The organism is Chryseobacterium hilariae (genome assembly GCF_051400735.1).
In the GTDB taxonomy this organism is placed as follows: Bacteria; Bacteroidota; Bacteroidia; order Flavobacteriales; family Weeksellaceae; genus Chryseobacterium.
In genome coordinates this window covers 115,344-230,686 of sequence record NZ_JBLFFJ010000006.1, presented here as the reverse complement: position 1 = coordinate 230,686, position 115,343 = coordinate 115,344, and the positions used below count along the sequence as shown (strand labels likewise).

100 protein-coding genes, 8 tRNA genes, 1 other RNA gene and 1 riboswitch (2 of these 110 cut by a window edge) are annotated in these 115,343 nt (G+C 37.6%); of the genes, 39 read left to right on the top strand and 70 right to left on the bottom strand.

Annotation, left to right across the window (positions count from 1 at the left end; genetic code table 11):
• The 6 genes from arr to ribB form a co-directional block, all read left to right on the top strand.
• A protein-coding gene (gene arr, locus ACMGDK_RS17680; RefSeq protein ID WP_436809147.1) for an NAD(+)--rifampin ADP-ribosyltransferase crosses the window boundary here: on the top strand, nucleotides 1-178 show its final stretch. 239 nt of this gene lie to the left of the window's left edge; the window shows 178 of its 417 coding nt (coding positions 240-417); its start codon lies beyond the left edge, outside the window; it ends in the stop codon at nucleotides 176-178.
• A gap of 14 nt (nucleotides 179-192) precedes the next feature.
• Nucleotides 193-684 carry a tetratricopeptide repeat protein gene (locus ACMGDK_RS17675; RefSeq protein WP_436809146.1) on the top strand — a complete coding sequence of 164 codons (492 nt, stop codon included), beginning with the start codon at nucleotides 193-195 and terminating at the stop codon, nucleotides 682-684.
• Nucleotides 685-867: 183 nt separating this feature from the next.
• Nucleotides 868-1,422 (top strand): dihydrofolate reductase family protein, encoded by a 555-nt coding sequence (locus tag ACMGDK_RS17670; protein WP_436809145.1) that lies wholly within the window; start codon nucleotides 868-870, stop codon nucleotides 1,420-1,422.
• Between the two features lie 21 nt (nucleotides 1,423-1,443).
• Nucleotides 1,444-2,232, top strand: a complete 789-nt coding sequence (locus tag ACMGDK_RS17665; protein WP_436809144.1) for an alpha/beta fold hydrolase — start codon at nucleotides 1,444-1,446, stop codon at nucleotides 2,230-2,232.
• 29 nt (nucleotides 2,233-2,261) lie between these two features.
• A complete protein-coding gene (locus ACMGDK_RS17660) occupies nucleotides 2,262-2,615 on the top strand; it encodes a DUF2200 domain-containing protein (protein WP_436809143.1) in 354 nt (117 codons plus the stop codon).
• A gap of 363 nt (nucleotides 2,616-2,978) precedes the next feature.
• Nucleotides 2,979-3,104: riboswitch (FMN riboswitch) on the top strand.
• 90 nt (nucleotides 3,105-3,194) lie between these two features.
• Nucleotides 3,195-3,839 (top strand): 3,4-dihydroxy-2-butanone-4-phosphate synthase, encoded by a 645-nt coding sequence (ribB, locus tag ACMGDK_RS17655; protein WP_436809142.1) that lies wholly within the window; start codon nucleotides 3,195-3,197, stop codon nucleotides 3,837-3,839.
• 75 nt (nucleotides 3,840-3,914) lie between these two features.
• On the opposite strand, the gene ACMGDK_RS17650 is transcribed toward ribB, so the two are convergent.
• On the bottom strand, nucleotides 3,915-6,002 hold the full coding sequence (locus tag ACMGDK_RS17650; RefSeq protein ID WP_436809141.1) for a TonB-dependent receptor plug domain-containing protein: 2,088 nt from the start codon (nucleotides 6,000-6,002) through the stop codon (nucleotides 3,915-3,917).
• Nucleotides 6,003-6,232: 230 nt separating this feature from the next.
• On the opposite strand from ACMGDK_RS17650, the gene ACMGDK_RS17645 reads away from it, so the two are divergent.
• Nucleotides 6,233-6,985 (top strand): DUF3575 domain-containing protein, encoded by a 753-nt coding sequence (locus ACMGDK_RS17645; protein WP_436809140.1) that lies wholly within the window; start codon nucleotides 6,233-6,235, stop codon nucleotides 6,983-6,985.
• A 107-nt stretch (nucleotides 6,986-7,092) separates the two neighbouring features.
• A complete protein-coding gene (locus ACMGDK_RS17640; protein ID WP_436809139.1) occupies nucleotides 7,093-8,385 on the top strand; it encodes an MFS transporter in 1,293 nt (430 codons plus the stop codon).
• A gap of 56 nt (nucleotides 8,386-8,441) precedes the next feature.
• Here ACMGDK_RS17640 and ACMGDK_RS17635 read toward each other — a convergent pair whose 3' ends face one another.
• Nucleotides 8,442-8,654 carry a hypothetical protein gene (locus ACMGDK_RS17635; RefSeq protein ID WP_034702111.1) on the bottom strand — a complete coding sequence of 71 codons (213 nt, stop codon included), beginning with the start codon at nucleotides 8,652-8,654 and terminating at the stop codon, nucleotides 8,442-8,444.
• Between the two features lie 396 nt (nucleotides 8,655-9,050).
• Here ACMGDK_RS17635 and ACMGDK_RS17630 point away from each other — a divergent pair, with 396 nt between their 5' ends.
• Both ACMGDK_RS17630 and ACMGDK_RS17625 read left to right on the top strand, forming a co-directional pair.
• On the top strand, nucleotides 9,051-9,659 hold the full coding sequence (locus ACMGDK_RS17630) for a class I SAM-dependent methyltransferase (protein WP_436809138.1): 609 nt from the start codon (nucleotides 9,051-9,053) through the stop codon (nucleotides 9,657-9,659).
• A gap of 217 nt (nucleotides 9,660-9,876) precedes the next feature.
• Complete coding sequence (locus ACMGDK_RS17625; RefSeq protein ID WP_436809137.1) at nucleotides 9,877-11,652, top strand: M43 family zinc metalloprotease; 1,776 nt, start codon at nucleotides 9,877-9,879, stop codon at nucleotides 11,650-11,652.
• Nucleotides 11,653-11,715: 63 nt separating this feature from the next.
• Here ACMGDK_RS17625 and ACMGDK_RS17620 read toward each other — a convergent pair whose 3' ends face one another.
• The 3 genes from ACMGDK_RS17620 to truA form a co-directional block, all read right to left on the bottom strand.
• On the bottom strand, nucleotides 11,716-13,476 hold the full coding sequence (locus ACMGDK_RS17620) for an ABC transporter ATP-binding protein (RefSeq protein ID WP_436809136.1): 1,761 nt from the start codon (nucleotides 13,474-13,476) through the stop codon (nucleotides 11,716-11,718).
• A gap of 177 nt (nucleotides 13,477-13,653) precedes the next feature.
• Complete coding sequence (locus tag ACMGDK_RS17615) at nucleotides 13,654-13,995, bottom strand: hypothetical protein (protein WP_436809135.1); 342 nt, start codon at nucleotides 13,993-13,995, stop codon at nucleotides 13,654-13,656.
• Between the two features lie 156 nt (nucleotides 13,996-14,151).
• Complete coding sequence (truA, locus tag ACMGDK_RS17610) at nucleotides 14,152-14,907, bottom strand: tRNA pseudouridine(38-40) synthase TruA (protein WP_436809134.1); 756 nt, start codon at nucleotides 14,905-14,907, stop codon at nucleotides 14,152-14,154.
• A gap of 88 nt (nucleotides 14,908-14,995) precedes the next feature.
• Between truA and lpxK the strand changes: the two genes are divergently transcribed.
• The 6 genes from lpxK to ACMGDK_RS17580 all read left to right on the top strand — a co-directional run bounded on the left by lpxK (nucleotide 14,996) and on the right by ACMGDK_RS17580 (nucleotide 20,549).
• Nucleotides 14,996-16,021, top strand: coding sequence for a tetraacyldisaccharide 4'-kinase (lpxK, locus tag ACMGDK_RS17605; RefSeq protein WP_436809133.1), 1,026 nt, complete (start codon nucleotides 14,996-14,998; stop codon nucleotides 16,019-16,021).
• Complete coding sequence (locus ACMGDK_RS17600) at nucleotides 16,005-16,820, top strand: purine-nucleoside phosphorylase (RefSeq protein WP_436809132.1); 816 nt, start codon at nucleotides 16,005-16,007, stop codon at nucleotides 16,818-16,820. The genes lpxK and ACMGDK_RS17600 overlap by 17 nt, the downstream gene beginning before the upstream one ends.
• Nucleotides 16,821-16,923: 103 nt before the next feature.
• Nucleotides 16,924-17,439 (top strand): TlpA family protein disulfide reductase, encoded by a 516-nt coding sequence (locus ACMGDK_RS17595; protein WP_436809131.1) that lies wholly within the window; start codon nucleotides 16,924-16,926, stop codon nucleotides 17,437-17,439.
• Nucleotides 17,439-17,894, top strand: coding sequence for a GNAT family N-acetyltransferase (locus ACMGDK_RS17590; RefSeq protein ID WP_436809130.1), 456 nt, complete (start codon nucleotides 17,439-17,441; stop codon nucleotides 17,892-17,894). The genes ACMGDK_RS17595 and ACMGDK_RS17590 overlap by 1 nt, the downstream gene beginning before the upstream one ends.
• A 42-nt stretch (nucleotides 17,895-17,936) precedes the next feature.
• Complete coding sequence (gene dinB, locus ACMGDK_RS17585) at nucleotides 17,937-19,031, top strand: DNA polymerase IV (RefSeq protein WP_436809218.1); 1,095 nt, start codon at nucleotides 17,937-17,939, stop codon at nucleotides 19,029-19,031.
• Between the two features lie 45 nt (nucleotides 19,032-19,076).
• Nucleotides 19,077-20,549 (top strand): alpha-amylase, encoded by a 1,473-nt coding sequence (locus ACMGDK_RS17580; RefSeq protein WP_436809129.1) that lies wholly within the window; start codon nucleotides 19,077-19,079, stop codon nucleotides 20,547-20,549.
• A gap of 72 nt (nucleotides 20,550-20,621) precedes the next feature.
• Here ACMGDK_RS17580 and ACMGDK_RS17575 read toward each other — a convergent pair whose 3' ends face one another.
• From ACMGDK_RS17575 to ACMGDK_RS17565, 3 genes are all read right to left on the bottom strand, one after another.
• On the bottom strand, nucleotides 20,622-20,789 hold the full coding sequence (locus ACMGDK_RS17575; protein WP_436809128.1) for a hypothetical protein: 168 nt from the start codon (nucleotides 20,787-20,789) through the stop codon (nucleotides 20,622-20,624).
• Between the two features lie 151 nt (nucleotides 20,790-20,940).
• Complete coding sequence (locus tag ACMGDK_RS17570) at nucleotides 20,941-22,281, bottom strand: carboxylesterase family protein (RefSeq protein WP_436809127.1); 1,341 nt, start codon at nucleotides 22,279-22,281, stop codon at nucleotides 20,941-20,943.
• Between the two features lie 208 nt (nucleotides 22,282-22,489).
• Nucleotides 22,490-23,392, bottom strand: a complete 903-nt coding sequence (locus ACMGDK_RS17565) for a helix-turn-helix domain-containing protein (RefSeq protein ID WP_436809126.1) — start codon at nucleotides 23,390-23,392, stop codon at nucleotides 22,490-22,492.
• A gap of 123 nt (nucleotides 23,393-23,515) precedes the next feature.
• On the opposite strand from ACMGDK_RS17565, the gene ACMGDK_RS17560 reads away from it, so the two are divergent.
• Both ACMGDK_RS17560 and ACMGDK_RS17555 read left to right on the top strand, forming a co-directional pair.
• Nucleotides 23,516-23,683 (top strand): hypothetical protein, encoded by a 168-nt coding sequence (locus ACMGDK_RS17560; protein ID WP_436809125.1) that lies wholly within the window; start codon nucleotides 23,516-23,518, stop codon nucleotides 23,681-23,683.
• Nucleotides 23,684-23,735: 52 nt separating this feature from the next.
• Entirely contained in the window at nucleotides 23,736-24,791 is a 1,056-nt protein-coding gene (locus tag ACMGDK_RS17555; protein ID WP_436809124.1) for an NAD(P)-dependent alcohol dehydrogenase, read from the top strand.
• 56 nt (nucleotides 24,792-24,847) lie between these two features.
• On the opposite strand, the gene ACMGDK_RS17550 is transcribed toward ACMGDK_RS17555, so the two are convergent.
• Nucleotides 24,848-25,207, bottom strand: a complete 360-nt coding sequence (locus tag ACMGDK_RS17550; protein WP_436809123.1) for a winged helix-turn-helix transcriptional regulator — start codon at nucleotides 25,205-25,207, stop codon at nucleotides 24,848-24,850.
• Between the two features lie 79 nt (nucleotides 25,208-25,286).
• On the opposite strand from ACMGDK_RS17550, the gene ACMGDK_RS17545 reads away from it, so the two are divergent.
• Entirely contained in the window at nucleotides 25,287-26,165 is an 879-nt protein-coding gene (locus ACMGDK_RS17545) for an NAD(P)H-binding protein (RefSeq protein ID WP_436809122.1), read from the top strand.
• A 104-nt stretch (nucleotides 26,166-26,269) separates the two neighbouring features.
• Here ACMGDK_RS17545 and ACMGDK_RS17540 read toward each other — a convergent pair whose 3' ends face one another.
• From ACMGDK_RS17540 to rpsU, 37 genes are all read right to left on the bottom strand, one after another.
• Nucleotides 26,270-27,553: an alkaline phosphatase family protein gene (locus ACMGDK_RS17540; RefSeq protein WP_436809121.1), complete on the bottom strand. Its 1,284-nt coding sequence runs from the start codon at nucleotides 27,551-27,553 to the stop codon at nucleotides 26,270-26,272.
• 85 nt (nucleotides 27,554-27,638) lie between these two features.
• Nucleotides 27,639-28,481, bottom strand: coding sequence for a GNAT family N-acetyltransferase (locus tag ACMGDK_RS17535; protein WP_436809120.1), 843 nt, complete (start codon nucleotides 28,479-28,481; stop codon nucleotides 27,639-27,641).
• 139 nt (nucleotides 28,482-28,620) lie between these two features.
• On the bottom strand, nucleotides 28,621-29,406 hold the full coding sequence (locus tag ACMGDK_RS17530) for a T9SS type A sorting domain-containing protein (RefSeq protein WP_436809119.1): 786 nt from the start codon (nucleotides 29,404-29,406) through the stop codon (nucleotides 28,621-28,623).
• Between the two features lie 3 nt (nucleotides 29,407-29,409).
• On the bottom strand, nucleotides 29,410-29,937 hold the full coding sequence (locus ACMGDK_RS17525; protein ID WP_436809118.1) for an ankyrin repeat domain-containing protein: 528 nt from the start codon (nucleotides 29,935-29,937) through the stop codon (nucleotides 29,410-29,412).
• Nucleotides 29,934-30,479 (bottom strand): YceI family protein, encoded by a 546-nt coding sequence (locus tag ACMGDK_RS17520; RefSeq protein ID WP_436809117.1) that lies wholly within the window; start codon nucleotides 30,477-30,479, stop codon nucleotides 29,934-29,936. The genes ACMGDK_RS17525 and ACMGDK_RS17520 overlap by 4 nt, the downstream gene beginning before the upstream one ends.
• Nucleotides 30,480-30,490: 11 nt before the next feature.
• The gene (locus tag ACMGDK_RS17515; protein WP_436809116.1) at nucleotides 30,491-30,832 is read right to left on the bottom strand and encodes a c-type cytochrome; all 342 of its coding nucleotides are present in this window, start codon (nucleotides 30,830-30,832) and stop codon (nucleotides 30,491-30,493) included.
• A gap of 1 nt (nucleotide 30,833) precedes the next feature.
• Nucleotides 30,834-31,676 (bottom strand): DUF5777 family beta-barrel protein, encoded by an 843-nt coding sequence (locus ACMGDK_RS17510; RefSeq protein ID WP_436809115.1) that lies wholly within the window; start codon nucleotides 31,674-31,676, stop codon nucleotides 30,834-30,836.
• A 126-nt stretch (nucleotides 31,677-31,802) separates the two neighbouring features.
• Nucleotides 31,803-32,453 carry a Crp/Fnr family transcriptional regulator gene (locus ACMGDK_RS17505; RefSeq protein ID WP_436809114.1) on the bottom strand — a complete coding sequence of 217 codons (651 nt, stop codon included), beginning with the start codon at nucleotides 32,451-32,453 and terminating at the stop codon, nucleotides 31,803-31,805.
• 200 nt (nucleotides 32,454-32,653) lie between these two features.
• A complete protein-coding gene (locus tag ACMGDK_RS17500) occupies nucleotides 32,654-32,959 on the bottom strand; it encodes a DUF3467 domain-containing protein (protein WP_034702050.1) in 306 nt (101 codons plus the stop codon).
• A gap of 87 nt (nucleotides 32,960-33,046) precedes the next feature.
• Complete coding sequence (gene rpoC / locus ACMGDK_RS17495) at nucleotides 33,047-37,312, bottom strand: DNA-directed RNA polymerase subunit beta' (protein ID WP_436809113.1); 4,266 nt, start codon at nucleotides 37,310-37,312, stop codon at nucleotides 33,047-33,049.
• Between the two features lie 12 nt (nucleotides 37,313-37,324).
• Nucleotides 37,325-38,254 carry a hypothetical protein gene (locus ACMGDK_RS17490; protein WP_436809112.1) on the bottom strand — a complete coding sequence of 310 codons (930 nt, stop codon included), beginning with the start codon at nucleotides 38,252-38,254 and terminating at the stop codon, nucleotides 37,325-37,327.
• Between the two features lie 282 nt (nucleotides 38,255-38,536).
• Nucleotides 38,537-42,358, bottom strand: coding sequence for a DNA-directed RNA polymerase subunit beta (rpoB, locus tag ACMGDK_RS17485; protein WP_436809111.1), 3,822 nt, complete (start codon nucleotides 42,356-42,358; stop codon nucleotides 38,537-38,539).
• Between the two features lie 445 nt (nucleotides 42,359-42,803).
• Entirely contained in the window at nucleotides 42,804-45,404 is a 2,601-nt protein-coding gene (locus ACMGDK_RS17480) for a T9SS type A sorting domain-containing protein (protein ID WP_436809110.1), read from the bottom strand.
• Nucleotides 45,405-45,455: 51 nt separating this feature from the next.
• Nucleotides 45,456-46,634, bottom strand: a complete 1,179-nt coding sequence (locus tag ACMGDK_RS17475) for a phage tail-like protein (protein ID WP_436809109.1) — start codon at nucleotides 46,632-46,634, stop codon at nucleotides 45,456-45,458.
• An 814-nt stretch (nucleotides 46,635-47,448) separates the two neighbouring features.
• A complete protein-coding gene (rplL, locus tag ACMGDK_RS17470) occupies nucleotides 47,449-47,817 on the bottom strand; it encodes a 50S ribosomal protein L7/L12 (RefSeq protein ID WP_034723387.1) in 369 nt (122 codons plus the stop codon).
• A 47-nt stretch (nucleotides 47,818-47,864) separates the two neighbouring features.
• Nucleotides 47,865-48,458 carry a 50S ribosomal protein L10 gene (gene rplJ / locus ACMGDK_RS17465; protein ID WP_306845174.1) on the bottom strand — a complete coding sequence of 198 codons (594 nt, stop codon included), beginning with the start codon at nucleotides 48,456-48,458 and terminating at the stop codon, nucleotides 47,865-47,867.
• Between the two features lie 17 nt (nucleotides 48,459-48,475).
• The gene (rplA, locus tag ACMGDK_RS17460; protein ID WP_111955369.1) at nucleotides 48,476-49,168 is read right to left on the bottom strand and encodes a 50S ribosomal protein L1; all 693 of its coding nucleotides are present in this window, start codon (nucleotides 49,166-49,168) and stop codon (nucleotides 48,476-48,478) included.
• A gap of 11 nt (nucleotides 49,169-49,179) precedes the next feature.
• Nucleotides 49,180-49,626 carry a 50S ribosomal protein L11 gene (rplK, locus tag ACMGDK_RS17455; RefSeq protein ID WP_062650142.1) on the bottom strand — a complete coding sequence of 149 codons (447 nt, stop codon included), beginning with the start codon at nucleotides 49,624-49,626 and terminating at the stop codon, nucleotides 49,180-49,182.
• A 465-nt stretch (nucleotides 49,627-50,091) separates the two neighbouring features.
• Complete coding sequence (nusG, locus tag ACMGDK_RS17450; protein WP_062650150.1) at nucleotides 50,092-50,634, bottom strand: transcription termination/antitermination protein NusG; 543 nt, start codon at nucleotides 50,632-50,634, stop codon at nucleotides 50,092-50,094.
• A 17-nt stretch (nucleotides 50,635-50,651) separates the two neighbouring features.
• Nucleotides 50,652-50,858 carry a preprotein translocase subunit SecE gene (gene secE / locus ACMGDK_RS17445; RefSeq protein ID WP_034702507.1) on the bottom strand — a complete coding sequence of 69 codons (207 nt, stop codon included), beginning with the start codon at nucleotides 50,856-50,858 and terminating at the stop codon, nucleotides 50,652-50,654.
• 12 nt (nucleotides 50,859-50,870) lie between these two features.
• Nucleotides 50,871-50,941, bottom strand: a tRNA-Trp gene (locus tag ACMGDK_RS17440).
• A gap of 54 nt (nucleotides 50,942-50,995) precedes the next feature.
• A complete protein-coding gene (gene tuf, locus ACMGDK_RS17435) occupies nucleotides 50,996-52,207 on the bottom strand; it encodes an elongation factor Tu (protein WP_034749673.1) in 1,212 nt (403 codons plus the stop codon).
• Between the two features lie 519 nt (nucleotides 52,208-52,726).
• Complete coding sequence (locus ACMGDK_RS17430) at nucleotides 52,727-55,825, bottom strand: efflux RND transporter permease subunit (RefSeq protein WP_436809108.1); 3,099 nt, start codon at nucleotides 55,823-55,825, stop codon at nucleotides 52,727-52,729.
• Nucleotides 55,826-55,979: 154 nt separating this feature from the next.
• On the bottom strand, nucleotides 55,980-57,065 hold the full coding sequence (locus tag ACMGDK_RS17425; RefSeq protein ID WP_436809107.1) for an efflux RND transporter periplasmic adaptor subunit: 1,086 nt from the start codon (nucleotides 57,063-57,065) through the stop codon (nucleotides 55,980-55,982).
• Nucleotides 57,066-57,067: 2 nt separating this feature from the next.
• Nucleotides 57,068-58,309, bottom strand: coding sequence for a TolC family protein (locus ACMGDK_RS17420; protein ID WP_436809106.1), 1,242 nt, complete (start codon nucleotides 58,307-58,309; stop codon nucleotides 57,068-57,070).
• Nucleotides 58,310-58,580: 271 nt separating this feature from the next.
• Nucleotides 58,581-59,951, bottom strand: a complete 1,371-nt coding sequence (locus ACMGDK_RS17415) for an ATP-binding protein (protein WP_436809105.1) — start codon at nucleotides 59,949-59,951, stop codon at nucleotides 58,581-58,583.
• A complete protein-coding gene (locus ACMGDK_RS17410; RefSeq protein ID WP_099768828.1) occupies nucleotides 59,952-60,632 on the bottom strand; it encodes a response regulator transcription factor in 681 nt (226 codons plus the stop codon). It abuts the gene before it with no gap.
• Nucleotides 60,633-60,857: 225 nt separating this feature from the next.
• Nucleotides 60,858-60,929, bottom strand: a tRNA-Thr gene (locus tag ACMGDK_RS17405).
• Nucleotides 60,930-60,971: 42 nt separating this feature from the next.
• Nucleotides 60,972-61,044 (bottom strand) — tRNA-Gly (locus ACMGDK_RS17400).
• A gap of 85 nt (nucleotides 61,045-61,129) precedes the next feature.
• Nucleotides 61,130-61,210, bottom strand: a tRNA-Tyr gene (locus ACMGDK_RS17395).
• 19 nt (nucleotides 61,211-61,229) lie between these two features.
• Nucleotides 61,230-61,303 (bottom strand) — tRNA-Thr (locus tag ACMGDK_RS17390).
• Between the two features lie 96 nt (nucleotides 61,304-61,399).
• A tRNA-Gly gene (locus ACMGDK_RS17385) sits at nucleotides 61,400-61,472 on the bottom strand.
• Nucleotides 61,473-61,557: 85 nt separating this feature from the next.
• Nucleotides 61,558-61,638, bottom strand: a tRNA-Tyr gene (locus ACMGDK_RS17380).
• A 19-nt stretch (nucleotides 61,639-61,657) separates the two neighbouring features.
• Nucleotides 61,658-61,731 (bottom strand) — tRNA-Thr (locus ACMGDK_RS17375).
• Nucleotides 61,732-61,840: 109 nt separating this feature from the next.
• Nucleotides 61,841-62,131: an HPF/RaiA family ribosome-associated protein gene (locus ACMGDK_RS17370; protein ID WP_111955378.1), complete on the bottom strand. Its 291-nt coding sequence runs from the start codon at nucleotides 62,129-62,131 to the stop codon at nucleotides 61,841-61,843.
• Nucleotides 62,128-63,015 (bottom strand): tyrosine-type recombinase/integrase, encoded by an 888-nt coding sequence (locus ACMGDK_RS17365; protein ID WP_436809104.1) that lies wholly within the window; start codon nucleotides 63,013-63,015, stop codon nucleotides 62,128-62,130. Before ACMGDK_RS17365 ends, ACMGDK_RS17370 begins: the two co-directional genes overlap by 4 nt.
• Nucleotides 63,016-63,099: 84 nt before the next feature.
• The gene (gene rpsU / locus ACMGDK_RS17360) at nucleotides 63,100-63,297 is read right to left on the bottom strand and encodes a 30S ribosomal protein S21 (protein ID WP_262991494.1); all 198 of its coding nucleotides are present in this window, start codon (nucleotides 63,295-63,297) and stop codon (nucleotides 63,100-63,102) included.
• Between the two features lie 274 nt (nucleotides 63,298-63,571).
• Here rpsU and ssrA point away from each other — a divergent pair.
• Nucleotides 63,572-63,970, top strand: a transfer-messenger RNA (tmRNA) gene (gene ssrA, locus ACMGDK_RS17355).
• Between the two features lie 195 nt (nucleotides 63,971-64,165).
• Here the strand turns inward: ssrA and ACMGDK_RS17350 are convergent.
• Complete coding sequence (locus tag ACMGDK_RS17350) at nucleotides 64,166-64,357, bottom strand: cold-shock protein (protein WP_048502705.1); 192 nt, start codon at nucleotides 64,355-64,357, stop codon at nucleotides 64,166-64,168.
• Nucleotides 64,358-65,229: 872 nt separating this feature from the next.
• On the opposite strand from ACMGDK_RS17350, the gene ACMGDK_RS17345 reads away from it, so the two are divergent.
• Genes ACMGDK_RS17345 through pyk form a run of 5 tightly spaced genes read left to right on the top strand, consistent with a single transcriptional unit; the run spans nucleotide 65,230 to nucleotide 69,408 of the window.
• Complete coding sequence (locus tag ACMGDK_RS17345) at nucleotides 65,230-65,469, top strand: acyl carrier protein (RefSeq protein WP_002976354.1); 240 nt, start codon at nucleotides 65,230-65,232, stop codon at nucleotides 65,467-65,469.
• A gap of 34 nt (nucleotides 65,470-65,503) precedes the next feature.
• Entirely contained in the window at nucleotides 65,504-66,748 is a 1,245-nt protein-coding gene (gene fabF / locus ACMGDK_RS17340) for a beta-ketoacyl-ACP synthase II (RefSeq protein ID WP_436809103.1), read from the top strand.
• A 9-nt stretch (nucleotides 66,749-66,757) separates the two neighbouring features.
• On the top strand, nucleotides 66,758-67,519 hold the full coding sequence (gene rnc, locus ACMGDK_RS17335; RefSeq protein ID WP_436809102.1) for a ribonuclease III: 762 nt from the start codon (nucleotides 66,758-66,760) through the stop codon (nucleotides 67,517-67,519).
• A complete protein-coding gene (locus ACMGDK_RS17330; protein ID WP_436809101.1) occupies nucleotides 67,497-67,970 on the top strand; it encodes an IPExxxVDY family protein in 474 nt (157 codons plus the stop codon). Before rnc ends, ACMGDK_RS17330 begins: the two co-directional genes overlap by 23 nt.
• Entirely contained in the window at nucleotides 67,963-69,408 is a 1,446-nt protein-coding gene (gene pyk / locus ACMGDK_RS17325) for a pyruvate kinase (protein WP_436809100.1), read from the top strand. The genes ACMGDK_RS17330 and pyk overlap by 8 nt, the downstream gene beginning before the upstream one ends.
• Nucleotides 69,409-69,541: 133 nt before the next feature.
• Here pyk and ACMGDK_RS17320 read toward each other — a convergent pair whose 3' ends face one another.
• The 5 genes from ACMGDK_RS17320 to hutI all read right to left on the bottom strand — a co-directional run bounded on the left by ACMGDK_RS17320 (nucleotide 69,542) and on the right by hutI (nucleotide 76,793).
• The gene (locus ACMGDK_RS17320; RefSeq protein WP_436809099.1) at nucleotides 69,542-70,834 is read right to left on the bottom strand and encodes an aldehyde dehydrogenase family protein; all 1,293 of its coding nucleotides are present in this window, start codon (nucleotides 70,832-70,834) and stop codon (nucleotides 69,542-69,544) included.
• A 314-nt stretch (nucleotides 70,835-71,148) separates the two neighbouring features.
• Entirely contained in the window at nucleotides 71,149-72,072 is a 924-nt protein-coding gene (gene hutG, locus ACMGDK_RS17315) for a formimidoylglutamase (protein ID WP_436809098.1), read from the bottom strand.
• Between the two features lie 137 nt (nucleotides 72,073-72,209).
• A complete protein-coding gene (locus tag ACMGDK_RS17310) occupies nucleotides 72,210-74,222 on the bottom strand; it encodes a BCCT family transporter (protein ID WP_436809097.1) in 2,013 nt (670 codons plus the stop codon).
• 244 nt (nucleotides 74,223-74,466) lie between these two features.
• A complete protein-coding gene (locus ACMGDK_RS17305; RefSeq protein WP_436809096.1) occupies nucleotides 74,467-75,564 on the bottom strand; it encodes a DUF695 domain-containing protein in 1,098 nt (365 codons plus the stop codon).
• Nucleotides 75,565-75,566: 2 nt separating this feature from the next.
• Nucleotides 75,567-76,793 carry an imidazolonepropionase gene (gene hutI / locus ACMGDK_RS17300; RefSeq protein WP_436809095.1) on the bottom strand — a complete coding sequence of 409 codons (1,227 nt, stop codon included), beginning with the start codon at nucleotides 76,791-76,793 and terminating at the stop codon, nucleotides 75,567-75,569.
• Between the two features lie 227 nt (nucleotides 76,794-77,020).
• On the opposite strand from hutI, the gene ruvB reads away from it, so the two are divergent.
• The 4 genes from ruvB to coaE are packed head-to-tail and all read left to right on the top strand — an operon-like array spanning nucleotide 77,021 to nucleotide 80,182.
• Nucleotides 77,021-78,043 (top strand): Holliday junction branch migration DNA helicase RuvB, encoded by a 1,023-nt coding sequence (gene ruvB, locus ACMGDK_RS17295; protein ID WP_111955432.1) that lies wholly within the window; start codon nucleotides 77,021-77,023, stop codon nucleotides 78,041-78,043.
• A 6-nt stretch (nucleotides 78,044-78,049) separates the two neighbouring features.
• Nucleotides 78,050-78,661 carry an FMN-binding negative transcriptional regulator gene (locus ACMGDK_RS17290; protein WP_436809094.1) on the top strand — a complete coding sequence of 204 codons (612 nt, stop codon included), beginning with the start codon at nucleotides 78,050-78,052 and terminating at the stop codon, nucleotides 78,659-78,661.
• Between the two features lie 15 nt (nucleotides 78,662-78,676).
• Nucleotides 78,677-79,543, top strand: a complete 867-nt coding sequence (locus ACMGDK_RS17285; RefSeq protein ID WP_223560327.1) for an MBL fold metallo-hydrolase — start codon at nucleotides 78,677-78,679, stop codon at nucleotides 79,541-79,543.
• Between the two features lie 9 nt (nucleotides 79,544-79,552).
• Nucleotides 79,553-80,182, top strand: a complete 630-nt coding sequence (coaE, locus tag ACMGDK_RS17280; protein ID WP_436809093.1) for a dephospho-CoA kinase — start codon at nucleotides 79,553-79,555, stop codon at nucleotides 80,180-80,182.
• A gap of 120 nt (nucleotides 80,183-80,302) precedes the next feature.
• Here coaE and ACMGDK_RS17275 read toward each other — a convergent pair whose 3' ends face one another.
• The 12 genes from ACMGDK_RS17275 to lpxB all read right to left on the bottom strand — a co-directional run bounded on the left by ACMGDK_RS17275 (nucleotide 80,303) and on the right by lpxB (nucleotide 100,505).
• On the bottom strand, nucleotides 80,303-84,730 hold the full coding sequence (locus tag ACMGDK_RS17275; RefSeq protein WP_436809092.1) for a GEVED domain-containing protein: 4,428 nt from the start codon (nucleotides 84,728-84,730) through the stop codon (nucleotides 80,303-80,305).
• Nucleotides 84,731-84,896: 166 nt separating this feature from the next.
• Nucleotides 84,897-87,827 (bottom strand): reprolysin-like metallopeptidase, encoded by a 2,931-nt coding sequence (locus ACMGDK_RS17270; RefSeq protein WP_436809091.1) that lies wholly within the window; start codon nucleotides 87,825-87,827, stop codon nucleotides 84,897-84,899.
• Between the two features lie 174 nt (nucleotides 87,828-88,001).
• Nucleotides 88,002-88,670, bottom strand: a complete 669-nt coding sequence (locus tag ACMGDK_RS17265) for a DUF6048 family protein (protein ID WP_436809090.1) — start codon at nucleotides 88,668-88,670, stop codon at nucleotides 88,002-88,004.
• Entirely contained in the window at nucleotides 88,636-89,112 is a 477-nt protein-coding gene (locus tag ACMGDK_RS17260; RefSeq protein ID WP_436809089.1) for a DUF6452 family protein, read from the bottom strand. The genes ACMGDK_RS17265 and ACMGDK_RS17260 overlap by 35 nt, the downstream gene beginning before the upstream one ends.
• 92 nt (nucleotides 89,113-89,204) lie before the next feature.
• A complete protein-coding gene (rlmD, locus tag ACMGDK_RS17255) occupies nucleotides 89,205-90,611 on the bottom strand; it encodes a 23S rRNA (uracil(1939)-C(5))-methyltransferase RlmD (protein WP_436809088.1) in 1,407 nt (468 codons plus the stop codon).
• Between the two features lie 168 nt (nucleotides 90,612-90,779).
• Nucleotides 90,780-92,300: a TlpA family protein disulfide reductase gene (locus tag ACMGDK_RS17250; protein ID WP_436809087.1), complete on the bottom strand. Its 1,521-nt coding sequence runs from the start codon at nucleotides 92,298-92,300 to the stop codon at nucleotides 90,780-90,782.
• A 305-nt stretch (nucleotides 92,301-92,605) separates the two neighbouring features.
• Nucleotides 92,606-93,373: a succinate dehydrogenase/fumarate reductase iron-sulfur subunit gene (locus ACMGDK_RS17245; protein ID WP_034701967.1), complete on the bottom strand. Its 768-nt coding sequence runs from the start codon at nucleotides 93,371-93,373 to the stop codon at nucleotides 92,606-92,608.
• 24 nt (nucleotides 93,374-93,397) lie between these two features.
• Nucleotides 93,398-95,410: a fumarate reductase/succinate dehydrogenase flavoprotein subunit gene (locus ACMGDK_RS17240; protein WP_436809086.1), complete on the bottom strand. Its 2,013-nt coding sequence runs from the start codon at nucleotides 95,408-95,410 to the stop codon at nucleotides 93,398-93,400.
• A gap of 16 nt (nucleotides 95,411-95,426) precedes the next feature.
• Nucleotides 95,427-96,089, bottom strand: a complete 663-nt coding sequence (locus ACMGDK_RS17235) for a succinate dehydrogenase cytochrome b subunit (protein WP_116012267.1) — start codon at nucleotides 96,087-96,089, stop codon at nucleotides 95,427-95,429.
• A gap of 140 nt (nucleotides 96,090-96,229) precedes the next feature.
• Nucleotides 96,230-98,002 carry a ComEC/Rec2 family competence protein gene (locus ACMGDK_RS17230; RefSeq protein ID WP_436809085.1) on the bottom strand — a complete coding sequence of 591 codons (1,773 nt, stop codon included), beginning with the start codon at nucleotides 98,000-98,002 and terminating at the stop codon, nucleotides 96,230-96,232.
• A gap of 266 nt (nucleotides 98,003-98,268) precedes the next feature.
• Nucleotides 98,269-99,360, bottom strand: coding sequence for a glycoside hydrolase family 99 protein (locus ACMGDK_RS17225; RefSeq protein ID WP_436809084.1), 1,092 nt, complete (start codon nucleotides 99,358-99,360; stop codon nucleotides 98,269-98,271).
• A 41-nt stretch (nucleotides 99,361-99,401) separates the two neighbouring features.
• Entirely contained in the window at nucleotides 99,402-100,505 is a 1,104-nt protein-coding gene (gene lpxB / locus ACMGDK_RS17220) for a lipid-A-disaccharide synthase (RefSeq protein ID WP_436809083.1), read from the bottom strand.
• A 78-nt stretch (nucleotides 100,506-100,583) separates the two neighbouring features.
• Between lpxB and ACMGDK_RS17215 the strand changes: the two genes are divergently transcribed.
• The 3 genes from ACMGDK_RS17215 to ACMGDK_RS17205 all read left to right on the top strand — a co-directional run bounded on the left by ACMGDK_RS17215 (nucleotide 100,584) and on the right by ACMGDK_RS17205 (nucleotide 103,091).
• Nucleotides 100,584-101,093 (top strand): DUF2480 family protein, encoded by a 510-nt coding sequence (locus tag ACMGDK_RS17215; protein WP_436809082.1) that lies wholly within the window; start codon nucleotides 100,584-100,586, stop codon nucleotides 101,091-101,093.
• A 3-nt stretch (nucleotides 101,094-101,096) separates the two neighbouring features.
• Nucleotides 101,097-102,356: a protein O-mannosyl-transferase family gene (locus ACMGDK_RS17210; protein ID WP_436809081.1), complete on the top strand. Its 1,260-nt coding sequence runs from the start codon at nucleotides 101,097-101,099 to the stop codon at nucleotides 102,354-102,356.
• Nucleotides 102,357-102,437: 81 nt separating this feature from the next.
• A complete protein-coding gene (locus ACMGDK_RS17205) occupies nucleotides 102,438-103,091 on the top strand; it encodes a DUF937 domain-containing protein (protein ID WP_436809080.1) in 654 nt (217 codons plus the stop codon).
• 53 nt (nucleotides 103,092-103,144) lie between these two features.
• Here the strand turns inward: ACMGDK_RS17205 and ACMGDK_RS17200 are convergent, their stop codons facing one another.
• Both ACMGDK_RS17200 and ACMGDK_RS17195 read right to left on the bottom strand, forming a co-directional pair.
• Nucleotides 103,145-103,264 carry a 30S ribosomal protein THX gene (locus ACMGDK_RS17200; protein WP_436809079.1) on the bottom strand — a complete coding sequence of 40 codons (120 nt, stop codon included), beginning with the start codon at nucleotides 103,262-103,264 and terminating at the stop codon, nucleotides 103,145-103,147.
• 141 nt (nucleotides 103,265-103,405) lie between these two features.
• On the bottom strand, nucleotides 103,406-104,800 hold the full coding sequence (locus ACMGDK_RS17195) for an MATE family efflux transporter (RefSeq protein ID WP_436809078.1): 1,395 nt from the start codon (nucleotides 104,798-104,800) through the stop codon (nucleotides 103,406-103,408).
• Nucleotides 104,801-104,911: 111 nt separating this feature from the next.
• Here ACMGDK_RS17195 and ACMGDK_RS17190 point away from each other — a divergent pair, with 111 nt between their 5' ends.
• The 3 genes from ACMGDK_RS17190 to ACMGDK_RS17180 all read left to right on the top strand — a co-directional run bounded on the left by ACMGDK_RS17190 (nucleotide 104,912) and on the right by ACMGDK_RS17180 (nucleotide 107,963).
• A complete protein-coding gene (locus ACMGDK_RS17190; protein WP_436809077.1) occupies nucleotides 104,912-105,271 on the top strand; it encodes an ankyrin repeat domain-containing protein in 360 nt (119 codons plus the stop codon).
• A gap of 162 nt (nucleotides 105,272-105,433) precedes the next feature.
• Nucleotides 105,434-107,188, top strand: coding sequence for an aspartate--tRNA ligase (gene aspS, locus ACMGDK_RS17185; RefSeq protein WP_436809076.1), 1,755 nt, complete (start codon nucleotides 105,434-105,436; stop codon nucleotides 107,186-107,188).
• A 43-nt stretch (nucleotides 107,189-107,231) separates the two neighbouring features.
• A complete protein-coding gene (locus tag ACMGDK_RS17180; protein ID WP_436809075.1) occupies nucleotides 107,232-107,963 on the top strand; it encodes a carbon-nitrogen hydrolase family protein in 732 nt (243 codons plus the stop codon).
• Between the two features lie 34 nt (nucleotides 107,964-107,997).
• Here ACMGDK_RS17180 and ACMGDK_RS17175 read toward each other — a convergent pair whose 3' ends face one another.
• Both ACMGDK_RS17175 and ACMGDK_RS17170 read right to left on the bottom strand, forming a co-directional pair.
• On the bottom strand, nucleotides 107,998-109,290 hold the full coding sequence (locus ACMGDK_RS17175; protein WP_436809074.1) for an adenylosuccinate synthase: 1,293 nt from the start codon (nucleotides 109,288-109,290) through the stop codon (nucleotides 107,998-108,000).
• 69 nt (nucleotides 109,291-109,359) lie between these two features.
• On the bottom strand, nucleotides 109,360-109,929 hold the full coding sequence (locus ACMGDK_RS17170) for a Crp/Fnr family transcriptional regulator (RefSeq protein ID WP_436809073.1): 570 nt from the start codon (nucleotides 109,927-109,929) through the stop codon (nucleotides 109,360-109,362).
• A gap of 144 nt (nucleotides 109,930-110,073) precedes the next feature.
• On the opposite strand from ACMGDK_RS17170, the gene ku reads away from it, so the two are divergent.
• The 4 genes from ku to ACMGDK_RS17150 all read left to right on the top strand — a co-directional run bounded on the left by ku (nucleotide 110,074) and on the right by ACMGDK_RS17150 (nucleotide 113,988).
• A complete protein-coding gene (gene ku, locus ACMGDK_RS17165) occupies nucleotides 110,074-110,859 on the top strand; it encodes a non-homologous end joining protein Ku (RefSeq protein ID WP_436809072.1) in 786 nt (261 codons plus the stop codon).
• Nucleotides 110,859-111,461, top strand: coding sequence for a DNA polymerase ligase N-terminal domain-containing protein (locus ACMGDK_RS17160; RefSeq protein ID WP_436809071.1), 603 nt, complete (start codon nucleotides 110,859-110,861; stop codon nucleotides 111,459-111,461). The genes ku and ACMGDK_RS17160 overlap by 1 nt, the downstream gene beginning before the upstream one ends.
• 77 nt (nucleotides 111,462-111,538) lie before the next feature.
• A complete protein-coding gene (gene ligD, locus ACMGDK_RS17155) occupies nucleotides 111,539-113,410 on the top strand; it encodes a DNA ligase D (RefSeq protein ID WP_436809070.1) in 1,872 nt (623 codons plus the stop codon).
• A 38-nt stretch (nucleotides 113,411-113,448) separates the two neighbouring features.
• Entirely contained in the window at nucleotides 113,449-113,988 is a 540-nt protein-coding gene (locus tag ACMGDK_RS17150) for a hypothetical protein (protein ID WP_436809069.1), read from the top strand.
• Here ACMGDK_RS17150 and ACMGDK_RS17145 read toward each other — a convergent pair.
• Both ACMGDK_RS17145 and yajC read right to left on the bottom strand, forming a co-directional pair.
• A complete protein-coding gene (locus ACMGDK_RS17145) occupies nucleotides 113,985-114,719 on the bottom strand; it encodes an SDR family NAD(P)-dependent oxidoreductase (RefSeq protein ID WP_436809068.1) in 735 nt (244 codons plus the stop codon). The genes ACMGDK_RS17150 and ACMGDK_RS17145 overlap by 4 nt on opposite strands.
• 333 nt (nucleotides 114,720-115,052) lie before the next feature.
• On the bottom strand, nucleotides 115,053-115,343 hold the 3' portion of the coding sequence (gene yajC / locus ACMGDK_RS17140) for a preprotein translocase subunit YajC (protein ID WP_116012250.1). Its footprint extends 72 nt past the window's final position; 291 of the gene's 363 nt are visible here — the last part of the coding sequence; its start codon lies off the right edge, out of view; it ends in the stop codon at nucleotides 115,053-115,055.

Here is a 115,343-nt window from a genome sequence, read left to right as displayed (position 1 = left end):
CAATTTAACCGACAAAAAATTTCCTGGGAATCCGACAAAATCTTACCGTTCTCAATATCCTTTTAAAGTTATTGGAGAAGTTGAAGAATGGCAGGGACATTCACCGGAACAGCTCAAGGCCATGAAAGATCACCTTGAAAAACTGAAACAGCAAGGCATTGAAGCCATTGAAGACTGATAAAATATCTAAACATGAAAGGTTTTAAACTCTGGGAGGAAGAATTAAAAAGAATATGGGATCAGTTAGGAAAAATTTCCAATGATGATTTTATTGAAAAAATAAAACTGCATACGGATAAGATTTCTGATGATCAACCTGCCATTGCAGATTTTGAAAGAGCATGCGCTTACGATTCTACCGGTCTTGAAAAAAATGCGGAACCGCTTTATAGATCTGCTTTAGAGTTCGGCCTTACAGGATTACGGCGAAGAAGGGCAAGAATTCAGCTGGCAAGCACTTTACGGAATAATGGGAAATATCATGAAAGCATAGAAATGTTAAGACAAGAAAAGGAAAATTATTCCGATGAGCTGGATGATGCCGTCAATGCATTTTTGGCGTTGTCACTTTCCTCGGTCAATAATGATAAGGAAGCGTTGTCTTTAGTCCTGGAATCTCTATCCGCACATTTGCCGAGGTATAATAAATCAGTGTATAATTATTCCAAGAAACTCATCAAATAAACAATAGACCGTAAATAAGTGAAGATCCGGTTGCAGAGTTACTGCTAAGAACTGAAAGATCTAAAAAAGAATTTTCAGAAATTATTACACCCATTAATATTCTTTATCATTTATAAAACAACACGTTCGGTCTTCAGAGCGTTTTTCTGTATTTTTACAGGGATTCAACGATAAATTTATGCTATGAGAAAAATAATCCTGGACCTGGCTGTCACTTTAGATGGATTCATTGAAGGTCCCAACGGCGAAACAGATTGGTGCATCATGGATGACGATATGAATTTTGACGGGTTTCTGAATAGTATCGATACTATCTTTTATGGCCGGGTAAGTTATGACTCGTGGGGAACCTATCAGCCGGAAGAAACTGCTGATACTGAAGAAAAAGAGTTTTGGAGATCCATACATTCTAAAAACAAGTATGTTTTTTCAGGACAGGACAGAAAATATCCTGGAGCCATTTTTATAAGTTCTGATATTGCTAAAAAAACAACTGAAATTAAGAAACAGGAGGGAAAAGATATCTGGCTGTATGGCGGAGCGAGTCTTATTAAAACCTTTATTAACTTAGATCTTATTGATGTATACAGAATTTCTGTTCACCCTATTGCTTTGGGAAGCGGAAAACCTTTGTTTGAAAACCTGAAAGAAAGGCTGGCGCTGAAGCTGATCACGACAAACGTTTTCAGGTCAGGAGTGGTACAGCTTATCTACGAACCAAAACAATCAATAAATTAAACTCAGAAAAATAAATTAATCATGGAAAAATATGCACAGTCTTCGGACGGACAGAATATTCATTATAAAGAAAGCGGACAGGGAAGCCCTTCCATCCTATTCGTACACGGATGGCTCGGCAACGCAGAATGGTGGAACAGCCAGCAGGAGCATTTCAAGGACAGATATCATATTGTACAGATGGATCTGGCCGGACACGGAAAATCTGGCACTTCCAGAAAGGAATGGACAAGCGCATTGTATGCAGATGATATCAAAGCAGTAGCAGACCAGATAAACTCTTCAGAGGTTATCCTGGTAGGACATTCCATGTCGGGAGCCTATGTTCTTGAAGCTTCTTTAAAAATTCCTCAGGTAAAAGCACTTATCCTGATCGACACCGTAAAAGATCTTGACGAAGCGATCTCAGAAGAAAAGGCTGAAGAGTTTTTATTCGTGCATTACCGCAATGATTTTAAAAATGCCGTTGAAAATATTCTTCCTCAATATCTTTTTGCGGAAAAAACGCCATCCGATGTAAAACGCAGTCTTCAGGATGAGTTTCTTCAAAATACATCAGAAAAAGCTATTGATCTGCTCAGACCTTTGTATCAAAAAGATTTCAGAGAAGCGGCGTCACAGGTTCAGGTTCCGGTAAGGGCTATCAATTCCGATAACTTCCCTACCAACATAGAGAATAACCGGAAGTATTTAAAAGATTATAATTACACTGAAATAGCCGGGATAGGCCACTATCCTATGCTGGAAAACCCGGAAGAATTTAACCGTATTCTTGATGACATTCTTAAAGAAATCAATGGAAAACATTAATACTACTAGTTGAACATTAATTAAAAGCCATGCAGAACACCAGAATTTATACCACTGCTTTTGTAAGTGTTTATCCTCATTATATTCAAAAAGCAGAAAAGAAAGGACGTACAAAATCCGAAGTTCATGAAATTATATTCTGGTTAACAGGATATGATGAAAAAAGTTTACAGGAAATTTTAGACAACAGGACAGATTTTAAAACATTCTTTGAACAGGCTCCGCAGATCAATCCCAATGTTTCACTGATCAAGGGAGTCATCTGCGGATACCGCGTGGAAGATATTGAAGATGAGCTGATGAGAAATATCCGTTATCTGGATAAACTGATTGATGAGCTGGCAAGGGGAAAGAAGATGGAGAAAATATTAAGGGAATCATGATTTGTGGGATGTATCAGAAATAATTTAAACCAAAGAAGAGCTAACAAACCAATTCAAAAAACATTATCCGGTTCTGAGAGAATGAAATCTCCTTTGAAAGTCATAAAAAAGCGAATTTATTGTCGAACTTTGTCTCTGGATAGCTTATTATATAACTGTCCTGCAATTATGCTTTCGCCTTAATAACTTTATTCTTCCGGTTTACAGCCTCCTGACAGCATTAAAAATGTCTTTATCCGAATCAATAAATACGATTAAATCCCTTTCCTGATTCAAAAAACTTTCCGAAATTTGTAACCTGTGCGTTAAATATAATTAATGAAATAAAATTTTAAATCAGAACATACAGTAAAACTTAGTATAAGTTTTCTTCGGGGCAGGGTGAAATTCCCTACCGGCGGTTACAGTCCGCGACTCCTTTCTTTTGAAGGGACTGATTTGGTGAAATTCCAAAACCGACAGTTAAAGTCTGGATGGGAGAAGAAAATAAAACGGTCAGTAAGATTCCTTACGGGCTTATTGTGCCGTATTTCATTTCCATGTACCGAAGACTATTTTAACTTTTAAAAGTAAAATAACATGGAAAAATTATTAGAACAATTTGGAGCAACCTCCACAGAACGTGTAGAAAATGCACTTCTAAAACTACAACAGGGAAAAGGAATTCTTTTAGTAGATGATGAAAACCGTGAAAACGAAGGCGATATCATCTTTCCCGCATCCACCATTACAGAAAAAGACATGGCACTTCTGATCCGCGAATGCAGCGGAATCGTCTGTCTGTGCATTTCAGAAGAAAAAAGCAAGCATCTTAACCTCCGTCCGATGGTGGAAAACAACAACTCTAAAAATCAGACGGCATTCACCATTTCTATCGAGGCTAAAGAAGGTGTTGAATCCGGAGTTTCAGCAAAAGACCGTGTAACAACGATCAGGACTGCTGTGGCAGAAAATGCAGAAGCCGGCCATATTGCAAGTCCGGGGCATGTTTTTCCTCTGATCGCTAAAAAAGGCGGTGTTTTCAAAAGACGGGGACATACCGAAGGCAGTGTAGATCTGGTAAAAATGGCTAATCTTGGTGATGATGCCGTGCTCTGCGAACTGACCAATGAAGACGGTTCTATGGCTAGGCTTCCGGAAATCGTGAATTTTGCCTCTCAAAAAGGAATGAGCGTAGTAACTATTGAAGATATTTACGCCTACCGCAAAATAATGAGCAACTAAAAAAAATATATTTTAACGCACAGAACCGCCGCCCGATTTCATCGGGCGGCGGTTTATTAAACATTCATTAAAAAATTAGAAAGTAGCTGCAGGGGCAGTTTCGTTATTCAGTTTTCTCTGGATCTCTGTTTTCTTTCCTTTTGAAAAATCAAAGCTTACCCCAAGAACAACCATGGACTTATTATTCATAATCTTTGTGTGTACATTATAATCCACTAAACTTTCCGGAAGGCTTTTTGTTTTATATTCCGAAGGCATCCCGATCCAGTACATTCCCGCAGTAAAACTCCAGCTTTTAAGCCTGTAGCTGGCAAAAAAATGATTCTGGTTCTCGTTCGTATTAAGGAAAGCCCCGCTCAGTGTATACACCGGAATATTGACCATATACTTCACACTGAAAGATTTATATTCCGAGGATACTGAAAAGTTATTAGCGAGATAGTCATTTTTGATGAGTGCCCCTTTACTCGTTCTTAAAGACTCTGAAGTTGGTGTCAATACTGCTTTCAAAACAAGCAGGCTGCTTCCGAACGGTTTATAAGAGCCGGACAGCTGGACTCCGTAGCGTTGGGCATTTTTCCCGTTTTCGTAGGTCAGTGCATATCCTCCGAAAGTATCATCCAGAATATAATATTGGTTGATGACACGATCCGTATACCGGTAGAAAAGACCCGCATTAAAATCAAATTTTTTATTATTAAAAGAATAAATTAAATTATTAGAAAAATTCTGCTGCGATTTAAGAAACGGATTTCCCTTCTGTACAATATTCGGGGCGATCTGTACCACATTGCTGCTGAGTGCGCTGCTCCACGGACTTGTAGGACTGTAACTGCTCGTTAGCCTGAGACTTTGATTGGTCTTCAGCTGATAGCCCAAGATAATTTTTGGTGTGAACGACCATTCATCAAAGGTATTTGCAGCACTTTTATTATGAATATTGGTAAGTCCCGCACCGATTCTGTAGCTAAATTTATCTGCTTTTCCTGAAAACTCAGAATAAAAGTACTGTTCCAAATAATTAACGCTGTACTGTGAATATCCTGCAAGATTATTCAGGTCGTTGGAAATAGCAGTGCTTGAAATACGGTAGCCGGAAGAAAGCTTTCCAGCCGTAAAATCATGAGTGTGGGCAAGTTCACCGACAAAATTAGTCTGCTCAGCTTCCAGAATCATATCATTGTTATAAACCGAACTTCCGGTAGGAATGATCCATTCCCGAGCAGATTCAGTAGTATTGGTCTTGTAATGAGAACCTACCACATTCAGGCTTAATTCATCTTTAAGTCCTATCTTTTTGGAATAATACACATCCAGTTTAGGAATAGTATAGCTGGAACTGCTATTTTTAAACATTTCGTGTTCTTCACTGAAGCTGTCTTTTATAAAAACGCTTTCTCCTGTACCTTTTGAAAACCTGCTGAAAATATCCACATTCAGTTTGGCCTGAAAAGTATAATCATCAGCAACCATACGAGTGTAACGCAAAGCTATATTCTGAGAAGTATATCCAAAATGATCCTGCCTCCTCTCGTCCGAACGGTAATGCTCTCCGCTGAGGCTGTAATCATAGATACTCTGAACTTTTCTGTTGTCATAATCCCTCAGGTTAAGCGAGTATTCCAATCCGAAATTATTCTTCCCTTTCGTAAAATTAGCATAGGAAGATGCATTAACGAATCCCGTAGTCAATCCCGACATTACATCTGCTCCAAAAACATATCCGGTTTCATTTGATCTTGTAATAATATTGATCACGGTTTCTGCCCTGGAAGCCCATCTTGCCGGTGGAATGTCGTAATATTCCACTTTTACCACCTCACTTGGCGCCACACTCCTGATCTGCAAATCTGTAGCTTCTATTCCATTGATAAGAAACAGGGAAGTTCCGCCTTTTGTACTTGTAAGGGTATTGGAAACGGGATCCAGCTGCAGTTCCGGCAGTGTCTGAAGCAGATCTTTCGCATACCTTGCTTTCTCCAGAGCTTCTTTATCAAAGGTATAAACGGACTTGTCTGCAAACTGCTTTTTACGTTGAGACTTTAAGATCACTTCCTGGATTTCCTTTGTACCCGCCTGTCCTACTGTATCATTTTTCGTGTTCTCCTGCGAAAACACTAAAACCCCACAAAGAAAAAACACAGGATATATCGTTTTTTTCATATTCATAAATAAAATTGTATTGATGAAAATAAGACAGGCAATTCCCAGTATTCATTACATACATCTCAATATTTTAAGAAAAGAAAATAAAACAATTAGTTTGTAACGATTTATTGTTTATCACACAGCAAAAACAATATGCATATTGTTAAAAATAAAATCATATTGAAATATTATTAACTTTTTGCCTGCTTTTTGATGCTATATTTTACACCACAAAATATAAAGTCATGAAAAAGCTCCTCATCTTAATTCCCTGTTTTTTGTTTTCAGAAGCAGATGCACAGGAACTTCAGGCTATTCCCGCAGAGAAAATGAACATTATTAAGACCAATGTTACAGCTTATGCCTTCAGAAATATTAACCTGTCTTATGAAAGAGCCATCAACCAATGGTTCTCTCTTAACATAGGTTTCGGAACAATGACGCAGGGAAAAGTACCTTTTATCAATGCATTTTTGAAAGATGAAGATGAAAAAAGATTTCAAAATCTGAGAGTAAAGGCAACAAATTTCACGATTGAACCCAGGTTTTATATTGGGAGAGGCTATGGCAGGGGATTTTACTTTGCACCCTATTACCGGTATTCAGATGTTTCGTCCAATAGCTTTGATTTCTATTATGACTATGATGCTGTCGACGGAAATACCTACCAGATTCCTCTTAAAGGCCAGGGAAGCACCAGCGGAAACAGCGGCGGCCTGATGGTTGGGGCACAGTTTTTTCTTACCAGAAGCCAGAACCTCGTACTTGATTTTTGGATCGCAGGTGCCCATTATGGAAGTGGAAAAGGTGACTTCAGCATGACCAGCAATTATGTACTGACTCCGGAAATGCAGGCACAGCTTAAGCAGGAAATTGAAAATCTTGATATTCCTTTTGTAGAGTATACCGTAGAGACGAATGCCAATGGAGCAAAAATAAAAGTGGACGGCCCATGGGCAGGCTTCAGAAGCAGACTGTCGATTGGGTACAGATTTTAAAAATGATATTTAACGTTATTAAGCCGTTCTTAAAAGAGCGGTTTATTTTTTTGTAAAATTTGTATCTTGCCTTTCTTTATACTTCTTTATTATCTACAAATAAATCTATGAATTCATCACCCATAACCACAGGCCAGAGAATCAAAGCCATTGTAGGCGGATCTATCGGAAATTTGGTTGAATGGTATGACTGGTATGCTTATGCTGCTTTTGCCATTTACTTTTCCAACTCATTTTTTCCGGATTCGGATCTTAATGCCCAGCTGATGAATACAGCGGGAATTTTTGCCGTAGGATTTTTGATGAGACCAATCGGAGGCTGGATATTCGGAAGTATTGCTGATAAGATCGGGAGAAAAAAAGCGATGACTTTTTCCGTCCTTCTCATGTCTTTCGGGTCACTTCTTATTGCCCTTACCCCAACCTATAAAACGATCGGAATTCTGGCACCTGCACTGTTGCTGCTTGCAAGATTACTGCAGGGATTAAGCGTTGGCGGAGAATATGGTGTTTCTGCAACCTACCTCAGCGAAATGGCATCGGAAAACCGGAGAGGCTTTTATTCAAGTTTTCAGTATGTAACGCTTATAGGCGGACAATTGATTGCATTAGGAATTCAGTTGATTCTGCAGAAACTTCTTTTAACAGAAACTCAACTTGAGGAATGGGGATGGAGAATTCCTTTTGTTATCGGAGCATTACTTTCTGTGATCGCTTTATATTTAAGAGCCAATCTTCATGAGACTGAAGCATTTGAAAATAAAAAAGAGGTCAGTGAAAAGAAAAAAGGAACAGTTACCGAACTTCTCAAACATCCCAAAGCTTTGCTTACTGTAATAGGACTTACTTTAGGCGGAACCCTGGCTTTTTATACGTATACCACTTATATGCAGAAGTTTTTGGTGAATACTGTACATCTTACCAAAGAGCAGTCTACCCTGATTTCTTTTATTTCATTATTTATATTTGCCTGCCTGCAGCCTGTTTTCGGAGCATTGTCGGACAGGATCGGAAGAAGACTTCTTCTTTTAGGTTTTGGAATTCTGGGTACGCTGTTTACAGTTCCTCTTCTTACAGCTTTAAGCACCACCACTTCGATGTGGACTGCATTCTTCCTGATCATGGCCGCCCTGATCATTGTCAGCGGCTACACTTCAATTAACGCCGTTGTAAAGGCTGAACTTTTCCCTTCTGAGATCAGAGCGCTGGGAGTAGGACTTCCTTATGCTCTTACGGTAGCTATTTTTGGAGGAACGGCGGAATACATTGCTCTTTGGTTCAAAAAGGCTGGAACGGAAGAATATTTTTACTGGTATATCACCGGATGCATATTATTTTCACTGATTGTATACGCCGGAATGAAGGACACCAAAGAGACCTCAACACTGGATAAGGATTAGTGACCATTCATAAAAAACCGGGCGCCGCAGATTCTCTGCGGCGCCCGGTTTATATTTTAGTGGTAAGCCTTTTTAAATTTCTCCACCATACTGTCCAGATTATGCCGCTGAACATATACACTCTTCACTTCCTGGTACCTCGGTGACTTATAAAAAACCTCATGGAAATCCATACTTCCGTTTCCTACCTTCACTACTTTTTGTACATCGATATTTAGCTTTTTTAGCTCGTCTTTAAAGACTTTAAATTCATCTTGTATGTTGCTCATTTATATTTTTGGATTTTAGTTTAAAAAATCAATTTTACACTTGACACCCTTTAATTGTCTGGGGCAGACTCTAAATTTGTAATAAAAATAGTGAATTTTTCAATATAACCACCAGTCAACCGTCACTTTTTTACCTAATTTAACGATTTTGTATGGATTTTACATTTTTTCATGATTGTAAAATAATTTCAGCTTTTTAAAATTTTCCAGAAAGCACTATGAAAAGCCTATCAATTCAGGAAAAATTACCGATTTGTCATTTGACTGATATATACATGTACGGTTTTACTCCAAATTCAAAATCGCAAGTAAATGTGACAAAAACATAATGGATTAATTTATAAATTCGAATAAAGAAAGAAGCCACTAAAGGATAACAATCAAAAACATATTAAAATGAATGATATCAACAAGGAACACTGGGAAAACGTATATGCGACTAAAAACCCAGATCAGGTAAGCTGGACCCAGAAAAAACCACAGACATCCCTTGATTTTATTCATTCCTTCGGTTTGGGAAAAGATGCCAGGATCATTGATGTAGGAGGCGGAGACAGTAATCTTGTTGATTATCTTCTTGAGGAAGGCTATAAAAATATCACTGTTCTTGATATTTCTGCCAAGGCTCTGGAAAAAGCCAGAAAAAGGTTAGGAGAAAAAGCTGATAAAATAACCTGGATCGCTTCAGACATTACAGCATTTGAACCCCGGGAAACGTATGATATCTGGCACGACAGGGCTGCTTTCCATTTTTTAACAACTCCTGAACAGGTTTTATATATCAAAACAGCAGGCAAAAGTGTAACCGGGTTTATGATTTTGGGGACTTTTTCTAAAAATGGACCTGCCAAATGCAGTGGTCTGGATATTCAGCAATACGATGAGGAATCTTTGCCCGCAAAATTTGAAGCAGATTTTGAAAAAATAAAATGTATTACAGAAAATCATACAACTCCTTTTGATACAGTGCAGAATTTTGTTTTCTGCAGTTTAAAAAAAATTTAGGATGTTGATTCACTCAGTAAAATGATTTCTCTTTAAAATTTTATTATAAACAGATGTACTTGTAAGCCTGATCTATTTTTCCATTTATATCAATTATTCTACTTTACTGATTTTATCAATAAAAATTAACACTATTTAGATCAATATAATATAAAAATATAGTTTTTTGTTATTTATTTTATTATTTTTAATACACCATAATCTAATAATATAATTTATGAAAAAACTACTATTCATCATTGTTTCAGGCTTGGCCTGTTCAAATTTTTATTCACAGAAGTTAGAATTCCAGGAGTGTGGAACTGACGAATTAATGCGGAAACATTATGAAAGACATCCGGAACAGAAAGCTCAGGACGATGCTTTTAATTTGGAATTATCCAGGCTGATCAAAAGCGGAAAATTATCCAGCACATTAAACAAGAACCAGGTCTACGAAATTCCTATTGTTGTTCATGTGGTAGGTGACGGAAGTGCTGTTGGGACAGCCAATAACAAATCTGATGCTGATATCATAGCATGGGTGAATTATACGAACGGGGTATTTTCCGGAAGCACCTCCAGCGGAATGTCAGGAACCAGTGCTGTATTGCCTGTAAAATTTGTTTTTGCCAAAATCAATCCTAGCTGTAATCCTACTAATGGGATCAACAGGATCAATGCTTCTCATCTTCCAAAGTATGTGAGCGGAGGGGTGAATAATGATAATACCACAAATGCCGTAACGGCTTCTCAGATTACCGCTCTTGGGATGTGGGATACCAGTAAGTATTACAATATCTATGTTGTTAAGAAACTGTCATCCAATGCAGGAACTTTGAACGGATTTGCCTATTATCCCGGAGGCAGCAATGATTATTCTTTTATGTCCACAAGTGCTTCGGCAGTGAATGCACAGACGTTGGCCCATGAATTTGGACACGCGCTTGGCCTTCGCCACACACATGAAGGTTACAGTGAATCTACCGGAGCCTGCCCTACCAATACAGACTGTACTCTTCAGGGAGACCTGGTATGTGATACCGAACCCATGAAAAGCCTTTATCATTCGTCTGTTCCTTATACCTGCCAGACAGGACAGATTAATCCCTGTACCAGCCAGGTATATGCAGGTGGTGAAAGAAATGTTATGGCTTACACATTCTGTTTCAGGAATTTATTTACCCAGGGACAGTCTGATAGGGCTACTGCACAGCTTCTGCAGTACAGACAATCACTGATCAATTCTCCGGTAGCTTCTTCAACTACGCCTAACAACAGTTCTGTTTTAACCACAGCATGCACTCCAACCTCTATGACGAATCCCGGAAACTATAATATTGGAATTACTTCTGTGAAATTTGCAAACATTAATAATTACTCCGCCAATTACAAACAGGCTTCCAATAATTTCTATGAAAACTTTACGGGAAATTACTGCTCTGGAATTTCAAAAACTACAATTCCTTCCAATACTGCAACAGTAATTACAGTTGCACCGGGAACCAGCAATCCGCATATTATCAAGGCTTATATAGATTACAATAATGACGGGCAGTTTAATGAGACTACAGAACTTGTTCTTAACCAAAGCTCAGTCAGCAGTGGTTCTGTTGCCACCGCATCAGTAGCTCCTCCTGCAAGTGCTGTAACGAATACGCCATTAAGAATGAGAATAATCGGTGAGTTTAACGGAACAGCTGTTACGGCCTGCTACACTCCGAAATACGGGCAGGTAGAAGATTATTCTGTGATTATTACACCTCAGAATCTATTGGCTGCTGAAAGTGTAAACAAATCAAGCATTACCAAGGATGAGAGTTTTGTACAGGTAAAAGGTGATCTTAAAATTTCCACCGTTCATATCTATGATGCTTCAGGAAGACTTTTGATCAGCAGAGCAGACATAAAATCCTCTGAATTCAGATTTCCTGTCAATGAAAAAAATACCATCATCACGGTAACCGCAGTTTTGGAAAATGGAAAAGTGATCAATAAGAAATTAAAATTTTAAACAGCACATTTTAAATAAAAAAGAGAGCTACAGGCTCTCTTTTTGTATTTTATGGAATAAGACTTATGATTTTTGCTTTTCTTCTTCCAGTTCCACTTCATGTCTCAATTGGGCTTTGTAAAGTGTTGAGTAATATCCGTTACGGTCAAAAAGTTCCAGATGTTTTCCTTCTTCTACAATTTTACCATGCTCCATGACAATAATTTTATCTGCTTTTTCAATGGTAGAAAGCCTGTGGGCAATAATGATAGAAGTTCGGTTTTTAGTAATTTTTTCTGTTGCTCTCTGGATCAGCTTTTCGCTTTCATGGTCTATGGAAGAAGTGGCTTCATCCAGAATGAGGATTTTAGGATCTGATAAATAAGCTCTCAGGAAGGATAAGAGCTGTCTCTGACCTAAGGAAATAGAAGAACCTCTTTCGCTTACCACAAAATCATATCCGCCCGGAAGCTGCTCAATAAACTGATCTACTTCAATTTCTTTTGCTCCGGCCTTTATTTTCTCTAAAGTAATACTTTCGTCTCCAAACGCAAGATTTTCGAAAATGCTCCCGTGAAAAAGAAATACATCCTGAAGAACGACTCCGATGTGACTTCTCAGGTTATAAAGCTCATAGTCTTTTACATCCACATCATCAATTATAATCTTACCGGAATTAATATCATAAAGCCTTGTGATAAGACTGATAATAGTCGATTTTCCCGCACCGGTTGCCCCTACGATAGCCACCGTTTCTCCCGGATTCACTTTAAAATCAATTCCTTTAAGCACTTCCTGCTTATCATCGTAAGCAAAATGTACCTTCTCAAACTCAATTTTACCATCAAAATGATCTTTCTTTACGGTTCCCGTATTCGGCATGGCGTAATCTTCATCCATGATGCCCAGTACTCTTTCTGCTCCTACAATACCTCTCTGGATATTATTGAAACGGTCCGCAATCTGTCTCAACGGGCGGATCAGCATTGAAATATACTGGATAAATGCAATAACAACTCCTGCACTGATTGTGATATAACCACCATAAAACAGGATAAATCCGATAAATAAAGAAGATATAAGTTCTACAACCGGAAAAAATAATGAGAAGATGAATACTGTTCTCAGTAAGGCACTTTTCAGGGTGATATTAATATCATCAAATTTTTTAAATTCTGCATCCTGTCTGTTGAAGACCTGAATAATTGACATTCCAGCCAGTCTTTCCTGAACAAAAGAGTTCTGATTGGCCGTCCACGTCCTTTCATCCCCGAATGCTTTTTTCAGCCTTTTCTGGAAAAACCTCGTAATCATGACCATTAAAGGCAGGATCGCCAAAGTGATATAGCTCAGATGCACATTGGTATTGAACATCATGATCAGGACAAATGCAATTCTGAGAATATCCCCGAAGACCATAAGAAAACCGTCTGTATACACTGTAGCAATAGTTTCCACATCGCCTACAGCCCGGGTTACAAGCTGCCCGATAGGTGTTTTATCAAAAAATGATGTTCTGAAATAGATCAGCTTTGCATACAGCCTCTCACGAATGTCGCGGATAACGTTTTGAGAAATAAAATTTGAAAAGTAAACTAAGAAAAAGTTTAAAATAGTCTCTGCAAAAACCAAAGCTACCAGGATATAGATATGCTTCATCATCAAGGCATTATCCTTCAGTTTGGTAATGTCGTTATCGACCACTTCCATAGTAAGGTAAGGCCTGTAGGTAGAAACTACGGACAGTAAGACAGAAATAATTAAAGTAAGGATGAACCAGGACCGGAATTTCATTCCTATAAAGAACAGCCTCTTAACAATTCCCCAGGTATCTTGTTTTTTCATTGTACGAGTTGAAGAAAGAATTTAAAATTCTATGCAAAAATAAGACTTTAAAATTTGACAGCCTTTAGAAGTTGATCAAATCGTCATAGAAAATTTCAGATAAAGGTTATTTACAATATGAATATATTAAGCCGGATCTTATCTGTTTAAAACTTCTGAAATACTTTAATAAACTCATTATAAATTCTTATCCCCAATCTTTTCAATTTCCAGAGAAGGTTTATTCACATGCTCTTTCACAAATTTCCTTTCGAGAAGCTGATAAACCCCATATACGGCTGCAATTGAAATGATCCAGCTAATTATATTGATCAGGGAGAAACCTGTATAGTTCATGTTATCTACAGCGTCAGGGTCTGTAAGTCCTTTATAAACCCCATACGAAAAACCAAAGAGCAGCTGGGTTCCAAAATACACTCCAATGGCTAAAAGGCCATAATGCCATTTTGTTTTCCCGAACTTTTCAGCAAGCTGTGCGTAATACCTGTAAGCTCCGATAAGAATAAAAATTGATAACATAATTTGTGTTTTATATATTTAACATTCAGACTATCCTATTTTATGAAAATACTGCAATAATTTTCACAGAATAATCACTGATTGCTAAAATAACTTTTTTTTCAATACTGTAAAACAAAAGGACAGCCGTAAAATCACTGAATTTTTGTCATGGGATTAAAATTCGTATCCTACATCTACAAGGAATAATCCATGGCCCGGAGCTGAAGTTCCGGCAGCATTACGGTTTTTATCTTCAATAATTTTACGCAGGTCTTCGGGTTTTATTTTTCCGCTTCCAATTTCTACCATAGTTCCTACAATGGCACGGACCATATTTCTCAGAAAGCGGTTGGCAGAAACCGTAAACATAAGTTCAGTTCCTTCTTGTTCCCATTCTGCCTTATAGATTTTGCAGATATTGGTTTTATTATCGGTTTTTAATTTAGCAAAGCTTGTAAAATCCTCATATTCAAATAAAATTTTACAGGCTTCATTCATTTTATGGATATCAAGCTGCCTTTTCCAGTGCTGCCATGCCGATTCCTGGGTAAAAGGATTTTTCGCCAGGGAAATATAATATTCGTAGGTTCTGTACGTAGCATCAAAACGGGCATGAAAATCATCTTTAACTTTGAAGATCCGCTTTACAGAAATATCAGGAGGTAAGAAACTGTTTAATTTATAAGGAAGATTCATTTCATCCACAGGATGTTCCGTATCAAAATGGGCAAATATTTTTTTAGCATGAACGCCTGTATCCGTCCTTCCGGCACCTGTCGTTTTGACTTCTTCTCTTAATATCGTGGAAAGTGCTTTTTCCAGTTCTTCCTGTACAGAAACGGCATCCGGTTGTATCTGATAACCGAAATAATTTTTTCCGTTGTAAGAAAATTCAATAAAGTATCTCAATGTAGTATAATAACTCAACAAAAATACTTTAATTTAATGAAATATTTGTTGAAAAGTCTTTGAGAATATTACTTAAAATCCTTATGAAAATTCCTATTTTTGCAGACGTATGAAAAGATGGTACCTTTATCCTTTTTCCCTCGGTTATCATTTGGTAACGGGTATCCGAAACACAATGTATGATCTGGGCGTTTTTAAGGCGACAAAATTCAAAACTCCGATAATCAATGTCGGTAATCTTTCTGTGGGCGGAAGCGGAAAATCGCCTATGGTGATGTATCTTGCCCAATACCTGTCCAAACACTACAGAACAGGGGTTCTTTCACGCGGTTATGGCAGACTGACGAAAGGCTATGAAGTGACGAATTATGAAAGCAACTATAAAATTGTGGGTGATGAAGCCATGCAGCTTTTTGAGCGCTTCAAAAACCGATTCGTCATTGCCGTTTCGGAAGAAAGAGTTCCCGGAGCCAAAAAGGTAATTGAAGATATGGATCTTGACGTTCTTGTTCTGGACGATGCCATGCAGCACAGGGCCATCAAAGCGGGATTTAATATTCTGATGACCGATTTTAATGATCCTTACTTTAAAGATCATCTGCTTCCTGCCGGAGACCTGAGAGAATCCAGAAACGGAGCTAAAAGAGCCAACATCATCATGGTCAGCAAATGTCCTGATGAGCTTACCGAAGAAACCAAACGCTATTATATTTCCAGGATAAGACCCTCTTATAACCAAAAAGTATTCTTTTCATCCATTGGTTATGACGAAAATGTGTACGGAAAAGATAAAATGCTTCCGGACAATAACCTGAACTATTATGACATCCTCCTGATTACAGGAATTGCTAACCCCAAACCGCTTCTGGAGCATCTGGCTAAATTTTCGCAGCGGGTTAAGCATTTAAAATTCAGGGACCATCATAATTTTACGGATGACGACATTAAAAATATCACCGCAGAATATAAAAAATTAGGCGAATACAAGCTGATCCTGACCACGGAGAAAGATTATGTACGTCTGAAAACTTTTGACTATCTTAGAGACATTGTTTACTACTGGCCTATTAATGTTATCATTGATAAAAAGGAAGAATTCAACCAAATCATCTTAGATTATGTTAGAAAAAATTAAGCAGACCGCCGATTTTATCAAAAGTACAATCAAAGAAATTCCCGATTTTGCTATTGTTTTGGGATCCGGACTGGGAAAACTGCAGGATGAAGTGGAAGCCCTCCATATTTTAGAATATCCTGAGATTCCTAATTTTCCTCAGACGACAGTTGTTGGGCACGGAGGAAAATTAATTTACGGAATCCTGAACGGCAAAAAAGTTCTTATGATGAGCGGCCGCTTTCATTATTACGAAGGCCATTCTATGGAGACTGTGACCTTTCCGATAAGAGTTTTCCATCTGTTAGGTATCAAAAACCTCATCCTTTCCAATGCCTGTGGCGGCGTAAATCCGGCTTACAACGTTGCCGATATCGTTATTTTAAAAGACCATATCAATATGATGCCTGAACATCCGCTTCGTGGTAAAAATATTGAATCGTTCGGACCGCGTTTCGTGGATATGAGCGAACCTTATAACAAAAAAATGATAGAAGCCGCCGAAAAAGCTGCCGCCGAAAACAATATTAAAATCCACCAGGGAGTGTATGTAGCACTACAGGGACCAACTTTTGAAACGCCTGCAGAATATGGCATGATCAAAGCCATCGGTGGTGATATGGTAGGAATGAGTACTGTTCCGGAAGTAATAGTTGCCAGACATATGGGAATGGATGTTTTCTGCATTTCCGTAATTACAGACCTTGGCGGACCGGATATTGCCTTTGCCGTTTCTCATGAAGAAGTTTTGAATGCCGCCAATAAAGCCATGCCGAATGTGATCGCTGTGGTGAAAGGTGTAATCAAAAACTATCAATAAATCTTTATAGACATTCTCTATTTCATAAATTTTTCCTAATTCATAAGAAATCAATCTCAAATTGCGTTTCATTGTTTAGATTTGTATAAATGAAATTGAAAGAATGAAAAAGTTAGCATTAATTCTTATGATCAGCATTTTTGGACTGAGCTATGCACAGCAGCAACCGAAAGTACTTAAAACCTCTTTCTCCCAAGAAGCTTTAGTACAGAAGCTGGAAGATGAGGAAGGAAAAAATATTACCATTCAGGAGATTCTTGATCAGCATAAGGGGAAAGTTTTAGTGATTGATTTCTGGGCCGGATGGTGCAGAGACTGTTTAAAAGCACTTCCAAAGGCTGAAGAGCTTGAAAAAAACAATCCGAATGTAGATTTTGTATTCCTTTCCCTGGAAAGATCAAAAGAAGGTTTTGACAAAAGCCTGAACAGGTTCAATATGAAGGATAAAGATAATTACTGGTTTTCTTCGGGATGGAAAAATGATTTTAACAATTATATTGACCTGAACTGGATTCCAAGATATATGGTTGTAGACCAGAAATCTTCCATCGCAAAATATTATGCTATTTCCCCTGAAGATCCGGAAATACAGGAAACCATTAACCATCTTTTACAATAATGATCACAAGAGAAGCTACAGAGCAGGATCTGAAGGTCCTTTTAGAATTTGAGCAGGGTATTGTTTCTGCTGAAAGACCATTTAACAGTACTCTTATTGATGGAGAAATTCATTATTATGACCTGCTTCACCTGATAAAATCTGATGAAGCCCTCGTACTTGTTACTGAAGAGGAAAACGAAATCATAGCCTCAGGTTATGCACTGATCAAAAAACCAGGAAAAAACTATTATAATTTCGATCGATATGCCTACCTGGGATTTATGTACGTAAAACCTGAACACAGAGGAAAGGGAGTTAATAAGTTGATCCTCGACGAACTGATCAGCTGGGCAAAATCCAAAGACATTTCTGAAATAAGACTTGATGTGTATGCCCAAAACGAATCCGCTGTAAAAGCGTACGAAAAAGCAGGGTTTGAATCACTACTCGTTACAATGAGAATGAAAACATGATAAGAACTTAATTCAAAATAAATGAATCCATATCTTTGCGGTATGGATTCTTCTTTTTCCACCCGTAAGATTATTCATGTCGATATGGATGCATTCTATGCTTCTGTGGAACAGCATGATAATCCTTCGCTTAAAGGAAAGCCTATTGCTGTAGGAGGAGAACACCGGGGAGTTGTTGCAGCAGCGAGCTATGAAGCCAGAAAATATGGGGTACGTTCTGCAATGCCCAGCAAAACAGCCAAAGAAAAATGCCCTCATATTATTTTTGTGACGCCCCGCTTTGCACGGTACAAAGAAATATCCAAACAGATCCGCGAAATTTTCCATGAATATACTGATCTTGTAGAACCTCTGTCATTAGACGAAGCCTACCTTGATGTCACTGAAAATAAAAAAGATATAGAATCTGCCAATCAGATTGCCAGAGAGATCCGCCAGAAAATATTTGAGCAAACGGGACTGACAGCTTCTGCAGGAATTTCCGTTAACAAATTTCTCGCAAAAGTAGCTTCCGACATTAATAAACCGAACGGCCAGAAAACCATTCATCCGGATAGAATTGAAGGTTTCCTTGAAGAGCTTCCGGTCGAAAAATTTTACGGTGTTGGAAAGGTCACGGCTAACAAAATGTTTAGCTTAGGAATTTATAAAGGAAAAGATCTAAAGAAGAAAACGTTTGAAGAACTGGTCAGGCTTTTTGGAAAGTCCGGCGGTTACTATTACAATGTAGTACGCGGCATTCATAATTCTGAGGTGAAGCCACACAGAATCCAGAAAAGTGTTGCCGTGGAGAGAACTTTTTTTGAGGATCTTTTTGACGACCAATCGATTAATGAAAAACTGGAACATCTGAGCCAGGAGCTTCACCAGAGGCTGCAAAAGAATAATATCCTGGGAAGAGCCTTAACTTTAAAGATCAAGTATAAAGATTTCTCGCTTTTTACAAGAAGCTTTACAAAAGAAGAGTATTTCACTTCTCCTGAACAGTATTTCAGCACCGGGAAAAAACTTTGGGAACTAAGGCCGTTTGATAAGCCTGTAAGATTGCTGGGGTTATCACTCTCCCACCTCAACACCGAGGAAAAAAAACAGGTTTCTATTCAACTAAAAATTCCGTTCGAAGAGTTTGAAAATTAACAGGTAAAAAATTTTCACTATCTTGTAGTGACCAAATTACAGCCTATGAACCCGACAATGATTCAATTTTTCCACTGGTACTCAGAAGGGAATGGAAAATTATGGAAAGAAGCAGAAAAGCAGGCCGCATATCTGGCACAATTAGGAATTACTTCAGTATGGTTTCCTCCTGCCTATAAAGGAACAAACGGAGGCTATTCTGTAGGATATGATGCTTACGACCTGTATGATCTCGGAGAGTTTGATCAGAAAGGAAGCATTCCCACCAAATATGGCACCAGGAATGATTATATCAAGGCCATTAAAGCTTTAAAAAAGCAAAATATAGAGGTAATCGTAGATATTGTCCTGGGGCATAAGGCCGGCGGGGACGAACTGGAAAAATTTAAAGCCGTAAAGGTAGACGAAAACAACAGGGAAAAGATTATTTCCGAGGTTATTGAGATAGAATCTTATACTAAATTCACGTTTCCCGGAAGAAAGAAAAAATATTCTGATTTTGAATGGAACTTCACCTGTTTCAGCGGTGTGGATTATGCCGAAGGTATGGATTCGCACATCTTTAAAATACAGTCTGAGTACGGAAACGACTGGGAAGAGATGATTGACGATGAGAAAGGAAATTACGATTACCTGATGTACAACGACATCGAGCACCGGAATCCTTTTGTACGTGAAGAGCTCAACAGCTGGGCTGAATGGTATTTCAACCTAACCGATTTTGATGGAGTAAGGCTGGATGCCTTAAAACATATTTCATTTGATTTTTATAAGGAATGGCTGACCATGCTCCGCTCTAATTCCGGAAAAAATATTTTTGCGGTCGGAGAATACTGGGCCCCGGGGCAGCTTAATCTTCTGCAGAAGTATATTGAGGTAACGGAAGGATGCATGAGCCTTTTTGACAGCTCACTGCAAAATAATTTCCATACTGCATCTAATGAAGGCAGCTCTTATGATCTCCGAAGGATTTTTGACCAAACTCTTACCGATGCAGATCCCATGCACTCTGTAAGTCTTGTGGATAATCATGACACACAGCCTCTTCAGGATCTTGAAGCTCCGGTACAATCATGGTTCAAGCCGATAGCTTATGCATTGATCCTGCTTCGCGAGAATGGATATCCTTGCGTTTTTTATCCCGATCTTTATGGCGTCCAGTATGTTGACAAAGGCAGAGACGGTAACAGCCATGAAATTTTCCTACCGAAAGTGGATGGTATAGAAGAGCTTCTGATAGCAAGAAAGGAACATGCATACGGAACACAGAGGGATTATTTTGAAGATACCAACTGTCTGGGCTGGACGCGTGAAGGTGACAATGAACATTCCGGATGTGCCGTAGTTCTCAGCAATAAAGATGCCTACAGCAAACCTATGGAAATGGGGAAACGGTATGCAGGCAAAAGTTTCAAAGATTTACTTAAAAGATCTGAGGAAACGGTAATTATTGATGAAAATGGATGGGGAGATTTCCCGGTTCCTGCAGGAAATGTAAGTGTATGGGTCTCTGAGTAGTCCTGAAGATATATAAAGGCATACATCATCAACAGTTATGTATGCCTTAAATTAGTTTTACTGACGGAATAATTAGCAGTGGATGTATCTGCAATTCTGTATATTAATGGCCCATTCACAGCAGTAGCCATCCTCGTTGGAGGTACAGCATACACCGTTACGGATGATCCCTTCTCCTTTTAGATTCTTAAGTTCCCTTCTGTCAAGTTTTCGTACGTTGGTAAAAAGTTTTGTTTTCATGATTAATTGATTTTTTGGTTTGGTTAGTCTAATATACATAAAATACTCTAATTATCCTCAAATATATCACCAAACAGATACTTAAAGCTATATATTTCGTAAACTAAATACTTACATTGTACCTTTTTACAAAAGCTTTGTTTGAATTTATTTAAAACTTAATTTTTTGAATTTTCAGGATTTCCGGCCGTTCCGAATCATCAGAAATATTTCCTGTCCTTGCAAATTCTGCCCAGAGCACTCTGAGTTTCTTTCCATTCTCATTAATGTATTTCCAAGGAATATCTTTTACCATTTCAGAGGATTTCCAAGCTTGTTCATTTCCGAAAATCAAAGGAAGATCAATACAGTGCGGAGCCCCGATAGAGCTGTCTTCTGATCTGGCATGAATTCTAAATAAGTAAACGTTCCCTCCCGCTTTTGCATAATTTTCAGCAAATATTTTTGCCGGACTCCCATAGATGAGTTCAGTCGTCTTTTGAACGGCTTTATCTAGAACCTTCAATCCAAAACCTTTCCCGAAATATTTATTTAAAGCATCTGAGGTTTTAAGATAAAATGCTGTTTCATCATTATTCAGACCAATGAGTACATCATACCTTTCAGCGTTTGCCTTCCATTTCTCTATAGATTCCTCTTCTTTGCATAAGGGAGGAAATCCATACTGAATGCCGAAAGGCATGGCCGCCTTCAAGCCATATTTAATGACGGATGGCACATGTTTCCTGTATTCGTCCATCATTTTAAAAACATCTGTTTCATCTTTCAGACTTTCAGTTTTTTTGAGAAATTCGGCCGACATTCTCTGTCTTTTATGACGCAGCCCCAGCGGAGCGCTCTGGATAATCACTCTTTGAAACAGACCCTCAACACCTTCGGAAATCATAAGATGGGCAATAGCATCACCGCCCGAAGACTGACCTAAAAGAGTAATATTTTCAGGATCACCCCCAAATTCTGAAATGTAAGCTTTGATCCATTTTAATCCTTCTATGATATCGAACAGTCCCAAATTAGGTGGTCTTTCATCACCTCCCAAAAATCCGAAGAGCCCGAGCCTGTAGGAAACAGCAACAACAATGATCTGCTGTTCCCGCACCCAGCCACAGGGATCAGAAGTAGGAAGATCACCACATCCTATTTCATGGGAACCACCATGGATCCAGATTACAACAGGAAGCTTTTCATTCTCTGTAAAGCTATCAGGGCGGAAGATTGAAAGATATTGTGTGGATTCATCAGGGTCAAAGCTCTCAAGTTGGGTAGGTCCAATCATTTTTTCTACTAGTGGGCTAATGGCTTGCGGACAAACAGGAGTTTTATCAGGGAAAATAATTTCTTCAGCCGACGGCTGCTCTGCAACAGGTTTTTGAAATCTTTCAGAACGGGCATACCGGATGCTTTTGGCTCTAATAACGCCGTTGTTTTTTAATGCAATAACTTTCCCGAAAGAGGTCTGAAAAATGTGGGTTGTGGTCTGCTCAACGGTCATTTTAAAAACTTTGAAAAATTTTATCTATTAAAATTAATCCAGTTTTTTGAAATAAGGAAATTTTCTATGCTAAAAATACTAAGACTTTATATAGTTAACTTATAAAGTAAGTTTAAACACGAATGTCACTAATTTTTAACACTAATTTTCACAAATAAAGAATTGTGATATTTGTGAAAAACATTAGTGTTACTTGCGTTTAAAATGATCAGTTTAACGTTTTATATTCGCTCGGAGAAACACCGACTTTAGCTTTGAATAATCTTGTAAAATGCTGCGGATATTTAAACCCAAGATCATAAGAAATCTCACTGATTGATTTTGACGGATTCAGGATCTGTTCTTTGGCAATATCAATCAGCTTATTATGAATAAATTCCTGAGCGGAAACTCCCAATTCTTTTTTAATCAGATCACCGAAATAATTAGCAGACAGATTCAGCTTTTCTGCAAAGTAATTGACCATCGGGAAACCAATATTTTTTGGATTATCCGATTTTAAATAATCATCCACCAGATTTTCAAATTTGCCGATAACACCCTGGTTGACATGATCTCTTGTAATAAACTGGCGGTCGTAGAACCGCATGCAGTAATTTAAAAACAGTTCAATATTGTTGACGATTAACGATTTGCTATGCTTATCGATAGACTGTTCGAGCTCAAGTTTTATATTTTTAAAGCATTCCAGAACAATTTCCCTTTCTTTTTCTGAAAGATGCAAAGCTTCGTGTACGTCATAGGAAAAGAAGCTATAGTCTTTGATATTTTTGCCGAGATTGGTTCCTTTGATGAGATCCGGATGAAATAATAATGCATAACCGCCCGGTTGTATGGGTTTTCCGTCGTTAGTAACCCCGCTTACCTGCCCCGGAGCTATAAAAACCAGTGTACCTTCCTGATAATCGTAGCTGTGCTTCCCGTAATGCATGTCGCCACAGATCACATCTTTCAAAAAAACGGTATAAAAAGTATAAGTTCTTTTGTACTGGCATATGGGATCGGATTTTGTAAAATCTACCACGCTTACCAGCGGATGCAGTGTTTCATGATTCACCATTTTATTGTAATCTGAAATACTGTTAACTTTTTCAACTTCCTGATCTTCCATCGACTATCTTTTTTAAGCTTATTCAAAATTACTACTTTCCTGCGGGCCTTTTTAGGATGTCTGTAAAATTGGTAGGTATTCCGGTAATCTGTATAAGTTGTGTTTATTTAAAAGTATCGACTTTTGTACCGTTATGGAAACATTCAATACAAGCATTTTCCCCAAAGGAAAAAAAGCGCCGGAAGCTTATTTTCGGGCGGAAGAGCCTGGGTCCAGATTCTAAAACCGAACGAAGATGATCTGAACTGCCAGATACTCAAAACAGTATTGTGGGATGGATGGAACCTGTAAGTGATAAGGAATACAACAATTATAACTAAACTTAATTAAATTAAATAAACCAATGAGCACAATCACAGTAAAAGCCTATGGGGCTGAGTCTACTACGGCAGACCTGAAAGAGATGAATATTGAAAGAAGAGAAACGACACCTAAGGATATAGAAATTGAAATTCTGTATTGCGGGGTTTGTCACTCTGACCTGCATACGGCAAGAAACGACTGGGGCGGATCTTTGTATCCTGTAGTTCCCGGACATGAAATTGTCGGAAGAATAACCAATGTGGGAAGTGAAGTGTCTAAATTTAAAGTGGGAGACCTTGCAGCAGTAGGATGTATGGTAGATTCATGTGGAACCTGCGACAGCTGTAAGAAGGATCTGGAGCAGTACTGCCTGAATGGATTTACAGGAACCTATAATGGAAAGGACAAACATTTGGGAGGCCATACTTTCGGAGGATATTCTGAAAAAGTAGTTGTGGATGAAAGCTTTGTTTTAAGAGTCCCTGAAAACTTAGATCTGGCAGCTGTAGCACCTTTGCTTTGTGCAGGTATTACAACCTGGTCCCCGTTGAAACACTGGAATGTTGGACCTGAATCTAAAGTGGCAGTTGTTGGACTAGGAGGATTGGGTCATATGGCGATTAAGCTGGCAAAAGGATTAGGCGCAGAAGTGACTTTATTCTCAAGAACTCCGGGAAAAACGGATGATGCCAAGCAGCTGGGTGCGGATCATGTGGTCATTTCCACAGATGATGAGCATATGAATTCTGTAAAAGGAAAATTCGATGTGATTATTGATACAGTTCCTTATGTACATGATGTGAATCCTTATGTTGCTACTTTAAATATCAGCGGAACGCTTGTTTTAGTAGGGTATTTAGGTGGTTTGGAACCTATCTTGAATACAGTACCTATGATCATGGGAAGAAGATCTGTAGCAGCTTCTTTAATCGGAGGGATTGCTGAAACCCAGGAAATGCTAGATTTCTGCGGTGAGCACAATATTGTTTCTGAAATTGAGATCATCAGAATGCAGGAGATCAATGAAGCGTATGAAAGAATGCTGAAAAGTGATGTGAGGTACCGTTTCGTTATTGATATGAAATCTTTATCATAATTTTCACATTTTAAAACAAAAAGACTCTTCAAGCGAAGAGTCTTTTTTATTGATATTTAGTAAGCCTTTTTCATATCCTGAAAAGCCCAGTCTGCCATTGCATCAATGACAGGGGCCAGCTTGAGGCCTGCTTTGCTAAGCTCATACGTAACATGTGGAGGAACTACGGGTTTCGCCGTTCTAATAATTAGTCCGTCAGCTTCTAATTGTTTAAGATGCTGGATCAGCATTTTTTCTGTCACCTCAGGAATGGCTCTTTTTAATTCGCTGTATCTCTTCTCTCCTGTTGAAAGATTGAACAGAATAATAGGCTTCCAAAAACCACCTATTTTTTCCATCACATACATTACCGGACACTGTTCCAATATATTTTTTCTGTTCTGCTGAATGGTAGAACTTTCTTTAATTGCTGTCATGATACATACTTTAGGGTAAGTACTTGTATAAAAGTAAGTACAAATATAACTTTGTATAAAGAAATAAACAACATTTAATATGAAAATTATTGTAACAGGTTCTTTAGGGAACACCGCGAAACCGTTAGCGCAGCAATTAATTGCAGAAGGGCACGACATTACTGTAATCAGCAGCAGTGAAAAAAAGAAAAGTGAAATTGAATCTCTAGGAGCGAAGGCCGCCATCGGTTCTATTACTGATGTGAATTTTCTGGCTAAAGCATTTGAAGGTGCTGATGCCGTATTTGCAATGACTCCCCCAATCATAGGCGAGACCCATATTGTTGAAAATACAGTGAGTGCGGGAAAAAATTATGCTGAAGCCATTGCAAAAACCGGGGTAAAAAGAGTTGTCATGCTGAGCAGTGTGGGAGCTGATTCTCCGGTTGAAAACGGCCCGATTAAAGGACTTCATCATATTGAAAAACTGTATAATGAGCTGGAAAACACTTCTGTCACTTTGCTAAGGGCAGGTTATTTCTACATTAATTTTTTCAATGATATTCCATTGATTAAAAATGCGGGTATTATCGGTGGAAATTATCCTGAAAATATAAATATTCCATTGGTACATCCCACTGATATTGCTAAAGCTGCAGCTGAAGAACTGGTAAAAAATACAACAGGTAAAAATATCCGTTATGTGGTAAGCGATTCGCGTCCGCCTGCAGATTTTGCAAAGGTTTTAGGAGCCGCTGTTGGGAATCCGGAATTACCCTGGGTTGAATTCACAGATGAACAGGCTTTAGAGGGAATGGTGCAGGCTGGTTTACCACAGGAAATGGCTGAACTTTATGTTGAAATGGGAAAAGGCATGAGAACCGGTGTTGTACAGAAGGATTTTATTGAGCAGGGATCTCCGGTTAATGGCTCAATAAAACTTGAGGACTTTTCCCGTGAGTTTGCTGATAAATTTTAAGCTTGATTTTTTTTAATCTATAAACAGTTTCGGCGCACCTGCGGTGCGCCGAAACTATTTATTTAAGATCTTGAATGATTGTATATAATATCAGTAGACCCAGTTTATTTTTTCTCTTGCAGAATTTTTTTTAGAACTTTCAGTTTCCCATCAATAGGCTGATCTGTTTTCAATCCTAAGATTTCAGTAACTAAGGGGTAAATGTTAACATTGGTAAATTCATTGATTACCAGATTACTTTTGAATTCAGGTCCCCATGCATAAAATGTGGCTTTCATTTCAGGGACAATTTTCGGATTATAACCATGTTTTCCCACGGATGTTTTCTTTCCTTTTTCTAAGAATATTTTTGGAGCTTTTGGAATCAGAAGAATCTGACCTATCCTGTCATATCTGTCATCTTTGGTCGAAAAGTGAAGATATTTGGGCAGTTTTTTATCAAGGTATACCTCATATTCATCAGTTTTGTTCGCTTTCAGTTCTTTATATACGGCTTTAACCTCAGCGGGATTTTTAACGTATACTCTAAGCAGGGTCTGGGAATTGTAAAAATCGAATCTGTTTTTATCAAGAAGTATAGCCGGAATTTCCAATGGAGTTCCACCATCCACTTTTATCATTCCATGATCGGAAACAAAAATAAAGTTGACATTTTTCAGTCCCAAGTTATTGACTTTCTGAACAAGCTCCCCAATTGCGTTATCGATCAGATGAACTGCATTTTCTGTCTCCTGGCTGTCCGGCCCGTAATGATGACCGCTTCCATCAACCTCCGGGAAATACAGGGATATGAAATGTGGTCTTTTTTCTTCAGGAAGCTTCAGCCAGTTCACAACCTTGTCTACTTTTTCGGAAGGCTTAAACTTTTCATGATACGGATAGTAATAGGAAGGCCGTATTCCTCCTGCGTTGCTTGCAGACCCAACCCACATGAGAGAAGCTGAGACCATTCCCTGCTTTTCAGCCAATGACCACAGTGGAGTTCCTCCATACCAACTGCCGTCTTCAGCATTCTTTTTATTGCTCATTGCATAGGGCTCTTTTCTTTTGTAATCATAGAAAAAATTATCAATCAACCCGTGATGGGAAGGATAAAGCCCTGTGACCAAGCTCCAGTGATTGGGAAACGTGATGCTTGGATAGCTTGGGATCATCGCATCGGCCTGAACCCCATTAGCGGACAGCTTCAGAAGATTTTCGGCATTGTATTTTTTAGCGTAATCATACCGAAAGCCATCGGTAGAAATCATGATCACATAAGGTTTTGTCCGGGCTTCCGCACTGTTGGTACGGCCGGAAACAACTACCTGAGCAGTATCTATAGTTGTCTGCTGGGCAGAGATGACCAAAGAAAAAAACAGCAGCAAAATTTGTATTCCTCGCTTCATTATCAAAAATTTTCGGCAAAGTTACGGTCTCTACTGCTTCCGGGAAAGTTTATAAGATTAAAAGTATATTAAAACAGATTAAATTTTAAATATCTATCTTCATTTCAAACTGTGACACCCAATTTTTAAGTCCGGCTGCATGTAGAAAGGCAGAAGTATTTTCCGGAGTATCATCTACATTGTTTACAGAAATAGCCTGCTCCCCATTCATTTGCCCGATTGCGCTCAAAAGTTTTGTAGCAATTCCCTGTCTTCTGGAGCTTTGATCAACAGCAACCTGATAGACTTTTTTAACCGCAGGGTTGTAAATGATATATCCTTTAAGCTGCTCATCTTTATATGCTCCCAAAACTGTACAGCTTTGACGGATATTCTCAAGTACTGTGATTGAACTCTGCCATGAAGGCTTTATATCCCAAAAAGACTGAAATTTTTCCCATTGAAAGCTTTCAATCTCTTTTATTGAAATATTGATATCCTTTTCTTCAAGATTAATAATTCCGTTAAAACACAACAGTTTCCGTACCGTTTTGAAGCCTAAATTTTCATAGGCTCTGATAGCAGAATTATTACCTTCGATTACTTCAAGGGTTAGCACATCTGTTTTTCCTTCCCTGAATACCGGAAGAATATACTCATACATTTTTCTTACCAGTCCCTGACCTCTGTACTCCGGAATGATACCAGTCCCTCCATTATATGCTATGCGTTTTCCGCCCTCCTCTTTTTCGGCATGAAGGATAAATCCTGCCAGCTTTCCGGATTCAAATGCACCTACAGAAAGGTTTAAATCTATTTTATCTGCTGTAATTTTCAATTCAAGCTGTTCCAGTGACAAATGAAAGGGAACAATATAATCTGAAAAAGACTTGTTAAAAACAGATAAAAGCTCATCTGTAGTAATATTATTTAAATTTCTGATCTCCATAACTTTTTATGTTCAAACCCATCAAAGGTATAAAAAAACGTCCAGTACAATGGAAACACAGTATTCGAATTTTAAGGTTCATAAAGAAAAATGCCTCCGAATATCAGAGGCATTGGATAAGTTATATTTTTATATGTGATTATTCTTTGATCAGTTTTTCATAAGACAGGTTTCCATCTTTCAGAGTGATCTCAAGATAATAAATTCCTGGCTTCAGATCTCTGATATCTAGAGTTTCTCCATCCGGTTTTACAGATCTTACTTTTCTTCCTGCTGACTCATAGATATCAACAGACTTTATTTTATCTACATTTTTAAAGGTTAGTGTTTCTTTTGCTGGGTTTGGATAAAAAACAACTTTTTTATTTATCATTTCAGTATCATTCACTCCTAATACAGAAGTAAAAGATGCAGTAGCATATCCTACATTGGCTGTTCCACCATGAGGGCCAACTGTATTAGTTGCAGAAGCAGGTCTTGGTCCTGCAAAACTTATAGAATTGGTAGTTGCATAGGGCATTTGATAGTCATTAGGATCTGAATTGGTCAAAGCCCTTGTTAAAATTAGTGTTCTTACAGTTCCAGCAACAACATCACTTACTATTGTCCAGTCTTGTGAACCGTCTAATGGAGGCTGCACGAATCCTGTAAAATTTCTATCCGTAAGTTTTGGAGTTGTAACCGCAGAATAAACCACAGCATCTCCCGACGACATGCTAAACCCTGCATTAACACCAATTCCTAAGCCAAACCATCTGTCAGACGGGCCTTTTAATACCAAGGTTACTGTAGATGTTGTATTGTCAAGAGTAAAATTTGCAGTCATCCCATTATTAGGGGATAAAGGTACGTCACCTGTAGTTTTTTGCTGTGAAATGCCCAAAAAACTGATTAATAGGCAAGAAAAGAGTACAATGTTTTTCATATTTTAATTTTTTAGCTGGTTAATAAGTTCGGGATTTTTTGATAAAACGGCATATTCAAAAGCTGTAGTTCCTTGTTTATCTTTTACCGTTTTATTTGCTTTATATTTTACAAGAAGCTTCACCATTTCTAGATTTCCCAATTTTGAAGCAAAAATAAGCGGTGTCGTTCCCTGTGAATCTATTGTATTTACATTAGATTTATGATCTAATAATTCCTGAGCTAATTTTAAATCACCTTTAAATACAACTGCCATGAGCGCAGTTCCCATTGATGAATTATAATCAATATCTTTTACATTATCCATCAAAAATTCAGCCACTTCGTTATTGCCTCTGTAGCACGCGAGAATAAGAGGTGAAAAGCCACTTTCATTGGTTTTGTTGATAATATCCGGATCCTGTTTCATAAGATCTTTCACTTCAGCTACCGTTCCGCTCCTGGCAATATCAAATATTGATTTTACTTTTTCCTGGGCAGATATTGTAGAAAAACTCAGGAAAATACTTATAATGAAGATGATATTTTTCATTGTTTTGCCATTACATAATTGTATTCTACATTCACAGTTTCAGCAATCTTTTTGGTTACTACTTTTGGGATGGTCACTTTGTGATCGGCAGGTTTTGCCACAAAGCCTCCCTGCATATAGATCTTCCCGTCTTTGCTGTAAATGGTAGCTGTGGAAGAAACCGCTTTATCTACGCCGTGAAAATTCAGGGTTCCCTGAACGGTATATTTCTGTGGTGAAGCTGTAAGTTTTGTTTTATCAAAGTTCACAATCTTCCCTTTGAAAGTTGCCTTAGGATATTTTGCTGTTTCTGCATAGCTTTCATTGAAGTGTTCTTCCATTAGTTTGGTTTTAAAATGAAAGTTTTTCACGACCGAAACGGAAGCCATTTCTCCGGTGTCTGCATTCAGAATAACAACATTATTATCATCTTTAGCATACACGTCTTCAAACAGTGGCACAGATGCCTCAAAGGTTACATGACCTGTTTTGGAACTGTATTTCTGGGCTGAAACAAAACCTGTGAAAAACAGTATACTCCCTATTAATGCTAATTTTTTCATATCAAATATTTTTAATTTTCAGCAAGCCCGTCGGCTTTCCATTTTATGAAGGTATTAATCTGTGTCTGAGATAAGGATCCGCCTTGTGGCATTTTTCCCGGATCTCCGTTGGGTCTCTGTATTCTGTCTAGAATACCGTCTATATTGTTTTTTACATCTGTATACGTAGTTAAAGGCTTAAAGCTTCCTGCGGCATGGCATCCGATGCAGTTATTGTCAACAATTGATTTTACGTCCGAATTATATTTTACAATTACTGTAATTGGGGTGTTATCTGAAATTTCCTCATAAGTCCTGCTGTCACAAGCAATAAACAGGGCAGCTGCTGGTAATAGGTATAATATCTTTTTCATCTTAAAAAACTCTGTAAAGGTTAAATCCAAAGAAAATCTGTCCTTTTCCCCACTTTCCTACCGCATTGGAGAGATATCCTATATCTGAATTGATCTGGGAATTCGAAAATAAAAGCTGGAAAACATGTCCCCCGGTTTCTATATCCATTCCAAGTGAGAGAGGATTTTTATAGAAGCTGTGATCATCGAAATTCACAAAATATTCTGCATTAATGGAAATTCTTTTTGAAATTTTATAACGGCCACCTAATCCGGCCAGAAACTGATTTTTATCTTCAATAGCCGGATCATAAAGATTTTTATGAATATATGAAGGAGTCAGCTGCAAAGAAAACTTATCATTGAATCTTCTTGAGATCAAAGCCTGTGTAAGATAGGAAAGCCTGTCACTGAACCTGAGATGGGGATAATTGTCTTTATCCAGGTCTGTATTTAAGGCCATTACGTTATATCCTACGATGTCTGTCGGAAAATTTTCAGTCTGTTTTACGAGCTTATACTTTACAGCGCCTTCGAATGTTTTCATGTTTGTCTCTCTTGAAAGACTGACCGAAATACCGTCTGTAACACCGTAAATAACCCCTAATTTGGTAGAAGCATCGTCCAGGCCGAAAAAGTTTTTAAATCCTGTACTGATGTCTCCGAAACGGTGAGCCACAATAATGTACCACTCATTTTTGGCTGAGAGCTTGGTGGATTGTCCTGTAACGATCTGCAGGGCTTTAAAAGCTGGCTGTGAAGCTGATGTAGTTGTTTTAAGAGTGTCAATATCCTTTAGCAGGTCTTCCTGTGCTGAGACAAGACCTGAGACCAATACCGACAAAAATAAGAGAGTTTTTGTCATATACAATTTGAATTAAATTATGATATGACAAACTTATTGAGTTATCGATTCAAAAGTATGTGATAAAAGTCACCATAAGAATTGTTTTTATCAATGATAAAAATAAAATAATTAAAACTTCATATATTAGACAGGTCTAACATTTTCATTTGCAAGGAGTTTGATGCCTTCTTTAGTCTGAAGAATTTCGCCCTCGTTTTCAATTTTTTTCAAAACCCGGCTCACAACTTCCCGAGAAGTGCCCAGATTGCTGGCTATTTCACGATGTGTAATCTTTAAAGGGTTATTCCCTGTAGCTGAAATCTGCTGACGGATATAATTCAAAACTCTTTTGTCGAGTCTGTGAAATACGGCATCATTTACCATATTCATAACATCTGAGAAACGCCTGTCATATTCATGATAAAACACCTTGTTGATTTCTGGAAAACGGATTAGCCAACCATGTATAACAGAAACAGGAATCAGGATCACTTCAGATTCTTCTTCTGCAACAGCGTATACTCTGCTGGTATAATCTGTAAAAATGGACGAAAAGGTCATCAGGCAGCTGTCATTGGGTTTTATATAGTAATAGATCAGTTCTCTGCCATCATTGAGAGTAAAGACTTTTATAGAACCCTTAATGAGAAAAGGAACGTATTTATTTTTTTGCCCTTCCCTGATAATTTCTGTTTTTGACTTTATTTCAGTAATAATCGCATTCGCATGCAGCTCATTTAAAAAATCATCACCCAAAAACCCAAATTTGCTAAGGATAAATTGGTTATTTACCATATCTTCTATATTGTTTTCAAAGCAAATATATAAAACTTAATCATTTTATTGATGAACAAATATTAACAAAAACAATAATTCAGTTGGGATAATAGGCTCAAAAACCCGGTCTTGTTTTGTTCGACTTTCAACCAAAGATATAAGGAATAAAAAATGCCTCAAATAAATTTGAGGCATTCTTATGTATTGTAAGAAAAATCTTAAGCTTGTACGTTGTTACCTCCTAATACGAAAGGCTCAACTTCTTTGATTTCTCCAAATTGCTGCTCGTAGTTAGTGATGTTTTGTTGAAGAGCAGAAAGTACTCTTTTAGCGTGAAGCGGAGCAAGAATGATTCTTGATCTTACTTTAGCCTGTTGTACACCTGGCATTAATTGGATGAAATCTACAACGAATTCAGATGGAGAGTGGTTTACCAATGCTAAGTTAGCATATACTCCAGCAGCTACCATTTCGTTCAATTCGATGTTGATGTTTCCATCTTGAGGATTTTGATTGTTGTCCATTTTTATAAATTATTTTTTTTGAAATTGAAATTTGAGATTGTGAAAATATAAAAATAAATTCAAACCTCAAATTTCAATTCATTAATTTTAGTTAAGGTCTTCAAATTCTTTTTTAGAACCTACAATTACATTCTGGTATTCTTTAAGACCTGTACCTGCAGGGATTCTGTGTCCTACAATTACATTTTCTTTAAGACCACTTAAGAAGTCTACTTTACCAGCAACAGCTGCTTCGTTCAGAACTTTAGTAGTTTCCTGGAATGATGCTGCAGACATGAATGACTTGGTCTGAAGAGCTGCTCTTGTAATACCTTGCAATACAGGTGTTGCTGTAGCAGGAAGTGCTTCTCTTACTTCAACCAAGGCTTGGTCTTCACGCTTCAACTTGGAGTTCTCATCTCTTAATTCTCTTGCAGTAATCATCTGACCTGGCTTGAATTCTTTAGAATCACCAGCTTCAACTACTACTTTAAGACCAAATACTCTGTTGTTTTCTTCCAAGAAATCAAACTTATGCTCTAATGCACCTTCAAGGAACTGAGTATCACCTCCGTCTACGATAGATACTTTCGTCATCATCTGTCTTACGATGATTTCGAAGTGCTTATCGTCGATTTTTACTCCCTGAAGACGGTAAACTTCCTGAATTTCATTTACTAAATATTCCTGAACCGCAGTTGGGCCTTTGATTCTTAAGATGTCATCCGGAGTGATTGAACCGTCAGAAAGTGGCGAACCAGCTCTTACGAAGTCATTCTCCTGAACAAGGATCTGGTTGGAAAGTTTTACAAGGTAAATCTTTCTTTCCCCAGTTTTAGCCTCAACAATAAGTTCACGGTTACCTCTCTTAATTTTTCCGTAAGAAACTACCCCATCGATTTCAGTAACAACCGCCGGGTTTGAAGGGTTTCTTGCTTCGAATAATTCGGTAACTCTCGGAAGACCTCCGGTGATATCCCCTGCTTTTGCAGATTTTCTTGGGATCTTGATTAAGACTTTACCAGCCTTAATTTTTTCACCATCGTTTACCATTAAGTGGGCTCCTACCGGTAAGTTGTAGCCTTTCTGCTCAACTCCTTTAGAATCTACCACTTTCAGAGTAGGTACGGCTTTCTTATTTCTGGATTCAGAGATTACTTTCTCTTCGAATCCTGTCTGTTCGTCAATTTCAAGCTGGAATGAAATACCCTGGATGATATCCTCGTATTCTACTTTACCAGCAGTTTCAGCAATAATTACCGCGTTATATGGGTCCCATTTTGCAATAAGATCACCTTTCTTCACTTTATCACCAGATTTAACGACTAACTGGGAACCGTAAGGTACGTTAGTAATCATTAATGGTGTTCTCTGCTCATTATCGGTAACCAATCTGAATTCTGTTGTACGGGAAACTACTACTTCCGCAGTATTACCGTTTTCATCTTCAGAAGTAATTGTTCTTACTTCGTCCAATTCTACGATACCGTCTCTTCTTGCAACAATAGATGGGTTTTCTGAAACGTTAGTGGATACACCCCCTTGGTGGAAGGTTCTCAACGTAAGCTGAGTACCAGGTTCCCCAATTGACTGAGCTGCAATTACACCTACCGCTTCACCCATGTGGATCATCTTACCTGTTGCTAAGTTTCTACCGTAACATTTCGCACAGATACCTTTCTTAGTTTCACAAGTAAGCGGAGAACGAACTTCTACAAATTCTAATCCTGCTGCTTCAATTCTCTTCGCTAATGCTTCATTAATTACCTGATCTGCTTCAGTGATTAACTCATCTGTTTCAGGATCATAGATGTTATGAAGAGAAACTCTACCTAAGATTCTTTCGGAGATCTTTTCAACGATCTCGTCATTTTTCTTAAGAGCGGTAACTTCAGTACCTCTTAAAGTACCACAGTCGTCTTCTGTAACGATAACGTCCTGAGCAACGTCTACCAATCTTCTTGTTAGGTAACCGGCATCGGCTGTTTTAAGAGCGGTATCCGCAAGACCTTTACGAGCACCGTGAGTAGAGATAAAGTACTCAAGGATGGAAAGACCTTCTTTAAAGTTTGCAAGGATCGGGTTTTCAATAATTTCCGCACCGGTAGAACCAGCTTTCTGCGGTTTTGCCATCAAACCTCTCATTCCTGATAACTGACGGATCTGTTCTTTGGAACCCCTCGCACCAGAATCAAGCATCATATATACAGAGTTGAATCCACCTTGATCGGTTTTCATTCTACCCATGATCATTTCAGTTAATCCGGCGTTGGTGTTGGTCCAAACGTCGATTACCTGGTTATAACGTTCTGTATCTGTAATCAGACCCATGTTATAGTTGGCTCTAATTTCGTCTACTGCTTCAATGGACTGAGCAATCATTTTTTTCTTCTCAACAGGAACTACAATATCCCCAAGTGAGAAGGAAAGACCTCCTTTAAATGCATTTGAATATCCTAAGTCTTTCATTGCATCCAGGAACTTCACTGTTGTAGGGAAGTCGGTATCAGCAAGGATCTTACCGATAACGTTTCTTAATGATTTCTTAGTCAGAAGCTCATTGATATATCCTGACTGTTTAGGAACAATCTGGTTGAATAAGATTCTACCTACGGAAGTTTCGATCAATCTTGTTACTAATTCTCCGTTTTCTTTAACAGGCAGTCTACATCTTACCTTAGCATTTAAAGAAACTCTTCCTTCAGCATAAGCGATTTCCGCTTCTTCCGGAGAATAGAATGCAAGACCTTCACCTTTTACTTTCATATCTTCTGTAGAGCTCAATTCTTTGGTCATGAAATAAAGACCAAGAACCATGTCCTGAGAAGGTACGGTAATAGGAGAACCGTTTGCAGGGTTTAAGATGTTCTGAGAACCTAGCATCAATAACTGAGCTTCAAGGATCGCTTCAGGACCTAACGGCAAGTGTACCGCCATCTGGTCACCATCGAAATCGGCGTTGAATGCTGTTGTTACCAACGGGTGAAGCTGGATTGCCTTACCTTCGATCATCTTAGGCTGGAATGCCTGGATACCCAGTCTGTGAAGAGTAGGTGCTCTGTTCAGTAGAACAGGGTGACCTTTCATCACGTTTTCAAGGATATCATATACCACAGGCTCTTTTCTGTCGATGATTCTCTTTGCAGATTTCACAGTTTTTACAATTCCTCTCTCAATCAGTTTTCTGATGATGAACGGTTTGTAAAGTTCTGCTGCCATATCTTTAGGAATACCACATTCGTGAAGCTGTAAGTTTGGACCTACAACAATTACGGAACGCGCAGAGTAATCTACCCTTTTCCCTAGTAAGTTCTGACGGAAACGACCCTGCTTACCTTTCAATGAATCAGAAAGTGATTTCAATGGTCTGTTTGATTCAGATTTTACAGCAGAAGATTTTCTTGTATTATCGAATAATGAATCTACTGATTCCTGAAGCATACGCTTCTCGTTTCTCAAGATTACTTCCGGAGCTTTGATCTCCAATAGTCTTTTCAAACGGTTGTTTCTGATAATTACTCTTCTGTAAAGGTCATTTAAGTCAGAAGTTGCGAAACGTCCTCCATCCAATGGAACTAATGGTCTTAATTCTGGTGGTATTACAGGAAGCACACGCATGATCATCCACTCCGGTCTGTTGATCATTCTTGTATTGGCACCTCTTAATGCTTCTACCACGTTCAATCTTTTCAGAGCTTCAGTTCTTCTTTGCTTGGAACCTTCATTGTGAGCTTTGTGTCTTAAGTCGAAAGACAATGCATCAAGATCGATTCTTTTTAACAGATCTTCAACAGCTTCAGCACCCATTCTGGCGATGAATTTGTTTGGATCGGAATCATCAAGATACTGGTTTTCCACAGGAAGAGTCTCCATGATGTCAAGGTACTCTTCTTCTGTAAGGAACTCCATATTATCGAAGTCGGAACCGTCTAATTTTTTAGCAATACCCTGCTGAATCACTACATATCTTTCGTAGTAGATGATCATGTCTAATTTCTTAGAAGGAATTCCCAAAAGGTAACCGATCTTGTTCGGTAATGAACGGAAATACCAGATGTGCGCGATAGGCACTACAAGGTTGATGTGTCCGATTCTTTCTCTTCTTACTTTTTTCTCAGTAACTTCTACTCCACAACGGTCACAAACAATTCCTTTGTAACGAATTCTCTTGTATTTACCACAAGCACACTCGTAATCCTTTACCGGACCAAAGATTTTTTCACAGAACAAACCGTCTCTTTCAGGTTTATGTGTTCTGTAGTTAATAGTTTCCGGTTTTAGAACTTCCCCTCTTGATTCCTGAAGAATCGATTCCGGTGAAGCTAAACCGATGGTTATTTTATTAAATCTACTTGATTTATTTTTATTTGACATTTTAATTTTGATTTAAAGATTTTTAGTTTTCATACCGATAGTTCTCAAACCTACTCTGTTACTATTAACTCTATATAAAAAGTATAATATTGTGAACGGCACCACCGGAACAAAATAATTTGCTCCTTCCCATATTATAAAATGGAAATCTATTCTGAATAGGTCTGCTAAACCAATAGGTATAAAGAAAACACCAAAAGCAATCGTCATATTTCTCAACCAATCTATCAGATTATTCTGCTGTAATTTATTTATTACAAAATATAACGTACATATCATGATTAAAGCACAGGCAAGCATTAAAGGAGTTCCCATTATTGTCTGAGCACGGTGCATCAGATGCGCCGGCTGATAATGATTATTAATAGAATAGAAATAACTATTCAAACCAATAAAAGTTATTAAGCTAGTTGTAAGTATTATCCAACTATTCTTTTTATTATCTTTTTTTAACATAAAGAAATAAATGAAAGGAATAAAGAAAAATATTACTCTGGAAGTAGATACTAATCCTATTAAAATTCCCATTAAAATAACTTTAAAGAACCCTTGTTCTTTCCTAAAATTCTCATACATAAGAATCATACATGCTAAAAATCCTAAAGAAAAAGCAGTTATATCATGTCCGTTAAAAAACAGCTCCCAATATATCAATGCTAACATAAGTATAAATAGAAAGCTATTGGCTACAGAGGTTGTATAATATTTCGATATGAGAAATAATATTATGCCTAAATAGAACGGATTTAATAGAAAATAACAATCAGATAATACAAATCCTGAATTCATTAATAACCAGCCTGGACCAGGACTTATAGATTCTTTTGTGATCAGTTCTGCATCATATAGTTTTCCTGATCCTTTTAACGTTTCAACGGCTACTATTACTGCATCATCTGCTGTTGAACCATATTTCCCTGATTTTTTTCTCGCATCTACCATAGGATAAATAAAATAATTAGCTATGGTAAAAAGAATCAAAAAATATTTCCAAAATGCAAATTCAAAAATTTTAATATTCTTTTTATAATTAAAAAAAAGAAATATTATAATGTTTGAAGCAATTAAATAAGCAATTAAAACGTAGATATTGGAAAACTTTAGTATTAACCTGAAAGAAGGAAGTAACAGAATAATATTCATAAAAAGATATACAAATATTCTACTATTAAAAAAATCCTTTAGGTTGTTCATACTACTGAAAGTCATTCTAAATTCCATCTTCTACTCTTCTAATCTTACGTCTAATCCAAGACCTTGTAGTTCATGAAGTAATACGTTGAATGATTCCGGAATACCTGGTTCAGGCATCGATTCACCTTTTGCAATTGCTTCATAAGTTTTTGCTCTACCAATCACGTCATCCGACTTCACAGTCAGAATCTCTCTCAGGATATTTGATGCTCCGAATGCTTCAAGAGCCCAAACCTCCATCTCTCCAAATCTCTGACCCCCGAACTGAGCTTTACCTCCTAACGGCTGCTGAGTAATTAATGAGTAAGGACCGATAGAACGTGCGTGCATCTTATCATCAACCATGTGTCCCAGTTTCAGCATATAAATAATACCTACTGTAGCCGGCTGAGTAAATCTTTCCCCAGTACCACCATCATAAAGGTGAGTGTTACCGAATTTCGGAAGACCAGCTTTTTCTGTATATTCAGTAATCTGATCAAGACTTGCCCCATCGAAAATTGGTGTAGCGAACTTCAGACCCAGTTTCTGACCAGCCCATCCAAGAACTGTTTCATAAATCTGTCCGATGTTCATACGGGAAGGTACCCCAAGTGGATTCAATACGATATCTACCGGTGTTCCGTCTTCCAGGAATGGCATATCTTCTTCACGAACGATTCTTGAAACGATACCTTTGTTACCGTGACGTCCTGCCATTTTATCCCCTACATTCAACTTACGTTTTTTAGCGATATATACTTTAGCCAATTTCATGATCCCTGCAGGAAGCTCATCTCCGATAGAAATAGCGAATTTCTCACGGTTTTTAACTCCTTGAATATCATTGAACTTGATTTTATAGTTGTGAATTAACTGTTTTACCAATTCATTCTTATCGTTATCTACAGTCCAGTCTGCACCGCTTACGTTTACATAATCTTCTACTGAAGTCAATAATTTATGAGTAAACTTCACACCTTTACCGATGATTTCTTCATCAAGATCGTTGGTAACTCCCTGAGAAGTTTTACCGCCTACCAGTGTGTTTAATTTTTCAATTAAAGTGTTTCTCAACTCATCAAACTTAGCCTTGTAAGTGTTTTCAATTTCTTCAAGCTTAAGTTTTTCTTCAGTTCTTTTCTTTTTATCTTTAATGTTTCTGGAGAACAATTTTTTGTTGATCACAACACCTCTTAATGAAGAATCTGCTTTCAATGAAGCATCTTTCACATCACCGGCTTTGTCACCAAAGATTGCTCTAAGAAGTTTCTCTTCCGGAGTTGGGTCAGATTCACCTTTTGGAGTAATCTTACCGATCATAATGTCACCAGGCTTCACTTCAGCTCCGATTCTGATCATACCGTTCTCGTCAAGATCTTTAGTCGCTTCTTCAGAAACGTTAGGAATATCTGCTGTCAGTTCTTCCATACCAAGTTTGGTATCACGAACTTCAAGTGAATATTCATCAACGTGGATTGAAGTAAACCAGTCTTCACGTACCACTTTTTCATTGATTACGATGGCATCCTCAAAGTTGTATCCTTTCCAAGGCATGAAGGCTACCACTAAGTTTCTACCAAGAGCTAATTCTCCGTTTTCAGTAGCATAACCGTCGCAAAGTACCTGTCCTTTATGCACTGTTTCACCTACTCTTACGTTTGGTCTCAGTGTAATTGTTGTACTCTGGTTGGTTTTTCTGAACTTAGTAAGGTGGTATGTTTTAGTAGCAGACTCGAATTGTACTAAATCTTCGTCAGCGCTTCTTTCATATTTGATGGTGATTTTATCAGCATCTACATATTCTACAAGACCTGTACCTTCAGCATTGATCAAGATTCTTGAATCTTTTGCAACCTGCTGTTCCAGACCTGTACCAACGATTGGAGCTTGTGGCTTCAATAGAGGAACGGCCTGACGCATCATGTTGGATCCCATCAATGCACGGTTCGCATCATCATGTTCCAGGAACGGAATTAATGAAGCTGAAATACCGGAAATCTGGTTTGGTGCAACGTCGATAAGATTAACCTGAGAAGGCTCAACTACCGGGTAGTCACCATCCAATCTTGCGATGATTCTGTCTGTTAAGAATTCTCCACCATCATTTAACTCTACGTTAGCCTGAGCAATTACTTTATCTTCTTCGTCTTCTGCATTCAGATAAATAGGATCAGCATTAAGATCTACTTTACTGTTTTCTACCTTTCTGTATGGCGTTTCAATGAAACCTAAGGTATTGATTTTAGCATAAATACCTAAAGAAGAAATCAAACCAATGTTTGGTCCTTCCGGAGTTTCAATCGGACAAATTCTTCCGTAGTGGGTATGGTGAACGTCACGAACCTCGAAACCTGCTCTTTCTCTTGATAAACCACCAGGCCCTAGTGCAGAAAGTCTACGCTTGTGCGTGATCTCTGAAAGCGGGTTGGTTTGGTCCATGAACTGAGAAAGCTGGTTGGTACCGAAGAACGAGTTAATTACCGATGTTAATGTTTTAGCATTTACAAGATCAAGCGGAGTAAAGATTTCGTTATCTCTAACGTTCATTCTTTCTTTGATCGTTCTTGCAATTCTTGAAAGACCTACACCGAACTGTCCTGCCAATTGCTCACCAACAGTCTTGATTCTTCTGTTTGATAAGTGGTCAATATCATCAACCTCAGCTTTAGAGTTAACAAGCTCGATTAAATGTCTTACGATAGCAATGATGTCTTCTTTTGTAAGAACTTCAGTGGTAGTCGGGATGTTTAGACCTAGCTTTTTGTTTAGTCTGTAACGTCCTACTTCACCTAATGAGTATCTCTGCTCAGAGAAGAATAGTTTTTCAATGATTCCTCTTGCTGTTTCCTCATCTGGCGGATCTGCATTTCTTAACTGACGGTAGATGTACTCTACAGCTTCTTTTTCAGAGTTTGTAGGGTCTTTCTGTAATGTATTCTGGATGATAGAGAATTCATTGCTGTTTTCTTTGTGAATCAGGATAGATTTCACACCAGCATCAAGAATAAGATCTAAATGTTCTTTTTCAAGAATAGTTTCTCTGTCCAGGATGATTTCGTTTCTTTCGATAGAAACTACTTCACCTGTATCTTCGTCTACGAAATCTTCGAACCAAGTGTTCAATACTCTCGCAGCCAATGTTCTTCCTTCTACTTTTTTAAGGGCAGCTTTAGAAACTTTCACTTCTTCAGCAAGGTCGAAAATCTGAAGGATATCCTTATCAGATTCGTAACCGATGGCTCTTAACAGGGTAGTTAATGGTAACTTTTTCTTACGGTCGATATACGCGTACATTACGCTGTTGATATCGGTCGTAAATTCCATCCAAGATCCTTTGAAAGGGATAATTCTTGAATAATACAGTTTAGTTCCGTTAGCGTGGTAAGTTTGCCCGAAGAATACACCAGGTGAACGGTGAAGCTGGGTAACGATAACTCTTTCAGCACCATTGATGATGAAAGATCCACTAGGCGTCATATAAGGAACCGGGCCTAAATACACATCCTGAACCACAGTTTGGAAATCTTCGTGCTCAGGGTCTGTACAATACAATTTAAGTCTTGCTTTAAGAGGGACTGAGTACGTCAATCCTCTTTCCACACACTCGTTAATTGAATAACGTGGAGAATCTACCAGATAATCAAGGAATTCCAATACGAACTGATTTCTAGAATCGGTGATCGGGAAGTTTTCCTGGAAGGTTCTGTATAAACCTTCGTCTGTTCTGTCTTCTGGAAGGGTATCAAGCTGGAAAAAATCTCTGAAAGACTCTAACTGGATGTCCAGAAAGTCAGGAGTGATAATTTTTCCTTTAGCTGATGAGAAGTTAATTCTCTGATTCCCCCTTGTAGTTGCTGTTGTTTTACTCATAAAACTTTTAAGAAAGGGTTAAAAAATATTTTGATTCATTAAAAAATATCAGGAAAGAAAAAAGAAAAGGGAGAAAAGATAAAAGACTTCAAATGTTTGGCGCTATTAGAAATTGTCTTTATTCTTTGTTCTATATTCTTAAAATCTAATCCTAACTGCAACGCTGGTATATCTTTTCACAGCGTAATGCAAAATATTTTCACTTACTTTTGAGGCAGAATGGCCGCAGTATCTATATACGAGAAATCCCTTTCATTATTTTCCATGAAAGAGCTGATTTTCAATATTTTATAGATTTACAAACAATTATTCGCGCCAAAAGAGGGACAAAGGTACAAAATTCCATCCATATAGACAAATAAAACCTCTTCATTTTGAGGGCATTAAGCCTTCAAATAAAAAAGGCCGTCCCGAAGAACAGCCTTTCATTATATAAATTTGAAAATTATTTCACAATGATCTTATAAGATTTCATTGTTGACTTCGTTTCTATTTTTACAATATAAACACCTGCCGGCAGTGAAGCTGTATTAATTTCAGCATTACCAGAGAATTTATCTGACCTGATCAGCTGCCCTTGAGCAGAGAACACTGTATAAGTTCCGGCTTCTCCAGATTTAACGTTTAAGTTTTCACCTGACTTAACCGGGTTAGGGTATACATTAATATCATTTGCAGTTGAAGTAACATTGGAACCAGTGATTCCTTTTGCACTAGATGTCAATCCGTTTTTAGCTGATGTAGCATAAGGAGATAGCGGCGAAGCAGGAGCTCCTCTCTTCACAAGATCTGTATCTACAACAGCCTGGATACCGTCCTTATCAAGGTCATTGATTCTTGAAATAAAACCTACCCCAAAATCATCCAGATTATCTTTACCGATTGCCCACAGATCGTAATCAACTCCGTTTGAATTTAAGTCAACAAAATCCGGCTTATCATCACCATCTGTATTTTTAAGAGGGTATTTCATGACACCTGAATCCGGAGATGTTTCCAAAATATCAGCAATACCATTATTTCCTACAGCAACATTGCTGTCAATAATACCATTAAGGTCCGTATCTATCTGACTGATTACTGAAGTTGGGATACCTGATTCAAATAAATCTAAAATACCATCATTATCAGAATCTAAGTCCAGGTAGCTGGAAATTCCGTCTCCTAATACCTGAACAGGTCCAAATACCCCTTCTGTATCATCATCTTCAAATTTACCGTTCCCATCAAGATCTTCCAGTGCATCTGTAATTCCATCATTGTCAGAGTCAAGATCACATGCATCTACAATTCCGTCGCCATCTGTATCAATAGCAGGAGATTTGTCATTTACCGCTGTACATCCTTCTGCACAATCCGGAATACCATTACCGTTATTATCGATACTATCATTTCCATTAGGACACTGATCGAAACAGTTTGGCACACCGTCATTATCATCATCTCTGCTTGCAAAAGCGTTATAGATATAATAATTCTGGGGAATACGCACCCCTGTACCACTGTAGAAAGTAACTTTAATGCGGTTGAAAGGCTTGGTTGCCTTACCTCCTACATAAAATTTATTAGAATCTGTAGTGAAGAAATTTCCACTGATCAAGCTTCCTGTACTTGTGAAAATGTCTGTCTGAGTATTATTGTTATAAAGTGTTACTGTAATATTTTCAAGAACACTTACCCCGATCAGGTTCGCAGCTTTTTCTAATGTAAATCCGGCATATGTATTAGCAGGAAGTAAGCTGTTAGTATTTACTGTAGCATATGCTGAGAAAATGCTTAAGAATGAAGCAGCAGGAATGGTTGCTGTAGCATAATTAGATGTATTGGTATCTACAATAGCCGTAGGATTTGTCATTTTTGCTAAAATAAGACCAAAAAGTCCAGGGCCGGAAGTCCAGTTGGCTCCAGTTACAAGGTTTCCCGGAATTGCAGAACCACTGGTCTGAATTTTATCATTACAGTCGCAAGATGCAGGCTCCTCGAATGCATAATATACTTTTAGAGATCCTAAATTAACACCTAAAGTCTGTGTCACTTTTAAACGCACTTCGTTAAAAGGTTTGGAAGCCGTAAGCGTTACTTTCTGTTTTCCTGAACCAAAACCTAAAACTTTAATATTGATAAGCCCTCCTCCGTCAGATAATGTTCTGGAATCCTGCAGCTGACCATATAAATAAGTTTCTACGGTAATATTTTTCAGGAATTCTGCGCTTAAAAGCTTTCCTTCATCATCCGGAGAGATCACAAAACCTGTTCTGTTTCCTGCAGGATAAACCTGATTTTTGTCTAATACTCCTACTGAATAAGATCCAAGAAGTCCAGCCGGCAATACAATTGATCCGTAAGAGTTCTTGTCTCCGTCTCCTATTCTTTCTTTATTCTGAACAAAAGAAAGTGGAGCAAGAAAACTGCTGCTTCCTGACACGTTTCCATCTACACCGCTTCCTGCAATAATATCATCACAGATACCATTGGTATCAACAGGAACCTTAGCAGGATCAAATGCAAAGGCATAATACACATTCATAGCGCTGAATATAGACAGTACATTGGTTTGGTATAATCTCACTTCGTCAAACTCTCTGGTTGTCTTAAAGTGAAGGAAAATTCTGTTTTTAGCACCTCCAAACGCAGGCACTGATAACAATGTAGCACTTGTCGTAGATTCCTGCAGTACACCATTTTTGTATGTACTGATTCTTAACGAGCTTAACAGGTCTACTGTAATAAAGCTGGTTCCCAGATCTACATTAAAACCTGTAATATAGCCTGCCGGATAAGTAGTATTTGTATTTTTAACAGATATACCATTGCCACTTACCAATGATGCAAAGTTCCCCATGCTTACACTGTTATCCAGGTTCGCATCTACTACCGGATTCATACTTCCATTATAGCATGCCAGGCAAATACCTGAATTATTTACAGGCTTGGCTTCCACCCCCATCCCTCGGATAGGCTCATAACCTTTTTGAGCAGTTACTGCTGCAGACATCATAAATATCATCAGCATTACCGCAAATTTCTCGAATAATTTTTTTGCCATTTTTTTTGTTTTTTGTTGTTTTATTTTTTATTAAAGTTTTGTGTTTTACAATTATAGACTTTGCCACCCGTACGAAGTATTATTCACCTGTCTACAACCAACAAAATTGCCGGATGTTACACCCAGTACAGTTGCCACTTCATATATTATTGATCCCGCATTAGATGCATCACATGTTGGTCTTGTAGCGGAAGATTTTATTTGAACAGCCTTGCTCACTTCTAAATCTGCGTAGTTTGTTGAACTTGGGGTTACATTTATTCCCACATCAGTCAGCGCTGTACCTACAGCTCCCTGCCCCGAAAACACATGCGCATTATTAGCATAAGTTGACTGGTTAGCCTGTGAAGCTCCGCCAATTCCAATCGCAATAGCCCCTGAAGTTCCACTTACATTATTATTGCTTCCAAAAGCAAAATTATTCAAGGTAACAACATTGTTGGCTCCAAAAGCAAATCCACCGTTAGTAGCATTATTTGTATGCCCCACTGCCACTGCAATTGAATTACCCGTTGTATTAAAAGCTCCAAAAGCGAAATTACTGGAAGATAATGCAGTATTGGATGTCCCAAACACCTTTCCTCCTCCAGTTGCTGTATTTAATGACCCTATTGCTATCGCCGGAAAATTGGCTCCTGTAGCAGTAGCTGTATTTCCTTTTCCCAATGCTATATTATTTGAAGTATTATTAACAATATTCCCACTTCCCCAGGATAGGTTTGAAGCATTTTCACCACCACCTGCAAGCCCTCCAGCAGCGTCGAGAACTGCATGCACTTTATTGGCACTTATCATTACGAGATCAGCTGCCCCTTTAGGCCCCAGATAATTGGCAGAAGCCGGAGCAACTCCCAAAATTTCTGTGGTAGTAGAAATTTCTCCCACCGCATTTCCTTTAATCTGCCATTCCGTACCGGTTTGTTTCTGCCATACCGCTCCATCAAAATAATAATATCCCGGAGTTGTTACATTAATCGTTGAGCCGGCAGGAGTAGCATTAATAGACGTAACATACACCAAAGCCCCTGTCTGAGCCGCAGCGTATGTCTTAGCAGCGAGTTGACTTAGTGAAAGTCTTGGTGCAATAATTCCATCAGGCTTATTAGTATTGGTAGGAAATCCAACCACATCAAATGTAGCTTGGGGAAGACTGGTATTAACCCCAACCTGTGCGCTTACAAGACATCCTGTAAAGGATAAAACCGCGAGTGTTAATAATTTGTTTTTCATTAAATTGATATTTGTTGTTTTTTTATGTTTTATGTTTTTAGAATACAGAAACCGGCATCCAATAGTAAATAGCATGTCTAAACCCAACTTGTGCGCTTATTTTATAAGATAATCCTATAAAGCTGAGACCACAAGCAGTGGTATTTTTTCGTTAAAATAATTGGAAGATATCTACCTTTGGTATGATTAGGATAATTTATCCGGATAACTTAATTATAAAATCAAAACCGTCCCAAATCTTGAGATCGTTAACAGAGTGTATATGCTTATACTGTTGTACAATTTCTGCATCTCTACATAGCAAGCCCTGTTGCCTATCAGCATACAGCTTACTTATTTTTACGGAAACATAACTGATAGCAGGAGCCTTATCTTTTTCTGAACATTCTGTAAACTTACCAGTTTTACAAAAAGAGCATAATGATACAGTAGAATTCTGTACTGCTAAAGATGTGGTGCTGAGATTTCCTATCTGCCATGCAAATAACATATTGATACAATATGCTACAGTATAGCAATAGAAGATAAAGTAACTTCTTTTCAAATTATATATGTGTTTTTTTCGACACGAATATAGTAAATTTTCAATTAAAACAAATTTTTAATATTAAATTTTGATGTAAAATAAACTATTTATAGTATAATAAATATTTATTCCTGCTAATAATTATTAAATATATAATTATAATCAAATATTAAAATACATAAATCAATAATAATTAAATATTTAAATGAATTATATTGATTTTTAAACTATTATAAAACAAAAAGCCCGGACATTGCTGTCCGGGCTTCTTATTTATAGTAAATTGAATTATTTCAATTCTACTTCAGCACCAGCTTCTTCTAATTGCTTCTTAAGAGCTTCAGCTTCGTCTTTAGAGATTCCTTGCTTGATAGCAGCAGGAGCTCCGTCTACGATATCTTTAGCTTCTTTAAGACCAGCACCAGTTAAATCTTTTACCAATTTAACGATAGCCAATTTAGAAGCACCTGCAGACTTAAGAATTACGTCGAATTCTGTTTTTTCTTCAGCAGCTTCACCTGCACCACCTGCAGCAACTACTACAGCAGCAGCAGCTGGCTCAATTCCGTACTCATCCTTAAGGATAGTAGCTAATTCGTTTACGTCTTTTACTGTTAGGTTTACTAGCGTTTCAGCTAAATTTTTTAAATCTGACATTGTTGTAATGTTTTTTGTTGATTATTTATTTAATTTTTTGAGAGTAATTATTCAGCAGCTGGCGTTTCGTCAGTGCTTTCTGCAGCAGGAGCTTCCGGAGCTTCAGCAGCAGGAGTTTCTTCTACGGCAGGAGCAGCTTCTTCAGCTGTAGCTTCTACTGTTTCAGATTTGTTTTGAAGAGCAGAAACAACTCTTTGAATTGGAGACTGAAGTAATCCGATGATTTCACCGATCATTTCTTCTCTAGACTTAATGCTTACTAAAGCATCAAGATTATTGTCACCAACATAGAAAGTTTCCTGTACAAAAGCAGACTTTAATGCCGGCTTCTCTTCTTTTTTTCTGAAGTCTTTGATTAATTTTGCAGGAGCACTAGCTGTTTCAGCAATCATCAAAGCAGAGTTACCTTTGAATGTTTGGAACATTTCAGAGAAATCTACTCCGTCAATTTGCTCCATTGCTTTTTGTAAAAGTGTATTTTTTACAACTTTCACTTTGATATTCTGCTTGAAAGCCTGTCTTCTGAAATCAGAAGATTTAGCAGCGTTCAAACCGTCTAAATCTGCTACATAAACTACTTTCGCATCCTGAAGCAAATCTTTGATCTCTTGTATTGCTACAACTTTTTGGTCTTTTGTCATTGTCTTAAGGATTATTATTAGTTAACAGATTTACTATCAATTGCAATACCTGGGCTCATTGTAGAAGACAAATAAATGCTCTTCACATAAGTACCTTTAGCAGCAGTTGGTTTCATTTTGATCAATGTAGAAATTAATTCCTGAGCATTTTCTTTGATTTTAACAGCATCGAAAGATACTTTACCAATACCAGCATGGATGATACCATACTTATCTACTTTGAAATCAATTTTACCTGCTTTTACTTCAGTTACTGCTTTACCAATTTCCATAGTTACAGTTCCTGATTTAGGGTTAGGCATAAGACCTCTCGGACCTAATACTCTACCTAATGGACCTAATTTACCCATAACAGCTGGCATAGTAACGATAACGTCAACATCTGTCCAACCTTCTTTTATTTTTTGTAAATATTCGTCAAGACCTACATAATCAGCTCCAGCTTCTTTCGCTTCAGCTTCTTTATCTGGTGTAACCAATGCTAATACTTTAACATCTTTACCAGTACCGTGAGGAAGAGATACAACACCTCTTACCATTTGGTTTGCTTTTCTTGGATCTACACCCAATCTTACAGCGATATCTACAGAAGCATCAAACTTTGTAGTGTTTACTTCTTTCACAAGAGCAGAACCTTCTTCAAGGTTATAGATTCTTCCTTTTTCTACTTTGCTTAAAGCTTCCTTTTGCTTTTTAGTCAATTTTGCCATTTCTATTAGTTTTAAGCGTTAAAAGTTGGTTTAGTTCCTGTTACTCTTAATCCCATAGATCTAGCAGTACCTGCAACCATAGAAACTGCAGAATCCACTGTAAAGCAGTTAAGGTCAGTCATTTTATCCTCAGCGATTTTCTTTACCTGATCCCAAGATACAGAACCTACTTTGTTTCTGTTTGGTTCTCCGGAACCTCCTTTGATCTTAGCCGCATCCATTAACTGAATTGCTGCAGGTGGAGTTTTAATAACGAATTCAAAAGATTTGTCTTCGTATACTGTAATTACTACAGGTAAAACTTGCCCTGGCTTATCTTGGGTTCTCCCGTTAAATTGCTTACAAAACTCCATGATGTTCACACCTGCAGAACCCAATGCTGGACCTACTGGTGGAGAAGGGTTAGCCGCGCCACCTTTCACCTGAAGCTTTACCATTTTAAAGACTTTCTTAGCCATTTTTAATTTTTTTAGTTTGAATAATTAATGAGTTTGGAAGCATTTATTATTCAGCAGATTACCGACTCACATACAGTAAATCTACTTTTCGGACTGCAAAATTATGAAATATTTTTGAATTAGCAAATGGAAAGTGCTGATTTTTAGAAAGAATATGAAAATATTTTTTTATTTACATCTATAAAAGACAAAGTTCCATGAAACTGAATTTTTTAAGTCTTGGATATATTTTTAGTCTTTTATTGTCTTATTAAAATCTAAAATGAGTTTATTACAATATGGAAACCAAGCAATACAACTCACTTCCAATATTAGCACATTCAATTAAATGTTTTTAAGACCCTTATGTTTCACCAATCTTTTTCATAGTTGTCCTTTTAACAAAAATGAAAGAAGAACAAAGAAATGATAAGTACAAAAAAAGACTGCCGAACAGCAGTCTTTATATATTTTAAAAAGTATGGGTTATACTTTTTCTACTTGCATATAGCTAAGCTCCATTGGAGTTTTTCTACCGAAGATCAGTACAGAAACTTCAATTTTCTTCTTATCTTCAAGAATCTTTTCAACAGTTCCGTTGAATCCATTGAAAGGTCCGTCAATTACTTTAACGTTTTCACCTACAATATATGGGATTTCAACATCGCTTGCAAATTCTGAAAGCTCATCCATTCTTCCCAGCATTCTGTTAACCTCTGATTTTCTCATAGGAACAGGATCACCTCCTTTTGTTAAGCTTAGGAAAGATATCACTCCCGGAATATTTTTAATCACGTGAGGAATTTCTCCCATCAGGTCAGCTTCTATCATTAAGTATCCAGGATAGTAAGGCTTCTCTTTAGGAACTTTTTTTCCGTTTCTGATCTGAATAACCTTTTCCATAGGAATAACCACTTGAGTAACGTACTGCTCAAACCCTAGACGTTTGATTTCTGTCTCAATATAGTTTTTCACTTTATTTTCCTGTCCGCTGATTGCTTTCAGCACATACCATTTCAATTCGCTCATTATGGGAAAATACTTTTTTAGTTGAACACGTTAATTAGCATTCCAATTATGTTGCTGATTGCTTTCGAAAACAATTCATCAACTCCAAAGGTAAATAATGCCAAAATCACTGTAGCAATAGTTACCACAATAGTAGAAGACTGAAGATCAGCCCACTTTGGCCATTCAACTTTATGTCTGAATTCGTTATAAGAACCTTTTAAAAAATCGACAAATGAACTCATAATTAATATTTGCACGGGCACAAGGATTCGAACCCTGATCAACGGTTTTGGAGACCGGTATCCTACCATTGGACGATGCCCGTAGATAAAAAGCTTCCGAGAGTTTCCTTCCGGAAGCTTTATTTATTTTAAGATGATTAGTCTAAGATTTCAGTTACCTGACCTGAACCAACTGTTCTACCTCCTTCTCTGATCGCAAATCTAAGACCTACGTTAAGAGCGATTGGCTGTAACAATTCTACAGTGATCTCTAAGTTATCACCAGGCATTACCATTTCTACACCTTCTGGTAAGAAGATCTCACCTGTAACGTCAGTAGTTCTTACGTAGAACTGAGGACGGTATTTGTTGTGGAATGGAGTGTGACGTCCACCTTCTTCTTTAGAAAGGATATAAACTGATGCTTTGAATTTTTTGTGTGGCTTAACAGAATCTTTCTTAGCGATTACCATACCTCTCTTGATGTCAGTTTTTTCAATACCTCTCAACAATAGACCTACGTTATCACCAGCTTCACCTCTGTCTAGGATTTTTCTGAACATCTCAACTCCTGTAATAGTAGAAGTTAATTTTTCTTCACCCATACCGATGATATCAACAGGATCACCTGTATTGATAATACCAGCTTCGATTCTACCAGTTGCAACAGTACCTCTACCTGTAATAGAGAATACGTCTTCGATTGGCATCAAGAATGGCTTATCAGTATCTCTTGGCGGCTGCTCGATCCAGTTATCAACAGCATCCATTAATTCTTCAACGCTCTTGAACCACTTATCTTCAGTATCAGGAGTAGCTGCTGTAGCTGCTGTAAGAGCACCTAATGCAGAACCTTGAATTACTGGAGAGTTATCTCCGTCAAAATCGTAAGTAGATAATAAGTCTCTAAGCTCCATTTCAACAAGCTCTAATAACTCAGCATCATCCACCATGTCAACTTTGTTCATGAAAACAACGATTCTAGGTACATTTACCTGACGGCAAAGTAGGATATGTTCTCTAGTCTGAGGCATTGGACCGTCAGTTGCAGCACATACTACGATAGCACCGTCCATTTGAGCAGCACCAGTTACCATGTTCTTTACGTAATCCGCGTGACCTGGACAGTCAACGTGAGCATAGTGTCTTTTTTCAGTTTCGTATTCGATGTGAGCAGTATTGATAGTAATACCTCTTTCTTTTTCTTCTGGAGCAGAGTCAATTGCAGAGAAGTCTTTTTTCTCAGCAAGACCTTTGCTAGCTAGTACAGCAGAAATTGCAGCTGTAAGAGTAGTTTTACCATGGTCAACGTGACCAATAGTACCAATGTTCAAGTGTGGTTTGTTACGATTAAACGTTTCCTTTGCCATGATTTAAAATTATTTATTTTATTATTTTTCAATTTTTCGGTGTGCAAATATAATGATTTTTTAAATACCAAAACCTTTTTATTTAAAAAAGTTTCAATATTCAAATCAAAGAAGCACAAACCTATATTTCAATGTATGAGACTGCAAATTTACACAAATTTCCGGATTGAAAAAAATCATTATAAACGTTTTTATTTGAAAGCATAAAGTATCTGGCTAATTCTGAATAATATAGGAAGTAAAAAAAATATTTGAAGATAAAATTACATGATAAAACCACCATAAATATTTTCTCGTAAATACTATGAAAATCCTATTATCCTTCTTTATGGGAATTAACTACTCTGATATTTTTTCCGAATAAGCCACTTTAAAGATAATTATAATACCCCGAAAATATGGTCTGAAAACTTTCAACGGGATTAGAACTTAAGAAAGTACCTTATTATTTCGATACAAGAGGCGCGGAAAACATAGTTTTCCGCGCCTCAATTAATATAGATAGATAGAAGAAAAATATTAAATCTGCCGGGGCTTTTTCGTCCTGTTAAAAATCCAGAAAATAATCGGGAAGATTAGCAGTGTTAATACGGTGGCCGTGATCAGCCCTCCAATAATTACAATCGCCAACGGCTTTTGAGATTCCGAACCAATCCCTGTAGATAATGCTGCTGGCATTAATCCTATCGAAGCCATCAATGCGGTCATGATAACGGGGCGTGTTCTTGATTTCACTCCACTGAGTATAGCATTATCCAAGTTCAATCCGTTCTTGACATTCTGATGGAACTCTGTGATAAGGATAACTCCATTCTGAATACAGATTCCAAGCAAGGCGATCATTCCCACTCCTGCCGAGATTCCAAAATTCATTCGGGTAAGATGAAGAGCTATGATTCCTCCTATCAAAGCAAAAGGTACATTTGCCAATACCAGCAAGGAATCTTTCATGTTTCCAAAAAGGATGAACAACAAGAAGAAAATCCCCAGAATACTTATCGGAACCACTTGAGCCAGTCTGTGTGAAGCTCTCTGCTGGTTTTCAAACTGACCTGTCCAGCCGACAGAATACCCATCCGGAAGATCAATCTTGGCCACTTTTTTCTGTGCATCCGCAATCGTACTTCCTAAATCACGGTCACGAATCGAAAATTTTACCCCGATGTATCTTTTAATATCATCTCTGTAGATAAATGCTGCTCCGTTATCTTTTACAATAGTACTGATCTCTTTCAGCGGGATCTTTGCCCCGTCCTGTGTAGGAACCATTAGGGAAGCAATATCATTTTCATCTTTTCTGTATTCCTGGGAATAACGCAGACGAATCGGGAATTTTCTTTCGCCGTCAAACATTTCTGAAGCAGTTTTTCCTCCAAAAGCCATTTCCAGTACAGACTGTGCGTCATCCGGCATTACTCCGTAAGCTGCCATTTTATCACGGTCCAGAACTACACTTACTTCCGGCTGGCCGATATTTTTAATGATCCCGGGATCTTTTACTCCCTCAACATCTTTGATCTGTTTTAAAACCTCATCTGCCAATTTATCCAGGGTTTCCAGATTATCACCATAAATTTTGATTCCGTTTTCCGCTTTGAAACCGGCTACAGCTTCTGCCACATTATCTGAGATGGGTTGGGAATAATTAAAAGTAATTCCCTGGTAGCTTCTGAGCTTTTTATCTATTTCCTCGATAAGCTCTTCATAGCTAATCTTGCGTTTCCATTCATCTTTAGGTTGAAGATTGACGGCAAACTGCACAAATCCGAATCCGTTCGGGTCTGTTCCGTCATTGCTCCGTCCGGTTTGAGCCAAAACATCAGTCACTTCAGGAAAGTCCATAATATCTTTCTTTAAAAGGTCTGCGGTTTTCAGGGATTCTTTTAATGATGAACTCATCGGCATTTCTGCAGTAATCCAAAGTGAACCTTCATTCAGTTGGGGCAGGAATTCTGTTCCTAAAAATTTTCCTGAGAATAACGTCACTACCATGAAAGATATAGCAACAATTAAACTCATCCTTTTATGTTTAAAAGTATAGTTGAATCCTTTGAGTACAATTCTATCCCAGAAATTGACAAACGGATTATTTTTTTCTTTTACATTCTTATTTAATAGGATATGGGAAAGAACGGGAACCAATGTCAGGGTAAATATCAATGCCCCAATCAAAGCAAATCCTAAGGTAAATGCCAATGGTGAGAACATCTTCCCTTCTACTTTCTGAAAAGAGAAAATGGGGATTAATGATGTAATGATGATTAATTTTGAAAAGAAGATGGCTTTTCCCAAACCAGTTCCGGTCTGCTTGATCCAGCCTCCTTTTGATAGTTTATTAAATTTTTCTGTTCCGTATTTAAGTGCTTTATGATCGAGCATGACAAAAAGCCCTTCCACCATGACGACGGCTCCGTCAATAATGATCCCGAAATCTACTGCACCCAGCGAAAGCAGGTTGGCACTCATTCCGGCAAGCTTTAAGCATAAAAATGCGAATAACAGGGACAGTGGAATAATAATGGAAACGATGAGCGTGGTTCTCCAGTCCGCCATAAAGATCAGGACAATCACCGTAACCAGAATGATTCCCTCGATCAGGTTATGCATGACCGTGTGTGTTGTGAAATCCATCAGGTTGTCACGGTCGTAAAATGTTACCATTTTAACATCTTTCGGAAGGACCTTTTCATTTAGCTCTTTGATTTTGGCTTTTACCCCAACCAGTACTTCTCTTGGGTTCTCCCCTTTTCTCATTACGACAATTCCTTCAACGGTGTCTTCATGATTATTCAATCCGGCTTGTCCTACTCTCGGCATTGAGCTTTCGTGAACTTCAGCAACATTTTTAACCAAAACAGGATTTCCGCTATCATTCTGGATGGTAATATTCCCGATATCATTAATGGATTTAACCAAACCGATACCTCTTACCACATAAGCCTGACCATTTTTTTCAATGACATCACCTCCGACATTTAAATTGCTTTTGGTAACGGCATCATACACCTGTAGCGGCGTCAGATTGTATTTGTCCAACGCTCTTGGATCGATACTTAACTCGAACACTTTATCCTGACCTCCGAAAACATTGATGTCTGCAACTCCCGGAACGCCCCTCAGTGCACGATCGATCACCCAGTTCTGCAGGGTCAGCAGCTCTCTTGAATCTTTTGTTTTACTTTCCAGGGTATATCTGAAAATTTCCCCGGTAGGCCCGTAGGGTGGCTGAACTTCCGGATCTACCTCATCAGGAAGGCTTACGGTTCTTAATTGGTTATTGACCTGATTTCTGGCGAAAGTATCATCCACCCCGTCGTCGAAAAGAATTTTAACAATCGAGAGACCGAACATGGTGGTACTTCTTACACTTGTTTTCTTCTGCACCGGGCTCATGGCCAATTCGATGGGGGTAGTCACGAAACGTTCCACTTCTTCTGCGCTCCGTCCATTCCATTGGGTTATAATGACAATCTGGGTATTGGTAACATCCGGGAAAGCTTCAATGGGCATATTTTTGAAACTGATAAAACCCGCAATGGCCAAAACAGCAACCCAGATAAAGGTAAAGGCTTTATTTTTTAACGAAAAGGCAATTATATTTTTAATGAATTTATTCATGATGAATTTTTTGTGACCTGAAAAGCCGTTGAAAGGGCATATTTAATTCTTATTTTAGACGCAAAGGGTGCAAGATTTTTTGACAAACTATATGTTTTTAAGTTTGCAAAGGCGTTTCACTTAAATAAGTTCGTTGAGTTTTAATAATTCTTATTTAATTATTCAAAGAGCGGTAAATTAAAAGCTGATTATTAGTGATTACTTCTTCTCCTTCAGACAAACCTTCGGAAACATAAGTAATATCCCCAACTTGCTTTAAAACTTTTATTTCTTTAACCTTAACATCTGTTCTTGACTTATAAATCACCACAAAACTTCTGTTATCATCAAAAATGACAGCTTTGGAAGGAACCGTTAATGCAGTATTATTTTCTGAGCTTGAGACTTTTATAGTGGCTTTACTTTCAGGAATTAATAATCCGTTTGCGTTATCTAAAACAACTCTTGCCTGCATCGCATTGGTTTGCGGATCAATAATTTTAAATATTTTATCAATTTTTCCATCAAAAACTTTGTCCGGATAAGATAATGTGGAAACCTGGGCCTTCATTCCCAAACTGATTTTTTCGATGTCTGATTCATTGACATTCATGATTGCCCAAACGTTTGTTATATTGGCAACATCGAAGATATTATCGCTTCTGTCGCTTCTCAACTGCATATCTTTATTGATATTCTTTTGAACGATGTAACCGCTGATCGGAGCTACAACACTGTAAATATTTCCCTTCTTCACATTGTAAACCGTACTCACCGCACCTGCCCTCTGCATTTGGTCCTGTGCCTTCTGCAATTGGCTTTTGGCTTCCAACACATCTCTTTCGGTGTTCAGTTTTCCTTCGTACATTTCCCGGGCAACGCGAAGATTGTTTTGAGCAACAACCAAATCCGTTTTCGCATCGCTTACATCTTTCTGAACTTCCGCCAGCTCCGTACTTCTGATGGTCGCCAGAACCTGCCCTTTCGTCACATGATCCCCCAACTCTACATTTACACTTAAAACATTTCCTCCAACCAGCGGATAAACATCGATATAGCTGTTTTTATCTGCCGATATTTTTCCGTAAAAATTATAATCGTCTTCTATATTTTTTTTCTCAACTTTTGCTAAAGAAATCGACTTCAGCATTGTGTTGCTGAGTTCAAAACCTTTTTTTGCCTGTGGTTTTGCTTCTTCCTCTTTTTTTGAACAAGACAGGATTGACAATGCCATTATTGTCAGGATTATATATTTTTTCATGATTAATAGAAGATTTTCGTTTGTACTAATTGATTAAGCTGTTCTGCCGACTGTATAATTTCATTCTTCATATCGAAGATCTGGAGAGCCGTTTCCCTGTAACTGTCCATGAAATCTGTAAATTCTATCAGGTTAACGTTTCCTTTTCTGAAATTTTTCAGCATTCCGTCATATACCAGTTCCATATTGCTAAGATCTGTGGTTTTGATTTCTGCAAGCTGGTCGTACTGGCTTTTCCATGTTTTAAAAGCAGCCTGAACTTTAGTTTCAAGGTTCAGTTTCTGATAATCTGCTTTTTTCTGGTTCTGCTGAATGGCATAATTGGCTTTTTCCACATTTCCCTGATTAGATTTCCATAGTGGCAACGGAATTCCGATCATCAGATTAACCTCATTTTTGAAGGTTCCTCCATTCTGGTCCCATCCTGCTCCTACATTCAGATCTGGAACATTCAGAGATTTCTGCCACTGTGCATATAATTTGCTGTTGTCAATTAATTTTAAGAAATATTGATAATCAGAATTATTTTCCAGTGCTTTCCTCTTTAGTTCATCTTCGTCACCGAAGGGCTGGGCTGCAAGGATGTCTTTTGTATCAGCTTCAGAAAGATTCGGCTCTATCTCATCGGAAATTCCTGTAAGTACTTTTAAGTTCTGTTCAAATTCAAGGATGTTTTTATTAATTCCCAGTTTATCATTATTAAGCTGGATCACGAGGCTCTGCAGCCTTACTTCGTCTTTAAGGGAAACGTTACCTTTGGCAGATTGCACGCGGTAAGCATTTAGCAGGTCATTCATATATCCCAGTTGCTTATTGGTATTGCCAAGCTTCTGTTTTTCATAATATAAATTGAAATAAGCGACACGAAGCTGAGCTCTCAGGTCCACTAAAAGCTGCGAAAACTGAAGCTGGGCTAGTTCTTTGTTTGATTTTGCAAAAGCAATTTCATTTTTCTTTTTTCCTCCCATATAAATCAGCTGGGTGATCTCAGCTCCTTTGGCATGGCCAATATCAAAAGCTTTTTTACCTTCCGGATTGTAAGCATTGATCTGACCACTTAGCTGTGGAAGTTCCCAAATCTTAGCCTGCAGAATGTCTGCATCGGCCATATTGATGTTATATTGTTCTGCGAGAAGCTGGAGATTGTTTTTCTGAAAAGCCTCTTCACAATCCAGAAGTGACATCTGCTGCTGCCCTGCCATGAATGAGGAAATGGCAATAAACAGCCCTGCAATTTTGTTCATTCTATCTTTTTTATGATGCAAAATTGCCTTTACACAATTAAAAGGGCCTTAAAGAAGCCTTAAAAAAAAATTAAATTTGGTTTATGCTTAGTATTTACATAATTAAGACTGCAAAAATTTGCAGTTCTTCGTAATATATCTAAAATATCTCCTCTTAAGATTAATAAATAAATACAAGGGTAAACAAAGATTTTCTTTGTGAGCGCGCTTTAAGATAAACAAAGCCGCTTCGCTTAAAGTTGAAATACAATGATAGGTTAATGTAGAGAAATCACAATTGCTTATTGAATATGATACTGAAGGTATTGACTTTTTCAGCCGAAGAAGAATATTTGATTTTTGCGTTGTGATACTCCAGGATTCGTTTAACAATTCGAAGTCCAAGACCTGAGCCGGAAATATTTTGAGAGTTATTGCCTCGCATAAACGCTTCAAATAGTTTTGTCTGCTCTTCTTCAGGAATGGTATCTCCATGAGAAATTACATCAACTGTAAGCTGATCATTGGTTTCCTTTATCAAAACGTCTACTTCTTCGTTATCGGAATATACAGCTGCATTTTTAAAGAGGTTGATAAAGACAATGACCAACAGAGATTGGATACCACTAATGGTAAGCAGTCCGTTTTCCGAAGTATCTTCAGAGATCAGGAAATCCAGCTTTAAGGCAGGATAGCTTTTTTCTACAGCTTCGAAGGCTTCAAAAATAACTTCATCAATCCTTACTCCTTCATAAATGCTCTGGATATTCTCTTTGTCGAATTTTGTAAGTAGTAAAAGGGAATTGGTAAGATCTGACAATTGATACACATCCCGCTGAATCTGCTTTAAGGAAGCAAGGGTATCAGGAGAATGCTTTTCAAATTTGATCAGGTTTTCCAGTTGGAAGGCCATTCTTGTAATGGGTGTCCTTATTTCATGGGATGCACTTGCCGTAAAATCTTTCTGCGACTGAAAGACATCATCCAGCCTTGCAATCATGGTATTAAAGGATTTTGCCAAAACATTAATCTCATCATCGGACTCCTGGACCGGAATCTGTGTGGTAAGTTTATGAGCCGTTACTTCGGAAATTTCCGTGTTCAGATCTTCTAACGGACGAAGGAAGCGTCCCATGAAATAATAACTGAAAAAACCGATCAGAAGGGTACTCATCACATAGGCCGTAATCAGAAGGTATTTAAGGAATTCCAGTTTCGATTTTCCGTTGGTATCAAAAGCACTGGTAAGGATGTAGTAATTTTCCCCATTAATGTTTCGCAGTGCTGCATAGATCTCCGGAACTGTTTTTTCGGTATAGATAATCTTCTTCTCATCCAGTTCTTTGAGAAGTGCATTATCCCAGATTACATTCCGGTCTTTAATCGTACTGTAAACCAGCTCTTTATCTGCATTAAAAATTAAGATCGTTTCATTGAGAAGAATGTTGTCTGAATTTTCGTTAAAAAAAATGGGTGCTTCTTCTTCGAAATTCTTAGACTTTGAAATGAAGTGTGAAGTAAACTCGAGGCGCTGCCTGAATCTTTCTTTAAATTCATCTCTTCTGAAATCATTAAAAGAAAGGTAGATTACCGCCATCACCATTGCAAAAAGCAGGGAAAAGGCGATACTGATCGTTAATGCTATCTTTCTTTTTAAAGACATTTACAATGGGCTTAGGTAATATCCGAACCCGGAACGGGTGTGGATAAGTTTAAGTTTAAAATCTTTATCGATCTTTTTTCTCAAAAAATTGATGTAGACTTCTACTGTATTGGTATTCGTATTGAAATTATGTTCCCATACATGTTCTGTGATCTGTTGCTTGGAAACGGTTCTTCCCTGTGCTTCGGCAAGATAGACCAGCAGCTGAAATTCTTTAAGGGTAAGAGCAATTTCATTGCCTGCTCTATAGACTTTCTGTTCTGTTTTATTAATAATGAGATCATCTACCCTTATGATATCCTGATCTGCAGCATCGGACGGAGCTTTTCTCCTTAACAGCGAATTAATCCTCAACAGCAGTTCTTCAAACTGGAAAGGTTTCACCAGATAATCATCTGCCAGCCTGGTAAACGCATCTTTTTTATCGGAAATATCTCCGTAAGCCGAAATAATGATAATGGGTGTATTTTTATCAAAAGAACGGATGGTCTGGCATACGTCAAGCCCGTTTATCTTGGGAACATTGATATCTAGCAAATACAAGTCATAGGTGTTGTTTTTGATCTGACGGAGAAAGGTTTCACCATCATAAATCTTATCACAGGTGAAGCTGTTTGATTCCAGAAACCTGCAAAGTTCTGCTGAAAGAATGAGGTCGTCTTCCAATAAAAGAATATTCATCAAAGTTTATTTTATACGAATTTAACAAAATTTTTATGTTCCTGTATTATCCATTGAAGGCTGATAGGCAGATTTAATTAAATTTTAAGGTAAATTTTCACAAAATAAGGAGTAATTATTATCTTTTTTGTTGCTAAAAGCTGTGAAAAAACATTGACATAAACTAGTCTTACACCAGATTTTAAGGCAAAAAAAAATCCCGAAAGAGATTCGGGAAATACAGAGAGCCAACTACGGGACTTGAACCCGTGACCTCTTCCTTACCAAGGAAGCACTCTACCGCTGAGCTAAGTCGGCATTGAAGCAAAAAAATCACACTAATTAGCGTGATTTTCTTTGAGCGGAAGACGGGGGTCGAACCCGCGACATTCAGCTTGGAAGGCTGACGCTCTACCAACTGAGCTACTTCCGCAATTTTGTTTCCAAAACTATTGGTAACGCTGTGCAAACTTAGGAAAAATCCTTTAGATACACAAGTTTTTGTCTAATATAAAATGTGGGGAGAGCAGGATTCGAACCTACGAAGCCGAAGCAACTGAGTTACAGTCAGTCCCATTTAGCCACTCTGGAATCTCCCCTCATGTTTATATTAAAAAGAGCCTCCAGAGGGATTCGAACCCACGACCCCGAGATTACAAATCACGTGCTCTGGCCAACTGAGCTATGGAGGCAATTTTAAAATGTAAACTGAATGCTTTAGAGAGAATCTACTCTACGCTTTTCAGCAGTGAAAAAAAAATCACCCTCTAGCAGAGTGATGTATTTTGAGCGGAAGACGGGGGTCGAACCCGCGACATTCAGCTTGGAAGGCTGACGCTCTACCAACTGAGCTACTTCCGCAATTTTGTTTCCAAAACTATTGGTAACGCTGTGCAAACTTAGGAAAAATCCTTTAGATACACAAGTTTTTGTCTAATATAAAATGTGGGGAGAGCAGGATTCGAACCTACGAAGCCGAAGCAACTGAGTTACAGTCAGTCCCATTTAGCCACTCTGGAATCTCCCCTCATGTTTATATTAAAAAGAGCCTCCAGAGGGATTCGAACCCACGACCCCGAGATTACAAATCACGTGCTCTGGCCAACTGAGCTATGGAGGCAATATAAAAAAAGAATTCAAAAGATCGCTGTTCCCTTTTTGCGAGTGCAAATATAGAACGGATTTTTTGAATTCTCAAACTTTTCTATAATTTTTTTAAACTTTTTTTATTACGCCATTTCTTTTTTCTTGATTAATAGCTTTTTAGCAGTATCAACACATAGGTCTAAACTTTCTTCAAAAGTTTCTGACGTCTTTTTTACCACGATATCATCGCCTGGAACAGCTAAAATAAGTTCAGCAGTTTTGTTGTTTCTATCAGAGTTATTTTCAACTTTTAAGAACACCTTACACTCATGAATTTTATCATAAAAGGTTTCTAATTTGCTTACTTTTTTGTCAATGTGTGATTCTAATGGTTCGTGTGGAGTTAAACCAATTGATTGAACTGTGATCTTCATAATTCTTCTTTTTTAGATGCCCGAGGATGGGCCTGATTAAACACTTTTTTCAATTGTTCAATATTAGCATTCGTGTAGACCTGAGTACTTGCAAGACTGGAATGCCCTAATATTTTTTTTACTTTGGAGATCCCCGCCCCATTATCCAAAACGTGTGTAGCAAAGCTATGCCGAAGGATGTGAGGACTTCTTTTTTCTTTCGTTGTTACAAGACTAAGGTACTTATTAACTACCACATAAACAAATTTTTCATTGAGTTTTTTGCCCTTTTTATTTATGAAAAAATAGGTTTTATATTCAGTGTCAGGTTTCCTTATTTCCAAATAACTTTTAAGCAGATATGAGAGGTTTTCGGAAATGGGAATAAAACGCTCTTTATTTCCTTTTCCTATTACCTTGAGCTCATTCTCTTCTATATTAACATGCTCAAACATCAGGCCACAAAGCTCAGCTTTACGCATTCCGGTCTGGTATAATACCTCAATAATACATTTTTCCAGAATATCAGGCTGATCCGTCAGGACACTGTCACTGAGCACCTGCATCTCTTCCTGTGAGATAGGAATCTGTTTTTCAGCATAAAACTTTAGGGAAGATATACTTTCGGTGGGAGAAACTTTAATTTCACCAACCTTTAAAAGAAATAAATAAAAGCTTCTGAGGGATGATAATTTTCTATTGATACTTCTTTTTGAAATATTCTTTTCGCTTAATTCGACGATAAAATTCCTGATTACCTTTTTATCAGCTTTGGAAATATCTTCGGACGCTTCTGTTTTAAGATAGAAATGGGAAAAGTCTTCAAGATCTTTTCTGTAGCTTGTAATTGTGTGAGGTGAATACCTCTTTTCGAACTGTAAATATTCTAAATACTTATCTAACATTACATCATAAGGTATAAAAACAAAAATTCACCTCTCAAATATACGTATTTAAGAAGTGAATTTAGTATGTGGTTAAGAAAAATCTTAAGCCTGCTCTTCCTTGCTAAGTCCTCTTTGTTTGTAAGCGGCCTTTAGTCTAGCTTGTCTTAAAGTTACAGAAGGCTTAATAAACTGCTGTCTAGATCTCAATTGACGAACTGTACCCGTTTTATCAAATTTTCTTTTATATTTTTTTAAAGCTCTGTCGATGGATTCCCCATCTTTTACTGGAATTATTAACATATTTTACATCTCATTTTGGATTGCAAAACTAGACATTTTTTATTAAACCGCAAAATTTAACTCCACTTTCTTAAAAAAAACACATTATAAGTTATCCACAATCAGATACAATAATGTGGATAAGTATACTATTTTTAAATTTTGAGTTTCCCTCTATTATCAGTCATATTACTAATAATAGCAATATAAACATACTGGGGATTATCTGAAAAATATGGCATATTATGAACTATATGTAAACAAAAATTCCTATCTTTGCAGCTACTTTATTCATGGGGTTGACTGGTTTCGACAGCAAGATCAATGGGTAAGTAAGCATGCAGAGAACCGTAGCGCGATCTCTTTAATCCCTTGCTACACAACTTTAACTGGCAACGAAGAGTTCGCTCTTGCAGCTTAATATCGAAGTATAGTAGATCAAGCGTTTTCCTGAAGATAGTAAGGAAGCAAGATATCTCACAAATGCTCTGTTCTGCGGCGTTTGATTCTGGGATATAGGAATGCAGGAATAAGGTTTCAGATGCTTCGGCTGAAACTCGAAAACTTTAGAAGATAAGCTGGAAGTTGGGTGTCTGCCCTCTGCCTCCAGTCGAAAATCAATGGTAGAATAAGCATGTAGAAGTCTTATGTATTGCTTGTTTGGACGAGGGTTCGAATCCCTCCAACTCCACAAAACCGTCTATATTAGGCGGTTTTTCTTTTTAGTTGAATAAATCATTGAATATTAAAACAGATGTAATATTAATGCTTGATAATAACAGCATACAATTCACAGCGAAAAATAATTTATTCAAGCAAGAAAAAGCAGATAACATAAATGCTATCTGCTGCTTTTAATTAAAAAAAGAGTTTAACCTTTTTTTTTAAATTATGCTACTCGTACGTTAACTGCGTTAACGCCCTTTTTTCCGTTTTCTAAATCGAATGTTACGACATCGTTTTCACGAATATCATTAATTAAACCTGATGTATGTACGAAAACATCCTGACCACCATTTGATGGTGTAATAAAACCAAATCCTTTAGCATCGTTAAAGAATTTTACTGTTCCTTGTTGCATTGTAATGTATTAAAAATTATTGTATTATTATTTGGCTTTTGCCATTACTGCATTGATAATTATCAAAGCAATAATAAATCGATTTGTGAACAAAAATGATGTTGTGATTTTTAAAGACCTGAAAATATTCAAGTTTAAAAAGAGACTGCACCTGTTATATTGATGACAAAAATTAGCGGCTGTAAAAGCGAAGACTGAGAAGAAAGAGTAAACTCAAAAGTTTCAGAAGAAGCGTCGGCAGGAGCCTGATTATTTTACAAATGTACATATAATTTATTGAAAACAAGCACTTTTAGTTATATTTGTTTTACCACATGGCAATTAACTATAAGAAAAGCCTGCTTGGTGGCAGGTCATACTGCTTTTTAAAAGCAAATGAAAAATGGAAAGATCTCCAAAACCCTATCCAGATAATAACTATCTGTTGTCTTTCTTCTTTTCCAAAAAGAGAATGAGTATCCTGAAGTTTTTTTTCCAACAGCCATTTCCAGGTGTGTCCCAAATATTATCAACCTGCAGCGACAGCTGTTGCAAATTACCGCCTACAAAACCGTTACTGGAATTCTAATAGATAATAATACCATTATCCCTACAGAGATCATCTATATAAGAGTTGTACCATCATTTATTCATTATCCTGATTGTATAAACCGGATCAACCATCTTTTCTAGCCTTCCTGCATGGTTCTTACCGGAACTATCGTTATTTCACTTATGAATTACATAGCAAACATAAATACCTGAAAACGAAAACACTAAAACTTCTTACTATAAAATAAGTATAGTCTACCCACAAAAAAGACTAAAAAAATGTTTTATCGTGAAGAATTTTATATATTTGCACCATCTAACAATTAAAAAAATAATTTACTATGTCAGACATTGCATCAAGAGTAAAAGCTATCATCGCTGATAAGCTTGACGTTGAAGAAACAGAAGTAACTCCTGAAGCTAGCTTCACTAACGATTTAGGAGCTGACTCATTGGATACAGTTGAGTTAATCATGGAATTTGAAAAAGAATTCAATATTCAAATCCCTGATGATCAGGCTGAAAAAATTACTACTGTAGGGCACGCTATCGCTTACATCGAAGAAGTAGTAAATAAATAATATTCTTCAACAAAAAAGAAAATTTTAAAAGTTTATGGAATTAAAAAGAGTAGTTGTAACCGGTTTTGGCGCAATAACACCGATTGGAAATAATGCAAAAGAATACTGGGAAAATCTTCTTAAAGGTGAGAGCGGTGCTGCTCCGATTACTCTTTTTGATGCCACAAACTTTAAAACTAAATTCGCTTGCGAGGTGAAAGGGTTCGATCCATTACAGCATTTCGATAAGAAAGAGGCTAAAAAAATGGACCGAAATACCCAGCTTGGGCTGGTAGCCGCAAGAGAAGCGGTAGCACACTCCAGAATTATGGAAGACAATGTAGATAAAAACAGAGTCGGTGTAATTTGGGGTTCAGGAATCGGAGGTTTAGAAACTTTCGAAACTGAGGTTTTAGGATGGGCGAATACGGAAATTCCAAGATTCAACCCATTCTTTATTCCTAAAATGATTGCGGATATCACTCCTGGACATATCTCAATAGAGTATGGCTTTCACGGGCCGAATTATACTACGGTATCTGCCTGTGCATCTTCAGCCAATGCTCTTATTGATTCCAAAATGATTATCCAGCTTGGAAAAGCAGATGTTATTGTATGCGGAGGCTCTGAAGCAGCCGTAACAGCAAGTGGTGTCGGTGGATTTAATGCGATGATGGCACTTTCTACAAGAAATGATGATCCTAAAACAGCTTCAAGACCTTTTGACAAAGACAGAGATGGCTTTGTATTAGGCGAAGGCGCAGGATGTATCATCCTTGAAGAATATGAGCACGCAGTAAAACGTGGTGCTACAATTTATGCAGAATTACAGGGTGGCGGTATGAGTGCAGATGCACATCACATGACTGCCCCGCATCCTGAAGGATTAGGAGCTTATCTGGTAATGAAAAACTGTTTGGAAGACGCAGGCTTAACTGCTGATGAAGTAGACCATATCAACATGCATGGTACCTCTACTCCATTAGGAGATATTGCAGAATCCAACGCAATTTCAAAATTACTGGGCGAGCACGCTTTTGATATTCAGATTAATTCTACAAAATCAATGACCGGCCACCTTTTGGGAGCTGCCGGAGTAATTGAAGCTATCGCTGCATTAGGAACTATTATTCATGGTATTGTTCCGCCTACCATCAACCATTTTACTGATGATGAAAATATTGACAGCAGACTGAATTTCACATTCAACACCGCTGTTAAGAAAGATGTAAAAGTAGCCATGAGCAATACTTTTGGATTTGGCGGGCATAACGCTTGCGTTCTATTTAAGAAAATCTAAATTCAATGAATGGAGTTACAGAAATACTTTTCTAAATTCCTTCTCAAGCAAAGAAAAAGAAAATTAACGGAGAGAGACTATTTCCTTAGTACCGAGCTAAAAAAAATGCTGGGCGCAGAGGTTCAGAATATTGCTCTTTACCGTGAAGCTTTTTCTTTAAAAAGTTCTTCTAAAAATCAAGACTGCAATTACGAAAGGCTTGAATTTTTAGGAGATTCTGTTTTGGGTACAATTATTTCCTGTCATCTGTTCCAGACCTATCCTCAGGCTAATGAGGGATATCTGACACAGATGAAATCTAAAATTGTTAATAGGAAGAATCTTAATAAACTAGGAGAAGACCTCAAGCTTATCGATCTTTTGCAGAAGCACGGATCCGCAGCGTTGGGAGAAAACATTTCCGGAAATTTATTTGAGGCGCTTATTGGTGCTGTTTATCTGGACTTTCATTATGATGCCTGCAAAAGGATCATTCTGGAAAGATTATTGACTCCTACTGAAATTAACAAGCTTGAGAATAAAATTGTAAGCTATAAAGGCCTCCTGCTTGAATGGAGCCAGAAGAAAAAAGTAAATATAAAATACGAGACCTGTGAAGAAGTGCAGGCCAATAAAGCAGTAGTATTCAGGTGTCATGTATGGCTGGGAGAAGAAAAGATCGCCAATGCGACGGAAACTTCCAAAAAGAAAGCAGAAGAAAAGGCAGCACAAAGAGCATTTTATATCTTAAACAAAAAAGAAAACATACTTGGAAATTCAAAAACTTTATGATCTGGATGATATAGAATTTGAAGATATTACCATAGGATTGGTAAGATTAGCAAAAGATATACCTTCCCATGAGTTTTTCTACAAAATAAATCAAATCAACGGCCTTACCTTTTCCAGAAAGAAAGATGTGATCATCCACGGGGCTTATTATGATTATTATTTCCCTAGATTTGAGGCTTATCACAAGTTTACAAAGACATGTTTTACATTTATTTCAAACCGGTCTTCGGAAAGTAAGCAAAAAAAACTGCAGACCGAGCTCTTTACAGAAGAAGAAAACATTAAATTTTTATTAAATAATCAGGTAGATGTGGAATATATTCTGCATTCTTCGGAACAAATTCCTGATTTTTCCGTAATTTTGCTCCCGGAAAATCTTGTATTTCCGATACAAGATTATATATTAGGTTCTGAAGAAGAACTTTATCAAATTATCCAGTATTATGAATAAGTATTTAAAGAAGACAAAAATTATTGCAACACTAGGGCCTGCTTCATCGTCGAAGGAGGTAATGTTAGGACTAATGAAAGCGGGTGTTGATATTTTCAGAATAAATTTTTCACATGCAGATTACGAATTAGTTCGAAATAATATTGAAATTATCAGAGAGCTTAATCAGGAATACGGTTTTTCCGTAGGTATCCTGGGAGACCTTCAGGGTCCGAAACTAAGAGTAGGTGTAGTAAAGGAAGGTTCTTACCTGAACCCTGGAGATATTCTTACTTTTACGAATGAAAAAATAGAAGGTGATTCTACCAAGGTTTACATGACGTATCAGCAGTTTCCTCAGGATGTAAAAGTTGGGGAAAGAATCCTTATTGATGACGGAAAGCTGATGTTGGAGGTGATTGAAACCAACGAAATAGATACAGTAAAAGCAAAGACTATTCAAGGGGGACCTTTGAGCTCTAAAAAAGGGGTAAACCTGCCGAATACCAATGTATCTCTTCCTGCCCTTACTGAAAAAGACGTTCAGGATGCCAATTTCATGCTTGACATGGAGGTTGACTGGATCGCACTTTCTTTCGTACGTCACGCACAGGACATCATTGACCTGAAAAAGCTGATTGACAGCCATCCAAACGGGAAATTCAAAACTCCGATTATTGCTAAGATCGAAAAGCCTGAGGGCGTTAAAAATATTGACGAAATTTTATTGGAATGTGACGGACTGATGGTTGCCCGTGGTGACCTTGGAGTGGAAGTTCCGATGGAAGAAGTTCCTGCTATCCAGAAAAACCTGGTAGAAAAAGCAAGATTCTATTCAAAACCGGTAATTATTGCCACGCAGATGATGGAAACAATGATCAACAGCCTTACGCCAACAAGAGCGGAGGTAAATGACGTTGCCAACTCTGTATTGGACGGCGCGGACGCGGTAATGCTTTCCGGAGAGACTTCTGTGGGAAGATATCCGGTTCAGGTAGTTGAAAACATGTCAAAAATTGTACAGAACATCGAGAAAACTCATTTTTATCAGCATAAAAACGAACCTATCGAAAAAGACTATAACTGTATAGACGAAAGATTCATCACCAACAGAGTATGCCTTGCAGCAGTAAGAATCGCTAAAACTACCAATGTTTCTGCTATTGTTACCCTGACACATTCAGGATATACAGCCTTCCAGCTTGCAGCACACAGACCGAACTCACATATCATCGTATACAGCGGAAACCGAAGAGTGATCACTATGCTGAACCTTCTTTGGGGAGTTCATGCCTATTACTATGACATGAAAAAATCTACTGATGAGACCATCATTCAGGTCAATATGCTGACGCATAACCACGGTTATATTGAAAGTGGAGATTTTGTAATCAACATCAATGCTACTCCATCCTATGAAGGCGGAAAGACAAATACATTGAGACTGACGACAGTTTAGGCAATAAGCAAAATTACTTTTGACTACCATACAAAAAATTCCCGGAAATAGATACTTCCGGGAATTTTTATATTATTATGTAAGCTACATGAGATACATTATTTTGTACATTTTATATTATACATCATACAAATTAATTTCCCACGATTGTTCTTGCTGTTACAAATTCTTTTAAAGCCAATAAAGACAACTCCGTTCCGTATCCTGAAGCCTTACTTCCACCGAATGGGAAACGCGGATCAGAGCTCGTCATTCTGTTGATATTTACCGTTCCTGATTCCAGGTTTTCGATAAAAAACAGCTGACGTTCTTTATTTGCTGTCCAAACAGAATTTGAAAGCCCAAAAGGAATATCATTAGCCATTTGTAAAGCTTCTTCATCACTCTTAGCAATCATTACCATTCCGAGAGGTCCGAAAAGTTCTTCTTTTAAAATAGGATTTCCTTCCTGAACACGAATTAAACCTGGCTTAAATTCATTTTCAGAAATTCTTTCCAAAGGAATAATAATTTCAGCACCATTTTCCAATGCTCTGTTAAATTGAGCTTCCAACTCATCGGCCAGATCTGGTCTTGCCATTCCCGCTAATTTAGTTTCCTTATTTAAAGGATCTCCAACTTCATAGGTTTTATATTCTTCAATGAATTTCGGCAAAAATTCATCTTCAATTTTTTCATCAATAATAAATCTTTTAGCGGCAGTACAGGTTTGTCCGCAATTTTGAAGTCTGGATTTTACTCCTGCTTTTGCCGCTTCATCTAAATCTGCATCATCGAAAATAATGAAAGCATCGCTTCCTCCTAATTCCAATAAAGATTTTTTGATATTCAAACCAGCAATTGAAGCTACTTCTCCACCAGCTTTTCCACTGCCTGTAAGACTCACTCCTTTTACAGCATCATGCTCAAGAATTTCTTTTACCGCTTTATGCCCCACTTCCAGATTCTGGAAAACACCTTCCGGAAAACCTGCCTCTAAAAGGACCTCAACAATTGCATTCCCACTTCCAAAACAGATGGAAGCGTGTTTCAGAACTACTGTATTTCCCGCTAAAATTGCAGGAACAGCAAATCTCAACACCTGCCAGAAAGGAAAATTCCAGGGCATTACTCCTAAAATAACACCTTTCGGAACATAATGGACTTCAGAATAAGAAAATTCAGATTCAACTTTTTCAGGTTTTAAAATATTTTCAGCATCTGCATAGTAATTCATCATTAAGGCACATTTTTCAACCTCAGCAATCGACTCTGAAATAGGTTTATTCATTTCAGCAGTAATGATTCTTCCGAATTTTTCTGAATTATTCTTTAAAATTTCTGCAGCTTTTGCGATCAGCTTTTGCTTTTCTTCAAACGGCACTTTTCTCCATTCTGAAAATGTCTTATCTGCTTGAATAAGCTTATTTTCAATTAACTGTTCCATAATATTATTTCTATTTTAAATTCATAAAATGAATTTATTAATGCTTTATTCTAAAAGCAGTGTGAAAGTAACAAATTTTGTTCCTTAAAGGGTAAATAAAAGAATGATTTTCTCTATCAAAATAATATAGCTCGCTGTATATTTTGAAAGTAATTTTAATTATCTGATAACTAGCAGTATCTTTTTATTTTACTCTTTCAAATGAGAAAGACAAAATTGATTCTGATTTCTTTAAACTAAGATAACAAAGGCGTTTCATTTATTTCCGAAATACCAGAATTCAAAAGGCTCGATGGGTAAATATAATTCTATCCTCAGATCATAAACCATTCATTCACAAGACATGCGGCCAGCCTGGCTGTTCTGTCCTGAATATCCAGGGAAGGATTAACTTCTGCGGCATCAAGTGCTATGAGTTTTTTACTTTTTAAAATATGTCTGTAAAAATGCATAAAAGGGGTATCTGCAAAGATACCATTATATGCGGAAGCGGAAACCCCAGGGGCGATTGATGCATTGAAAACATCCATACAGATGGTAAGATAGACAAAATCTACAGTCTCCATCAGCTCATCGATACGCTGGTAGATGGAAGGAAGATTTTCAAAAAAGAGTTCATCGGCAAGGATATATTTCATACCGTACTGATGGGCTGTATCAAAAAGCTTCAGGGTATTTGAATTTCTCTGGATCCCGATATGAAGTGAGTTGATCTGCCCTTCCTGTGCAATTTGCCAGAATCCTGTCCCAGAGCTTGCTCCTACTCCTTTTTCCGGCTGCCTGTTATCAAAATGGGCATCTATATTGATGATCCCAATTTTCTGTTCCGGAAAAGCTGTTTTTACACCAAGATAATGGGCATAGGTTACTTCATGGCCACCGCCTAAAACAAGTGACTTACCTCCTTTCAGCAATACTTTTGAAACATTTTTCGCGAGGCTGTTTTGGGTACTTTCGAGATCACCGTCTTCACAGGTAATATTTCCAAAGTCAAGAAGGGAAAAATCAGGACGGATCACCGGAAAATTGGACATGTTTTTTCGGATCACATCGGGGGCATCCTTGGCACCCTGCCGTCCTTTATTTCTTCTGACTCCTTCATCTACGGCAAAGCCATGCAGAACAAAATCATCTGCTTTAATATTATCGTAATTATGTTCTTCTTTAACTCTTTGAAATATTCTGTGGAAAAGAGGTTCTTTTCCGTCTAATCTGCCGTGCCAAGTATCCTGAAACATAGATCTAAATTAAATTTTAATTACTGCGTTTTATCCAGTAAATCTAAATAATATTGTTTAGATATTAAAACGCTGCTCTGTTGAATTTCAAGACTGCAGCATGACATCCGTCATTCCTGTAATATGCTGATCTTAAATCATTCTTTTTTCTGGTTGGCATTACTGCTGATGAACATTTCATTTCGCTCTTCTGAAACAATTTCCAGGAATCGTTCATAATGCTTGAGTACATCAGAAATCAGCTCATTTTTTGTAAAGTACTGCACATCGTATCCTTCTCTTCCATCTCCGAAATAGGATCTCGGATAGTGGGTTTTATTGTCATCGAGATCGGGAAGATTCTCTTCATTGATCATGTATTCTGAAACGGTTTTCACTTTATTTTCAACCCCATAAATAAAATTATTGACGACTCCCTGGTGAATCTCTATTTCTATTCTGGCAGGATTTTCATAATGATTTATTTTGGCTTCAATTCCGTTGGATGCAAATTCCTGCTGCAGATCTGTGAAGGCTTCTTTTGTTTTGACCTTAATAAAATGTTCTACTGAAGAATTATCTTTAAAGGAAACGATATTTTTTAAACGCTCTTTCCAAAACTCGCCGGACCATGGAACGGTTGAAGCAGAAAAGTTAGTCTCATAATATTTCTGGTCAATGATCAGTCCCTTCATCAGACTTACTATAAATAAAAGTACAATGATTGAAAAAGGTAATGCCGTAATTAACGTCATGCTTTGAAGCGCTTTTAATCCTCCGGCGTTTAATAATAAAAGGGAAAGCACAGCGAGCAAAATACCCCAGAATACAATCTGCCATTTGGGAGATCTTTTAGAATTTTTGGTAGCAATACTGTTCATTACAAATATCCCCGAATCAGCGGATGTCACAAAGAAAATAATAATGATGGCAATAACAAAAAATCCAGTCAGGGTTGATAAGGGCATATATTCTAAAAACCGGAACATCAATGCATCAGGATCGGATGCCAGCTCACTTAATTTTCCGTTAGCAATATTCAGGTCGAACCAGATGGCACTGTTCCCAAACACAGACATCCAGATAAAATTGAATAATGTAGGAAGTACTAAAACGGCAAGAATAAATTCTCTGATGGTGCGTCCTTTGGAAATCCGGGCGATAAATAACCCCACATATGGCGACCATGAAATCCACCACGCCCAATATAAAATAGTCCAATCATAGAACCATGGCAATGCATTTTTTTCGTAAACATGGGTATTGAAGGTAAGGTTGAAAAAATTATTGATATAGTTTCCCAATCCATCTGTAAAGCTTCCTATAAGATATACCGTCGGTCCTAAAATCAGTACGAAAAGTAAGAGTACAATGACGCTCATTACATTGATATTGCTTAAAATCTTTACACCCTTATCCACGCCGCTAATCGCTGAAAGTACAGAAAGAGAAATAAGGCTGATAACAATAATCACCTGATTGGTAAAACTATTTTCCGCAGTGATATGGAGTATATTTAATCCTGAACTGATCTGTACCACTCCAAATCCTAAAGTAGTGGTCAGTCCAAAGAAAGTACAGCATAATGCAAACACATCAATTGCATTTCCCCATTTGCCATTAATCTTATCTTTCAGCAATGGATAAAAACAGCTTCGTAAGGAAAGTGGCAGCCTGTACCGGTAAGCAAAGTACGATAAAGAAAGCCCTACAACTCCGTAAATAGCCCAGGCATGAACTCCCCAGTGAAAAAAGGTATATAATTGTGCCTGCTTGGCTCTGCTGACGTAATGATTATCAGCAAAAACTTCAGAAGAATAGTGCTGCATAGGTTCTGCCACACTAAAATAAATCAGCCCGATTCCCATTCCTGCTGCAAACAGCATTGAAATCCATGAAAAAAAGGAGTATTCAGGTTTACTGTCGTTAGCTCCCAGCTTTATATTCGCATATTTACTGAACAGCAGGTAAACTAAAAAGACCACAAACAGAGTAACGGCCCAGACATACACCCAGTTTAGATTAATAAATATAAATTGTTTAATCTCATTTAAAATATTTTCCGTCGGCTTAGGATAAAGAGCCGAAAGAAAACATGTTCCGATAATAAAAATGAGACTAGGAATAGTAACACCTTTGTTGAAAGTAGACTTTAGATTTTCAAATTTCATCACGTTTATTTTTTCGTATTTAATATTGACAGACACCTGGCATAGCCCTGGCAGAAGTACTCAAAGAATAATATGACTGCGTTATTTTCCTTATCAAGGAGTGTACTTAAGAACTATAGAAAATTACTGTTTTATATAATGAATCAACAGTAATGGGGTCACAATATAAGAAAACTTAAATAAAAAATAAAAATCTAAGGCTGTATTCCGCTTAATTGCCTTGCGTAAAAAATGAAATCTTCGTTTAATTTACATTGTATTGTTCAAAACTCTGCCAGTATTTATCTTTATAAATTTCCAGTGAAATTTTATATTGAGGATTGTCTTTTATGATCTGATCAAAAACTTTGGAAGGCTGCCTGAAATCCTTGCTTGCAAAGTAAATGCTTTTGGAATTGTCTGCCGTTTCCCTGCCGATATACAGATGGCCGTCTTTTGGACTGAGAAGCTCTACCGCATAGTCTTCAATGGCATTCATTGTATTGTAATCTGCTTCTTCCGGAAATCCGTTATTATTCTTTCCATCGTAAGGAATCTTCAGAACCGAGATCCACGGATAAGAGGCTTTTGCATCATATTTTAACAGAGAAGCATTAACTGTGGCCATAAGCGGCATCCCGTTTTCCAGGGTGGCTTCAAGTAGAGAAAACTGATCTTCACTTTCCAAAACCTGGCAATCTTTATACTTTTCCGTAAATTCTCTTTCTCTCCAAAGAAGAAATTCTTTTAGTTTTTCTATGGGAACAAGTTCCTGCTCCGCTTCATTTTTACCTATAATGCTGAAAGTATCAATTTGGGTGGCAAAATTCAACTCGCCCAGGAAATTATCCAGAAAAATACAGATTCCCGTAGTGGCAGATTCTCTGTTCTCTTCGTTTAAGTTTTCATAAACAAACGCCAGATCTATCTCATCCGGATAACCTTCTATTTCATTGGAATAAAAGTAGATGTTATTTTTTGTAAACTCTAAATCGCCCATTTTCAATCCAATATTTTCAATATCCGTTTCAGGTTTAAGGGCTGTAAATTTCCAATGATCAATCTTAGGAGCAGCGGCAATAAGCTCTTCTGCAAAAATTATTTTTTTAACGTCACCTTCTACCGTAATAATAAGTTCGGCCGTATTTTCATCACACATTCCTGACAGGAAATAGTAACCATTATTTATTTTCGTAAGTTCAGGAGATATTATATCAAAAAACTGTTCTTCAATATGTTCTCTGCCTTTTACAACTTCAAAAAAAGTTTTCTCTTTTGTTAAAAACCAGTTCCAGAAATCCTTATAGGTATTGGTTTCTTTTTCCGGCTGTTTTTTGCCCAGGACCTTATCAAAAATGCCCATAATTAATGATTAAGATTTCCGCTAATATAAACATTTTCAGCATTCAGGCTTCCCTGATTGTAAAGGACATTCTGGAAATTATCGGTTTTAAAGGTTACAAAATCTGCCTTTTTACCGGTTTCCAGCTTTCCTATGTCTTGAAGACCTAATGCATAGGCAGCACGGAATGTCATTCCTGCCAATACTTCAGCAGTTGTTAATTTTTCAAATGTTGCCAGAATAGAAGCCTGGGTAATTAAATTTCCCATCGGTGCAGATCCCGGATTCCAGTCACTGGCAATGGCTACAATAGCTCCGGCATCCAGTAATTTTCTGGCTGGTGTAAATTTTTCACCTAACCCTAAACTTGCTCCCGGTAATGCAGTAGCCACCGTATCTGATTGTGCTAAAAACTCAATATCTTCGTCAATAGTGGCTTCCAGGTGATCTGCAGATTTTGCGCCCACTTCCACTGCGATTCTTGAACTTCCCGGTGTAAACTGGTCTGCATGAACAGTGATATCAAAACCTAAATCCTTAGTTTTAAGCAGAAAATCTCTGCTTTCTTCAGGCTGAAATGCAGATTTCTCTATAAATATATCTACACGCTGTGCTAGTCCTTCTTCTTTTACTTTTGGCAAAATCTCTGTAAGGATATATTCTAAATATTCCTGATTGGTTCCGTTAAAATCTCTGGGTTTGAGATGAGCGGAAAGGCATGTTGGAACCAATCTGGCTTTTGTATAATCCTGTGCTTTTTTAATGATTCTAAGCATTTTCAGCTCATTGTCCACATCTAATCCATAGCCGCTTTTTATTTCAATCGTCGTAATTCCTAATGAAACCAGGAAGCTGATTCTTTCTCCCAGTGTCTTTAATAATTCTTCTTCTGAAGCGTTTCTCGTGTGCTGTACAGAACTCCAGATTCCACCGCCGCTTTCTGCTATTTCAAGATAGGTTTTCCCTGCATTTCGCATAGCAAAATCATTGGCGCGGTTTCCTCCGAAACAGATATGGGTATGGGAATCTACAAATCCGGGAAGAGCAATTTGCTCACCTTCGATAAGTTCTGTTTCCGTGTCCGGATTTTCAGTCTTTAACATCTTAAAGTTTCCAACTTTCTTAATCAAGCCATTATCTACCAGAATTCCTCCGTCTGTAATAATATCAATTTGCTCATCAGATATTTTTCCTCTTAATGGAAGGTCTGCCAACGTAACGATCTGCTTGAAAGGTCCTATTAATTTCATTTGTTTAAGATTAAAGCTACTGCTTGTTTACAATTAAATTTTCCTCTCAAAAATACTTAAAATATCTCAATTTACTAAATCAAAATCACCTTTAACCTCAGCCCTTGTAGTTACCTTTGCCTTTACCTTAGCCTTGCAATCATCCTTTTTTGAATCCCTGAATTTTCTTAATCTAATCTTTAACCTTAGTGTAAATTTCCTATCTTTGAGGTAAATGAAATGAATTAATGCCAGACTTTTTACATCCAGATAAGGAAAACTACTCACATGAAGAGCTTATGCAGGAGGAGCAGATCCGTCCGCAGAGTTTTAAAGACTTTGCCGGGCAGAGAAAAACTTTGGAAAACCTTGAAGTTTTTGTAAGTGCTGCCAAAAGACGTGGTGGTGCTCTTGATCATGTCCTTCTGCATGGTCCGCCGGGTCTGGGTAAAACAACCTTAGCCAATATTATTGCCAATGAGCTTGGTGTTAACTGTAAGATTACTTCCGGCCCTGTTTTGGATAAGCCGGGAAGCTTAGCCGGCTTGCTGACGAATCTGGAAGAAAACGATGTTCTTTTTATTGATGAAATCCACCGTCTGTCGCCTGTTGTGGAAGAATATCTGTATTCTGCCATGGAGGATTATAAGATAGATATTATGCTGGAAAGCGGCCCTAATGCGAGAAGTGTTCAGATCAGTCTGAATCCTTTTACTCTGGTAGGAGCAACCACAAGAAGCGGAATGCTTACAAAACCAATGCTGGCAAGGTTCGGGATTCAAAGCAGGCTTGAGTATTATTCGGTTGAACTTTTATCGATGATCATTCAGCGGAGCTCAAGGGTTCTGGGAAGTAAGATTTACGAAGATGCCGCGATAGAGATTGCCAGAAGAAGCCGCGGAACGCCAAGGATTGCCAATGCTTTGCTAAGAAGGGTACGTGATTTTGCTGAGATCAAAGGAAACGGAGAAATTGAGATTAATATTACAAAATATGCATTGAATTCGCTTAATGTGGACGAGTTTGGCCTGGATGAAATGGATAACAAGATCATGCGGGTCATGATTGAGAACTTTAAAGGAAAACCGGTTGGTATTTCCGCCCTTGCAACTTCAATTGCTGAAAATCCTGAGACGCTGGAAGAGGTGTATGAGCCTTTTCTGATCCAGGAAGGATTTATCATCAGAACACCAAGGGGAAGAGAAGTAACAGACAAAGCTTACCAGCATTTAAAAATATCCCGTCCAAAAAATCCGGGAGAATTATTTTAACAGTCTATGTTTATTCCAAAATTATACAGAAGTGAAGATCTTGATCTGATGAGAGAAATCATCAGAGACAACGCGTTTGCTCTCCTTATTTCTTCCGTTGAAAAAATAAGAGCCACGCATTCTATGATGATGCTTAATGAAGATGATCCTGAGAATATTTATGTGGAAACTCATATTTCAAGAGCCAATCCGCAGGCGAAAACATTAAAGGACGGGGATGAAGTTCTCTGTGACTTCCTGGGAGCCCATACTTATATTTCGAGCAGCTGGTATGATCATCTCAATGTTTCAACCTGGAATTATGAAGCTGTTCAGGTGTATGGGAAAGTACAGCTTATGAATCATGACGAACTTTATCAGCATCTTGAAAAATTAACTTCAAAATATGAAAATTTCCAGAAGTGTCCTGTCATGGTAAAAGACATGGGAAGGGAATTTGTGGAAAAGGAAATGAAAGGTGCTTTCGGGCTGAAAATAATTCCGACAGAAATATTCATCAAGCAAAAGCTTTCTCAAAACAGAAAGGATCATGATTATCAGAATATTATCTCTGAACTTGAAAATTCGGATGAGAATGGAAGAAAAATTGCTGAGAAAATGAAATTAATAAAGAAATAATAATCAAAAATATATATGAAGCTATATCCGATACAATGTGGAAAATTTAAACTGGACGGCGGTGCCATGTTTGGAGTCGTCCCAAAGAGTCTGTGGGAAAAAACCAATCCTGCAGACGAGCGAAACCTGATTGAACTGGGAACCAGATCCCTGCTTATAGAAGACGGCAAGAAGCTGATTCTTGTAGACTGCGGTCTCGGAAATAAACAAGATGATAAATTCTTCGGGCATTATTCGCTTTGGGGAGATGATAATCTTGATAAGAATTTAAAGAAATTCGGTTTTGTAAAAGAGGATATTACGGATGTATTCCTTACGCATCTTCACTTTGATCATTGCGGAGGCGCTATTGAATGGAATGATGACCGAACGGGATACAGACCGGCTTTTAAAAACGCCCAGTTCTGGACGAACGAAAACCACTGGCAATGGGCTACAGAACCGAATGCAAGAGAAAAAGCAAGCTTTCTGAAAGAGAATATCCTTCCGATGCAGGAAAGCGGACAGCTTAACTTTTTGCCTCTTCCTACAACGGGAAATTACGGCTTTGCTCCTGACCTGAAAATGGATGTGATCTTTGTAGACGGACATACGGAAAAACAGATGCTTCCGGTGATTCAATACCAGGAAAAAACGATTGTTTTTGCAGCAGATCTTATTCCTACTGCAGGGCACATTAACCAGGTTTATGTAATGGGATATGATACAAGACCTCTTCTGACATTGGAAGAGAAAGGAAAGTTCCTGAAGCAGTGTGTAGACAATGAATATCTTCTGTTCTTTGAACATGATGCCCACAATGAACTGGCAAGTCTTAAAATGACTGAAAAAGGGGTAAGATTAGACGAAATTCACAGTTTTAATGATGTTTTTGGATATTAATTTTTGATTATGGAAGATTTACATTCAGAAACACAGAAAGCAGAACCGGAACCGGCACCCAAGGTGATCGGGCTTACCGGTGGTATTGGCTCAGGAAAAACTACCGTAGCCCACTTTATTGAAGACTTCGGATTCCCGGTTTATTATTCCGATGACAGAGCGAAAGCCATTGTGAATGAGAGCGAGGATTTAAAGGTAAAAATAAAAGGATTACTGGGAGATGGAGCTTATGATGCAAACGGACTGTATGACAGAAAATTTGTTGCAGAAAAGGTTTTTAACAATAAGGAACTGCTTCATGAATTAAATGAAATTATTCATCCTGCTGTACGGATTGATTTTGAAGAATGGCTAAAAAAGCAGACTAAGTATCTGGTCTTTAAAGAAACGGCCTTATTATTCGAATTAAAGCTGAACAGACAGTGTTACAAGTCTCTTTTGGTCACTGCTGAAGATAATATCAGGGCCAAAAGGGTAATGGACAGGGATGGAAAAACCTACCGCGAAGTAGAATCTATCATGGAAAAGCAGATGCCGGAAAAGGATAAGATAAAACTCGCAGACTGCATTATCTATAACAACACCAACCTGGATGATCTTAAGGAACAGACCGAACAGATCATCTTTGCTATTGAATAAAAAAAACCTCGTTAGACAATTCTAACGAGGTTTTTTAATCTAGATTTTCTAAGCGAAAAATCTTCAGCAATAAATAAGCCCTCATTTCTGAGGGCTTATTTTGTATTTGAAATTTAAATATTATTCTTTAATAAATTTCTTTTGAACTGTTATACCATTGTCTTCGATATCTATTACATAAATACCATTGATCAATTTGCTAACGTTAATCTGGTTGTTAAGCAGAATACCGTCATTAATAATCTGTCCTGCAGAATTGTAGATCTTATATTTAGCTCTTTTGCTGATATTCTTCACATACAATACTGAGCTTACCGGGTTAGGGTAAATCAGGATATCTGTTTGGTTCACAGAGTTTGGTACTCCCGGTTTAGCAATTCTTACCGAGTAATCCTCTACTTCCCCATTGGCAAAATTGGTACAGTTCACCGGAACTCCGTCTCTCATCATTGCCACTCTCATTACTACATACTTGTAGTTGGTCATGCTTATGTAAGCATCTACAGGTACGTTGAATGTTCCTGTAACAGGACTTGTAGTGTTTGGAGGTGATGTAAATACTCTTTCATCAAGATCAAAGTATCCGTTTCTGTTGAAATCTATCCATACGGCGATACCTTCAGGATGGTTAGTTCCATTCCATTTTTTCTCAATTGTAATCTGATTTCCAGTAGATCCCTGAACCAATTCTATGAATGTATCAGGTACTCCTGTATAATTTGTATAGCTGGAAGGTCCTGAAGCATTTTCCATTTTAGGTCTTCCGTTTGGAACTACCGTAACTTTGGAAATATGTTCGTTAACAGCATTTTGAGACCCCATCTGACAGTAGATCACTGTAGGTGTTGTAAAATAGTATGGAGGTGTGTATGTACCCGGCGTACCGTTGCAAATGTTCACAACCTGCATTTCATATTTCGTCTCTTCCAATAATCCTGTTATCGTGTACGTATTCGTTGTTAAAGGAACATTTGTCCAGCTTGGAATACCTACTTTTCTGTATCTCAGGACGTAAGTGGCCCCAGGGAAACCGTCCCATATAACTTCAGCCGATGTAGGAGTAAGCTGAGTGATAGTTAATCCCGGAGGAGGAAGTTCACATGTTCTTTCCGTAGTAAATACTTTCGGATTTGAGTATGGGTTAAGAGTGTTTTCTCCAACACATTTATTTGCAACTCTCACTTCATACTTTGTATACGGATCTAAATTTGTTAACAAATGAGTGTTTGTAGGAGGAGCAATGTTAGGAACCTGAGTCCAGGTAGCAGCTCCTACTTTTCTCCATTCCAGTGTATACGTAGAACTCGCTGCAAGCGGCGCCCAAGTAATCAATGCAGAGTTTGTCGTAACATTACTTACTGTAACGTTCGGAGGCGTAGGATCACATCTTGTTACAAATGTTTTTATAGGTGTAAATGTACCGATAACATCTCCACAAACAGCAGCCACCTGAACTTCATAGATTGTAGCCGGAGTTAAACCGTTCAAAACAAGTGGAAGGTTATTTAACAATGCTGAAGCGTATACTTCCGTCCATGCTCCCGGAGGCGTTGCCTGAACTCTGTATCTTACAAAATAAGTTACATTGGTTGCCGAGCCTGTCAATGTAAGTGTGGCAGAATTATGAGTCGGCGTGATAGTAGGTTGGTTTGGAGTTGCATTGCTACAAGGTCTGATTTTTACTGCATAATCTTCAACCTCTCCATTTACTGCATTCTGGCATAATACCGGAGCACTGCTTCGCTTAAGCACGACTCTCATTGTAGTTGTAAGAGGGCCTGTGTAAGCTGCTCCCGGAACCCCAAATATTGCAGTAACAGGAGTTGTAGTACTCGGTGCTGAGTTTATAATCTGTTCCGAGGTTTCAAAAACTCCGTCTCTGTTGTAATCTATCCATGCTGACACTGCATCATTGCTTGTTGCACCTGTCCACCCTTTTGCTACAGAGATTTTATTATTTACAGAACCTGCATCAAGAGTGATTAATGTTTGAGGTGTTGAATAGTTTGTATAATTATTCTGCACAGTTGTATTACTCATCACCGGAACCCCAGGGTTAGAAGATGTAACGCTTACATTAGAAATGTGGTCGTTAGTTCCTGTACCTGTCATTGGACAGTATGATAATGGTGGTGTCGTAAATGTTGATGAAGGACTATATGCTCCTAATGCTCCAGTTCCACATTGTGTAGCAACCTGTACATTATAGGTAGTCTGTTCTGTAAGACCGGTAATCGTGTATGTACTTACACCGGCAGCTAAAGTTTGCGTCTGCCAAGCTCCTGCAGGAGCAACTCTCCATCTTATGGTGTACGTAGCATTTATTGCACCAATCCAAGATATGTTTACTGTTGTAGACGTAAGATTGGTAAGCGTAAGACTCGCAGGTGGTGCTGTAGTACATGCCGGCTGATCTATTAATTTCACAGCATAATCTTCTACCTCACCCCAAGTGAAAGTTCCACATGCAGCAGCAGTAGCAGATTCTCTTAAGGCTACACGCATACGGGTATTAAGCGTACCTCCGTAAACAGCAGTACCAGAAGGCACCACAAATGTAGCTGTTACCGGAGTGGTTGTATTACTTGCTGATGTTAAAACTTGTTCGTTCGTTTCAAATACACCATTTCTGTTAAAATCGATCCAAACACCAGTTCCAAAAGAATACTGAGTGCCTGGCCAGCTTTTAGCAATAGAAATTGAATTACCCGCAGATCCTCTTACTAATGTAATTAATCTGGCAGGATCCGTACTATAATCTGTATAGTTGCTAAAATCTGAATTACTAACCATTACGGTTGAGTTAGTAGGTGTCACAGTCACTTTACTAATAAACCCATCAATTGTAGTGCTGGTTGATGTTGATGTACAGTAGCTAATTGCAGGTGTAGTAAAGAATACTCCTGTTGAGAATGCTCCTTGTGTTCCACCGCAAATTGTAGCTATCTGAACCTCATATTGAGTTTGTTCTGTTAAGCCTGAAATAAGCTGGTTACTTGCTAATACAGCAGTGGTAGGAAGAGTGATCCATGCACCGGCAGGTGCTTGTCTGTATCTTACCACATAGCTTGCTCCTGTAGCTGCCGCCCATGTAACGTTGGCTGAAGTAGGTGTTAAGTTATTTACTCCAATGTTAGTTGGAGGAGCAGTACTACAAGCCTGCAGATCAATAAGTTTTACTGCATAATCTTCTACTTCACCCCATGTAAATGTTCCACAAGCTGAAACTGAAGAGCTTTCTGCTAAACCTACTCTCATACGAGTCGTAAGATTCCCACCATAAACAGCTGTACCGGAAGGTACCGCAAAGGTAGCAGTCAATGGAGTTGTTGTATTACTTGGAGAAGTTAACACACGCTCGTTTGCTTCGAAAATACCATTTCTGTTAAAATCGATCCAAACTCCTGTGCTAAAGCCATATTGATAATTCGGCCAATTTTTCGTAACAGTAACTGTATTATTTGCACTACCTCTTACTAAAGTAACTAATCTTGCTGGATCTGTACTGTAATCAGTATAATTACTGAATCCAGAGCTACTTACCATAGAAGGAGCTGCTGTTGCATTAACAGCAACCTGACCAATATAACCATCTATTGTTGCACTTGTAGAAGCGGCAGAACAATAGCTGATAGCTGGAGTTGTAAAAGTTGAACTCGCTGAAAATGCACCCTGTGTACCTCCACAAATGGCAGCTACCTGGACTTCATACTGAGTTTGTTCTGTTAAGCCTGAAATAAGCTGGTTACTTGCTAATACAGCAGTTGTGGGAAGAGTGATCCATGCACCAGCAGGCGCTTGTCTGTATCTTACCACATAGCTTGCTCCAGTAGATGGCGTCCATGAAACATTGGCTGAAGTCGGTGTTATACTGCTTACTGCAATACTAGCAGGAGGTGCAGTTGTACAAGGCTGTAAATTTACACTTACCAACTGTAATCTTGGGATGTTATCATATCTTGATGATGCAGTAGGAGGTGCTGTAGGGCTAGGATCTGTATTATCATTATAATAAAGAATACCTCTGTTGGTTCCTGCATTATAATTTCCCCAACCTGTTCCCGGGGATCCTGAATACCCTGGAGTATTCTCATCAACCCCTACAACAATATTATCGGTTCCGTTCCACAGGAATGGAGTTGATAACTGAAGGGTCACCCAGTTTCCACTTGTTATAGCAGGTAATGTTCCTGAAAAAACTTGTGTTAATGAAGTTGCAGGCACCCAACTGGTTGTAGTAGCAAAATTGGCTTGGGTTGTATGTCCCATATATACTACCCCATCATTATAATTGGTTTGTGGCAATACAGCTGAATCAACGTAAAATTTTATAGCTGTAATATAATTTGCCGTTCCGACAGCAGCCGAAACTTCAGCAGCAGTATAGATCTGCTGAGAATAATTATATCCATAATATGAATATATAGGAAGTTGAACCATGGAGGTAGTTCCCGTCCCAATCTGTCCCGTTTGACCATAGACTTTGGAAACAAAACCTATATTTACTAAACACAGAAAGAGTATTAAAGAAGTAAAGAGTTTCTTCATAATGTTCTCATTATTATATTAATTACACAAATCTAATAATTTTTTCACTATTAATGTATTAATTCAAATATTTTTTTATTTAAAATAACAATAATAACCTATTCTGTATATTAAAACACAAAATCCTCAGGAGGACCTGAGGATTTTATATTATTGTTAATTCCTGTTATTTCTTGATAAATTTGGATCTGAACTGATCTTTTCCTTTTTCATCAATTGTGATAACGTATCCACCTTTCACCAAAGCTGAAACATTGATCTTTCCGTCATTAATATTTCCATTTCCTACCAGCTGACCGGCAGTATTGTAAATTTTATAGGCCGCTTTATCTGAAACTTTAGTTACATTCAGAATATCGCTTACCGGGTTAGGATAAATCTGGATATCGTTATTTGGATTGCTAACATCGTTTGTACTCAAAGGAGATGTTATTACTACATTATAATCTTCAACTTCTCCATACTGTAAGTTTCCACATGCACCGATTAGCGTACCACCTGTTTGATTTCCTCCGTAAACCAGCAATACTCTCATTCTTAATGTCTGATTTTCAATAGCAGAAGCTGGAATATTAACTATAGAAGTAACTGGAGCTGAAATAGGTGTTGCAGGAACAGGGTAGTTAAGAACTCTCTCCGTAATTTCAAAAACTCCGTTTCTATTATAATCAATAAAGGCCGCCACTGCGTCCAGGTCAGGATTTGCAATTGTCACTGACAGTGGATAAGAAGTTCCTTTTATCAGATTTATCTGAAGAGCAGAATTCGTAGTGTAATTTCCGTAGTTCGTCTGTAATGAGCTGTTGTTAACATTGGCAATCGTTACATTCGAAATGTATTCAAAATCCGGATTTGTAGATATTGAAGTGGCCGGACAATATGTTAATGAAGGAGTACTGAAATTAGTTGAAGGAGAATATGCTCCTGTAGTTCCGGAACATACTGCTGCAACCTGTACTTCATATGCAACTCCGTCTACCAGATTATTTAATGTTACATTATTCACAGTAGAAGCCACCTCAATCCAGTTCGTTTCACTTAACTTTTTATATCTGATCTTATAAGAACCTGCGTTAGTAACCGGAGGCCATGAAATGTACGCAGATACTGTTGTAATGTTAGAAGCTGTTACATTGGTTGGCGCACTTCCGTCGCAAACTGAAAATGCACTTACAGCAATAGACTTCACAGCATAAAATACATTGCCAATAGCGGAAATTCTCAATTTTATGTTTTGTCCGTTCAATGAAGTCGGAAGAGTTATATTTTCTGTTCCGTCATTTGCAGTTGAAGCAGAAAGAACAGTCCAGGTAGTTCCATTGTCTATGGTATAATCAATTTTCACATTAGCAGCATTGTAAGGTGCTGCATTTGTATTCGCTATATTCCACTCAAGCATTGTAGGAGCGAGTGTATTGGCATAAGCAGTATTGATTTTAAATGGCCCGTCGTTACCCACTACTATTGTCTGTTCTGCAACCTGTGACTGCTGCTGCGCAGGATTAGCGTTATTATCTCTTACTGTTACTGCAAAATGGGTAGTTCTTGCTACTTTGGAAACAGATTCCCATAAGTTATTAGAATTATCCAATACGCCGTTAAGCACAGAAGACAGCTTAGGGAAATATCTTGTAGGACTTGCAGTAGGAACAAGTGATCTGAATGTAGCTCCTGTAGTAGTAGTACCTATGTTTGTTTTATTGATAACAACATTGGCGTTATCTATCTGTTCCCACATATAAGTAATAGGATCATTTTCAGGATCCGTAGCCGAAGCTGTTAAAGCGAATGCCGTTTCCTTAGGAATATTATAAGTAGGCAGTGGTGCTATTACTGGAGGATTATTCGTAATCGAAGTTTCCACATCACAAGTCTTACTAATCAGATTGGTCTGAATCTGCCCAATACTTGCTTTGTGAAAGAAAGCGTCAGAATGTGGCTGAACATCTGTATTAGCGCCTGTAATACCAGCATATCCCATAATAGTGCTTCCTGAACCCGGCTCCATATTTACACCTGTTCCTTCTAATGCATGTGCAAAAGTATGGTTAGCACCCAATTGATGCCCCATTTCATGTGCTACGAAATCAATATCAAAATTATCACCTACCGGACTTGTGCTCTGTGTAAATGCAGAACCTTTTCCTCTCGGCACTGTAGCAGTCGGCGAAATACATACGCAGCCAATACATCCGGCATTTCCATTATTTCCTGCTGCATTAAATACGTGCCCGATATCATAATTCTCCTCACCTACATTAGCAGTAAGAGTCTGTTGAAGCTCTAAATTCAAGCTGTTTGTGTAAGGATCGGTAGCAGCATTGGTATAGATAATTCCCGGTAGATCCAGAACATTCAGATGCAGGGCAAGATCTTTTTCAAAAACCGCATTTACTCTTGTCATTGTAGCATTAACAGCCTGAATAGCACCTGCCTGTGTCCCTCCGTGAAAGGCTGTATATTCTCCAGTAACAGACATAGCCAATCTCATCGTTCTATATTTCTTATCAGAAGCTTTTGAAAAATCAGTTGGCTGATTCGTAAAATTCTGGCCGGCTGTAAGCATGTCCTGAAGCTGATCAACCGCTTTTGGGTTTTCAGAAGTTGTACACACAAAGCTTTTACCTTCTGTATTTAATGTTTTCGGATGTACTCCGTATAATGTTTTATCTGAGTTCTGTGGGTCAATGAATTCATATTCACCACCTTTGATGATCATAGACTGAAAATCATTTGGAGCAACAGAAAATCTTAAATATTTTGAAGGATCATCAATACCCACTCCTACATAGGAGCCCAGATTATATCTATCAGCTAATGATTTAACAAGAACAGGAAAACTATACACATTAAACTTTTCTATTTTACCGTTTAATGTTGGTATAGAAATCACCACCGGTTTGTTTCCTCCACCCATTTCCTGGGCATTCTTCAATTGCTGTCTTAAGATATCTAAATCTAATTTGTAATGTTGTCGGACACCAGTTGATTTTAAATTGGTTGATCTGACTTTAGCATCAGGCTTGGTGGGAATCCACTGGGCAGAGACCATTCCTCCTATCAAACCTAAACACAAAGTAGTAATAAGTTTCTTCATATTATTTATAATATTAGATTAATTTCACAAATATAGCATTTCTATTAAAATAAAATCATCAAATAACAAATAATACTAAATAAAAATCATAAATTCATCTAGCTACAAACTTATCAAAACAACAAAAATCCCCAGATATACCTGAGGATTCTTTATTGTAAAAATAATTTTATTCTAAAATTTATAGGCAATATTCCAGGCAAAGCCCATATTGAATTTAGCTGAGCTTTTACCAAATCCGGGAACGATCATCGGTGTAATCTCATCCTGCTTGGAAGTGTATACCAAATATTTCGGCTGAAGATTGATATCTATATAAAAATTGGACTCAAACAGCTGTACTCTTCCTCCCAAGGTTCCTTCTACCCACGCAGAGGTTTGTGAAGAAGAAGGAAATGACACAGACGAAGTGCTGCCCCCAAATCCACGAACCGGAACTGCCATATATTCCTGATTGTAGAACGCGCCTCCTATTTTGCCTCCTGCATAAAAACCGTTGAATTCATTTTCAGGATCTTTTGCGAGCATATAAAAAGCGCCCAGCTTCACAAAAGGACCGTTTGCCTTTGCATCATAACCGTTCTTTTGATATACATTTTTCTCAAAACCGGCTTCTGCAATAGCATGAACATTTCCTTTCACTTTTGATGAAATAAAGCCCTGGTAAAGCATTCTATCCGAGAAAAAAGAAACACCCGTATTAAGAATATCAAACCCTACCATAAAATTCGGTTTGTATTTTTCCTGAACTTTTTTGGCTTCCGGGGTTTCTTTTTTTTCCTGGGCGAACCCGGCTATTCCTATTAGGCTAAAAAAGAAGGAAAAGATTAGTCTTGTCTTCATTCTCAATTTGGTTTTGTCCTGCTTCGAGCTGCTGTACAGGATTTGATTGTATTAATTCTGAGTTTAAATTCTCGTATCTTTTTTTAATCCCGCATCCTGGAGAAACGTATGCACTCTTTGTTGTGTAATTAATGCGAACGTGAGATTCTACCCCTTTATCCTCAAGCCTGAAATAAACATCTGTATAAGGTGAATCATCCACCCGTAACGGGATAAGCCTTGAATCGATTTTCTCTGCTTTCCCCAGCTGTACTTTCCCAGACCCATAATCTACAGCTACATATAATGAATCCAGAGTAGTTACTTTTCCAGAAGCCAGAGACTTGAAGGATACCTTCATTCTGGGTGTTCCTTCACCGCTTTCGCAGATATCGTCATCTCCTCCACAGGAAAAAAGCATTGTGACGAAGCAGATCATGACGAGAAATTTAAAATATTTCATCTGCATATTTTGATTTTTTATTTTGGTCAGCTGGAACTTACGTTTCATATTAAGATTTGAGATTAAGATTTGAGATTCAAATTTAAATAAATTTATTTTTTAATCAGCAATGCTATATTTTCCACGTGATGGGTTTGCGGGAACATATCTACCGGCAAAATCTTCACCAAAGTATAGTGTTCTTTCATCAGGGCAAGATCTCTTGCCTGCGTTGCTGAGTTGCAGCTCACATAGACTACTTTTTCCGGAGCAAGTTTCAATATCTGCTCTACCACTTTCTGGTGCATTCCGTCTCTTGGCGGATCGGTAATTAAGACATCTGCCTTCGGATGATTTTCTAAGAACTCATCATTAAAGACATTTTTCATATCTCCACAATAGAATGTTGTATTGGTAAGACCATTTAATTCAGCATGTTCAATGGCTGCATCTATGGCTTCCTGAACAGATTCTATACCTATAACCTGTTTTGCATTTCTGGCAACATACTGGGCAATAGTTCCTGTTCCTGTATACAGGTCATACACTACTTCATCACCCTTTAGATCAGCAAACTCTAATGTTTTTCTGTAAAGCTCCAAAGCCTGTTTATAATTGGTCTGAAAGAATGATTTCGGGCCAATTTTAAACTTCAGTCCATCCATTTCTTCCATCAGAAAGCCTTCTCCGAAATAAATATTGATATCCAGATCGTAAATAGAATCATTCTGCTTCGGATTGATGGCATACACCAATGTTGTGATTTGTGGGAATTTCTCCAGCAAGAACTGGAAAAGCTTTTCTCTGTTTTCTTTTTCTTCCCTGTAAAGCTGGAATAGTACCATCCATTCGCCTTTAGAGTTCTGTCTCATCATTAAGGTTCTTAAAAAGCCTTCCTGATTTCTGACATCAAAGAAATCCAACCCATTGTCTACACCATAGTTTTTTACAGCTAAACGTATAGCATTGGAAGGGTCTTCCTGCAGGAAGCATTCTTTCAGGTCCAGGATCTTACTCCACATTCCTGGAATATGGAAACCTAAAGCGTCTTTGCTTCCGAAATTCTCTTCAGAGCTTATTTCGTATTGAGTAAGCCATCTCGCATTGGAAAAGGAAAACTCCATTTTATTTCTGTAGAAATACTGTTCTTCGGCACCTAAGATAGGTACGGTTTCAAAATCATCAATTCCCCCGATTCTTTTGATATTATTATAGACTTCTTCCTGTTTAAAATCGAGCTGTTTTTCGTAGCTCATATTCTGCCACTTGCATCCACCACATGTTCCGAAATGAATACATTTGGGATCCACTCTGAATGGTGACTTCTCCACTATTTCTGTGGTTTCGGCCTCATAGTATTTGGATTTGGATTTTTTTACTCTGGCATTGACTACATCTCCGGGAACTGCTCCGGAAATCAGTACGGTTTTTCCTTCTTCGGTTTTTCCTATGGCAACACCTTTTGCTCCTGCACCAAACAGTTTAATATTTTCAAGAATTATATCTTTCTTCTTTCTCATCCCTAAACTCAATTTCTTTTAATGGTCGGACGAACCCTCCGACTCATCCTAAAACTCTATTTCTATTTTTCTAATACAGCCGAAACAAATCTTCCGGTTTGATTCCGCAAAAATACAATAAAAAAAACCTTATCCGAAGATAAGGTTTCCATCTATGTTAAAAGTTTATTATTTTGTTGGGGCAGGCTGAGGATTCACAGGCTGTGCTGAAGGATCCATCGCTTCCGGCTGCATTTGTACATTAGGTTGTACTTTCGGAGCAGAAAGACCTGTAAGTTTATCTAAGACCGTTACGACTTCCTGTTCGCCAAGGTTCACAAAAGATCTGCTTGCAATTTTACCATCTTTATCCACAATCACAAAGCAAGGCAGCTTAAATCCGTAAACTCCGTATTTTTTAGCAATATCGGATTCTAAACCTTTTTCTCCGTAAACGTTTGTTCCTGGAATTCCCTTCAATAATGCACTGCTGGTTTTTACAAACTGATCTTTGGTATCATCTACGTTTACAAAAACAAAGTTCATTTTAGATTTATAGAAATTCACGACTTCTTTTAGTACCGGAACTGTAGCTTCACTGATGTAAGGATTCCATGATGCATAAAAGAACAACATGTATGGTTTTCCTTTATTTTCAGAGAGCTGGTAAGATTTACCGTCTGCTTTTACCAATGATGCTTCCGGTGCAGACTCTCCTACTTTAACTCCATTCACTGCTAACTGCATTTTAACTAAATCTGCTTTGATACCAGCATCTGTAATATCTGTATCAATGATTTTTTTAACTTTTTCAGTATTCTTTGCAGGAGCACCTGGGTGAATATCCTGAGCCACTACAAATGCCAACAGATAATCCTTAGCGGTCTGTGAAACTTCTTTTCTGTCTTTCAGGAACTGCGCAAAAATTTCAGAAGTGATAACATCTGTTTTACCTTTGGTTTTTGCTTCAGCATATTTTTGAAAATCAGGGCTCATTTTTACAAGAAGATACTGTCTGTATAACGGAATGGTTTTCACCATTACATCTTTATTACCTTCCAGTTTTGTTTCGTAATCCTGGAATGCTTTTGATACTTTAAATGATGGATTTCCTGACATCTGGCGCTGTGACATCTCATAGTTGGCAAGAAGGTTAAGGATAGTTACTTTCACATCATTCTTTTTCCATTCCAAGATTCCTTTGCTTGGGTTATTTTTTTGAGCAAGATCTTCAACGTTTTTATTGATATCGGCTTCAATTTTCTGAGCTCCTTTAAGGAATGTCTTTTCGTCTCCGGACATTAACTGCTGGATGTTGATTTTACTTCCATACTCTCCTAAGAATTTTTGGCTGGCCTGAAGAAAATCATTATTCTTCTTTGCATCTCCCGTAACGACAAACTCATTTGGAAAGGTCATTGCGTTTCCGGAAATATTCAGGTTCTGTCCGCCTTCAAGATAAATCAGGTTTTGTCTTCCTGCATAATTGATTACGTACATTCCATCTTTAGGAGCTTCGAAGCTTCCTGTAAAGTTTCCATTTTTATCTAAACCAATATTAACAAGTGGAAGGGTTGCCACACCAGAAGCTTCAACAAATTCAATTCTTTCGAGTGGTGAACTTCCGGTAATTTTTCCTTTAACTTCAACTTTTTTTGAACAAGACATCACAAAAGCTGTGATGATAAACAATAAAAGATATTTTTTCATTTCGATTTTAATATTACGCAAAAATACGTTTTTTACGGCTTGCTGATTAACACTATTTACTTTTTTTGAAAATTTTATGAAAACCTGTAAAAGTGGGGCTTTAAAGGCCTTTTGGTCCTGTAAAATTTTTCACGGAAAAGAAACAATCCTTTTCTCACACATTCAAGTGCTCACCAAATATAGACTTATTAAATTAAAGAATATCTTATCTGATCAACACCTTAACAAATTTTAACAGCTAAAGTATATGTATAAAAAAATCGTCTCCATAATGAAGACGATTTTTTTATGTATTTGAATAAATTCTATCCCTGATCTACCATAGCAGCCATATATTCTCTGTTCATTCTGGCGATGTTTTCAAGAGAAATTCCTTTCGGGCATTCAACTTCACAAGCTCCCGTATTTGAACAGTTTCCGAATCCTTCTTCATCCATAGCTTTCACCATGTTCAGAACTCTTCTTTTGGCTTCTACTCTACCTTGAGGAAGTAAAGCAAACTGAGAAACCTTAGCTCCAACGAATAGCATTGCAGATCCGTTTTTACAAGTAGCTACACACGCACCACATCCGATACATGCTGCTGCATCCATTGCTTTGTCTGCATCTTCTTTAGGAACCGGAATGGCATTGGCATCTAACGTATTACCTGAAGTGTTCACGGAAATGAATCCTCCGGCAGCCATTACTCTGTCGAATGCGCTTCTGTCTACCATTAAGTCTTTGATAACCGGGAAAGCTGCACTTCTCCAAGGCTCAATAACGATGGTTTCACCGTCTTTGAACATTCTCATGTGAAGCTGGCAAGTCGTGATCCCTGTATCCGGACCATGTGCCCTACCGTTGATATAAAGGGAACACATTCCGCAGATTCCTTCACGACAGTCGTGGTCAAAAGCGATAGGTTCTTTTCCTTCGTTAATAATATTTTCGTTCAGGATGTCCAGCATTTCCAGAAATGAGGAATCTGTAGAGACATCTGATATTTTGTAGGTCTCGAACTGACCTTTAGTTTTACTATTTTTTTGTCTCCAAATTTTCAGCGTAAGATGAAGGCCTTTTTTTGCACTCATAATGTTATATTTATAGGTTGGAGATTATTTATAACTTCTAGTTTTAACCTCGATGTTGTCATATATCAGGTCTTCTTTGTGCAACACTTCTGCGTTGATATCACTACCCTGATATTCCCAAGCTCCAACGTATTTGTAGTTTACGTCGTCTCTTTCCGCTTCTCCATCCGGCGTGGAATGGTCTTCACGGAAATGTCCACCACAAGATTCGTTTCTATGCAGTGCATCGATAGCCATTAATTGTCCCAGTTCCAGGAAGTCTGCTACTCTGAATGCTTTTTCAAGCTCAGTGTTCATTCCTTCACCTTCACCAGGTACTTTTACATTTTTCCAGAAATCGTTTCTTACTTCTTCGATTTCTTTGATTGCTTCTCTTAAACCTTCAGGAGTTCTTCCCATTCCTACTTTATTCCACATAATGTGTCCTAATTTTTTATGGAAATGGTCTACTGAATGTGTTCCTTTATTATTTAAGAAGAAATCTATTTTTTCTTTAATTCCTTTTTCAGCCTCGTCAAAATCAGCTGAATTGGTAGGAATTGTTCCTGTTCTGATATCTGCAGAAAGATAATCTGCGATTGTATAAGGAAGTACAAAATATCCGTCAGCCAGACCTTGCATCAAAGCAGAAGCTCCTAATCTGTTAGCTCCGTGGTCAGAGAAGTTAGCTTCACCGATTACGAAACATCCGGGAATAGTAGACTGAAGATTATAATCAACCCAAACTCCACCCATTGTGTAGTGAACGGCAGGATAAATCTTCATTGGAGTTTTGTAAGGATCATCAGCCGTAATTTTTTCGTACATCACGAAAAGGTTACCGTATTTCTCCTCAACCCAGCTCTTGCCTAAGTCATACAACTGTTGATCAGTCGGGTTATGAATATGTTTTTCGATAGCAGCTTCTCTACCCTTTTTCATGATCTCTGTAGAGAAATCAAGGTAAACACCTTCCTGGGTATCATTATTTTCGATTCCGAAACCGGCATCACATCTTTCTTTGGCAGCTCTGGACGCAACATCTCTAGGCACCAGGTTTCCGAATGCAGGATATCTTCTCTCTAAATAATAGTCTCTATCTTCTTCTTTAATATTTTCAGGTCTCAATTTACCTTCCCTGATGGCTACTGAATCTTCAATTTTCTTAGGAACCCAGATTCTTCCGGAGTTTCTTAATGATTCAGACATCAAAGTCAGCTTAGACTGCTGTGTTCCGTGAACCGGAATACAAGTAGGGTGAATCTGTACATAACAAGGGTTTGCAAAGTATGCTCCTTTTTTATGGATCTTCCAAGCTGCAGAAACGTTGGATCCCATTGCGTTTGTAGAAAGGAAATAAACGTTTCCGTAACCTCCTGAAGCAATAACAACAGCGTGAGCAGAGTGTCTTTCGATTTCACCTGTTACAAGGTTTCTTGCGATAATTCCTCTTGCTTTTCCGTCAACGATTACAAGGTCTAACATTTCATGACGGTTGTACATCTTGATTCTACCTTTACCGATCTGACGGCTCATTGCAGAATAAGCACCTAGTAATAACTGCTGACCTGTTTGTCCTTTTGCGTAAAATGTTCTTTTTACCTGAACTCCACCAAATGAACGGTTATCTAACTGGCCGCCGTAATCTCTCCCGAAAGGAACACCCTGCGAAACGCACTGGTCAATAATATTGGCAGAAACCTCAGCTAATCTGTAAACGTTGGCCTCTCTTGCTCTATAGTCACCACCTTTGATAGTGTCATAGAATAATCTGTATGTAGAGTCACCATCGCCCTGATAGTTTTTAGCAGCATTGATACCTCCCTGAGCTGCAATTGAGTGAGCTCTTCTTGGAGAATCCTGGTAGCAGAATGCTTTTACGTTATATCCCTGCTCAGCTAATGTGGCAGCTGCAGAACCTCCTGCCAAACCTGTACCTACAACAATAATATCAATCTTATCTCTGTTGTTTGGTGCAACAAGGTTCATATGGTCTTTATGATGCTTCCATTTGTCCTTTAAAGGACCAGCCGGAATTTTTGAATCTAATTTACTCATAATTGGTATACTGATATTATTGAGTTACGAAGTGATAAATTGCAATAAAAATAAAGCCTGCAGGAATAAGGATTGAGTACCATTTTCCAAAAGCTTTGATTACCGGAGTATATTTCGGATGTCTTGCGCCAATAGACTGGAACGAAGACTGGAAACCGTGAGCTAAATGCAGTCCAAGCAAAACAAAAGAAACTACATATAAAACTACTCTCCAAAGATCTGCAAATTTTGCGTGCAGGTCTCCCCAGAAACGTGTTTCTTCGATCGGCAGTCCGTCAATATATTTGTAGTTCATTTCGTGAAGCCAGAAATCGTACAAATGAAGAAAAACAAAAGCCAAGATCACAGCACCGGAAATAATCATATTTCTTGACATCCACGTAGAATTGTGAGAAGGATTGTTTGAATTGTATTTCACAGGGCGTGCTTTTTGGTTTTTAATTTCCAAAACAAACCCCATTACAAAATGGAAAACGACAGCAAATATCAGAATTGGCTGCATTACAAATTGAATAAGAGGATTGTACCCCATGAATTGCGAAGCATTGTTGTACGCATCCTCACCAAAAACCGACAAAAGGTTTACAGAAAGGTGCATCACCAGAAATATCAGCAAAAACATAGCCGACAATGCCATAGCATATTTTCTACCTATCGTAGAACTCGTTAAACCTGCCATATAAGTTTACATTTGATTTTCCACAAAATTAAGAAATGTTAACTATATCAAAAAGTGAGAAATCTCACAATTGGACAGTTTGTAATCTTTCTAAATAAGAATCTATCACATTATTTAAAGGAAAAAATGAAAAGTAGTGTTTATTTTTTCAAATCATAAATTTTGCCATTATAAACTACCTTTTCTGCAGTTCCGGGAAAGGTTTTTATTTCCATGATCTGAATGCGTCTGGAAGAGCAGTAAGGACTGGCTATAAATTTTAAAACTTTCTTTTTGTCCAAATTTTCTGCTATCCAAAAGCAAGCCTTATTTCCTTTCTTCACTGATAATACTTTAGTTTTATTAAAATCATGAAGCAGTATTTCTTCTCTCTGATTTTCAAAAATAGTAAACCCTGTTCTGATTATAAAAAAAACTAAAATCATTGCCATCACCCTGATTAAATTTTTAAAGTTGATATTTAAAAGTAATGGTCTTAATACATAAACGATAAAGGATAAGGATACTACTTCAGCAATATTCATCGCTATATTTGAATAAAACAGCATATCCTTCTCTGAGAACCAGTGAATAAGGTTCAGTAAGATCTGGATAGATCCGTCATATACAAAATTGATCCAAGTAAAATCGATCTTCAAACCAACGAGAACTGTCATTAAAAAAGAGAATACAATCAATACTTCTGAAAATGGAACGATGAGAATATTGGCAGGAACAGAAACCAGCGAGAACTGGTGAAAATAATAAAGAACCAGCGGAAGCGTCGCCAGTTGTGCGGAGAGTGAGATGGTAATGGTATTGCATATCAACTTTTTCAAATAACCATCCTGTTTGGGGAAGTATTTCAAAAGTGGCTGGTTTAACCAAAAAATCCCCAGCACAGCCAGAAAGCTGAGCTGAAACCCGACATCAAAAAGCTGCTGCGTATCAATAACTAAAATAATCATTGCCGATAAAGAAAGGGAATGAAGCAGATCCGGTTTCCTTTGGAGAAGGACATACACAAAATATACCGTGAGCATAATGCAGGAACGCATCACCGAATTTCCGAAACCGATAAATACAGCAAACAGCCAGATAAAAACAATGCTGGAAATCACCGCATACTTTCTGAGCCGGAGAGGACTGAACCGCGTCAGTAAAAAGTAGAACATCCCAAAAATAACGACAATATGTGTTCCTGAAATAGCCAATAAATGAACCATTCCGGACCTGTTGAAATCTTCTACCGTTTCAGAATCCATTTCTGTCCTGTCTGCCAGAATAATTCCTTTTAAGAATTCCCGGGTGCTAGGGAACATTTCAGCTTGATCAATTTTTTGCAATGTTTCTAATCTACGCTGCTGAATTCGTTCATTTAAGCTTAAATCATTTCTCTTTGCCGAGGAAATATTACTGGATATATAACATTGATATTCAATATTTTTCCTTTTTAAATACCTTGCATAATCAAACTGAAAGCTGTACTGCGGAGATTTTGTTTTTGACAGGTAAGCATCAGCCTTGTAATAATGCTCAAAATCAAATTTTTTATTTGTTTTAGGGATATAGAGAACAGCATTGAAATTTTCTTCCCCAACACGAATAACGGCTTCATATTTTTTATTTTTTTCTGTAGAGTTCAGTTTTTTGGAAATCTTAAAGAACACCGTTCCGTTTTGAGGAACAGACAGGTTAGCGGACGAAAAATTATTGAAAAAGTGAAGGATTATCCCGGCTCCGAAGAACATCAATCCCAGCAATATAGCTTTTGTCTTATACAGAAAATAAGAATTCGAAAAAAGCAAAAGGAAAATTGATAAACAGCTTGCGGAAACTATATAAATTACAGTTTTATCCAACAGCACTTTATCCTGAAAAAAGATTCCGAGGATAAAACATACGGATAGAATGAGAAGTGGCTGCTTATTCAACTTGTAATATTTACAATCAAAAAGTAATCAATTTATTTGATTCTTAAATAACACAGGTTTTGCAGAACTGAAGCGTTACTTCCTATTAAATGAATAATATACGGCTTGATTATTTACTATGAAATAAGATTTTAAATAAAAAATAAAAGCCCTCTGCAATAGATAGCTTTGTATTCAAAAAACTGCATTTGACAGCAGTCTTTATTTTATAATGCAATATTTTCTTTTATAAATAAAACAGTCTTACAAAAAGAGAATTTTCAGAATTATTTACCGCTTAAAAATTGATCCGTCAAGCGTTTGGTTTCTTTTATATACAACCAGGAATCTTTTCCATAGTCTTCGTATGTGAAATCTCCTGACTTTTTAGGGATTGCAGGTTCTACCTGTGTTCCTTCATGCCATTCGTTGAAAGAAGTAATCCCGATAAAGTCCGGATTTACTTTGGCGGCTGCATCAAACATCTTCTCATAATATTTTCCGCTTTCTCTGCTTTTGTAATTGGCTTCATTCCAGGGCCTTATTCTGGTATCGGAATAACCCGGTCCCACACAAGGTATAAAAGTAAGGTTATGGTCTTTTGCATATTTGGAAAGATAACTCCAATTGGAAGTTGTGCTTCCGAAAACAAAACCGTCGCTGGCAAAGTATGTATAAAAACCATCAAAACCGGATTTTTCAAAAAAATCCGAATGTTCTTTTTCAACCCATAATCCTATGTAAAGCCCATCTAATTCTGTATTCCGAACAGTTTTTCTTCCGTTTTCAGAAAGGAGCTCGGACCATTCTGACGGCGAAATTTTATAGCTATCATAAACATAATACAATGGTTTTCCATCTTTTTTGTAAAAGGCATGATGATGGGAATAGGTTTTCACCAGATAAGAAAGCTGTTCTCTAAGCTCGGTTATATTTTTGTAAAACGGTTCTATGTGAAAAGCAACTTTTAAGTTAAATTGATCTGCTATATCCAGATATTGAGCAATACTCTTATCAACAAATGAATCTTTTCCCAGCCAGCTTAAAACAACCACTCCGACCCCTGATTCCCGGATCATTTTCATGTGCTTTTTAATGATAGCCGGATCATTGGAGCTGTAATTTCCCAGGGCGGGATAGAAATTGGCTCCAATATCGTCACCGCCTTTGTGATTTTCCAAATTGTTCCATTTCGGATTATTCCAGTGAGGCAAGATATCATGATTCCAATGATCATACTTTCCATCCACCTCAGGATTTCCGTACCATCCATAATAGAAGATCTGGACCTTATCCCGGGATTTGCTGTTTTGAGCAAAACTTTTCGGTGAAAGGCAGGTCAATAGAATTACTACCAGAAAGCTTTTAAAAAAATTCATGTGAAAAAAAATTAAATCTATAAATTATTTTAGAAGAGTAATTAAATGCTTAAAATTACCTCAGCTGCTTTTTCACTCGCTCCTTTTCCGCCGAGCTTTTCTCTTAAAAGGCTGTAATCTGCCAAAACCTGATTTCTTTTTTCACCTTCTATCATTTCATTGAGTTCTTCCACAAGGTTTTTGGTATTCAGGTCGGTCTGGATCAACTCCTTTACAACTTCTCTGTCCATGATCAGATTGACCAGAGAAATATATTTAATGTTTTTAACGAGTCTTTTTGCAATGGCGTAAGAGATTTTGCTTCCGCGGTAGCAAACCACTTCCGGAACATTAAGCAAAGCAGTTTCCAACGTTGCTGTTCCCGAAGTTACCAAAGCGGCTTTCGAGCATCTCAGCAGATCATATGTTCTGTTGGAAACAAAATGAACATTATCATCCACATATTTTTGATAGAATTCTTTCGGCAGGCTTGGCGCACCGGCAATGACAAACTGGTAATTTTTAAAATGCGGTCTCACGGAAAGCATAATTTCAAGCATTTTTTCCACTTCCTGTTTCCTTGAACCGGGAAGGAGTGCAATGATTTCTTTTTCGTTAAGTCCGTTTTCCTTTTTAAATTCTTCAATATTGATATCATTAAGCCCAGCTATTGCATCAAGAAGCGGATGCCCTACAAAATGGGAATGAACACCATGCCCTTTATAAAAATCCTCTTCAAAAGGAAGAATGACCATCATTTCGTCTACATATTTTTTAATAATCTCTACCCTGCCTTCTTTCCATGCCCAGAGCTGTGGAGAAATATAATAGACCACTTTTATTCCAAGTTCCTTTGCAAATTTTGCAATTCTTAAATTAAATCCAGGATAATCAACCAGAATAAGAATATCGGGTTTGTTTTTTCTGATATCCTCCTTACAGAATTTGATATTGTTGAGGATGGTTCTTAAATTCATAGCGACTTCCAGAAAACCCATAAATGCCAGATCACGGTAGTGTTTTACCAATGTTCCTCCCTGGGCTTTCATAAGATCTCCGCCCCAGAATCTTATTTCGGCCTGCGGATCTTTCTGTTTAAGAGCTTTCATTAAGTTGCTTCCATGCAGATCACCGGAAGCTTCTCCTGCAATAATATAATACTTCATTTCTATAGTAAGGATAGAGAACAAATTAAGGTTTGCTTGATCTTAATTTGTAAATTTGTCCAAAGATAATGATAAAAAATGTCAGAAGAATTTGAAATCCGAAATAAAGTTGCTGAAAGCGGCCTTGTGAATTTCGACCTATCCACTCTGGTTCCTAAGGGGATAAGAATGGGTATTGACCTTAAAGATTTCCTTTTCCAGGAAATGATTCTGAAGGAAAAAGACTTCAGAGAAAAGGTGGATGCCATTAATACTGAAGAGTATAAAGACACTTATATATATATTTATAATTCTGTGGATACTATCGTTCCGCTGTGGGCTTATTTTGTATTAACGGCCAAGCTTACGGACGTTGCTAAAAAGATCGTCTTCGGAAACCGTGAAGATCTGGAGGTAATTTTGATGCATAATGCTATCCAGACGTATGATTTTGAAGATATGAGAGGTAAAAGAGTTCTTGTAAAGGGCTGCTCTGACAAAGAAATCCCCGAAAATGCATATATAGAGTTAGTTGAACAACTGAAACCCATGGTTAAGTCTCTGATGTTTGGTGAAGCCTGTTCTAATGTTCCTATTGTAAAGAATTAATATATGTTTAAAAATTTATACGCAGTATTTTTATTTTTCATTTTTTTAGCCATTTATTATGCCGGGAGTTTTACAAGAATTCCGTTTGCCGACTGCGTGGGTTTTGTGCATACAGTTGAATTGGGTAAATATGCAACAGTTGCTACTGCCATTACCCATTTTCTTTATGTGAATACAGGCATTCTGATCAAAGATATTACAGGACTTGATGCAATTGCCGCAAGCAGACTCTTAATTATTGGTTCTGCTTCTGCTACAGTATCCGTTATTTATCTTACTTTAAAAAGCATTACTAAAAAAGAATGGGTTTCTATCACGGCAGCAATTGTTTTCGGTTTAAGTTTTTCTTTTTGGAGAAATGCTGAAATTGTAGAAGTATATACCTACAATTCATTATGGATCAGCCTTTTCTTTTTTTCAATGGTAAAAAGCTTTACAGAAAATAAGAAGAATTACATTATATTAAGCGGTCTATTTTTAGGATTAAGTTTATGGCTGCATATTCAGAATATACTATTGATTCCAGCTCTATTAGTTTTTCTATACTATTTTAAAGAAGAAAAAAAATATGCTTACTCTTCGCTTTTTATATTTTTGTTTCTTTTCCTGTCGATAACCATTTTAAATGTTTCTCAAGGGCTTCCATTATATTCGCCGTATACTGCAGAAGGAGGGCACTGGATACAAGACACATTCAAGAAAACACCAAAGCAGTATTTGATAGATTTTGTACAGTCTGTAGGTTATTTAATTTACAACTTTAATATCTTTACCATTTTCGGGATCATTGGCATGATACATTTATACACATCAGATAAAAAGATGTTTTTTGTATTCTTCACTGCAGCTGTATGTGTCTATGGTTTCTCTACTTTCTATGCTGTTTCAGACAATTATGTATTTTTCATCCCTTTCAATATGATTTTTGCGCTTTCCATAGGATATGGACTTGCATTACCAAAATATTCTCCACTGAAGAGATTTTCATGGATATGTCTTTTGATTCCTTTAGGATATTATGCCACCTATAAAGCGGCATTTCTAACAGAACCGGGAAGAAATTTTCATGAGGCTAAAAAGTATAAAGGTGGTCTAGATTATTACCTGGTTCCCTGGATGAATAATAATGTAGGTATTCTGAAATTCATTATTGAAAAAAAGAAATCTCCTGATCCGATGCACTGGATGATTAATGGAGCAAAAGATTATATAGACCTGTTAAAAAGCAAAGGATATACGGAAGAAGAGATCAAAAAACTTTAACAATAATTGTGAGGTAAAAAATTTCGTGAATCACATTTTTTGATATCTTTGATTTACTTAATATTTAAAATAAACACAAGCATGAGTTTAATCGACCTACTTACAGGTAACACCAGCAATCAGGTTGCTGAACAGGCAGAAAACAAATTCGGAATCAGCAGAAACCAGATTATTGCCCTGTTGGCAGTAGCTGCACCTCTGGTTATTTCTTACCTTAGAAACAAATCCCAGGATGCTAACGAAGCAGAAGCTTTAAATAATGCATTAGATAAAGACCACGACGGAAGTATTCTTGATGATGCTTCACAAGCTGAAGCCAGGCAGGCTGAAGGAGGATCTATCCTTGATCATGTTTTTGGCGGACAAAAAAGCACAGTAGAAAATCAGCTTTCTCAAAATACAGGGATCTCAATTGACAAAATCGGACCTATTTTAGCAATGCTTGCTCCGGTAATTATGGGGTATATCGGTAAAGAAAAACAGCAGAATAATGTAGGAGCCGGAGGTTTAGGAGACCTTTTAGGTGGAATTCTTGGAAATGCATCTAATCAGGCTCAGACTCAGCAATCCAATCCTTTGAATGACATTTTGGGAAGCGTTTTAGGAGGCGGCCAGGCTCAGTCCGGAGGAAACCCGCTTAACGATATCTTAGGAAGCGTACTTGGAGGTGGCGGACAGCAACAGCAGGGAGGCGGATTAGGAAATATCCTTGGTAACATTTTAGGAGGAAAATAATTTAATTTTGTATATTGAAAAAGGCTGAAGATTAATCTTCAGCCTTTTTATTTTTAGCTCTTCGCCTTAGTTTCAGAAGAACCAACTGACTTAGAAGCCTTTCTTGGCCTTCTTTTCCCGTAACTTCCTGCATTAATCTTTCCTCTTCTTGATTTTTTGTCTCCTTTTCCCATAGTGATACATATTTATTGGTTAAATACTAAATTAAGAATATGGTATACATCAAAAAAATTAAGGCTGTTAAAATTTTTATAAATCTAGCATAAGATAAGAAAACTTCGATTCTGAAAAAGGAAGACTATTAAAGACAAAAATTATACTTTCACCGTCTTCCACTTTCCTTTTTTAAACAAAACAAAAGCAACAATGGTAATTAAAGTTTCTGCGGCAGGAATAGATATGAATACACCTTTCGGTCCCAGCCCGAAATATTTGGAAAGAAAATAGGCCAGCGGAATCTGGAATAGCCAGAAACCAAAAAAGTTCACCCATGTTGGTGTCCAGGTATCGCCTGCTCCGTTAAATGCATTAATGAGTACCATCCCAATTCCATAGAAGATAAACCCTACACTCATAATGTGTAATGCATTTTTGGCAAAAGCTTTAATCTCTGTTTCCTGTGTAAAAAATCCTACAAGAAAATCTCCAAGCAGAAAAAATATCAGGCTTACAGCCAGCATAAAGATCACATTATATTTTACTGTTTTCATCACAGACTGTTCTGCCCTCTGCATTTCATTAGCTCCCATATTCTGACCAACTAACGTAGAGGCTGCATTACTCAATCCCCAGGCGGGAAGCATAAAAAACATCATCAGCCTCAGAGCCGTCTGATATCCTGCAGAAGCATTTTCCCCTCCCGTAGTGGCAACCAACTGGGCAAGAAAGATCCAGCTGCAAGAAGCGATCACAAACTGGAAAATTCCCGGAGTCGCAATTTTCACAATAGATTTTATCTGCCTGAAATCAGGGCGAAAGTAAGATAATGCAATCCTGATCTGAGTATCAGCAACCAAAAGATGGTACAGCTGGTAAACTACCCCGATGCTTCTGCCTATGGTAGTTGCTAAAGCCGCTCCGGTAAGCCCCATCGCAGGAACAGGCCCGAAACCTTTGATAAGAACCGGACAGAGAATAATGTTGACAATGTTGGCAATCCAGAGCGATTTCATGGCAATGGCTGCATTTCCTGCTCCTCTGAAGATCCCGTTGATCAAAAATAAAAGCATAATGATCACACTGCTTCCCATCATAATCCTGGTGAAATTTTTTCCATAAGCCGCAGCTTCAGGCTTTGAACCCATCAGAATCAAAATTTCCTCAGCATAAATTACTCCGAACAAACTCAGAATTGAAGTAACAATAAATGAAACCAGTAAAACCTGCGCAGCACTTCTGGAAGCCTGTTCCGGATTCTTTTCTCCAATTCTACGTGCGACCAAAGCGGTGGCCGCCATGCTCATCCCTATTGCAATAGAATACATGATTGAAAGTACAGACTCCGTTAAACCAACACTCTGGATCGCATAGCCGCTTTCTTTCAAATGTCCTACAAAGTAAAGATCAACCAGGGCAAAAACCGATTCCATGGCCATTTCCAGCATCATAGGAATTGCCAGTAAAAGCACCGCGCTTCTTATCGTTATTTTCGTGTAATCTACTTCTCCACCACTAAAGGCTCTTTTCAAAAAGTCTATATATTTTGTCATTTTACAATCAATAATTATCTGATTTTCAAAAATACGAATTCAATTCTTATAAAAATTTAGTTACACATATCAAAAAAATAATTTAGATTTGTATATTGTTAATGAAATCTTATGAAAAAAATAATCTCTACTGCCTTTCTGCTTGTAATTTCAGTGTCTGCGAATATGCTGTCTGCGCAATCCCTTAGTAAAAAACAGATGCAGGCTATTCAATCTGATAATGTTGCTTCATTTAAAAAGAATTTTTCAAAAGCTGACTATAACAAATGCTTTCCGCTTAAAGATGAGGCTTTCAGCGCATTAGGCTTCAGTTCACTTTACGGTAGAAATAATATTGTTAAATTCCTTTTGGACAGCCAGGCAGATATCAATAAAGAATGTAACGGGAAAACTCCTCTTGCTTTAGCTAAATTAGGAAACAAAGACCAAACCGTACAACTGTTGATACAAAAAGGCGCTGCTAATAATTAATTAAAAGCCCTCAAATAATATACAAGACTTCCGAAAGGAAGTTTTTTTTGTTTAGAGAACCTGCAAAAAATCTTATCTTTGCATCCGGAAATTATGGTGAAAAACTTCATGATCAGAAAGCTAAACCATATATCTTAAATATTGAACCTTAAACAAATAATTATGTTTCGATCACACACGAACGGAGAATTATCTCTGAAAAATCTTAATGAAGAAGTTACACTTTCCGGATGGGTACAGACTATCCGTGACAAAGGATTTATGATTTGGATAGATCTTCGGGATCGTTACGGAATTACCCAACTGGTTTTTGATCAGGACCGTTCGACAGCGGAATTGATGGAAAATGCTAAAAAGTTGGGACGTGAATTCGTCATTCAGGTTACAGGAAAAGTAATAGAAAGAGTAAGTAAAAACCCCAATATTCCAACAGGAGAAATTGAAATTTTAGTTGAGAAATTAACGGTTCTTAATGAATCCCAGCTTCCACCTTTCACTATTGAAGATGAAACGGATGGCGGTGAAGAATTAAGAATGAAATACCGTTATCTGGATATCAGAAGAGCTCCGGTAAGAGATAAACTGATCTTCCGTCACAAAATGGCGCAGAAGGTAAGAAACTATCTTTCAGATGAAGGATTTATTGAAGTGGAAACTCCGGTTTTAATCAAATCTACTCCGGAAGGTGCAAGAGACTTCGTGGTTCCGAGCAGAATGAATCCGGGGCAGTTTTATGCCCTTCCACAATCGCCGCAGACGTTCAAGCAGCTTCTGATGGTAGGCGGAATGGATAAATATTTCCAGATCGTAAAATGCTTCCGTGATGAAGACTTAAGAGCGGACAGACAGCCGGAATTTACACAAATCGACTGTGAGATGGCCTTCGTAGAACAGGAAGATATCATGAATGTCTTTGAAGGGATGACCAAAACATTAATTAAAGATATTACAGGACAGGAATTCGGAGATTTCCCGAGAATGACTTTTGCTGATGCGATGAGAAAATACGGAAACGACAAACCGGACATCCGTTTCGGAATGGAATTCGTGGAACTGAACGAACTTGTAAAAGGAAAGGATTTCAAAATATTTGATGACGCTGAATTGGTTGTCGGAATTAATGTTGAAGGATGTGCTGACTATACAAGAAAGCAGATCGATGAGCTTGTTGATTGGGTAAAACGTCCGCAGATCGGAGCATCCGGAATGGTTTGGGCCAAATTCCAGAATGACGGTGTAAAAACATCATCTGTTAACAAATTTTACAATGAGGAAGATCTGGCGAAAATCATCGAAAAATTCGGAGCTAAGGAAGGTGACTTAATGCTGATCTTATCAGGAAACGAAAATAAGGTAAGAGCTCAGCTTTCTGCATTGAGAATGGAATTAGGAAACCGTTTGGGATTAAGAAAAGGAAATGTATTTGCACCGCTTTGGGTTGTTGATTTCCCATTATTGGAATTTGATGAAGAAAGTGGACGTTATCACGCAATGCACCACCCTTTCACCTCTCCTAAACCTGAAGATATTCACTTACTTGAAACTGATCCTGGTAAAGCAAGAGCAAATGCTTATGATATGGTGTTGAACGGAAACGAGATCGGTGGCGGTTCTATCAGAATTTTTGATAAAGATTTACAGTCAAAAATGTTTGATCTTTTAGGGTTTACAAAAGAGGAAGCTGAAGCTCAGTTTGGGTTCCTGATGAATGCTTTTAAATACGGAGCGCCTCCTCACGGTGGTTTGGCTTTCGGATTTGACCGTTTGGTGGCTATTCTTGACGGAAATGAAGTAATCAGGGATTATATCGCATTCCCTAAAAATAATTCAGGACGAGACGTGATGATTGATGCGCCTGCCACAATTGCTGATGAACAGCTGGACGAACTTGAAATACAATTAAATTTAAAAGCATAATTGAAAGCGGGGAAATCAACCCCGCTTTTTTTAATGATCAAACATGAAAATATCAGCCGCACAAATTAAACCTGTAAAAGGAGATATTCTTAAAAATATTGAAACCCACATCTTATTAATCGAAACAGCAGTTAATAAAAATGTTGATTTAATTATCTTCCCGGAACTCTCAATTACCGGATATGAACAGGAATTAGCAGAACGATTTTCTATTCAATATGACGATCCGGTTTTGGACATTTTTCAAAAAATGGCAGATGAAAACAACATCAGCATCACTGTTGGAATGCCCACAAAATCTAATGACCGATTATTGATCAGCAGTATTATATTTCAACATGGAAAAGAGAGGGAAGCTTATTCAAAACGGAATCTTTTTCCTACAGAAACCGCTGTTTTTTCAAAAGGAGATTCTTTCTGTCAACTGGAAATATTGCAGAATAAAATTTCATTAGCTATATGTTATGACTTATCTGATCCAATGCATTCTCAGGAAGCTTACCGAATGGGATCAAATATCTATACTGCGAGTGTTCTCAATTCTGTAAATGGTATTGATGATGATCTCTTTAAACTTTCTGATATCGCAGTAAAATATCATATGAATGTTTTAATGGCGAATTTCACAGGAGAATCAGGAGGGTATAAATGTGCCGGCAAATCTTCTGTTTGGAGTACTGACGGAAGTTTACTCGGGCAGCTCAATAGCGAAGATGAAGGAATTCTTATTTTAAACACCAATAATGGGCAGGTAGAAAAAATTTATCTACAATAATATCTGATAAAAGCGGAGAAAATCTCCGCCCTTTTTATTTCACCAACTCCAGTTCTTTAATTTTTAATATCTGATTTCTTCCCGGACCGATAGAAAGATAGGTAATAGGAACATCCAACTCACGATTTAAAAAAGAAAGAAATTCTTTGAGTTCATCAGGCAGGTCAGAAGCATTTTCAAGTGATGAAATGTCTCCTTCCCAGCCTTCCATCGACTTCAGAACCGGGCGTGCATTTTCAGGAAGAGTTCCTGCAATTCTTTCAATCGTTCCGTCCTCCAACTCATAATGCGTACAAACAGCCACTGATTCCATTCCGCTTAAAATATCTGCTTTAGTGAGTATAACCTGGGTAACACCATTGATCATAATGGCATATCTTAAAGCCGGAAGATCCAGCCACCCTATTCTTCTCGGGCGTCCGGTGTTGGACCCGAATTCATGACCTTTATGCCTAATCTCTTCTCCCAAATCGCCAAAGACCTCTGTTGGGAACATCCCGTTTCCGACTCTTGTGCAATACGCCTTTGCAATTCCGAATATTTCACCGACTTTTTTAGGGGAAATACCCAGTCCACTGCTTGCTCCCGCAGCTGTTGTAGAGGAAGAAGTTACATATGGATACGTCCCGTGGTCAATATCCAGCATAGCAGCCTGAGATCCTTCCGCCAAAATCCTTTTCCCTTCAGATAAAGCTGTATTCAAAAATATTTCTGTTTCTGTACGGGTGAATTTCTTCAAAAAATCTACTGCTTCAAAAAACTCACTGCTGATTTCTTCAAGAGGGGGAAGTACTACATTTCCACCGGCAAGCAATCGGTAATCTCTTTCTAAAATCTGTTCTACCCTGTTTTTAAAATCCGGTAACTCCATATCTCCGACTCGTAGATTCTGTCTTAAGATTTTATTGGAGTAAGCCTGTGCAATTCCGTTTTTTGTAGTTCCGATTGTTGTATAATCAGGGTTTTCCTCCATAAAAACATCCACAAGCCTGTGAGTTGGAAGAACAAAGTGTGCTTTCCTTGAAATGATCAGATTCTTTTCCGGCTGGACAGTTTCATCAAACAGCTGCAGGTTTAAAATTTCTTTTCTGAAACTTACCGGATCCAAAACCGTCCCGGTCCCGATGACATTTTGAACATCTTTCATAAAGATTCCTGATGGAAGAGATTTCAGTGTAATTCTTTTCCCGTTGCGTTCTATACTGTGTCCAGCATTTGCTCCCCCATTAAAACGGGCTGCAATGTCATAATCTTCACTGATAAGATCAATAAATTTTCCTTTACCTTCATCGCCCCACTGGAGACCTAGCACTATGTCCATATTCATACTTTACATTTTTATGATGCAAAGCTATAACAGGCGGAAAGGAAACCATTGTCATTTGACAAAAAACATTTATACAATATTTCTTCTGATCCGACTCAATGAAGACGGCGTGATCCCAAGATAAGAAGCCAGCATGGATTGTGGCACCCTGTTGGCAAGCCCCGGATAATGATTTAAAAAATGAATATAACGGGATTTGGCATCAAGATTAAGCATTGTACTTGCCACCTTAAGCTTGTTTTCGGCTACAAAAGCATGAATTTTAGCAAATAATACAGGCCAGATGCTAATTTCTTTTTCCAGCATTTTAAAATGATCCAGATCAATTGCTAAAAGCTTCCCATCAGTTACAGCTTCAATATATTCAAGGGAAGGTGTCTGATCTGTAAAGCCATGAAAATCTCCGATAAACCGTCCTTCATAAATAAAATACCGCGTAAAATCATCTCCCTGCTTATTATAATACAAAGACCGGAAAACGCCTTCTTTTACAAATGCGATCTTACGGCTCACCTTTCCAGCTTCTATGAAGGATTCTCCTTTCTGTATAATTATTTCCTGCAGTCCTTCCGCAATCAGCAGTTTTTCTGATGTATTCAGGATACCGAATTTTCTTACGTAATTAAAAAGTTCTTCCATATTTATTGAGCCCAGCATTACTGAAATATAAAGGTACAGAAACAGCATTTAAAACCCATTGACATTTGGCAACAAAGCATATAAAATATACCACATCAGCCTTGCACGGCATGTTAATTGATTGATTTTTAAAAACGTAAGACAATGAAAGCAATTTGGAACGGCGCCATTGGCTTTGGTTTAGTCAATATTCCTGTTAAAATTTACTCCGCCACAGAAACCAGCAAATTAGATTTAGATATGCTCGATAAATCCGATTTTTCGAACATTAAATTCAAAAGAGTTAACGAAAAAACAGGCAAGGAAGTCAAGTGGGAAAATATTGTAAAAGGTTATCTCATGGACGATAAATACATTATTCTCGAAGATGAGGATTATGAAGCGGCAAGTCCTGAAAAGAGTAAAATACTTTCTATCGATCAGTTTGTAAAAGAAGTTGAAGTTGACAGTGTTTATTTTGAAAATCCTTATTTTCTCGAACCTCAAAAGAACGGGGAAAATGCTTACAGGCTTCTATTAAAAGCTTTGTCACAAACAAAAATGGTGGGTGTCGGAACCTTCGTTCTTCGTGAAAGTGAAGCAATCGGAATGATCCGGCCTTATAATGATGAAGTTTTGGTTCTAAACCGCTTACGGTTCGCCCAGGAAATCAGAGATTATAAAGATTTAAAAATCCCTGATAAAAAAGCTCCGAAACCTGCCGAACTAAAAATGGCAGTAAGCCTTATCGAACAGCTTTCACAAGAGTTTGATCCCAAAATGTATGAGGACACTTATTCCGAATCTTTACTGAAAATCATTAAGCAAAAAGCAAAAGGTAAAGGCGTAAAAGCTAAAAAAGCAGAACCTGCAAAAGAAGGTAAGGTTATTGACCTTATGGCCCAGTTAAAAGCCAGTTTACAAAATTCCAAATCTAAAAATGCATCATAATGGCTCTTAAAGATTACAACGAAAAACGGAAATTCGATAAAACAAGCGAACCTAAAGGAAAGACAAAAAAGAGTAAAGACAAGCTTATTTTTGTGGTTCAAAGGCACGCTGCATCCCGCCTACATTATGATTTCCGGCTGGAAATGGAAGGCGTGCTGAAAAGTTGGGCTGTTCCGAAAGGCCCTTCATTGGATCCAAGAGACAAACGCCTGGCCATGGAAGTTGAAGATCATCCTTACGATTATAAAGATTTTGAAGGCAATATTCCCGAAGGAAATTACGGAGCCGGGCAAGTTGAAGTCTGGGACAGTGGAACGTATGAACCGTTGGATGACACCAGCAAACTTTCAGATGAAAAAGAATTACTAAAAGAGCTAAAAGCCGGTTCAATAAAATTTATTTTGCACGGAAAAAAACTGAAAGGCGAATTTGCGTTGGTTAAAATGAAAAATGCTGAAAATAATGCGTGGCTTTTAATTAAACATAAAGACGAATTTGCAGAAGAAAATTATGATGCGGAAGAGAATACATCCAAAAATTCTGCGGTAACAAAATTTTTAGAGGAAAAAAAAAGCCTAAAAAACAGCAAAAAGAAGTCATAACTTCTGAAACCAAACCCAGATTTCAGAGATTTAATTCTTTAGTTGACGAAAAAAAATTAGAGAATTTCATCAGGCCTATGTTGGCTAAATCTTTTGAAAATGCCTTTGATGATGAAGATTGGGTATTTGAAATTAAATGGGATGGATACAGGGCAATTGCTGATCTCAGTGATAAATCTCCCTTGTTTTATTCCCGGAATGGAATTTCTTTTTTATCAAAGTTTGAAAAAGTTACAAAAGATTTTGAACATCAGAAGTATAAAATGATTCTCGACGGGGAAATTGTAGCCTATGATGAACATGGAAAGCCCAGCTTCCAACTCTTACAGCAAATTGGTGACAATCCCAACCTAGCTTTAACCTACCAGGTATTTGACCTTCTGTGGCTGAATGGCCATTCTACAGAAGAACTTCCGCTTTTACAGAGGAAAGAGCTTTTAAAAGAAGCTTTAGTTGAAACCGATGTTATCAAATATTGTGATCATCTTCCGGAAAAGGGCATTGATTTTCTCAACCAAATGAAGAAAATGCAGTTAGAAGGAATGATTGCGAAGAAAGCCAGCAGTTTATATACTGAAAATCACAGAACGAATGACTGGCTTAAAATAAAATTCACCAATACAGATGAAGCTATTATTTGTGGATTTACGGAGCCCAGAGGATCAAGAAAAAGCTTCGGAGCATTGATCCTTGGAAAATATATAGATGGAAAGCTGGTGTATTGCGGACATACGGGAACAGGTTTTAATAAAGAATCCTTACTCCAAATGCATGAAAGACTAAAAAAATTGATTGTAAAAACTTCCCCGTTTGAAAAGAAACCTAAGACAAATATGCCTGTAACCTGGACGAAACCAGAATTGGTCTGTGAAATAAAATTCTCTGAAATTACCAAAGACGGCATTTATCGGCATCCTGTTTTTATGGCAATCCGGGAGGATAAGGAGCCTGAAGAAATTACAGAGAGTCCAATTAACGAAAAATCAAAAGAAATGAAAGCTAAAACATCGTCCAAGAAAACAGAAAACCCGGAAAAAGAAAAGGAACTTACACTGGATAAGCATAAGGTAAAGCTCACAAATCAGGATAAAATTTATTTTCCCAAGGACGGAGTTACAAAAGGAGATGTGATAGAATATTATCAGTCTGTAGCTTCCTATATTCTGCCTTATCTGAAAAACCGACCGTTATCTCTGAACCGTTTTCCGAATGGTATTGAAGAACAGGGTTTTTACCAGAAAGATGCCGGAGACCATATGCCGGACTGGATCAAAACCACGGAAGTCTATTCAGAATCCAATGATAAGTATATTGATTATGTTTACTGTAATGATAAAGCTACGTTAGCTTATCTGAATAATTTAGGCTGTATTGATTTAAACCCATGGAACAGCGCTCTCCCGGATCTGGAACATCCCGATTATCTGGTTTTGGACTTGGATCCGTCAAAGAAAAATACATTTGATGATGTCATTGAAACGGCTCTTCAGGTGAATGAGGTTTTAAATTCAGTTAAAATCAAAGGATATTGCAAAACTTCGGGAAGCACAGGGATTCACGTCTATATTCCGATGGGCGGGAAATATGATTTTGACCAGGTGAAAGATTTTGCCCATATTTTGATGAAGCAGGTTCATGAACAGCTCCCGGAAATCACAACATTAGAAAGGAGCCTACAGAAAAGGGACGACAAGAAAATATATTTGGATTATCTGCAAAACAGGACTGGACAGACTTTAGCAAGTGCTTACAGTTTACGTCCGAAGGAAGGAGCCTCTGTTTCAATGCCTTTGGATTGGGATGAAGTAAAACCCGGTATGAAACCGACGGATTTTACTATTGATAATGCTTTGAATAGAATTAAAGAAAAAGGTGATTTATTTAAACCTGTTTTGGGAAAGGGAATTGATATGATGAAAGCATTGGAATTGTTGCAAAGTATTGAATAATACTCTACTTTTGAACAATAATACCCATTACTAATACAATGAACGAAACTATTAAGATTGAAATTCCATTTAATGAAATATTTGAAAGACAAAACCAAGATTTTTACTTTAAATATGTATGGGGACGAACATTAAATAATTGGTGGAAAATTGTACTTTTTACAGCGGTATTTTTATTCTTAGGGTTTTACCCAATAGAAAATTTTGATAAAAATTTAATTTATTATATATGTAAATATGGAGGAATTTTTCTCTCTGGATATTGTTTTATTTTAGTTTATCAATATTTTACTTCCAAGAAGAAATTCAAAAAAGAGGTTGATCTCATTATGGATAATTTAAAAGCTAAAAATGAACCTTCCTTCATTACTTTAGCTAATTACAGTATTGAATTTAAAAATGTATTCTATACCATCTCTTCTGTTTGGGAAAAAGTTTCTTATGTAAAATCGCATGATACTATTATTATCAATGTAATCAGTACTTTATCCTTTATTATACAAAAATCAGAATTTAAAAATAATGAATTTGATATTATATTAAACTATCTTGAAAAATATTCTAAACAGCAAAATTAGGGTAGCTTCGCAACCAAACTTTCCGGCAATATTTTCAAAATAATATAAATCATCTTCCATTTAAAATTTGGAACAATTGTAAATGAATTTCTGGCATTGACGATATGTTTCGCCACATAATCCGGCTCCATGATCAGAGATTCATTGAGCTGAAGACCTTCATTGATCTTAGTTCTGATATAACCGATCACCAAGGCATTAACAATAATCTTTCTTGAAGCTAATTCCTGTCGTAACCCTGCTAAATATTGGGTAAAAGCAGCTTTTGTACTTCCATACACAAAATTACTTTTCCTGCCTCTTACACCTGACAGTGAAGATAATCCGATGATTCTTTCCAGATTGGTATTGCTCTGGTCCATAGCAATAATATTAAGGATGGAAACAGCTCCCATGTAATTGACCTGCATCATTTTCTGAGCACCCTTAAATTCTCTCAAAGCTTTTTCATTATCAACCAAAAATCCGGCTGCATATACTGCAATATGTGGTTTTACTGGAAGATCATCATAAAATTTCTGGTGGGAATTAAAATCTACAGCATCAAAATAAAGAACAGTGACTTTTGAAGGATGAATCTGGTTATCTGAAACAAACCTTTCCAGTGAAATCGTATCCCGTGAAGCCGCGATTACAGAAAATCCTTTTTCAACATACTGCTTAATGCATTGTTTAGCCACATCTGAATTGGCTCCTAAAATGAGAACGGTTTTTCCTGTATTTTGATTCATGATGCAAAGATATTTATTTGATTTTATGATGATGAATTTTGAATGAAAATACTTATGAAACAAATTTCACGAATGGGTTCACGGGTAACACTAATCTGAATGGCTATGGCTATTTTTTCATGTAAAGCTATCTTATGGAAAAATATAATAGGTGAATTGTCTGATCTGCGGGAACTTTTCAACGCAAAGTTTCAAGATGATGCGTAATAGTTTGAGAGAGGCAAAGAAATGTGGCTGCACCACTGAATAAGCGTATGTTTGTTATAACTATATAAAAAAGCTCGGCGCGGTGAACTTCGTTCACCGCGCCGAGCGATATTTTCAAACTGAAAATTATTTCTTTTCAGTATCGATTTCTTTTTTCTCTGCCGTTTTATCAGCAGCTTTCGCTTTGTCTCCAAAACGTGCTTCAGTAAATTCTCTGGAAACAGCAGCTTTTTCGAATTTCAGTTTTCCGGATAAAGTTTCAATAACGAATCCGTCATCCTGAACCTGAGCAATTCTTCCGTGAAGACCTGAGGTAAGAACTACTCTAGTTCCGACTTTTAAAGTTTCCTGAAAGCTTTTCTCCTGCTTCTGTTTTCTCATCTGTGGTCTTATCATTAAGAAATAAAACCCCACAAA

Bases quoted from the DNA above. Each gene is read 5' to 3' on its own strand.
- ACMGDK_RS17675 (WP_436809146.1), top strand. From the start codon at position 193: ATGAAAGGTTTTAAACTCTGGGAGGAAGAATTAAAAAGAATATGGGAT.
- ACMGDK_RS17670 (WP_436809145.1), top strand. From the start codon at position 868: ATGAGAAAAATAATCCTGGACCTGGCTGTCACTTTAGATGGATTCATT.
- ACMGDK_RS17665 (WP_436809144.1), top strand. From the start codon at position 1,444: ATGGAAAAATATGCACAGTCTTCGGACGGACAGAATATTCATTATAAA.
- ACMGDK_RS17660 (WP_436809143.1), top strand. From the start codon at position 2,262: ATGCAGAACACCAGAATTTATACCACTGCTTTTGTAAGTGTTTATCCT.
- ribB (WP_436809142.1), top strand. From the start codon at position 3,195: ATGGAAAAATTATTAGAACAATTTGGAGCAACCTCCACAGAACGTGTA.
- ACMGDK_RS17650 (WP_436809141.1), bottom strand. From the start codon at position 6,002: ATGAAAAAAACGATATATCCTGTGTTTTTTCTTTGTGGGGTTTTAGTG.
- ACMGDK_RS17645 (WP_436809140.1), top strand. From the start codon at position 6,233: ATGAAAAAGCTCCTCATCTTAATTCCCTGTTTTTTGTTTTCAGAAGCA.
- ACMGDK_RS17640 (WP_436809139.1), top strand. From the start codon at position 7,093: ATGAATTCATCACCCATAACCACAGGCCAGAGAATCAAAGCCATTGTA.
- ACMGDK_RS17635 (WP_034702111.1), bottom strand. From the start codon at position 8,654: ATGAGCAACATACAAGATGAATTTAAAGTCTTTAAAGACGAGCTAAAA.
- ACMGDK_RS17630 (WP_436809138.1), top strand. From the start codon at position 9,051: ATGAATGATATCAACAAGGAACACTGGGAAAACGTATATGCGACTAAA.
- ACMGDK_RS17625 (WP_436809137.1), top strand. From the start codon at position 9,877: ATGAAAAAACTACTATTCATCATTGTTTCAGGCTTGGCCTGTTCAAAT.
- ACMGDK_RS17620 (WP_436809136.1), bottom strand. From the start codon at position 13,476: ATGAAAAAACAAGATACCTGGGGAATTGTTAAGAGGCTGTTCTTTATA.
- ACMGDK_RS17615 (WP_436809135.1), bottom strand. From the start codon at position 13,995: ATGTTATCAATTTTTATTCTTATCGGAGCTTACAGGTATTACGCACAG.
- lpxK (WP_436809133.1), top strand. From the start codon at position 14,996: ATGAAAAGATGGTACCTTTATCCTTTTTCCCTCGGTTATCATTTGGTA.
- ACMGDK_RS17600 (WP_436809132.1), top strand. From the start codon at position 16,005: ATGTTAGAAAAAATTAAGCAGACCGCCGATTTTATCAAAAGTACAATC.
- ACMGDK_RS17595 (WP_436809131.1), top strand. From the start codon at position 16,924: ATGAAAAAGTTAGCATTAATTCTTATGATCAGCATTTTTGGACTGAGC.
- ACMGDK_RS17590 (WP_436809130.1), top strand. From the start codon at position 17,439: ATGATCACAAGAGAAGCTACAGAGCAGGATCTGAAGGTCCTTTTAGAA.
- dinB (WP_436809218.1), top strand. From the start codon at position 17,937: ATGGATTCTTCTTTTTCCACCCGTAAGATTATTCATGTCGATATGGAT.
- ACMGDK_RS17580 (WP_436809129.1), top strand. From the start codon at position 19,077: ATGAACCCGACAATGATTCAATTTTTCCACTGGTACTCAGAAGGGAAT.
- ACMGDK_RS17575 (WP_436809128.1), bottom strand. From the start codon at position 20,789: ATGAAAACAAAACTTTTTACCAACGTACGAAAACTTGACAGAAGGGAA.
- ACMGDK_RS17570 (WP_436809127.1), bottom strand. From the start codon at position 22,281: ATGACCGTTGAGCAGACCACAACCCACATTTTTCAGACCTCTTTCGGG.
- ACMGDK_RS17565 (WP_436809126.1), bottom strand. From the start codon at position 23,392: ATGGAAGATCAGGAAGTTGAAAAAGTTAACAGTATTTCAGATTACAAT.
- ACMGDK_RS17555 (WP_436809124.1), top strand. From the start codon at position 23,736: ATGAGCACAATCACAGTAAAAGCCTATGGGGCTGAGTCTACTACGGCA.
- ACMGDK_RS17550 (WP_436809123.1), bottom strand. From the start codon at position 25,207: ATGACAGCAATTAAAGAAAGTTCTACCATTCAGCAGAACAGAAAAAAT.
- ACMGDK_RS17545 (WP_436809122.1), top strand. From the start codon at position 25,287: ATGAAAATTATTGTAACAGGTTCTTTAGGGAACACCGCGAAACCGTTA.
- ACMGDK_RS17540 (WP_436809121.1), bottom strand. From the start codon at position 27,553: ATGAAGCGAGGAATACAAATTTTGCTGCTGTTTTTTTCTTTGGTCATC.
- ACMGDK_RS17535 (WP_436809120.1), bottom strand. From the start codon at position 28,481: ATGGAGATCAGAAATTTAAATAATATTACTACAGATGAGCTTTTATCT.
- ACMGDK_RS17530 (WP_436809119.1), bottom strand. From the start codon at position 29,406: ATGAAAAACATTGTACTCTTTTCTTGCCTATTAATCAGTTTTTTGGGC.
- ACMGDK_RS17525 (WP_436809118.1), bottom strand. From the start codon at position 29,937: ATGAAAAATATCATCTTCATTATAAGTATTTTCCTGAGTTTTTCTACA.
- ACMGDK_RS17520 (WP_436809117.1), bottom strand. From the start codon at position 30,479: ATGAAAAAATTAGCATTAATAGGGAGTATACTGTTTTTCACAGGTTTT.
- ACMGDK_RS17515 (WP_436809116.1), bottom strand. From the start codon at position 30,832: ATGAAAAAGATATTATACCTATTACCAGCAGCTGCCCTGTTTATTGCT.
- ACMGDK_RS17510 (WP_436809115.1), bottom strand. From the start codon at position 31,676: ATGACAAAAACTCTCTTATTTTTGTCGGTATTGGTCTCAGGTCTTGTC.
- ACMGDK_RS17505 (WP_436809114.1), bottom strand. From the start codon at position 32,453: ATGGTAAATAACCAATTTATCCTTAGCAAATTTGGGTTTTTGGGTGAT.
- ACMGDK_RS17500 (WP_034702050.1), bottom strand. From the start codon at position 32,959: ATGGACAACAATCAAAATCCTCAAGATGGAAACATCAACATCGAATTG.
- rpoC (WP_436809113.1), bottom strand. From the start codon at position 37,312: ATGTCAAATAAAAATAAATCAAGTAGATTTAATAAAATAACCATCGGT.
- ACMGDK_RS17490 (WP_436809112.1), bottom strand. From the start codon at position 38,254: ATGGTAGATGCGAGAAAAAAATCAGGGAAATATGGTTCAACAGCAGAT.
- rpoB (WP_436809111.1), bottom strand. From the start codon at position 42,358: ATGAGTAAAACAACAGCAACTACAAGGGGGAATCAGAGAATTAACTTC.
- ACMGDK_RS17480 (WP_436809110.1), bottom strand. From the start codon at position 45,404: ATGGCAAAAAAATTATTCGAGAAATTTGCGGTAATGCTGATGATATTT.
- ACMGDK_RS17475 (WP_436809109.1), bottom strand. From the start codon at position 46,634: ATGAAAAACAAATTATTAACACTCGCGGTTTTATCCTTTACAGGATGT.
- rplL (WP_034723387.1), bottom strand. From the start codon at position 47,817: ATGTCAGATTTAAAAAATTTAGCTGAAACGCTAGTAAACCTAACAGTA.
- rplJ (WP_306845174.1), bottom strand. From the start codon at position 48,458: ATGACAAAAGACCAAAAAGTTGTAGCAATACAAGAGATCAAAGATTTG.
- rplA (WP_111955369.1), bottom strand. From the start codon at position 49,168: ATGGCAAAATTGACTAAAAAGCAAAAGGAAGCTTTAAGCAAAGTAGAA.
- rplK (WP_062650142.1), bottom strand. From the start codon at position 49,626: ATGGCTAAGAAAGTCTTTAAAATGGTAAAGCTTCAGGTGAAAGGTGGC.
- nusG (WP_062650150.1), bottom strand. From the start codon at position 50,634: ATGAGCGAATTGAAATGGTATGTGCTGAAAGCAATCAGCGGACAGGAA.
- secE (WP_034702507.1), bottom strand. From the start codon at position 50,858: ATGAGTTCATTTGTCGATTTTTTAAAAGGTTCTTATAACGAATTCAGA.
- tuf (WP_034749673.1), bottom strand. From the start codon at position 52,207: ATGGCAAAGGAAACGTTTAATCGTAACAAACCACACTTGAACATTGGT.
- ACMGDK_RS17430 (WP_436809108.1), bottom strand. From the start codon at position 55,825: ATGAATAAATTCATTAAAAATATAATTGCCTTTTCGTTAAAAAATAAA.
- ACMGDK_RS17425 (WP_436809107.1), bottom strand. From the start codon at position 57,065: ATGAAAAAATATATAATCCTGACAATAATGGCATTGTCAATCCTGTCT.
- ACMGDK_RS17420 (WP_436809106.1), bottom strand. From the start codon at position 58,309: ATGAACAAAATTGCAGGGCTGTTTATTGCCATTTCCTCATTCATGGCA.
- ACMGDK_RS17415 (WP_436809105.1), bottom strand. From the start codon at position 59,951: ATGTCTTTAAAAAGAAAGATAGCATTAACGATCAGTATCGCCTTTTCC.
- ACMGDK_RS17410 (WP_099768828.1), bottom strand. From the start codon at position 60,632: ATGAATATTCTTTTATTGGAAGACGACCTCATTCTTTCAGCAGAACTT.
- ACMGDK_RS17370 (WP_111955378.1), bottom strand. From the start codon at position 62,131: ATGAAGATCACAGTTCAATCAATTGGTTTAACTCCACACGAACCATTA.
- ACMGDK_RS17365 (WP_436809104.1), bottom strand. From the start codon at position 63,015: ATGTTAGATAAGTATTTAGAATATTTACAGTTCGAAAAGAGGTATTCA.
- rpsU (WP_262991494.1), bottom strand. From the start codon at position 63,297: ATGTTAATAATTCCAGTAAAAGATGGGGAATCCATCGACAGAGCTTTA.
- ACMGDK_RS17350 (WP_048502705.1), bottom strand. From the start codon at position 64,357: ATGCAACAAGGAACAGTAAAATTCTTTAACGATGCTAAAGGATTTGGT.
- ACMGDK_RS17345 (WP_002976354.1), top strand. From the start codon at position 65,230: ATGTCAGACATTGCATCAAGAGTAAAAGCTATCATCGCTGATAAGCTT.
- fabF (WP_436809103.1), top strand. From the start codon at position 65,504: ATGGAATTAAAAAGAGTAGTTGTAACCGGTTTTGGCGCAATAACACCG.
- rnc (WP_436809102.1), top strand. From the start codon at position 66,758: ATGGAGTTACAGAAATACTTTTCTAAATTCCTTCTCAAGCAAAGAAAA.
- pyk (WP_436809100.1), top strand. From the start codon at position 67,963: ATGAATAAGTATTTAAAGAAGACAAAAATTATTGCAACACTAGGGCCT.
- ACMGDK_RS17320 (WP_436809099.1), bottom strand. From the start codon at position 70,834: ATGGAACAGTTAATTGAAAATAAGCTTATTCAAGCAGATAAGACATTT.
- hutG (WP_436809098.1), bottom strand. From the start codon at position 72,072: ATGTTTCAGGATACTTGGCACGGCAGATTAGACGGAAAAGAACCTCTT.
- ACMGDK_RS17310 (WP_436809097.1), bottom strand. From the start codon at position 74,222: ATGAAATTTGAAAATCTAAAGTCTACTTTCAACAAAGGTGTTACTATT.
- ACMGDK_RS17305 (WP_436809096.1), bottom strand. From the start codon at position 75,564: ATGGGCATTTTTGATAAGGTCCTGGGCAAAAAACAGCCGGAAAAAGAA.
- hutI (WP_436809095.1), bottom strand. From the start codon at position 76,793: ATGAAATTAATAGGACCTTTCAAGCAGATCGTTACGTTGGCAGACCTT.
- ruvB (WP_111955432.1), top strand. From the start codon at position 77,021: ATGCCAGACTTTTTACATCCAGATAAGGAAAACTACTCACATGAAGAG.
- ACMGDK_RS17290 (WP_436809094.1), top strand. From the start codon at position 78,050: ATGTTTATTCCAAAATTATACAGAAGTGAAGATCTTGATCTGATGAGA.
- ACMGDK_RS17285 (WP_223560327.1), top strand. From the start codon at position 78,677: ATGAAGCTATATCCGATACAATGTGGAAAATTTAAACTGGACGGCGGT.
- coaE (WP_436809093.1), top strand. From the start codon at position 79,553: ATGGAAGATTTACATTCAGAAACACAGAAAGCAGAACCGGAACCGGCA.
- ACMGDK_RS17275 (WP_436809092.1), bottom strand. From the start codon at position 84,730: ATGAAGAAACTCTTTACTTCTTTAATACTCTTTCTGTGTTTAGTAAAT.
- ACMGDK_RS17270 (WP_436809091.1), bottom strand. From the start codon at position 87,827: ATGAAGAAACTTATTACTACTTTGTGTTTAGGTTTGATAGGAGGAATG.
- ACMGDK_RS17265 (WP_436809090.1), bottom strand. From the start codon at position 88,670: ATGAAGACAAGACTAATCTTTTCCTTCTTTTTTAGCCTAATAGGAATA.
- ACMGDK_RS17260 (WP_436809089.1), bottom strand. From the start codon at position 89,112: ATGAAATATTTTAAATTTCTCGTCATGATCTGCTTCGTCACAATGCTT.
- rlmD (WP_436809088.1), bottom strand. From the start codon at position 90,611: ATGAGAAAGAAGAAAGATATAATTCTTGAAAATATTAAACTGTTTGGT.
- ACMGDK_RS17250 (WP_436809087.1), bottom strand. From the start codon at position 92,300: ATGAAAAAATATCTTTTATTGTTTATCATCACAGCTTTTGTGATGTCT.
- ACMGDK_RS17245 (WP_034701967.1), bottom strand. From the start codon at position 93,373: ATGAGTGCAAAAAAAGGCCTTCATCTTACGCTGAAAATTTGGAGACAA.
- ACMGDK_RS17240 (WP_436809086.1), bottom strand. From the start codon at position 95,410: ATGAGTAAATTAGATTCAAAAATTCCGGCTGGTCCTTTAAAGGACAAA.
- ACMGDK_RS17235 (WP_116012267.1), bottom strand. From the start codon at position 96,089: ATGGCAGGTTTAACGAGTTCTACGATAGGTAGAAAATATGCTATGGCA.
- ACMGDK_RS17225 (WP_436809084.1), bottom strand. From the start codon at position 99,360: ATGAATTTTTTTAAAAGCTTTCTGGTAGTAATTCTATTGACCTGCCTT.
- lpxB (WP_436809083.1), bottom strand. From the start codon at position 100,505: ATGAAGTATTATATTATTGCAGGAGAAGCTTCCGGTGATCTGCATGGA.
- ACMGDK_RS17215 (WP_436809082.1), top strand. From the start codon at position 100,584: ATGTCAGAAGAATTTGAAATCCGAAATAAAGTTGCTGAAAGCGGCCTT.
- ACMGDK_RS17210 (WP_436809081.1), top strand. From the start codon at position 101,097: ATGTTTAAAAATTTATACGCAGTATTTTTATTTTTCATTTTTTTAGCC.
- ACMGDK_RS17205 (WP_436809080.1), top strand. From the start codon at position 102,438: ATGAGTTTAATCGACCTACTTACAGGTAACACCAGCAATCAGGTTGCT.
- ACMGDK_RS17200 (WP_436809079.1), bottom strand. From the start codon at position 103,264: ATGGGAAAAGGAGACAAAAAATCAAGAAGAGGAAAGATTAATGCAGGA.
- ACMGDK_RS17195 (WP_436809078.1), bottom strand. From the start codon at position 104,800: ATGACAAAATATATAGACTTTTTGAAAAGAGCCTTTAGTGGTGGAGAA.
- ACMGDK_RS17190 (WP_436809077.1), top strand. From the start codon at position 104,912: ATGAAAAAAATAATCTCTACTGCCTTTCTGCTTGTAATTTCAGTGTCT.
- aspS (WP_436809076.1), top strand. From the start codon at position 105,434: ATGTTTCGATCACACACGAACGGAGAATTATCTCTGAAAAATCTTAAT.
- ACMGDK_RS17180 (WP_436809075.1), top strand. From the start codon at position 107,232: ATGAAAATATCAGCCGCACAAATTAAACCTGTAAAAGGAGATATTCTT.
- ACMGDK_RS17175 (WP_436809074.1), bottom strand. From the start codon at position 109,290: ATGAATATGGACATAGTGCTAGGTCTCCAGTGGGGCGATGAAGGTAAA.
- ACMGDK_RS17170 (WP_436809073.1), bottom strand. From the start codon at position 109,929: ATGGAAGAACTTTTTAATTACGTAAGAAAATTCGGTATCCTGAATACA.
- ku (WP_436809072.1), top strand. From the start codon at position 110,074: ATGAAAGCAATTTGGAACGGCGCCATTGGCTTTGGTTTAGTCAATATT.
- ACMGDK_RS17160 (WP_436809071.1), top strand. From the start codon at position 110,859: ATGGCTCTTAAAGATTACAACGAAAAACGGAAATTCGATAAAACAAGC.
- ligD (WP_436809070.1), top strand. From the start codon at position 111,539: ATGTTGGCTAAATCTTTTGAAAATGCCTTTGATGATGAAGATTGGGTA.
- ACMGDK_RS17150 (WP_436809069.1), top strand. From the start codon at position 113,449: ATGAACGAAACTATTAAGATTGAAATTCCATTTAATGAAATATTTGAA.
- ACMGDK_RS17145 (WP_436809068.1), bottom strand. From the start codon at position 114,719: ATGAATCAAAATACAGGAAAAACCGTTCTCATTTTAGGAGCCAATTCA.